Origin of the sequence: Wolbachia endosymbiont of Phyllotreta cruciferae, from assembly GCF_918697765.1 — a bacterium.
GTDB classification, from domain to species: domain Bacteria; phylum Pseudomonadota; class Alphaproteobacteria; order Rickettsiales; family Anaplasmataceae; genus Wolbachia; species Wolbachia pipientis.
Genome location: NZ_OU953855.1, coordinates 288,358 through 403,700, shown reverse-complemented (window position 1 = coordinate 403,700; position 115,343 = coordinate 288,358). Strand labels below are relative to the sequence as shown.

The window sequence follows — 115,343 nt, the reverse complement described above, 5'->3', positions numbered from 1 at the left end:
GCTATTAGTAGTGAATTTTTTTGGCTCACACATAATGGGTGCAACAAGGTGGATAAGAATTGGATCAATTAGTTTGCAACCATCAGAATTTGCAAAAGTAGGCTTAATACTTGCGCTTGCTCGCTATTTTGATAAGCAGAGTGTATATAAAATGATGGAATTTAAAAGATTGCTTAAGGCACTTATAATTATTTTCTTACCCGTGTTCTTGGTGTTAAAGCAACCTAATTTAGGCACAGCTGTGATAATGTTATTTATAGGGATATCAATTATATTCACAGCAATAATAAAAAGATCTCATTCGGTAATATGTGGAACGCTTGGCATTTTTGCAGTACCGGCTATTTGGCCTTTTTTACGTCCTTATCACAAGCAAAGGATATTGTCGTTTTTGGATTCATCAGTGGATCCACTTGGAATAGGTTATAATGCGCAGCAATCTCAGATAGCTATTGGTTCAGGAGGTTTGCTTGGTAAGGGCTTTGTTAACGGAAGTCAAACTCAACTTGGATTTTTGCCGGAGAAACGTACAGATTTTGCTTTTGCAGTGCTGAGTGAGGAATGGGGATTTTTAGGTAGCATGGCTTTAATTTTGCTTTATACCTCATTACTTGGCATAATTTTCTCTATCGCTTATAGGTCGAAAAATTATTTTTCTAAGTCGGTATCTATCGGCATTTTCGCCTTTTTTAGTGCTCATTTCTTTATAAACATCGGAATGACAATGGGCCTCTTACCTGTGATAGGCGACCCATTGCCGTTTCTGTCCTATGGAGGAAGTACAACTGCTGCAAGCTTAATATGCATAGGATTATTGCTGGCAATAAAAGCAGATGAACAACAAAATGCTTGTATTTTACCTATGCTAAAGTAAAATTAAATTTTACTTAATAGTTTTTATGCTAGATGAAATGCGTGAGGAATGTGGGGTATTTGGCATAAGTTGCAACCAAAGTGCTGCTTTTAACTCTATACTTGCTCTCCACGCTTTGCAGCATAGAGGTCAAGAGTCTTTTGGCGTAGTAACCAGTAACAACGATAAGCTGCACTCTTATCACTTTCAAGGTCAAGTGAGCAGCGTATTTGATGATATAGATGAAATAAAGAAATCCTTACCTGGAGATTGTGCAATAGGTCATGTTCGATACTCAACAAGTGGTAATAAATTTGGAGTGCAGCCCATGTTTAGCAAAAGTGGCAAATTTGGGGATTTCGCCATAGCACATAATGGTAATTTAATTAATATTTCTCCGATACGCGAACAATTGATTAAACAAGAGTGCGTTTTTCAGTCAGATATTGATACAGAAGTAGTAGTGCATCTGACAGCAAGCGGTGAAAAAGATAGCTTTTTAGAGAGTTTTATATATGCATTAAAGCAAATACAAGGTGCTTATTCTTTTGTTGCAATCAATCAAGAAGTAGTTATTGGAGTACGTGATTCATCTGGAATCAGGCCTCTTGTTTTAGGAAAGTTAAACGGTTCTTACGTTCTTGCATCTGAAACTTGTGCTCTTGATATAATAAATGCAGAGTTTGTTAGAGAAATAGAACCAGGCGAATTAGTTACCATCAGTTCGGGTAGTAAGCTAGCCTCAATGTTTCCTTTCCCACAGCAAAAATCAAGTTTTTGTATTTTTGAATACGTTTATTTTTCAAGACCAGACAGCATAATGGAGAATAGGTCTATATACGATACAAGAAAAGAAATAGGAAGAATACTTGCAGAAGAGAGCCCACCAAAAAACAATGTAGATATGGTTGTACCAATACCTGATTCTGGAATACCTGCAGCTATTGGATATGCAAAGCATTCAGGATTACCTATGGAACTGGGAATAATTCGTAATCATTACATAGGAAGAACTTTTATACAACCAACCGCTGAAGTACGTAAAGTTAGAATAAAATTAAAATTCAATGCTAATAAGCACACTTTGAAAGGTAAAAACATAATTTTAATAGATGATAGTATAGTGCGTGGTAGTACGTTAACAAATATAATAGTTATGCTAAAGGATGCAGGAGTAAAAGAGATTCACCTCAAAATTTCAAGCCCACCAATTAAGCATTCTTGTTTTTATGGAATAGATACGCCAGAGTGCAAAGATTTAATTGCTGCAAATAAATCTGTAGAGGAAATTAAGGAAGTTATAGGAGTAGATAGCCTAGCCTTCTTGAGTATTGATGGATTATATCAGGCTGTTAAAGGAGAAGTGCGTAACAATGCTACACCACAATATTGTGATGCTTGTTTCACTGGTGATTATCCAATTGGCAAATAGTCTACGCAAGATCTTAAGTTTTTAAACCGCCAAAATTTCTCTTGGCCTTTACTAATTCCGATTCTCGGAGTGCACACATAATCTGGTTTGAGGTGAGATTCATAAACACAAAATTCGTGGCTTATAGTAAGGTCCTGTTTGTTATGTTCTTTTGTAATATTTAATCTTTTACACAATATTCCTGGCCCACCTAAATTTGCCTCAAGCGGTTCAATGAGCTTTAATCCCCGTATTAACACTGCTGCTGGGAACCCTTCTGCTTCTGTTACAATATTTAAACAGTAATACATTCCATATATAAAGTACACATATGAAAACCCCGGCATACCAAACATTACTGAGGTTCGGTTAGTATAACCCTTAGCTGCATGACAAGCTGGGTCACTCATTCCTATATAGGCTTCAACTTCGGTTATTATTCCACTAAAGTTAGAAAATTTCAGCATCTTTCCTAGTAACTCCCCGGCTACAACCAAAGTTGGCCGCTCGTAGAAATTTCTTGGTAGTATTGTGTTGCTCATCATAAAAGTATAAGTTACTTGCAGATGCAAGCAACTTATACTGAATTTTCACTACTTTACCTATTTTGAAGCAGCAGGAGCTTGATGCTTTTGTGATGCGCCGCTCAAGTCTTCTACATTTGTTGAATGCTGCTCCAAAAATTTTACTTCTTCAGAGCTTTGTTGTAATTGTGTTTGTGGCAATTGTGATGCTAACACTTCATGTAAAGGCTTTGCTTCATATTGCCTTCCTACTTTTACTTCTTTATGTGCAGCTAATTGCTCCATAGTAACACCATTACCCTCAATAAGTTCTACGGAGCCATTATCATGAATATTAATTTTAATATTACATTCTTTTCCTTGAGCATTCCACTTTAAAGTCATTTGATATGACCCATTAGCTACTTCATAAATTCTTGTTCCATGTTCATCAACCCGGCAACGTAGCCCCCTTGCTTTACTTTGAGGTAGCAATAATGTAATTGCTTTCACGCCATATTGTTTACACAAATCGTTATTTAGAATGTCACTCATGCTTATTTCTTTTGTATTACTACCTATCGCAATTCTTACGGCAGGCTCAATAATATTATCTTCATTTTTGCTTTCTTTAAGTTTTATAAATTCTATATCATTATTTTCTATATTTTTAGATATCTCTTCTTTAATTTGTTCAGCAATTTTGCCTATAATGTTCTTACCACCATATTTATTCTCATCCCGAGCAGTATATGTACATATACCATTACTATCCTTATGAATATAAGGTTTTGGTTTCTTTTTATTAGTGGTATTAGTAGAAGTGTTGTTCTGCATTATAAAGAACTCATTCCATTCTTCTGCATTATTAAGAGTGACGTATTTAGGTACATTCTCATCTAGTGTTGATTTAGGTACATTTTTAGTATCCGAAATCGAATTATTATCAGAAGGACTGATATTTAGATTAGAAGAAGTTTCAATTAAGGATACAGTTTCAGTGCTATTAGTTAACATATATGCCTCCATTATTTTTAATATATAAATGTTAGCGTATAGATACCACGCCAATTAGTCAATATAAATTATGATGTTTAATGTTGAAAGCTCAAATACTCCTTTGCTTGATCGGTTAGAACGCGCCCTCTTGGTGTGCGCTTTACAAAACTAATTTTGATTAAATAAGGTTCTACTGTTTCTTCAATATTGCCAACATCTTCGGATAGCGCAATAGATATGGTGTCAATTCCAACAGGGCCTGAAGTGTTGAATAAAAATCTTAGATAATTCATATCAAGTTTATTGAGTCCCATTTTATCTACACCCAATTTTAGTAATACAGAATCAGCGACTTCATAAGTGATTTTTTTATCATCTTTCACTTCAACAAAATCCCTTATTCTTCTGAGTAACCTCAAAGCAATTCTTGGAGTGCCGCGCGCACGGCAGGCAATTTCCCGTGCTGCATCCTCTTCAATTTCAGCAGAAAGAACTCTTGCGCCTCTTTTTATAATATTAACCAGCTCCTCAAAGGAATAAAACTCAAGATGCAAAGGAATGCCAAAACGATCTCTGAGTGGCGCAGAAAGTAATCCAAGCCGTGTTGTTGCTCCAATTAGCGTAAATGGTGGTAGATCTATCCTTAAAGTGCGAGTAGATGGACCTTCACCTACTAATATGTCCAAGCAAAAATCTTCCATAGCAGTATATAAAACTTCTTCGATGCTGCGATTTAATCTATGGATTTCGTCGATAAATAGAACATCTTTTGCATTTAAAGTGGTAAGCACTGCAGCCAAGTCCCCAGCTTTACTAAGTAAAGGACCAGAAGTTGCGCGAAAGCTAACTCTTAATTCTTTAGAAACAATTTGTGCTAAAGTTGTTTTGCCAAGCCCTGGAGGACCGTACAATAAGACGTGATCTAAAGCTTCAGTTCTCGTCTGTGCAGCGTTTATAAACACTTTTAAATTTTGTATTAAGTCTTTTTGCCCGACAAAATCATCAAGTTGCTCAGGCCTGATGTTAATATTGCGCACATCTTCAGTATATTCTTTACCGCACGATATTGATTTCATAATGTTAAGAGCTCCTTAAGCGCCATGCGAATAATGTCCTTAGTGTCCAGGTTTGACGATTCGTCTTGTATTTTTTTTATCGTATCATAAGCTTTCATTTTTTCATACCCAAGATTGATCAATGCTGAAAGGGCATCTTCATTAATTGGATTAAAGTTATTGTTATTTATTTCTAGTTTACTTACTTTGCCACTCAATTCAGTGATGATTCGATTTATGAGTTTCAAGCCAAGTCCACTCATCTTGAGTGTTACTTTATCTTCATTCATAATTGCCAAAAATAGCTGTTCTGGAGTTAATTTACTCAAAATTGACATTGCAGTTTTATAGCTAACACCGCTTACTTTAACTAGCAAACTCAAGCACTGCTGTTCTTCTTTGCTTATAAAACCATATAGCTGAGTAGTGTTTTCTCTGTTATTTGCATAGGTTTCGATAAGTAATTTGATTCTACTTCCAATTGCACAAGCACTTAAAGTTTTGGCTGAAAGATACACCATATAGCCAACATCATTCACATTCAGGATTATGTGATCGCTGCGCACTTCATCAACTATTCCACTTAGATTTCCTATCATTTTTAGTACTATATAGGGTTCAGTTTAAATACTCCTGGATCTTAGGTCAAGCAAACGAACATTATAACAGGGAAACGTGGCTAAAAAACCACTTGACACCCTTCGCCAGCCCCCTTATCATGAAACTGAAGCTATTTATTTATCTTCTCTGTACAGATTAAATGACAAAAAAACTCAACGTATTTGGCGTCTCATGTTTAATTTTTTGCACTATGTGTACCTTATGTCTTCACAACATTTCTAGCTATATAAGCTAAAACGCGCTTATAAAGCGTTTAAGACAGTATAGAACGCCGATTTGCAGGATTAGAGAGTGACAACTAGCTAACACGGGGTTTCTTTTGCCTTTTTTTCTGCTTAGTAAATTTCTTAAACATTTAAACTAAGGTGAGTTGCATTTAAAAGCAGCTAAATTGCAGTGTTTAAGACTTTAAAGAACGCCAATACTGAAAATAGATAGTAACCGGGGCTTCTTTTGCCTTTTTTTTCATTTGGTAAATTTCTTGAATATTTATGGCTAAAGTAACTTAGGTTCACCGACAATCGTCATCCCGCTACTCGTTAGCGGGATCTATGCTAAGAGATACCGCGAATGAATCGCGCGGTATGACGGTCTGCGGCGGCATGACGATAAGGTTTATACCTTGTCATCCCAGTGCCCAGACACTGGGATCCAGCCTTTTCATAATCATCAAAACGTTGTATTTTAACATAAAACGGCTACTTTTATACTTAGAGGTTGTCCACAAACCAAGGAATACGTAGTATATAAAGAAAGAATATTGAGGTAAGAGATGAGGAAAAAATATCCAACAGATTTAAGTAAAAGAGAATGGGCAAGAATAGAAAAACACTTCAGAGTATCGTACAAGAAAGGAGGAAGGCCACCAAAATACAGTAAGTGTGAGATAGTAGATGCAATTCTTTATATACTGCGCACAGGATGTCAATGGCGCTATTTACCACACGATTTTCCGCCGTGGAAGGCTGTGCATGAACAGTTTAGAAGATGGAAAAAGCAGGGAATTTTTGAGAAAATGAACTATGATATCACTAAATATAGTAGGTCAAAAATGGGAAGCCGAGCGCATGCATAGTGGACAGTCAATCGGTAAAAACCACGGAAAAAGGGGGGTCAAAGGTTATGATGGTGCGAAAAAGGTAAAGGGGAGAAAAAGACATATAATCACAGATACTCAAGGATTTGTGCTTGGTTGCTATGTAGGAGCTGCAAGCGAAAATGACAGAGATGGGGTGAAGATGGCATTGGACAATATGAAGGAAAAATACAGCAATATTAAGAAAATGTGGGCTGATATGGGATACCAAGGAAAAGATTTAAAGGATTACGTAAAGAGAGAATATGGGATAGATATTGAAATTGTCAAAAGGCCTCCATGTAGGTTTTGGGTGCATAAAGATACACCACTAGAACTATTGCCACAACGGGATCCTGGATTTTCAGTACAGCCGAGAAGGTGGGTGGTAGAGAGGACTTTTGCTTGGATCAATAGAAATAGAAGGCTATCAAAGGAGTACGATTTACTTACAACATCTACTGAAAGTTTCATATATCTGGCTATGAGTAAAGTTATGTTAAGTAGGGAATATGCTTGATTTACTGGTTTGTGGACAACCTCTAAGCTATGGGAACGCTGGCGCATTAGATTTTGATTTTATATTAGAAAATGAAAAGCTAAAAAATAAAATGAAAGGACAGAAAGTAAGAGTTATAGTGCTGACATTAGCCAACTGAGAAACAGAGTTTTTGACCGAGATTTTGGAGCAAAGCTTATGTGTTAAGGTGGCACATAGAGGAGTGCTATAAACGACTCAAAGTAGGAGCAGAGTTAGAGAATTTTTCTGGAGAGGCTGTATTACAAGAATTTTGGGCAAACTTGGTCATGTGCAATATATTATCGCTTCATATGTGTGATGCACAAGGGCCTTGGAACCCAGATCAAATTACTGAGTATCGTTTAAATTTTTCAGTTTTATTTAGTGTAATGAGACAGAAACTCTATCAGGTACTTATTGCACCAAAAAACTTTCAAGCCCTTTTTAAGTATACGCGCTAAAGTTAAAATCCGACCGGGACAGCCGCAATAAAGTAGATAAGCCTAAACGCCATCATGTCTTTAGGAGAGTTTGCTAATGAAAGTTCTTAAGTTGACGCCATTGGCTGAACGGACAATGGCGTCAACTTAAGGAAAAATATCAGCGATAGTGTATAAAATTTCTCTCTAAATTTTTTATCATTAAATTATCCAAAGAGTGCAATAAACAGCATTTTTGTTTCTGTTTTATTTCAACAAAGAAGTCTAAAATGTGTCCTTTTTAGGTGAAACATGCGTGCGCCAAGCAAAGTGCGTAAAGTCCAGTTGGTGAAAATCCAACCCAGGCAAAGCCTAGCCAGCAGGCTGGAACAAACCACTATGCTGCGTAAGGTAACGAGCGTAGTAAAGCTAGTGGAATGGACAACACAGGGTACAACGAAAGTGAAGGTATTGAGTCCCGAAATTCTCGATGTCATAGAGGTCGACACGTTGCATATAGTGGAAGACAGCAAGAAGGGTAACAATAGGGCAAGTTATCACTCACTCTATCGGGATCTGAGGCCGTATCACGTGTTGAGATGGAGTTTACGTAAACTTGGGAGATCCTTTGTATTCCTATTAAGGTACGTTGGAACAAGTCAACAAAGGCGAGTACTGACGGAAGATATAAAGGAAGTCGGACTGATTGATAGTACTCAGAGTGTGGGAAAGCCACATACAAGGGGAAGCGGTCAGCAATATAGTGACTGGTTTAGGAATTGCTATGCCAATACAACGGAGGTTGGAATAACGTGCAAAGAAAACTAAATCAGATAGCAGTAAGAGCCAGGCAAGATAAACGATTGAAATTTAATCGTTAATTCATCTGATAAACGCAGAGAATCTTGCTGAATGTTATAAAGAGCTAAAGCATAACAAAGCATGCGGTATAGACCAGGTGACAGTAGAAGCTTATGGAGAAAATCTTGAAGAGAAGCTCAACACTCTGGTGGATAGTATGAAAAGAAAGCGATATCAACCGCAACCAGTGAAAAGAGTATATATACCAAAAGCTGGAAGCAAAGAGAAACGCGGGCTTGGAGTACCGTCTACAGAAGATAAGTTAGTCCAGATAATGCTGAAGAAGATATTAGAAAATATTTATGAAGCTAACTTTCTGGATAACTCATATGGTTTTCGTCCTGGTAGAAGCTGTCATCAAGCGGTAAATGCACTAAATAAAGCAGTTATGTACAGACCAACTAACTATGTAGTAGAAGTTGATATCAAGAAATTCTTTGATAATGTCCAGCACAAATGGCTAATGAGATGCTTGAGAGAACGGATAACAGACCCAAACATACTGTGGTTAGTAAAACGATTTCTTAAGGCAGGAGTAGTCGAAGCAGGACATTATGAAGCAACTGAACTAGGCACACCTCAGGGGGGAATAGTAAGTCCTATACTAGCTAATATATAGTTGCATTATGTGCTGGATTTGTGGTTTGAAAAGAAATTCAAGCTAAGATCTAAAGGTTATATGGAGCTAGTTAGGTATGCAGACGATCACCTGATTTGCTGCGAAAGAGAAAAAGATGCTAGAGAACTCTTAGAGTCACTGAAACAAAGGCTAGGAAAATTTGGACTGGAAATATCTGAAGACAAAACAAGAATAGTAAAGTTTGGCAAAAAGGAGTGGCAACAAGGAATAAGGGAGAAACGAAAAACGGAAAGTTTCAACTTTCTAGGATTCACCCATTATGGTACAAGGAGTCGTAAAGGTAGAGTAATGGTAGGTCATAAAACCTCGAAAGAAAATCTATCTAGAAAACTTAAAGAAATCAAAGAATGGGTGAAAAAGATCCGAAATAAAGTTCACCTTAAAGATTGGTGGTCAATACTTAAAGCAAAACTAACAGGACACTATAACTACTTCGGAGTTAGCGGAAATTACCGGTGGTTGAATAAATTCTTCTGGCGGGTAATCAAGCTAGCGTATAAATGGATAAACCGACGTAGTCAGAAGAAGAGTATGAATTCAAAGCAATTTATACACTATCTACAAGTTAATCCATTACCAAAACCAAGAATATGCTACTCATTATATACAAAATAGGAAATGCTGTGAATACTACATTGTGGAGCCGTGTGCGGGAAAGCTGCAAGCACGGTTCTGGTGGGGGAGTCATAGCGATAAAACTTAATCAGGAGGATTTAAAACTATGACTTCTACCAAACAAAAAGGAAAAAATCTTATTCTACAAATTAAAAATATAATATACTCGAAAGCTTTTCAGAGAATCCATTGTGTTGAGTTTTACACGAACAAGAAAACTTCCTTTTTCGACAGTATTTTCTATGATTTTAAAGTTAGTTAAAAAAAGTTTGGGAATAGAATGTGAACTTATGGAGCCATTGACATGTACCCTCAAAGCAAGCTTTTTCTAAAGCAAGATATAAGATTTGTCATACAGGTTTTAAAGAATTTAAGCATCCAAACAGCCTATCAAGATGAGCCTGAGTTGGAGAGGCTATAGGCTTATTGCAGCAGATGGTTCTGGTATTCGATTACCGAGCTCTGAGGAAATTGTATCCGAGTTTGAACCAAATGGAACAACAGGTATAATGCCACCATTAGCAAGGGTTTCTTTGTTTGTTGATTTATGTACTTCGCTGATTTGCAGTGCTCGCCTTGCGGCTTGGAATGTGGGTGAGCAAACGTTAGCAGAAGAACAATTACCTGAAGTCGTTACTCAAATGCGTTCATTAAATCAAGATAGATTATTATTTATCTACGACCGTCTTCAGTAAAATTCATTCAGCAGCATTATGATTTGGAAGTAGATTTTATTTTTCGCTTGCAAAAAAGAAATTATAGCAAGCTATGGGAACGAATTGCATCTGGAGAATTAGATTTCGATTTTATATTAGAAAATGAAAAGCTAAAAAATAAAATGAAAGGACAGAAAGTAAGAGTAATAGTGCTGACATTAGCCAACGGAGAAACAGAGGTATTGATTACTTCACTTTTTGACCGAGTAAAATTTACTTTGGAAGATATCAGCAAAGCTTATGTGTTAAGGTGGCATATAGAGGAGTGCTATAAACGACTCAAAATAGGTGCAGAATTAGAGAATTTTTCTGGCGTAAATTTAGAGGCTGTATTACAAGAATTTTGGGCAAACTTAGTCATGTGTAATATATTGTCGCTTCATATGTGTAATGCACAAGGGCCTTGGAATCCAGATCAAATTGCTGAGTATCGTTTAAATTTTTCGGTTTTATTTGGTGTAATGAGGCAGAAACTCTATCAGGTACTTATTGCGCCAAAAAACTTTCAAGCCCTTTTTGATAGAGCAAGTATACGCGCTAAAGTTAAAATCTTACTATTACCCACAAATATAAATGTTTGTTGCATAGCTCTTAATGGCATAACTTTTGCTTGAAATAACTGTTTATATGGTGCAATTTACAGCTTTTAGTTGCTAAAATTATAACTCTTAGTTTAATAATTTTAATCTAATAAGCTTTCAGGTTAATAAAATTAAATTATTTGAGTAAATACAATACTATGTTTTTATTTGTGGGTAATAGTAAGGTCTTTATATGAGAGTCAAAATCCAAATAACTTGTATCTTGAACTGAAAAGACCAACTGGTTTCCTTTTATTCTTTCCTTAGTTTCTTTATAATGGGAAGAATAAATTTCCTTATCTTCAAGCTTTTCATTGCTAAATAATCTATATGCACCCTTAGCTTCTTTCCACCCACTACAGCTTTGATTAATTGAACCAGATGCCTTACCCTCTATGCAATAACTTGTTTTTATAAGCCTTTTATTAAGCCTTTTATCTCCCAAATTAATGTGTTTTAACTCTCTTTCCAGCCATTTATCCCATAAGTGTTGAAAGTATCAAAAATAACGTGATATGAGATGATCAACGGCATGTAAATTACCTCCCGACAGTAAAACAATCGAACGTATAAAAGAGTCATTTAGATCCAATGTGAATTGCAGTAATGCTATTTTGAACCCATGTAGATTATTTTTGATTTTATAAACAAGAAATAACAAAGCCGTAATAATAATCATGTAAATATACACCTTCATGCCATTCATAGTATGGCTTAAAAAGTGCTTATATCCAAGATTTTGCTTTATAAATTTAAAGAACACTTCTATATCCCATCTGCGCCTATATAGCTCTGTTACTTCATAAGCTGGCATTTCAAACAAGTTTGTCAAAAACCATATTTCATCTCCAATTTTATTTCTGATTTTTATTAGCCGTAGATCATGCTTTTCTGCCACTTTACCTCGTGCACGATAAAGATTAACTATTATATCTTCTAAAATCTCTGATCCATCCGATTTTTGTTCTCTTATAACTTTGTTCCTGCTTATAACATCATGTTTTCTTCCTACTTTAACTCTTGTGATAAATTTGTACTCCTTTTCATCAAATTCGGCAAAAGTTCCAACTTTTCTGATTCCTCTATCAAATAATAAAATATCCTCTTTTTCAACTTTAGCTTCATTAATTGCTCTCACTAATGCTATATCTTCACTACTTTCTTCTTGTCCTTTACAAAATCTTATACTTGTCGGCAATTGATCCTTTAATCCTACACTCACTTTAACTTGACTGTCGTTACTTTTACCGCCTATTTTTAGCCCATCTTTTATGAGATATCCCGATAAATTTATGATCGTCGAATCAAACTTATGTAAGTTATTTAATGTTTTTTGGGGTAATAGCTTTTTAATCTTGCTCATCAAATCAATATATACTCCCTTAAAATATTCTGGATTTATAACTTTTAACCTTTTTGACAAACCACTGTATGTTACTGTACTTTTATCGCTATTCTTATCCATTATACACCTGTTTATTACCATTTCTAGCGCTCTTAGGCTTGTTTTTTGCCCCATTAATATTAACTTCATTAGACCTTTAAATATAATCTTGCCCAACAATTTAGTATTACATTTATCTACTTCACTTAATTTTCCTAGCCTTTCTAAATCCTCATCTTTTATTAAATTTAGTACTCTTTCTATTTGATCCATTATTGCCTCCATTTTCTTGCAATAATAGTTCTTTATGTCTTTTTTGTGTTACTTTCAACACTTATGCCCAGCGCCCCTATGATGTCATCCCAGTGCTTGACACTGGGATGGCTTTGTTGCATCACACTTTATGAGATGGTGATTTATGGTAAATTCATGTAACTATCTCAAATTTAGCCATACCAATATCAGTGAATTTATTAAGCAAATAGCATTTGATTAGCAGTTCTTTTTCTCGATTTATCTCAGATTTATTCCTAAAACTAAATCCGAATATTTGCTTTAATCTTGAGAAAAACCCTTCAATATAAGATCTTTTCCCATAATTTACTTCTTTTTTCCATTCTTTCATGCCATCTTCACCGTATAATTTTATTAACCTAATAGCAGCATTCCTGTCAGACATATAATCTATTTCTGGATGTTCTGCCGCATTGTTTATTGGTGGAATTTTTGTCTTTATATCATATTTGTTACACAACTTATAAAACTTGTGCCTATCACATGCTCTATCTGCATATAGTGCTTTTATGGCATGCTGAAAATCAACTTCTTTTAGCAAATCACAAGCTCCATAGTGATCAGAGTAGACACCGTTACTGTATTTTACAGCTATGGCTTTTTTGTTGTTTATATTCAACATTACGTGCAATTTTCTCGTTTGCTCATAGCCACGATATTTTCTGTCAGTGCTATTTTCCTTGCTGTGACCAGGAGTGTTGTTGTATATACTAATTCCTGTACTGTCTATAGCAATTTCGATATCTTCCATATTATTTTTATCAATTCTGCAATCATTTATCTTAATATTAAGTTTCTTAAACCTTCTTGATGCTTGTGAATAGCTGATAACTGCCAAATCTCTTCCTATTTGTTGCAAATACCCTTTTATAAACCCGACTGTTTGTCTTAAACCAATTCTAAAGAAACTGACGATTATATGCACCAAAATCACAACTTTATCACTATAAATATAGTTGCCGCCCTGCATTTTTGGACAATTCTCGTACCAATTTTCTATGGCGTCATTGATATAACAAAAAATGCTTCCTCTTTCTTGGAGAAATTTGTTATATTCATGGCAGTTACTGACTCTCATTTTTTGTGGCATATTTTTTCTTCAACAGTTAAATGGTTATTTATAATGAATTTTGTCAGTAACTGCCAGTTCTTTTCACTTGAGCGATGCAACAAAGCCATCCCAGTGTCACGCACTGGGATGACATCATCCTTTTTTTGGGATTCCAGCGTCACGCGCTGGAATGACACCTCTCTTGGGCTCTCTTAGCTATAAATATTAAGGAATTTACCAAACGAAAAAAAAGGCAAAAGAAGCCCCGTGGTTGGCTAATTACTTACATTATACTTTCAAGTATGGCGTTTTTTTATTCTAAACGCTTAATAACCGCGATTTAGTTGCTTTTAAGCCGCAACTAATCTAAATTATAAACATTAAGAAATTTACTAAACAGAAAAAAAGGCAAAAGAAACCCTAGGGTAGCTAGTTATTCACTATCCATTTTTTAAATCGGCGTTTTTTGATGTTTTAAATGCTTTATAAGCGCATTTCAGCTTATATTAGGTAAAAACCTAGAAATTTTATAAAGACATAAGGTGCACATAGTGCAAAAAATTAAACATGGGACGCCAGATACGTGAGTTTTTTTGTCATTTAATCTGTACAGAGAAGATAAATAAATAGCTTCAGTTTCATGATAAGGGGGCTGGCGGAGTTTGTCAAGGGATTTTTGACGAAATGATTTTGAAAGCAAAGAGCGGGAGAAGGGGTTCGAACCCTCGACCTCAACCTTGGCAAGGTTGCGCTCTACCAACTGAGCTACTCCCGCAATTAAATTAACCTAAATTTACTTAATTATAGGCATATACAGCGATTTGTAAACCCCGTGTACACGAAAAATGTGAGAGCCCATAAATTTGCGTGGTTCCTTCTATGATCTTTTCGTATACTTAAGACTCATTTTTGATTATCATAGGTTTTCAATTGTGCCAAAAAATGTATTAATTTTATGGGAATATTTTTATATAAAGACGACTTGCCAGCTAGTTCAATACCAGATGATATAAGGTCTATAGCTGTTGATACCGAGGCAATGGGGCTACTTCATAGCAGAGATAGATTATGCCTTGTGCAGCTCTCTTTTAATGATGGCAACGCTCACTTAGTTCAACTCAAGAACGATTATACAGCGCCAAATTTGAGAAAAATATTAGAGGATAAAAATATAACTAAAATATTTCACTTCGCGCGATTTGATGTAAGCATAATACGTTATTACTTGGAAACTTGGGCACTTCCGTGCTATTGCACAAAAATAGCTTCACGTTTAGTTCGCACTTACACAGATAATCATAGCTTAAAAGAGTTATGCTTAGAGCTGCTTGATACCAAACTAAATAAGCAGCAGCAATCTTCTGATTGGGGAAATGAAAATTTAACAGACAAACAAAAAAGTTATGCTGCATCTGATGTTTTGTATCTCCACAAGATAAAGGAAAAGCTAGACTTAATGCTGGAACGTGAAAATAGAAAAGAATTGGCCCAAAAGTGCTTTGAATTTCTTCCTACTCGTATTGAGTTAGACTTAATGGGTTGGGAAAACGTGGATATCTTTAACCACCAGATGTAATAGAAGTTTTTTGTTTATGCAAAACACTTTAGGGCAATTTTTCAAGCTCTGCGGTAAGAATTTAGTTGATTAACTGCTAATAGATACGCTATATTTTACAAAAATTTAGGTATTTTATGAGTGATGATATTACATCGGTAAATGATCAAAATTTCAAATCTGAAGTCACTGACTATAAAGGGTTTGTTCTGATAGACTTTTGGGCAGAATGGTGTGGGCCATGTAAAAGTCTAATGCCACGTATCGAACAATTGGCTAAAGACAGAAAAGGCAAGATTAAGATCTGCAAATTCGACATAGATGAAGGGACTGAAGTGCCAAGTAAGTATGGAGTGCAATCTATACCCACTTTAATCATATTTCAAGATGGTAAGGAAATTGCACGCAAAATTGGTGCAACAAATGATTTGTCAAGTTGGGTTGATAGTGAAATAAGCTAATAGACAAATTTGCTTTTGTGTGTATTATAAATATTGATAAAAGGGATTGTAGCTCAGTCGGTTAGAGCAGTTCGCTCATAACGAATTGGTCGTAGGTTCGAGTCCTACCAATCCCACCATTGTATTGATCTTAGCATGATCGTAACAATGAGAAAGCTGTAGTATATGAACTATATGTTGATATAATGGAGGAAATAATGAAATTTACTAAGTCTCTAAATAACAAGTTAGATGAATTGCACTTACTAAATCATCCATTCTACCAATCATGGAATACAGGAAGCTTAAGCTTGCAAGCTTTACAAACCTATGCTAAAGAATATTATCACCACGTTGCTGCGTTTCCTCGTTACATCAGTGGTATACATTTTCTGTGCCCAGATCTAAAAATGCGACAGGTTTTACTTGGTAATTTAATAGAAGAGGAACAAGGTGATGAAAATCATCCAGAGTTATGGAAACGTTTTGCTGAAGGGCTTGGCGTTGCGCGATCTGATCTTCGTGAAAGTGCACAGATTAAGGAGACACAAGAATTAATTGATGGTTACTTTGACATTGTAAGATCAGGTTTTGCAGCAGGTCTTGGAGCCTTGTACGCTCAATGGCGTCAACTTAAGAACTTTCATTAGCAAACTCTCCTAAAGACATGATGGCGTTTGGGCTTATCTACCTTATCGCGGCTATACAATCGTCCCGGTCGGATTTTAACTTTAGCGCGTATACTTGCTCTATCAAAAAGGGCTTGAAAGTTTTTTGGCGCAATAAGTACCTGATAGAGTTTCTGCCTCATTACACCAAATAAAACCGAAAAATTTAAACGATACTCAGCAATTTGATCTGGATTCCAAGGCCCTTGTGCATTACACATATGAAGCGACAATATATTACACATGACTAAGTTTGCCCAAAATTCTTGTAATACAGCCTCTAAATTTACGCCAGAAAAATTCTCTAACTCTGCACCTATTTTGAGTCGTTTATAGCACTCCTCTATATGCCACCTTAATACATAAGCTTTGCTGATATCTTCCAAAGTAAATTTTACTCGGTCAAAAAGTGAAGTAATCAATACCTCTGTTTCTCCGTTGGCTAATGTCAGCACTATTACTCTTACTTTCTGTCCTTTCATTTTATTTTTTAGCTTTTCATTTTCTAATATAAAATCGAAATCTAATTCTCCAGATGCAATTCGTTCCCATAGCTTGCTATAATTTCTTTTTTGCAAGCGAAAAATAAAATCTACTTCCAAATCATAATGCTGCTGAATGAATTTTACTGAAGACGATCATAGATAAATAATAATTTCTTTTGATTTAATGAACGCATTTGAGTGATAACTTCGGGTAATTGCTCTTCCGCCAACGTTTGTTCACCTATATTCCAAGCCGCAAGACGAGCACTACAAATCAGCGAAGTACACAAATCAACAAACAAATTGCCAATGGTGGCATTGTGCCTGTTGTTCCATTTGGTTTAAAGCGGCCAAACTCGGATACAATTTCCTCAGAGCTGGGTAATCTCATACCAGAACCATCTGCTGCAATAAGTCTATAGCCTCTCCAACTCAGGTTCATCCTGATAGGCTGTTTGGATGCTTAAATTCTTGAAAGCCTGTATGGCAAATCTTATATCTTGCTTTAGAAAAAGCTTGCTTTGAGGGTACATGTCAATGGCTCCATAAGTTCACATTCTATTCCCAAACTTTTTTTAACTAACTTTAAAATCATAGAAAATACTGCCGAAAAAGGAAGTTTTCTTGTTCGTGTAAAACTCAACACAATGGATTCTCTGAAAAGCTTTCGAGTATATTATATTTTTAATTTGTAGAATAAAATTTTTTCCTTTTTGTTTGGTAGAAGTCATAGTTTTAAATCCTCCTGATTAAGTTTTATCGCTATGACTCCCCCACCAGAACCGTGCTTGCAGCTTTCCCGCACACGGCTCCACAATGTAGTATTCACAGCATTTCCTATTTTGTATATAATGAGTAGCATATTCTTGGTTTTGGTAATGGATTAACTTGTAGATAGTGTATAAATTGCTTTGAATTCATACTCTTCTTCTGACTACGTCGGTTTATCCATTTATACGCTAGCTTGATTACCCGCCAGAAGAATTTATTCAACCACCGGTAATTTCCGCTAACTCCGAAGTAGTTATAGTGTCCTGTTAGTTTTGCTTTAAGTATTGACCACCAATCTTTAAGGTGAACTTTATTTCGGATCTTTTTCACCCATTCTTTGATTTCTTTAAGTTTTCTAGATAGATTTTCTTTCGAGGTTTTATGACCTACCATTACTCTACCTTTACGACTCCTTGTACCATAATGGGTGAATCCTAGAAAGTTGAAACTTTCCGTTTTTCGTTTCTCCCTTATTCCTTGTTGCCACTCCTTTTTGCCAAACTTTACTATTCTTGTTTTGTCTTCAGATATTTCCAGTCCAAATTTTCCTAGCCTTTGTTTCAGTGACTCTAAGAGTTCTCTAGCATCTTTTTCTCTTTCGCAGCAAATCAGGTGATCGTCTGCATACCTAACTAGCTCCATATAACCTTTAGATCTTAGCTTGAATTTCTTTTCAAACCACAAATCCAGCACATAATGCAACTATATATTAGCTAGTATAGGACTTACTATTCCCCCCTGAGGTGTGCCTAGTTCAGTTGCTTCATAATGTCCTGCTTCGACTACTCCTGCCTTAAGAAATCGTTTTACTAACCACAGTATGTTTGGGTCTGTTATCCGTTCTCTCAAGCATCTCATTAGCCATTTGTGCTGGACATTATCAAAGAATTTCTTGATATCAACTTCTACTACATAGTTAGTTGGTCTGTACATAACTGCTTTATTTAGTGCATTTACCGCTTGATGACAGCTTCTACCAGGACGAAAACCATATGAGTTATCCAGAAAGTTAGCTTCATAAATATTTTCTAATATCTTCTTCAGCATTATCTGGACTAACTTATCTTCTGTAGACGGTACTCCAAGCCCGCGTTTCTCTTTGCTTCCAGCTTTTGGTATATATACTCTTTTCACTGGTTGCGGTTGATATCGCTTTCTTTTCATACTATCCACCAGAGTGTTGAGCTTCTCTTCAAGATTTTCTCCATAAGCTTCTACTGTCACCTGGTCTATACCGCATGCTTTGTTATGCTTTAGCTCTTTATAACATTCAGCAAGATTCTCTGCGTTTATCAGATGAATTAACGATTAAATTTCAATCGTTTATCTTGCCTGGCTCTTACTGCTATCTGATTTAGTTTTCTTTGCACGTTATTCCAACCTCCGTTGTATTGGCATAGCAATTCCTAAACCAGTCACTATATTGCTGACCGCTTCCCCTTGTATGTGGCTTTCCCACACTCTGAGTACTATCAATCAGTCCGACTTCCTTTATATCTTCCGTCAGTACTCGCCTTTGTTGACTTGTTCCAACGTACCTTAATAGGAATACAAAGGATCTCCCAAGTTTACGTAAACTCCATCTCAACACGTGATACGGCCTCAGATCCCGATAGAGTGAGTGATAACTTGCCCTATTGTTACCCTTCTTGCTGTCTTCCACTATATGCAACGTGTCGACCTCTATGACATCGAGAATTTCGGGACTCAATACCTTCACTTTCGTTGTACCCTGTGTTGTCCATTCCACTAGCTTTACTACGCTCGTTACCTTACGCAGCATAGTGGTTTGTTCCAGCCTGCTGGCTAGGCTTTGCCTGGGTTGGATTTTCACCAACTGGACTTTACGCACTTTGCTTGGCGCACGCATGTTTCACCTAAAAAGGACACATTTTAAACTTCTTTGTTGAAATAAAATAGAAACAAAAGTGCTGTTTCCTGCGGCTTCTGGATAATTTAATGGTAAAAGTTTTAGAGAGAAATTTTATACACTATCGCTGATATTTTTCCTTAAGTTGACGCCATTGAGTGAACGTTTATCCTGTAGTCTCGGTAATTTCTGACTCTACCATAGTTCCACTACTTTGTGTAGCTGTTGCTTCTGTCTCTATAGTTGTCGCACTGAACTCAGTAGTACATCTTCTCAGATCAAACGCTTCTACAGTAAATATAAATGATAAAAGACAAGGGCCCATATGCAACAATATTTCTAATGAACAAGGAAAAATAATTGACACTGACGCAAGAACACTGGGAAAAACTCCTTTAGCCAATAGTACAACAGCTCCATCTGCGTCTTCTCCTACTTTTCCAGTTCAAAGTGTGATGAATTCAACACCTACATCATCATCTAATGAAAGAACTGAGGAAATGCAGGAAGGTAGAGGAAACGATCAAATGCGTAACCCTTCATCTGCTGTACAATCAATTTCAACTCCGATATTACCAGCACCACCACCGCTTCCAGGTACTAACTTCTACTAACTTGTAGGCCTCTATCGAAGTTTCTCAAACGGTTCTTCCTTTATGTAGCACCAAACAAAGGCTCGGTTGGTTTTGTGGTTAGAGTTGGTAAGGGTTTTCTATCGTCAACGTTACATTCGGTTAGCGTAAGTGCTTGAATTTCTCCAATTCCGTTGATCAACGAGTGCAATTTGAAGCCGAAAAATCAACCGTATGTGCTCTTACTAATTTCTGTCAGACCATCAAAATTTGTTATTCAGAATCCTTTTTTTTTGCCGCAAACGGCAATTGTAGGGGTATCGATGTAGCTTCGTTTTCGCTTGTTCGAAGAACCATTGTAAAAGTAATGCTAATACCAAATTTCATCATTGAGAAGACAAATAGAACATACGATAAATTCGCTTAAACCTCTAGCTATAGGCAGAAAGTGCTCTTTTTCATTATTAGAGAATTTTTCTGGGGTAAATTTAGGGACAAGAATTTTGGGCAAAATCAAGCGCTTGTTGGAAATTGTTCGCCAAAAAACTTTCAAGACCTTTTTAAATATACGCGCCAAAGTTAAGATCTTACTATTACCCACAAATATAAATGTTTGTTGCATAGCTCTTAATGGCATAACTTTTGCTTGAAATAACTGTTTATATGGTGCAATTTACAGCTTTTAGTTGCTAAAATTATAACTCTTAGTTTAATAATTTTAATCTAATAAGCTTTCAGGTTAATAAAATTAAATTATTTGAGTAAATACAATACTATGTTTTTATTTGTGGGTAATAGTAAGAGTTAAGATCCGATCGGGAAGATTGTATAGCTATGAAAAAGTAGATAAGCCTAAACGCCATCATGTCTTTAGGAGAGTTGTAATGTACACGCCCTTAAGTTGATGCCATTGACCGCTAACCTCCGTTATTCCTTGATTGCTATCGCTCTTTACTAAAAACTTTTCTAACACCAAGTGGTTCTGACGGTTCTGTGAGAGGAACAGCTTTTCGTGTACGGACCCTCCAGGTTACCTAATACTGGCAATGGAGTTGCAACAGGAGAAGTAGCAAGTAGTTCAGCACTGCTTTTTTTATTGTTTTGTTGGTGGTTTTGAAGTCCTGGAGATTCATCATCTTCACTATCTGAATATCCAAGATCAAGCCTTCTTGAGGAGAGCGGATTGTTCTTGTGATATTCTGAAGTGCGGAGTTCTCTCTTCTGCTCCCTCATTCTCTCTACTCTCTGAAAACTATTTTCCTCACTTCGAAGTTTTGCACCCGATTCATTCGAGAAATCTTGTTGCTGCTCATCTTTGTTACCCATTAATTGCTTTCCGCCAAAAAGTTCTTTATAACCAACTTTTTTTAACGATCCTACACCACCATGTTTTTTTATCTCATCCATTAAGTAGGCTACTGGAGAAGATTTCATTGGGGGATCTACAACAGAAACTTCTCTATGAACAACTTTTTTTGATGATCTTAAATCAGGACTATCTTGTACAGGATTAGTCAGGCAAGTCGTATTGTTACTCGCTACTGGCAATCGAGGTATACCAGGAGGAGGAGCTGTTGTATTAGATGATCTTAAATCAGGATTATTTTGTACAGAATTAGGCAGGCAAGTCACGTTGTTACTCGCTACTGGCAATCGAGGCATAACGGGAGTAGGAGCTGTTGTACTATTGGCTAAAGGAGTTTTTCCCAGTGTTCTTGCGTCCATACGCGTCAAGTTAAGGAATGTAGAGAGCTTAAAGTAGATACCCTGGTCTTCCTATATCTGTCTTTCAAAGAAAACTTTGACCAGATTATAGTAAGCTTTTTTAGAAAAATTTTTAAATTATTGACAATATTGTTTAATATCAAAAAGAGCTCTCTAACCCGCCTTTTCAATTCAATAAATGCCTTTGTTAAACTGAGCTCCGTGTTCTTTTTTAGTTTTACACAGCCAATCATCTCGTGAAATACGAGAATAGCACATAATTTTGCGTATAGCTCGCACAATACTCTAAATGGATTTGTCTTTCCTTTTAGTTTATCAAGATTGATATGACTTTTATATAGTTTAAATAGTAATTCGATTTGCCATCTTACTCTATAAACCGTCAATATTTGTTCAGCATTAATTTTACTCTCTGGAACATTAGTTATAAATATTGACCAATCTAATAACTTTTGATTCTTTTGAGAAGATGTATATCCATGTGACTTTGCTAATTTATTAGCCTTTCTTCTTCTAGCCATAGACTGTTCTTCAGTTAGCTTTTGACATATAATTCTTACCTTAATTTTTACTTCCTTTCCTAATAATACTTCTTTTTCTGAAGATAATTGACCTTCTAAATACTCCAATAGCTCTATTTTTTGATTTGTTTCTATATCATATATATTGGTATCAGACTTATAACGACTAACAAAATATGCACCTGCTTCATCAATCTGTTTAAAAGAACTAGGCACAAAGTAGCCCAAGTCAAATATTAGCAAATCATTGGCTGATAAACCGTTCAGATAATCCCTATAACCTTGATCCGACCTTATTCCTTCCATAAAATTTAACTTATCTAGCGCTTGATTCAGGTAATCAAAGACTAACTGTAGCTTTATTTCTGATTTGGTATTATTCTCACAATCTCTATAGCTACTGCCATATCCTTTGTACATATCTTCCATGCTACTGGGCAGGCTAATGTAGCTGCTATCCAATAATTTAACGCTTCCAAATTGCTGTAAAATTTTGCAATCAATCTGTAGACTTTTTTTAAATAAACACAAAGCTTCGTTATACATTTTTTTCATGAACTCAACTGCTTCTTCACTAAACCTAAAATCTAAACCCTGTTTTGTAATTTCTATCGAGTCTTCATTTAGCAATTGGCACATTGTTTCTATGCTGCAATCATCAACTCCTATGTTACCAAAAACCATAGCTTTTATGAATGATGAGCCATTAAGTTTTCTCTTTCTTTTTATAAAACCTACTGCAATTGATATTTCGTCTGCTTTTTCATTAAAGAATTCATTGAGGTCTTTTGATAAGCAAGCTATTCTGTCCATTGTAAGTTCTCTCATTCATATATCCAAGAGAATTTATACCTTATTATTTTCCTTCACTCTATCAACTTTACTTACACTTTTCCTTAACTTGACGCGTATGGTTTATTTAACACTCCCTCACTTCATTATAGAGAACGGCCTACTGTTTCTTCAAGACTTGAAGCTTTTCTCATTTTTTCGCGCTTTGCCCAAGGGCCCACTTTTGTTGCATCAGATTGACTAATTGTTTCAGAACGAATCAACTCTCCAGATCTAGTAAAAAAACCTCGTTCAATAGCATCACGTACTGAACACCCACCAAGCAAACATTTTTCCCCTATTCGTTCCTCACAATTCTGTAATTTTTTCCACTTTTCTTGATCTTCTACTTCTACCTTTATTAGATTTTGCTTATCAGGGTATAATCTCACTTCCAACTCTCCCAAGCCAGTATCGAAAGTCAATACTATATTACTACCATCTGCTAGGCCTACATAATTCCTTATAGCGTTTTCCGTTATAATTTCTACCTCACTCTTACCTATCTTTATTATATTTCTTCCGTATTGTACACCTTCCTGAGTGATACCTAAATTCCTTGCTCCATTTGTAATCTTTGCAACATCTATTTTACTATCCTCTGAATATTCAAGACAGAGAGTAGAGTTGTCGATTTTTACGTCTCTTACCTTACCACTTGTTGCGCTTTGAACGATTGTTATGAAATCTAAAGCACGATTCTCATAATCTGCATAAGCGTTTTTCATATTAGCTTTGTGGCTTTCAAACTCTTCCAGTTCGTCAATTACATATATACTGCTTATGTTGTACAAAATTGCCCCTTTTGATATCAATTGACATACTATACCACTAGCAACCTCTATATTCCTTGAACCTTCGGAACTCTTTCTTAATTCACTAATCTTTCTTATCACAAAATCTGTAAAACTATATTCCTTTTCATATACCTTTCCGTATATACTACCCTGGTTAGGAAAGTTCAGCCTTACCCCAAGTTCTATAGCTTCGTTTACAACGCGTTTTAACTCATCTATATCTTTGGATTTATTTACCCTACCCAAAAATATTTTCAACTTTTCCGACTGATCTAATATTAAATCATCCCATAGAGTTCTAAGCTTAGGCAAACGTTTTTTGTCCTTCCACTCTTCGTAATCAATCGCTCCTGCTTCTAGCAGCAACTTTTTTGCTTCTTTGAAATGAGTTTCATTACCATAACAAGCCTCCCTAATCTTTTGAAAAACTCGAGACTTTCCTTCGCAATCACGGAGATTGAGAATCTCTTTAAGACCTTCATTTCCTTTGTGCTGATTGAAAAACTTTCTTAGTCGATTAGTGTTAAAGCTATGACCGTAAACACCTTCTAAATTATTTTTTGCTTCCAATTGCTCCTGAGTTAAAAAGATCTGTTCTAAAAGATTCACTTCAAAAGGTTTTTTGTTAATAATTACAATGTCTAGAGGAGTTTTTCCTTGTCTGTCAGGTTGACTACGTGCTCCTTTTTTCAGAAGTAAAGGTATATTTAAAGTATTATAATAAGCAGCATAGTGCAAAGGTGTTTGCCCTTCACTGTTAACTATGTTAGGATCAGCACCAGATTTTAAAAGTAAAGTCATAAATGCACTAACTGCACAACCTATGTCTTTTTCCACTGCTAAATACTCCATACCTTGTATTACATGTAGTATTGTCAATTTGGATTCTCCCCTTTGAAGATTGAGAACAGCTTTTAGATCATCACCTTTGTTATCGTGTAAAAAGTCCTCAAACCTTGTAATGTCACAAAATGGAAAGTCTGTAAGAAGATTTAACAGTGCCTTATTCAAATTTTTTTGGTTATCTTTTAAATCAGGTACGTTGAAAGACCAATCAGATATTAAATTTTTGAATTTTTCCCTTTTAATAATAGAGGTCAAAGAGCTGTTATCACTAAGCAGCAACGAGTATTTAATTGACTCATACTTATCATCTACCCGCCCCTCCTTCTGTTCTACCTTTACCTCCTTTAAATACTCTGTATCATCATCTTTAATGCGTTTAGCTAGATCCTTTAAAAATTCAATATCTCTGTTTTCCAGTAAAGGTAATGCCCCCTTCTTCATGAGAATCGAGACCATTTTTGTACTTCGTCCAGCTAAGTATAATGGAGTGCGCCGTTTTTCATCTAACGCATTAACATCAGCTCCATTGTTTATAAGATACTCTACTATTTTTATTTTTTGGCTCAAGACAGCATGATGTAGAGGAGTGCTTCCGTCATTATACTTCTTATTAACACTTGCTCCATTTTTTATTAGGATCTCTACCATTCTTGTGTTCCCTTGTGAGATAGCATAATATAATGGATCACGATTGTACGCATCAATTGTGTTAACATCAGCTCCTCCTTTTATAAGGGTTTCTACCATTTGTTTGTTGTTTTTTAAAACAGCAAAACTTAATTGGCACAATGTACCTGGATCTACTTGCTTTAATCTCTCTTCTATTTTACTAACTACATTACTCTTACTTAAACCAACATCAGCATTAGCAGAATTTAATACTTCCTGCAATTTATTCAATTCCATAACTCCACCTCGGTTAAAAATACTACGCACCATTTTCACACGCATGACATAAAATGCAAGAACTAATATGGCATGCAACATTCGTCCTTAGGCATTTGAGGTAAGCTTTGCCTATTCACTTCACATTCATTTAGCCTACTATTAGGCTTTAATACTGCATATGTAATGCCACCAGCAATGGCCCCAACAATCAATGCAGCAGTAGCTGATATTGATAAACTAAGATGAATAGCAGTACATCCAATAGCCACACTTGTCAACATGGTCATTATCCCTACACAGAAACTGGTCTTTATTGCTCTATTAGTTATAGTTAGGTGTTTATTTTCTGTCACTTTTTGATACTGTATCACATTTTTATCATCAGCCAGACTTCCCGAGGTTTTGGGACACTCCCTTACTCGAAGACTAAGATACTTAACTATATCTTTGTAACCATTAGAATCTGCCAAATCGGAAGGAGTCTCACCTCTAAAGTTTTTTACATCAATAGTAGCCTTTTCTTCCTCTACAAGATATTCAACTATATCGTAGCGATTCATTCTAGCAGATTCATGTAATGGAGTATCGCCATTTTTTTCGCTTACTACATTAACATCAGATCCCTTTTCTAACAGAGCTTTAACTATGCCTAAACAGCCCACCTCACAAGCAATATGCAAAGCAGTGCATCCTTCTTCGTTTCGTGCTTCAAAACTAGCTCCTTTTTCTAACAGAAATTGAACTACTTCCAAATGACCACATCCAGCAGCTTCATTTAAAGCAGTATCGCCTTCATAGTTTGTTGCATTAATATCAGTACCTTTGTCTAATAGAGCTTTAACGATTTTTAAGTAACCCTCTCGAGCAGCAATATGCAATACACATTTGAAACTATTCTTTCGTATGTCAGCATTATTCATTTGGCCCAATAGAGCTTTAACTATTTCTAAGTGGTCCTCGCTAGCAGCAATATGCAAAGCAGTACAGTCTTCGTTGTTTCGTGCCTCAACACTGGCTCCTTTTTCTAACAGAAATTGAACTACATCTAAGTGACACATTTCAGCGGCAATATGCAAAGGAGTGTCATTATCATCGGTTGCTTGGTTAATATTGATTTTTTCTTCACTTATAAAGTACTCAACTACTTTTAATTTACCCATTTCAGTAGCAGAATGAAGAGCAGTGCATCCTTCTTTGTTTCGTGCCTCAACACTAGCCCCTTTTCCTAATAGAACTTGAACTACTTCTAAGTGGCCTGCTTTAGCAGCAATATGTAAGGCAGTGTCACCATTATCTTTTTGCGCATCAACATCAGCACCATTATCTAGTAGAACTTGAATTACGTTTAAGTGACCCATCTGAACAGCGATATGCAGCGGAGTAGCTTCTTCATTGTTTATTACCTCAACAGTAGCTCCTTTTTTTAACAGGGTTCCAACGATTACGAAGTGGCCCCTGCCAGCAGCAAGATGCAAAGGCGTGTTACCATTGTTGTCTTTTATCTCAACACTAGCTCCTTTGTTTAATAGATCTTGAACTTTCTCTAAGGAACCATGAAAAGCAAAATTAAGTAAGTCAGTATGTATATTACTTTCGTGTACACAATGCTCATCTGTTTTTAAGTGACTATCGAGCGTAGCTAAATATGAATACGTAATATTTTGATTAACTTGATAAATTGGTATGGTCTGTGTTGCATAAAAACCTTGTTCTTTTGACCGCTTTTCTATTCCATCAACCATACTGTTCTCTTCTAAATCTGCTTGAATATTTATTGGACTAGATACTTCTTCCAATTGATTACCCACGACACTACCTTAACTTAAAAACTTATGTTTTAATTATTACACAATTATTATAATTAGCAATAGTTTTATATTTTTTTCAGAATTACAAATTTATTGTATTCAGATATAGGAAAATACCTTTTGTCTCTAAAAAACATTGCAACCAAGTATTACAAAGATTTCAATTATTTACTCCTTCAAAGACCCCAAAAAGATCGTATCTTTGTGAGAACAAGCTACGTAAAAGTAGGGTTATGAAAATAGGAACTTGCAATCTTTGCAACAAAGTCAGGGAAATTAGTTCGTATGTGGATTTAGCGAAAGTGAGCCAATGTAGCTGGTTTTGGCATATAATAAAATTATAATATAAAAAAGTTCGCACAGAACAAGTGGTAGACCAACTGATCCCAAAACGAACAGTTCTCACGTTTGTTATTTTAAGTTGCTGAAAGTGGTTATATTATTTAAGTTATTAATAATATATGTTGTTAAATTAACAATAATTTATTAAAGACTTCCATCAAAAATTATTTCAAAAAAAATTTAAATTAGGGGTTGACAAGTTTTAAAGATGGAGTACTATTCCTGAAATACATTAAATTTTTATGGTATGTAAGTGTGTAATAGCTAAGGTAGTTTTACGTTTGTTAGCGAGCTATGTTATGTGAAGGCATTCCAGAATTCTTATTTGAGGGAAGATGTTTTTTTTCTGTGTTGCTTGAGGAAAGAAAAAAGCTCAGGGTAAGAGTAGCTTGCTATGGTGTAATTGCTTAGTTGAGTTAGGTAAGTTTTTGTAAATTTGGAGGGACAAATGACTTTAAACAATGATGATTTATTAATTAGTGCTGCAAGAGTAGGACGCCTTAGTGAAGTTAAAGAACTTCTTGAGAAAGGGGCTAATATTGAAGCTAGAGATAGCGATGGTTACACATCTTTGCATAGGGCTGCTGAAGGAGGTCATTTAGAGATAGTTAAATGTCTTATAGAGAAGGGGGCTGATATTGAAGCTAAAGATAGTAATGGTCACACACCTTTGCACAAGGCTGCCAGGGGACGTTATTTAGAGGTAGTTAAATGTCTTATAGAGAAGGGGGCTAACATTGAAGCTAGAGATCTTCATGATTGCACACCTTTGCACTTGACTGCTGCAACAGGTGGTTTCAGAATAGTTGAATTTCTTATAGAGAAGGGGGCTAACATTGAAGCTAGAGATCTTAAGGGTTACACACCTTTGCACATGGCTGCTGGGGGAGATAGTACAATAGCAACTGGATTTCTTATAAAGAAGGAGGCTGATATTGAAGCTAAAGGTAGTGATAGTTACACACCTTTGCACTTGGCTGCCGAAGAAGGTGCTTTAGCTACGGTTATAGCTCTTACAAGGGAAGGGGCTAACATTGGAGCTAAAAATAAGGATGGTAAAAACCCTTTAGATGCAGCAAATGAGCTTGGTAAAACAGAAGTAGTAAACTTTTTAGGACGAAAGCAAAGTGAGTATGATAGCCTTTTATTTACTGCTGTAGCAAGAGGGAATGTGAGTGAAGTTACAAATCTTCTCAATACTGGAGCTAATATTGAAGCTAGAAATGCAAAAAATGAAACGCCTTTATGTGCAGCCTCTCGTATAGGCAAATTGGATGTGCTTGAACTTCTCCTCAGTAGAAATGCTAATGTTAACGTTCAAGACGAAGATCAAAGAACACCTTTACATCACGCTGCTTATTTTGGTAAGGAAGTTGAACTCATCCTTGGTAAAGGTGCTAATATTGAAGCCTTACTTTTACCCACAAATGTAAAAAGTGAGTAAGCTAAATAATTTAGGATCAAAATGATAGAAACAAGTACAAGCGTGCAATATACAGATGGCTTAGGGATAAATGGCTGGAAAGAGAGTTAAAACACATTAATTTGGGAGATAAAAGGCTTAATAAAAGGCTTATAAAAACAAGTTATTGCATAGAGGGTAAGGCATCTGGTTCAATTAATCAAAGCTGTAGTGGGTGGAAAGAAGCTAAGGGTGCATATAGATTATTTAGCAATGAAAAGCTTGAAGATAAGGAAATTTATTCTTCCCATTATAAAGAAACTAAGGAAAGAATAAAAGGAAACCAGTTGGTCTTTTCAGTTCAAGATACAAGTTATTTGGATTTTGACTCTCATATAAAGACCAAGAGACTAGGCAGTATTTCTAAAGCTTATACAAAGCATAAAATGGGTTTACTGTTGCATAGTGCCTTAATAGTCAGCAGAGACGGATTACCTTTAGGTCTATCTTCCCAACAATGTTGGGCGCGTTCTATTAGGGAAGAAGAAACGGCACAAGAAAAAGCAAACAGAAAATACCGTACCTCCATAGAAGAAAAAGAAAGTTATAAGTGGATAACAGCTCTTAAAGAAACTATAAACAACCTTCCTCCAAATGTACAACTTGTTACCCTTGGTGATAGGGAAGCAGACATCTTCAAATTTTTATGGGTGGCTGAGACGTTAGGTAGTTTTTATGTAATCCGCAATCGAGCTAATAGAAGATTTATCTGTACTGAAGTCGGAAAAACAGATTTGCAAACACGCATCACTCAACTGCCAGTAAAAAAGAAAATTTCTCTAGAAGTTACTAAAGGTGGAAACCAGAGATCAAGGAAAGCTAATATTGAAGTTAAGTATATGAAAGGCTATATACCTATCAGATCTTCTTCCATTTATGGGTCAAAAGATACAATACATAAAATAAGTGATAAAATCCCTGTATATGTGGTAAGTGCAAAAGAAACAAATCCTCCTGATGGATTGGAAGCTATCGACTGGACTCTACTAACTAATGTACCGATTAATAATACTTTAGATGCCATAGAAAAGATAAATTGGTATAAGCTAAGGTGGAAAATTGAAGAGTATTTTAGGATTTTAAAATCAGGATGTAAGATAGAAAGCTCCCGCTTAGCTACAAAAGAAAGATTACAGAAGTTAATTGCTATAAAAAGTATAATCGCGTTTAAAATTTTATATTTGACAAAAGTGGCTTTATCAAATCCCATGGAAATTTGTACTAAAATTTTAAGCAACGAAGAGTGGAAGGTCCTTTACATGCGTGAGTATCGGGTAGCAACATTACCCGAAGAACCTCCAAACATAAAACAAGCTATTATTTGGTTAGGAAAATTGGGTGATTTATGAATAGAAAAAGTGATAATTTACCAGGGTCTATGACTCTATGGCGGGGCTATGAAAACCTTAAGGAGAGCATTGTTATGCTTCACATCATAACCTCTCAAAATTGTGGGTAAAAGTAAGGGTCAAACCTTGGAGAATGGAAAGTGTGTTGCTGCTCCTGGATATGAACGTGTAGGTACAGGTTATGCTTGTCGTTCCGGTTGGGCGCTAACTAATAAAGGCTACTGTATAAAAGCTGGCCAAGATCCTTCAAAGTATTGGAAGTGAAAATGGTGCTTTTATAGAGTTAAATCTAACAAACCGCAGAGTATATAATTAACATCCACGCCTTTAGTTAGATTCCACTCACGCTTTATTACGTTGTACTCCATGCCAGCCATGTTTTGCAGCGTTACATTATTTTCTCTTAAGTGATTTGCAATTTCTGACGGCTTGAGAAATTTATTCCAGTTATGTGTACCTTTTGGCAGCCAATTTAATATGTACTCTGCACCAATTATTGCAAGACAAAAGGATTTAATAGTTCTATTTATTGTGGATATAAAGATTAACCCCTCCGGTTTTAGCAGTTCTATCGCTTTTTTCATGAAAAGCTCTAAATTATCCACATGTTCAACTACTTCCATCAACAGAACCACGTCGTACTTCTTGTCATTGCTTAGCTCTTCAATGCTGGTGTGTATATATTCTATATTTAACCCTACTTTTTTTGCATGTGAATGCGCTACTTTTATGTTTTCTTCACATACATCTATTCCCACAACGTTAATGCCAACGCGTGCCATTGACTCTGACAAAATGCCACCACCGCATCCAACATCAAGCAATGATAATTCTTTCAAATTGCATTTTTTTAACTCTTTTATTTTCTCAATAATGTAAGATACTCTAACAGGATTCATCATGTGCAATGGTTTGAATTTGCCGTTCTCATCCCACCACTGGCCTGCCATTTTAGCGAATTTTGATATTTCATCTTCGTTATAAGTTTTTGTTTTTTTTTTCTTAGAGGTTATATTGCTGAGTTTATCAAGGCGTTTTTTATGTCTGCTTTCTTTTGAAAATTCTGTTTCGAGGAATTGTTTGACTATGTCTTTTGCTAATCCACTCGCAGTAAACCCTGCACCAAGACACAGTACATTTGCGTTGCCATGCTCGCGAGCTAATTTTGCGATCTCAACACTGTTACATAAAGCAGCGTAGATTCCTTCAAAACGATTTGCCACAGTACTCATGCCCAAACCTGTACCACAAATTAATATCCCATAATTTGCTTTTTTGCTTGTTATATCTTCTACAACTTTAACAGCATAGTTTGGGTAATCTACACACTTTTGCTTAGCAGTGCAGCCTTGATCTACTACTCTGTAACCTAGGGCTTCCAGGTAAGGTTTTATTTCTGATTTTAATTCATAACCAGCATGATCTGAGGCAATTGATACTATACCTAACATATAAGAAATAAGGACATTTTATATGGGTTTGAACTTTCTGTCAAGTCATTCAATGCTTCTGACCTTTTGGGAGTTCTAAAGCTATAGCTAAGGTTTTCCTACGTCATACCGCAATTCATTCCACAACTGTACGAACATTGTGATTTGAGAATAATCTCCGCCAGGAAGGGTGTCATCCCAGTGCTTTGGCACTGAGATCCAGAAAACTTAATTTTAAATAAGTACACCAGATAGCTGTATAATAAGAACTGGATTCCAGTGGGCTTTGCTGCATAGCAACTGAAAAAATCTGGTGGCTACTGACAAAATTCATTATAAAATAGCCATTTAACCTTGAAAGAAAAAATATGCCACAAAAAATGAGGGTCAGTAACCATAGCGAATATAACAAATTTCTAGAAAAAAGAGGAAATATTTTTCATTATATCAACGAAGCCATAGAAAAGTGGTACGAGAATGGTCCAAAAATACCAGGTGGCAACAATATTTATAGCGATAAAGTTGTAATTTTGGTGCACATAATAACTTGTTTATTTAGAATAGGCCTGAGGCAAACAGTTGGGTTTATAGCAGGATACCTTGAGCAAATTGGGAAAAATTTGCAAGTTATCAGCTATTCACAATCATCAAGAAGGTTTAAGAAACTCAATATTAAGATCAATGATTGCAGAATTGATAAAAATAATATGGAAGATATCGAAATTACTATAGACAGTACAGGAATTAGTATATACAACAACACTCCTGGTCATAGCAAAGAAAATAGCGAAGATAGAAAGTATCGCAGCTATGAACAGACAAGAAAATTGCATGTAATGTTGAATACAAACAGCAAAAAAGCCATAGCTGTAAAATACAGTAACGGTGTCTACTCTGATCACTATGGAGCTTGTGATTTGCTAAAAGAAGTCGATTTTCAGTATGTCATAAAAGTACTATATGCAGATAGGGCATATGACAGAGAAAAGCTCTATAAGCTGTGTAATCAATATGGTATAAAAACGAAAATTCCTCCGAAAAACAACGCAGCAGAGCATCCAAAATTGGATTATATGCTTGATAGAAATGCCGCTATTCAGTTAATGAAATTACATGGTGAGAATGGTATAAAAAGATGGAAAGAAGAAGTAAATTACGGAAAAAGATCGTATATTGAAGGATTTTTCTCAAGGTTGAAGCGAATATTTGGGTTTAGTTTTAGGAGCAAATCTGAGATTAATCGTGAGAAGGAACTGCTACTCAGGTGTTATTTGCTTAACAAATTTACTGAAATAGGCATGGCTAAGTTTGAGATAGCTTCATGAATTTATTGTACGTTACCTACTATCCGAAGAGCGATACAACAAAGCCATTCCAGTGTCAAGCACTGGAATGACACCTTCTGTATAAATATTAAGAAATTTACCAAACGAAAAAAAAGGCAAAAGAAGCCCCGTGGTTGGCTAATTACTTACATTATACTTTCAAGTATGGCGTTTTTTTATTCTAAACACTTAATAACCGCGATTTAGCTGCTTTTAAGCTGCAACTAATCTAAATTATAAACGTTAAGAAATTTACTAAACAGAAAAAAAGGCAAAAGAAACCCTAGGGTAGCTAGTTATTCACTATCCATTTTTTAAGTTGGCGTTTTTTAATGTTTTAAATGCTTTATAAGCGTATTTCAGCTTGTGTAGGTCAAAACCCGGAAATTTGATAAAGACATAAGATGCACATAGTGCAAAAAATTAAATATGAGACGCCAGATACGTTGAGTTTTTTGTCATTTAATCTGTACAGAGAAGATAAATAAATAGCTTCAGTTTCATGATAAGGGCGCTGGCGAGGTTTGTCAAGGAAGTTTTTTGTTTCTGTGGGCTACCTGGATGACAGGATTGCTCTTGAATTTGTATAGCTACATTGTCGGTAAATCTAAATTGCTTTAGTTATAGAAATAAATTTCGAGTCAGATGTGTATAAATTCTATATAATTTTTATCCTACTACTAATTTAACAAGATGGATCATATAGATATTATAAAATCAAAATTATTATTATCTGACATAGTAGGTAAAAAAGTCAGGCTAATAAAAAGAGGAGATAGTTTTGTTGGGCTCTGTCCATTTCATAACGAAAAAACCCCATCTTTTTCGGTGAGCAATACTAAGGGGTTATATTACTGTTTTGGTTGCTTAGCTAGTGGTGATGCATTTGAATTTATTTCACAAACTGAAGGATTAAGCTTTAAAGAAGCATTGGAAAGATTAGCATCGGTTACAGGTGTTGAACTGCCCAAAAATCTTAGTATTACAAAAGAGGACAATAAACTATTTTTAGCGCTTGATTTAGCTGCAAATTGGTTTGCACAAAAAAATCAAAGTGTTGTAGATTATTTAAAGCAGCGTAAGATTTCACCTAAAATCATAGATAAATTTAAGATAGGTTATGCACCAAGCTCTGGTTTGAAAGAGTATTTAAACTCTTCAGGTATTGAAGACAAAATTTTAATTGATATTGGATTAGTAAACAAAAATTTTCATGATTATTTTTATGACCGGCTGATATTTCCTATACAGAGCATTGCAGGGAGAGTTATTGGTTTTGGCGGACGTGCGCTAAGTTCTGAGCAACAGCCGAAATATTTAAACAGTCCAGAGAGTCAGCTCTTCAAGAAGAGGGAGAATTTATACGGATTAAACTTTGCTTTAAGCGAAATACGTAAAAAACAGCACATACTCGTTGTTGAAGGATATATGGACGCTATAGCGCTACATCAAGCAGGAATTAGTAATGCAGTTGCTCCGCTTGGTACCGCAATTTCTGCAGAGCAGATAAAAAATCTATGGAGATTTGCTAAAGAAATCTCCATCTGTATGGATGGCGATAGTGCTGGACGTCATGCTGCTACTCGAGTTGCAGAACTTGCTCTGCCAATATTAGAGCCTGGATACACGTTAAAATTTGTGACTTTGCCAAGTAATAAAGATCCATACGATATATGTAACGAACTGGCATACAAGAAAGAAGACGTGTTGACTGCTCTTGACCATTCAACAAAACTGCATTCTGAATATTTATGGCATCACATAATCGATAGCAATTTGCAAAATTATGAAAAACTTGCTCCGGAAAAATATTCAATTCTTGAGCACAAGTTCATGGAATATGTAAATACTATTAGCAACAGCAGTATTAGAAGGTATTACAGAGATTATTTTTACAATAAGGCTAGTGAACTAAGAAGTAGCTTCAAAAAACAGATTTTTAATAGTAAAACTAGAGCAACAAAAGGTGAGTATCTTCATAACAAATCTCCAGAGCTAATTGAAGCAGAGCAAAATCAGGCCGTAATTTTGCGTATAGCCGTAGAATTTCCTGAAATCTTGAACCGTCCTATATTTTTTGAGCAATTTTCTCATTTTGAATTTACTAATGAGATGAAAAGATTACAACAGCGTATAATTGATGTAATAAGTAACAAAAGCAAACTCGATAAAGAGGCTTTGTTACAAGAATTGAAACAGTTTAACGTTATAAAGTATGTATTTGAAAAAACTAGTGTACTAAATAGCCAACTGAACGAGAGAAAATCTGCAGAAATTGTGTGGAATAATATAGTGTTACTAAAAGAGTTAAATGCATTACGAAAAGAAAGAACCGAAGCGAGGCTGAGCGGTAATCTTGACTTAGAGGAAAGGTTGATAGAACAAATAAAGCAAATAGAAAGCAGTATACAAGAAATGCAAATGGAGTTTATTGAAAAGTAGATATCGTCTCGTTAGTCAACAAGAAAATTACAAAATAAGACAATATTTTACATAAGATTGAAATTTTTAACTAATTAAGCCTTCCTCTAACAGCTTTGCCCTGTAGTTTTTGATATGGTTAGGATCACTTGAAAATGTATAATTTTTGTAGTTAGCTCTGCTGTGCATATAAAGTTTACTATTGACTTTTATCACATTATCTCACATTATCTCACATAATATGCATGTGAGAAGAATATGAACTGGAAGAATTTTCGTCTTAGTACACGTCTCAACCTAGAAGGGCCTGTAATTGAACAAGTGTACGAGTTAATTACTGCAGTTGATAGTGTTAAAAATAGCTGGCAGATAACGAAAAAACTACTACCACAAACAATTGAAAGATTAACTCATTCAGTTATTGTTACATCTTCTGGCGCTTCTAACCGTATTGAAGGAAATCGTCTAACCGATAAAGAAGTTGAGGATCTATATAAAAACCTACGTGTCAAAAAATTTAAAAATAGAGATGAGCAAGAAATTGCTGGCTACTTAGAAATGCTTAAACTAATATTTCATGATTATACGGATATTCCAATTAGTGAGTCATCAATATTGCACATTAACAACCAGATGCTACTTTATAGTGAAAAAGATTTGTATCATAGAGGAAAATACAAAGCAAGTTCTAATAGAGTTGAGGCAAAAGATCAGAATGGAAAAGTTGTTGGTATAATTTTTGATCCCACACCACCTTACCTTGTTAGAAAGGAAGTACAAGAGCTTATTGATTGGTATCACTGGTCCTTAAATAATAAATTTAAGCATCCTCTTATTATTGTTGCTAACTTTGTTTTTGAGTATCTGGCAATACACCCTTTTCAAGATGGGAATGGCAGAACTAGTAGATTGATGACTAATTTAATGCTGTTGCAGCAGGGTTATGATTTTGTATCTATTGTATCACATGAAAAGATAATTGAAACTAACAAACTTGATTACTACTTAGCGCTTAATAAAACACAAAGTAGCTGGAAAAGTGGCAAAGAAGATATTTCCCCGTGGTTAATATTTTTTCTTAATGTACTCAAAACGCAAGCAAATGAGGCGCATTATATTCTTGAGAGGGAGAATACTGAATATTTATTATCAAGAAAACAATTGTTCTTCTGGGAATGGGCACTTAGCCTTGCAGATAAAGAATTTAGTAGAAAAGATGCTATAGAAGCTCTAGGATTTCCTCCAAGAACAGTAGAGGCAATTACAAAGAAACTGCTAGGGATGAAATACTTACAGCGTCTTGGAGAAGGCAAAGCCACTAGATATAAAGTTATTATTTAAAAGTTTTAGTATGTTTTTCAAGATTTTTTTAAATCCAGTCTTATGCACAACTTTGTTTGCAATTTTATTCGATTAAAAATTGCATTTTAGCAATAAAAAACTTACTTATTGTAGGAAAATCTTGTGTTTGTTCTCATATAAAACTATTTATGGAGTGACAATGGTACATGTATTATACTTACATTTCTGATTCGAAAATTTATGCAGTTGTTTCTAACAAGATTGGTCAACAAATTCTATTGTTTAAAGGTGAGAAACAAAGTAATCATCATTTCCAGTATTGCTTTTATTCTACTGTTTTTTATCAGCAGTGCATTTTTAAAAAAAGATCAGGCGGTTCATAGCGATAATGCAACTAGTAGCTTTTCAGTAAAAACTCAAGAATGTGCGCCGCAAAACCGCACTATATATTTAAATTTTTCTGGTACAGTAAATCCCTTACATAGAGCTAGCCTTGTCTCAAAAATAAGTGGTAAGATTATTGCTATTTATTTACCTGATGGTGAAAAGGTAAAAAGAGATGATGTAGTGTTAAAGATAGAAGATTATGACAGGATTGAGCAAGCTCAGAAAGCCAAAGCTTTATTAAAGCAGCGTGAAATTGAGTATGATTCCTCTCACAAACTGAATAAAAAAGGCTATGGGGCACAAATACAAGTAGAAGCAGCTTTTACTGCGTTACAAAGTGCAAAAGCTGACCTAAAAAGGCTAGAATTGGATTTAGAAAATACTGCAGTCACATCTCCTATAGATGGTTATATTGATAAAATCAATGCAAACGAAGGGGATTTTGTTAATGCTGGGCAAAAAATAGCTGACGTGGTTAATTTCGATCAAATTCTTGTAGTGTTATACGTTTCGGAAAATGAAGTAAATAAAATAGAGCTAGGCAGCACAGCTCAAATTAATTTGCTGGACGGAAAAGAATTGGCAGGTGAAGTAAGTTTTATTAGTAAAATTGCTGAGCCTAAAACTGGGTCTTATAGGGTAGAAGTAAAGGTAACTAATAATAAAATGATATCCTTGCAGGGACTAACTGCCAACGTAAGGCTACCTTCAGGCGAAAGATTTGCATATAAAGTTCCTTCTTCAGCCCTGAGCTTAAGTGACGAAGGTGCTCTTGGAATAAAGATTGTTGATGATAATAATTATGTAGTATTTGCACCAATAGAAATTGTTGATCATGAGAGCGATGGGGTTTGGATAGTAGCAAATAACGAAGGTAAACCCATAAAGTTAATAGTATTGGGCCACCTATTTGTTAAGCCTGGTGATAAGGTTTAAGACATAAGATCCTTTGACCTTACCCAGAAAAAGTGGAGAGAAAGTGTGGAATGTTTTTTACAAAAAGAATGATGCATCAAATTGTTCTGGAATGCAATAGTTAATAGTGACGTTGTTTGTTATAAAAAATTTCTAAGTATTCAAATATTGCAGTTCTAGTTTGTTGAGCAGAGTGTTGTGAAGTATCAATAAGTATTTCTCTTTTCAATGAGCTAAAGAAGCTTTCTGCAACAGAATTGTCGTAACAACAGCCTTTATTACTCATCTATATTCTTTACAGCTAAGAGATATTGATACCCTTGCGCAGTATATTGTGAACCTTGGTCACTGTGCAGCAGTAGATTTTTAACAGGTTTACGCCTATTAATGGCCATTAATAAAGAGTTCATAACCAATTGTTTATTTATTGCACTACTCATTAACTACCATACGTGAGAATTATTGCTGCCAAATATAGCCATCCCTCCTTGGTTTTGATGTAAGTAATCCCATACTTTATTTGGTTGATCAACAATAAAGTTTTGATCTAGTATATTGGGAGCTACAGCTCTATTATCTGTTTGTTGTTTTTTAATTTTAAACTTTCTTCTCAGTATAGCCCTGATGTCATTTTTCTGCATAATACTTTGCACCGTTTTCAAATTGCAACTTTTACCCAAAGCCTTCAATTCAGCATGAATTTTAGGAGCTCCATATCTACATTTAGAAACTTGATATATTTTTTGAATAGCTGCGAGTAGCTCTTTATTTGCTGATTCTCTACTGCTTATTTTTCTTGTGGTCCACTTATAGTAGCCACTAGCAGAAAATCCTACATAATTCCTGTACTTTATAGCAGTTACTATGCTCTTTTATAAAAAAATATTTTACTCTTTTTGACTGGCCAGGGCTTTTTTTTAAATGTCTCTTTCCCTTGTTACTCTTGCTTTGTAAATCAAACCTCTCTTTGTCATAAGGTGCTACATCTGGAAATGCATTTGCCGCTGACTTTTTTTCGTTATATTTCTTCATCCATTTTCCTAATACACTATCCCTTATTCCTAGATCTCTTGCTACTTTTGCAACTGGTTGACCTACCTTTCTTTGTTCATTTGCCAGTTTAACAGCTTCCAATTTGAATTCTGCTGTATATTCTCTTACCATTTCTAATCCTCCAAAATTTTATTTTACCCAAAAAAACTCTTTTCTTTCTCTCCACTTTTTCTGGGTAAGGTCATGCAGCTTTTGGGTAATTTAATGGTAAAAATTTTAGAGAGAAATTTTATACACAATCTCTGACATTTTTCCTTAAGTTGACGCCATTGTCTGTTCAGCTAAGCGGTGTGAGAGACAATATAGCTAAACTGACTTAGATTTACCGACAATTTGAAAAACCGTCATCCCGCTACGTGTTAGCGCCGCGGCGGTATGACGTAGGGAGATCTCTACTGCTATTCCACGTCAAGAACAACCATAAGTTCATTAGGGTTCACATAACCTAAAGCATTTTTTGCTTGCTCATCAAGCAGATCTAAATCTAAGCTTTTTTCATATAAGCCAAATACTTTGTTGTCCAACTTTTCCTTTTCAGAAGAGACATCCTTTAGCAAAAGTTTATTGTACTCGATTTCTTTTTTTAAATCGATTAACGTCAATAAGCCACGTTTACCTGTAATTGTGCTAATGCTGAAATATAATGTAAGGGAAGAAATGAGTAAGGCTGCGCTTAAACACAGTAACTTTTGCTTCTTTTTAGATATAAGCACCGTACTTTCACATATAAAAAATATATAACATGAAAAGGTGAACAAAAAGCTAAGAACCTTGACGCGCTTTACACCTTGGCTTTACCTTATTTATAATGTAAATCTTACCACCCCTTTTCACAACTTTACAATTTTTATCTCTGTTACGATGAGATTTTAGCGACCCTTTGACTTTCATATCTATAGTAAGAATTAAATTACTTTACATTATAATCACTTATCAAGAGTTAGTCAATTGATAACATTTTATTAAAATATTGTATAATTGTTGCTGATACTTCTTCGATCGACTTTTGCGTGACATCGATAATTGGCCAGTTATTCTGTTTAAAGAGCTCCTCTGCTTCTTTAATTTCCTTTTCTACTTTCTCAGGGTTAGCATATATATTATTATCTTCGTTGTTAATTGAAGTAAGTCTATTTTTGCGTATTTCTATTAGCCTACTTACGTCTATTGTTACCCCTATCGTTAGTTTATTTTTTAATTTTGCCAAGTCAACATAAAAGGGTACTCCACTAACAAAAGGAATATTTGCAACTTTATAGCCTCGGTAAGCTAAATACGTACTGGTGGGAGATTTTGATGTACGTGAAACTCCAACCAAAATTATATCTGCTTTATCAATATCTTGAATATTTTGTCCATCATCATGATTAATAGTGTAGTTTATTGCCTCAATGCGCTGAAAATATTCGTTATTTATCTCAGTATGCAAGTCAAGCTTTTCGTCTTTTTCAATTTCAAGATAGGACGAAATTTCTCTAATAATATGTGATAATATTGCTCTATAGGGAATTTTCAACTTTATACAGTTATCTTTTAAATATTTTCTTAGCTCATCATCAGTAATAGTGCATATAACAAAATTATGCTCATCACTTTTCCTATTAATTTCCTCCAGAATTTTGTCAATCTGCTCTTCCCCTTTTACAAAAGACCAAACATATTCGATCGTTTCTATAGAACGAAAGTGTTTCAGAGCTGATTTTGCAACTGATATAACAGTTTCACCACTTGAATCTGATACTAAGTGTAGATTAAGCTTTTTAATGGTCATGTTTTATATAGTGTTATACTAAAAATAATGGCTAGCAACCTGCTACTGAAATTATGCTAATTTGTTGACCTACGTAAATATAGAAAAACTATCCTGTTGATAAAACTCAAACTAATTGGTAAATTCTTAACACAATTATTCTCAAAACGAATGTTTTTATTAAAGCCCACAAATTTCTCTTATTTTTCTAAGAAAGCTCTACCTTGGCTTGGGGTTATTTGTTTCGCATGTTTTTTAATTGGAATGTCTTTGGCGTTATTCTTCTCCCCAGAAGATTATAAACAAGGAGAAATTGTACGAATCATGTACATTCATGTGCCTTCTGCATGGCTTGCTCTTGGAATATATGGATTAATTGCATCACTTAGTTTCATTTCATTGGTGTGGAACAATAGCATTGCTAGTGTCTTGGCACATGCTGCTGCTCCTGCAGGGACAGTCTTTTCGGCAATATGTTTAATCACAGGCAGCATCTGGGGAAAAGGAACCTGGGGCACTTGGTGGGTATGGGATGCAAGGCTTACTTCAATGCTGATTTTATTTTTCCTATATGTTGGCTACCTTTCATTGTGGAGCGCTTTTGATAATGAAGCGAGGGCAGAAAAATCAGCAGCAGTATTTGCCATCTTTAGTGCTATAAATATTCCTATAGTAAAATTTTCCGTGAATTTATGGTCTACTCTCCATCAGCCAGCAAGCATTTTGAGAAAAGGTGGAATAGCAATAGAAAGTTCCCTGCTGTTGCCACTGGTTGCAATGTTTATGTTTTGTGCCACATTTTTTTTAGTAGTGTGGATACTGTATTCACTTTACTTAATTAATTTATATAAGATAAAGAGAGAAATCAGTATGCGGTATTAGGCCGAGAGATGAAAATAGAACACACCACATCACCAAGTAGCAAAGACATTGAATTCCTACTCAAAAAGATTAATGAAGAAACCGTTGATAGAGGTACGTGTAACCCATTTGCTTTTTTTATTCGCGATGATACTGAACAAATTATTGCAGGTTGTAGCGGTTTTGTTATCTATGGTTCAATTTACACTGACTTGCTTTGGGTACATTCTGATTATAGAAGAAAAGGTATGGGAAAGCAGCTAATGGAAGAAGTTCATGATTATGGTCGTGAGATGCACTGTAAAATAGCAACCGTTGCAACCATGAATTTTCAAAAAGCGAAAGTATTTTATGAAAAGCTTGGGTATAAGTGTGATCTTGTACGTCCAGGGTATGTTAACATGTATATTTTTGAAGAAAGTGTTGTGAGATGCACTGTAAAATAGCAACCGTTGTAACCATGAACTCTAAAATATTTAAAGAGCCTACTAATATCTTTAAGGTAAATGTTCATGTGATTCCGCAGAATAATTCTGTTTTTTGATTCTATCTGTCCATTTATCATTTTCTATATCTTGTTTGTTGGTTGCTTTTTTTTCTTGCTCAACAATTGCCTTATCTATCTCCTTATGAATTGCATCAATTGCATTAATCGCACCTCCTTTTTTGTATACTTCGCTTTTCCCTTCAATAATTAACTTAATAAAAGTATTTACAACAGACTGCACTTGATTATGATTAACCTGACCTTTTATCAAAGAAGGTAAAGAGCCTAATTCCATCAATACTTCTGGTGCTGTTTTATCTTGAGTGGAAAGTCCTAAATTATCTGCTACTTTACTTATTAATAACTCTCTGTGTTCTTTATTATCTTCCAATTTAGCATAATCACTCAATAGATCTATAACGGTAGATACTCTGACTTCAACAATATCATCAACATCTTCATCTTCTAGAGCAACTCCTGACCCCAATAACCTCTCTCTGAGATTTTCGCTTAAAAGATTGATAAATTCTTCATTTGCATCTGATCCTGTGGTTGATATTGTACCATCTAAATAGTTACTTTGAGCACCGAAGCCATGCTCTATTTGTATTTTTGTCTCAGGTTTAAATCCTAATTTTGCACAGAATTTCTGAAAATATTCTTTAATAATGTCAAACAAGCTCTTGCCATTATCTTTATAATTTTTTAACTCTTTAGGAATAGTAAGTGACAATTTACCATCTCTGTATGTTACAAAGTCTTCACCATTGTGAGATTCAATTGTAAATTCCAATGAACTGGGCAGATTACATATCTTATCGCCATGCATAACTTGATTTTTAACAGAGAGTATTGGTAGCCTCATATCAGATCTAATTCTCACATTATTTTGGTTAGCACAATCAATGTTTATTACTTTTTTAGGATTTTCTACTATGAACGACTGTCCAAGTGCAAGTTGGGTTTGTATAAATGGAGCAGCCTCATACCCTGCTTGATTACAATTGGTGACTAGCTCTTCTAAAATAGCATCACTTGGAACTTCTGCCCCAGCGTATCTGAACATTTTTTTGAAAACTTCTTTTGCAAAGGAACGGTAATCCTTGTTTTCATCTTTCTCTGTTGGTAATAGATGGATATACCTTTGGCCAGCATTGTAAAATTCTTCAAATTCTTTCTTATATGAATCGGTTTTTTGATGATTGGCAGTTTTGGAATTTTCACAGTGATTTTTCCATAGCTCACCCAATGCATTACTTACAAGCTCTTTCTCAATATCTTCGAGTACTGAAGCAACAAAAGCTTTGCCATGATCCGTATCTATTTCTCTTGTTCCTTTTTTGTTAAATATTTCGTCATTATATATATCATCACTATTAAAAAGTTCGCTTTTGCGGTGCTTAGCTCCTTCCTTAAATGCAATAATAAGATTTTTATCTATTTCTTTTCCGTTAATAATAAAATTCATCCTTTGAAAATCTAAGAACATTGTTTCACCGGAATTCGCTAATTTATTATCTTGATCTGCTCTTAATTTACTAAAATTGAACTCTTTAGCTGTGGCCTTTAATCTAACTACTGGACTCTTATTATTTTTTCCTTTTGTCTCTTTCATAAATAACACCTTACTGTAAATATGCTGTAAGTTATATCATATAATGATGAATAATTTGGTAATATATTAAGAAAATCGACAGTATATTTCTTTATTTAAGGGGTGTAGGAAAGGCGTAGATTTCTCTTTCCATTTGTAGCGTACTGCATTAATATTTATGTATTAATCTAGAAAATAATGATGAATAACATTGTAATTGTTGGTCTGCAATGGGGTGACGAAGGCAAGGGTAAAATAGTAGATTATCTTTCTGAGAATGCAGATGTAGTTGTGAGATTTCAGGGAGGAAATAATGCAGGGCACACTATAGTAGTAGATGATGAGGTTTATAAATTAAATTTACTGCCCTCTGCTGTTTTGAGGCCAGGCAAAATATCTATCATAGGAAATGGCGTTGCTCTTGATCCACACGCTCTAATCTCAGAAATAGAGTCATTGAAAGTTAAAGGAGTAGACGTAAACTATAACAACTTGATGGTATCCGAGAGCTGTCCATTAATACTTAGCATACATAAGGACAAGGAAAAGCTATTTGAAGATTTAAATGGAAATCACAAAATTGGTACAACAAACAAAGGGATAGGGCCATGTTATGAAGATAAAGTTGGAAGGAGAGCTATACGCCTTTGTGACTTAGAAAACGCAGATGAGCTCAATAAAAGAGTGGATACTCTTTTAAATTACCACAATGCTATCAGGAAAGGCCTTAACTACCAGGTGGTTAAAAAAGAAGAAATATTAAAGGAAATTCAAGAGATTTCAGAAAAAATTCTTTCATATAAAAAACCTGTGTGGAAGATATTAAATGACTTGATGAAAGAAGGTAAGAAAATAATATTTGAAGGTGCCCAAGGTGCATTTTTAGATATCGACCACGGAACTTACCCTTTTGTTACTTCAAGTAATACTGTAGCATCGCAAGCAATAACAGGCTCAGGGTTATCCTCCAATGCTTACATTATTGGTGTGGTAAAAGCTTATACAACAAGAGTGGGCAATGGCCCATTTCCTACTGAGCAGAAAAATGAAGTAGGAGATAGCTTGTTTACTATAGGTAAGGAACTTGGAACAGTGAGCAATAGAAGAAGGCGTTGCGGATGGTTCGATGCAGTTTTAGTGCGCCAGGCCGTACAACTCTCTGGAGTTTCAAGCATTGTATTAACCAAATTAGATGTGCTTAATTCTTTTGATACAATTAAAATATGCACTGGTTACAAGTATAGCGGAAAAATGTATGATTATTTACCCGCATCGCATTCAATACAAGGGGAATTAGAGCCAATATATGAAGAGTTTCCTGGCTGGAAAGAAAACACTCAAGGTAAAAGGTCGATTGAAACATTGCCTATCAATTTAATAAAATATATAGAAGGGTTAGAAAAATTAATAGGTGTACCAATTCATCTAATCTCAACTAGTCCAAAGAGAGAGGATGTTATTAAGCTTAAAGATTTCTGAAAACGTCTTTGTATCTTAGAGCCTGTACGTAATCTCAAAAAAGAGATAAAGTGAGAGGATAAAGTATATAAAGTAGGATATGCGAAGTTTATAACCAAGTGACATAAGTCGAGAAAAGTTTGAGATTATTGTAGCAGATCTGGAATCTTGCAGAAAGAAGACAAAACCAAGAACACTTGATTTACATGATATATTTTGTGGAGTGTTATACGTGTTAAAAAGTGGTTGCCAGTGGAGAATGGTATCAAAAGAGTTCCCAAAATGGCGCAATTGTTACGACTATTTTAAGAAGTGGAGTGAAAAACCAGATGTAAATAAAGAAAGTGTTCAGGCAATGGCGTCAACTTAAGGAAAAATATCAGCGATAGTGTATAAAATTTCTCTCTAAATTTTTTATCATTAAATTATCCAAAGAGTGCAATAAACAGCACTTTTGTTTCTGTTTTATTTCAACAAAGAAGTCTAAAATGTGTCCTTTTTAGGTGAAACATGCGTGCGCCAAGCAAAGTGCGTAAAGTCCAGTTGGTGAAAATCCAACCCAGGCAAAGCCTAGCCAGCAGGCTGGAACAAACCACTATGCTGCGTAAGGTAACGAGCGTAGTAAAGCTAGTGGAATGGACAACACAGGGTACAACGAAAGTGAAGGTATTGAGTCCCGAAATTCTCGATGTCATAGAGGTCGACACGTTGCATATAGTGGAAGACAGCAAGAAGGGTAACAATAGGGCAAGTTATCACTCACTCTATCGGGATCTGAGGCCGTATCACGTGTTGAGATGGAGTTTACGTAAACTTGGGAGATCCTTTGTATTCCTATTAAGGTACGTTGGAACAAGTCAACAAAGGCGAGTACTGACGGAAGATATAAAGGAAGTCGGACTGATTGATAGTACTCAGAGTGTGGGAAAGCCACATACAAGGGGAAGCGGTCAGCAATATAGTGACTGGTTTAGGAATTGCTATGCCAATACAACGGAGGTTGGAATAACGTGCAAAGAAAACTAAATCAGATAGCAGTAAGAGCCAGGCAAGATAAACGATTGAAATTTAATCGTTAATTCATCTGATAAACGCAGAGAATCTTGCTGAATGTTATAAAGAGCTAAAGCATAACAAAGCATGCGGTATAGACCAGGTGACAGTAGAAGCTTATGGAGAAAATCTTGAAGAGAAGCTCAACACTCTGGTGGATAGTATGAAAAGAAAGCGATATCAACCGCAACCAGTGAAAAGAGTATATATACCAAAAGCTGGAAGCAAAGAGAAACGCGGGCTTGGAGTACCGTCTACAGAAGATAAGTTAGTCCAGATAATGCTGAAGAAGATATTAGAAAATATTTATGAAGCTAACTTTCTGGATAACTCATATGGTTTTCGTCCTGGTAGAAGCTGTCATCAAGCGGTAAATGCACTAAATAAAGCAGTTATGTACAGACCAACTAACTATGTAGTAGAAGTTGATATCAAGAAATTCTTTGATAATGTCCAGCACAAATGGCTAATGAGATGCTTGAGAGAACGGATAACAGACCCAAACATACTGTGGTTAGTAAAACGATTTCTTAAGGCAGGAGTAGTCGAAGCAGGACATTATGAAGCAACTGAACTAGGCACACCTCAGGGGGGAATAGTAAGTCCTATACTAGCTAATATATAGTTGCATTATGTGCTGGATTTGTGGTTTGAAAAGAAATTCAAGCTAAGATCTAAAGGTTATATGGAGCTAGTTAGGTATGCAGACGATCACCTGATTTGCTGCGAAAGAGAAAAAGATGCTAGAGAACTCTTAGAGTCACTGAAACAAAGGCTAGGAAAATTTGGACTGGAAATATCTGAAGACAAAACAAGAATAGTAAAGTTTGGCAAAAAGGAGTGGCAACAAGGAATAAGGGAGAAACGAAAAACGGAAAGTTTCAACTTTCTAGGATTCACCCATTATGGTACAAGGAGTCGTAAAGGTAGAGTAATGGTAGGTCATAAAACCTCGAAAGAAAATCTATCTAGAAAACTTAAAGAAATCAAAGAATGGGTGAAAAAGATCCGAAATAAAGTTCACCTTAAAGATTGGTGGTCAATACTTAAAGTGTATTAAACAAGACTTGATCTGACACTTTAAAAAAGTAAGTTATAAAATAATAAAAGAAAGGAGTGTTAGAAATGAGTACAATACAAACAAAAATACTAAAACCAAAGCTAGGGTTATTAGAACTAGCAAAACAACTAGGAAATGTATCTCAAGCATGCAAAGTGATGGGATACTCAAGAGATACATTTTATCGATTCAAAGAGTTGTACGAAAATGGAGGAGAAGAAGCATTACATGAGATAAGTAAGAAAAAACCTCTATTAGCGAATAGAGTTTCCGACGATATAGAAAGAGCAGCGATTGGTATAGCAACAGAATTTCCAGCATATGGGCAAGAAAGAGCTGCAAATGAACTGAGAAAAAGAGGTATAATAATTTCTCAGGGAGGAGTGAGATCTATATGGCTGAGAAATGATCTTGAAACTTTCAAGAAAAGACTTAAAGCACTGGAAGCAAAAGTAGCTCAAGATGGAATTATATTAACCGAAGAGCAACTTGCAGCTTTAGAAAAAGTTAAAGAACAAAGAGAAGCACATGGTGAAATTGACACCGAACATTCAGGTTATTTGGGTTCTCAAGATACCTATTATGTAGGTAATATAAAAGGTATAGGAAGAATCTACCAGCAGACCTTCATTGATACTTATTCTCGAGTAGCATTTGCCAAGCTTTATACAGACAAAACGGCTATTACTGCTGCTGACTTGCTGAATGATAGAGTGATACCATTTTTTGATGAGCAAAATGTGCCATTATTGCGTATCCTTACAGACCGAGGAACAGAGTATTGTGGTAAGCCTGAAAATCACGCTTATCAGCTTTATTTGGGAATCGAAAATATCGATCATTCTAGGACCAAAGCCAATTCTCCACAGACTAATGGCATATGTGAAAGGTTTCATAGAACTATGCAAGATGAGTGTTACAATATTATCTTCAGAAAGAAAATCTACAATTCTTTGGAAGGTCTACAGATTGATGTTGATTATTGGTTGCGTTCTTACAATGAAACAAGACCGCATTCAGGTAAATATTGCTATGGTAAGACGCCTATGCAGACTTTTCTTGATAGCAAACATGTTGCTTTTCAGAAAAATATTAGTAGCATTACACAAGAGACTGATATTAGTTTTGACTACCTCAATTCTTCTGTCAGTTAATTCTTGTCTGTCAGATTAAGTCTTGTCTTTTACACATTAGCCAACGGAGAAACAGAGGTATTGGTTACTTCACTTTTTGATCGAGAAAAATTTACTTTGGAAGATATCAGCAAAGCTTATGTATTAAGGTGGCATATAGAGGAGTGCTATAAACGACTCAAAATAGGTGCAGAGTTAGAGAATTTTTCTGGCGTAAATTTAGAGGCTGTATTACAAGAATTTTGGGCAAACTTAGTCATGTGTAATATATTGTCGCTTCATATGTGTGATGCACAAGGGCCTTGGAATCCAGATCAAATTGCTGAGTATCGTTTAAATTTTTCGGTTTTATTTGGTGTAATGAGGCAGAAACTCTATCAGGTACTTATTGCGCCAAAAAACTTTCAAGCCCTTTTTGATAGAGCAAGTATACGCGCTAAAGTTAAAATCCGACCGGGACGATTGTATAGCCGCGATAAGGTAGATAAGCCCAAACGCCATCATGTCTTTAGGAGAGTTTGCTAATGAAAGTTCTTAAGTTGACGCCATTGATCGTACACATGCTAGTCAAAATAGGCACCAGAGGAAGCAAGCTTGCAGTTGCCCAGGCTTTGGAAGCAAAACAAAAGTTGCTGGATTCTTTTCCTAACTTATCTATTGAAATTATTAAAATAAAAACTTCTGGAGATAAGTATGCAAACGCAAATCTTGCTGAAATAGGAGGTAAAGGATTATTCATTAAAGAAATTGAGACTGAATTGCTCGAAAATAATATAGACATGGCAGTTCACTCGCTAAAGGATGTGCCTGCGTTTTTCTCAGGGGGTTTAACAATTCCTTGTGTTTTAGAAAGGCTAAGTTCATGCGATGCGTTTATTTCTCATAAACACAATAGCCTTGAGTCTTTGCCACAGCAGGCTACTATTGCCACTTCTTCAATAAGAAGAAAAGTTCAGTTGTTAAATGTTAGACCAGATTTAAATATAGTACCGCTACGTGGAAATGTAACAACCAGATTGCAAAATCAAAGTTTTGATGGAATAATTCTAGCTGAAGCAGGACTCATAAGATTAGAAAAACATCACTTGATTACAGAGGTATTGCCACCGAAAGTTATGTTAAGTGCAGTGGGGCAGGGGGCGGTTTGTATTCAATGTAGAAGGAATGATGTAAAAATTATCGATCTTTTAGAGAAAATTAATAATAATATGTCTTTTATAGGAGTGAAATCAGAGCGCAGTTTTATGAAGACAGTGAATGGTTCATGTTTTACACCACTTGCAGCTTTGGCTGAATATGTGAGCGAAAATATGCTACACCTTCGTTGTATGTTAGCAAGTGGAAAAAATATATACTTCACTGAGCGCACTTCATTTATAGAAGATGCGGAGAAAATGGGTATGGATGCAGGATTAGAGTTGAAATCAAAATGCTTATAAGCTTACCTAAAGTACGTGGAATCTATCGTTATGATGTCTTAATGTCTAAAGCGACGTGGTTAAATGTTGGTGGACGAGCTGATGTATTATTTAAACCATGTGATATTGAAGATTTAACATACTTGATTAAAAATACTGAACTGCCAGTTAGCGTTATTGGTGCAACATCCAACATAATAGTGCGAGATAGTGGCATTCGAGGAATAACAGTAAAATTAGGTAAGGAGTTTGCATATATTAAAAGTAAGGGTAACAACTCTATTGTAGCTGGGGGAGCTGTGCTGCTCAGCAACCTTGCTCACTTTGCGGGAAATCAGCAGATTAGTGGGTTGGAGTTTCTAGTTGGAATTCCAGGAACAGTTGGTGGCGGAATAGAAATGAATGCAGGTGCATATGGTAGTGATATCGCAAGTGTTGTACAATCCATAAAAGCAGTGAATCTAGAGGATGGAAACCTATATGAGTTCTCCAGCGAAGAAATGGGGTATTTTTACCGTGGACATAGCCTAAAAGGAAATTGGATTTTTGTTGAAGCTGAGTTTAAAGGAGTAAACTCAGAGTATGAGCTTATACTGCAAAGGTTAAAGGAAGTTATTGAGAGGAAAAATAAAAGCCAGCCAATAAGAGGAAAAACTGCTGGGTGCATATTCAAAAATCCAAAAAACTACCGAGCATGGGAGTTAATTGATAAATCTGGCTGCCTAGGGTTAAATATTGGTGGAGCTAGAATCTCTAAGAAACATTGTAACTTCTTGCTCAATTACGATAATGCAACTGCATCTGACTTGGAAAACCTTGGCAACAAAGTAAAAGATGCAGTAAAGGATAAATTTAATGTTGAACTTGAGTGGGAAATAAGGGTTTTGGGTAGCTATTAGATAGTTTTTATAGCTTATGTATATTCGTTCAGGAGAACGGCAAATAAGGTAAACAAGTAATCTAAAAAAATAATCATAGAGAAACCGTGAGGTAATGTGGTTAATCTTGTAGAACTTTGCAAGAATCTAGAGAGAAAAATAGCAAAGTTATACCAATTCTCATTATTAGTGAATCAAATAAGCGATATTGTAGAGTTATTTAATTGTGGAGTGAGAAAGAAAGGCAATAGTATGGCTTTTTTTCCATTGTTATCTATCCGTTTATTGTGCAGTGGGAATTGGTATTAGCTGAACGGACACTATTGTTATACTATATCTTATATACAATTGTGCAATATGGACAATGGCAACAAATTTACTAGCGAATTCAGTGATTTATGATTGATAATTAAAGTTCTTAATTAGTAACCGTTCACACAATGGCGTCAACTTAAGGAAAAATATCAGCGATAGTGTATAAAATTTCTCTCTAAATTTTTTATCATTAAATTATCCAAAGAGTGCAATAAACAGCACTTTTGTTTCTGTTTTATTTCAACAAAGAAGTCTAAAATGTGTCCTTTTTAGGTGAAACATGCGTGCGCCAAGCAAAGTGCGTAAAGTCCAGTTGGTGAAAATCCAACCCAGGCAAAGCCTAGCCAGCAGGCTGGAACAAACCACTATGCTGCGTAAGGTAACGAGCGTAGTAAAGCTAGTGGAATGGACAACACAGGGTACAACGAAAGTGAAGGTATTGAGTCCCGAAATTCTCGATGTCATAGAGGTCGACACGTTGCATATAGTGGAAGACAGCAAGAAGGGTAACAATAGGGCAAGTTATCACTCACTCTATCGGGATCTGAGGCCGTATCACGTGTTGAGATGGAGTTTACGTAAACTTGGGAGATCCTTTGTATTCCTATTAAGGTACGTTGGAACAAGTCAACAAAGGCGAGTACTGACGGAAGATATAAAGGAAGTCGGACTGATTGATAGTACTCAGAGTGTGGGAAAGCCACATACAAGGGGAAGCGGTCAGCAATATAGTGACTGGTTTAGGAATTGCTATGCCAATACAACGGAGGTTGGAATAACGTGCAAAGAAAACTAAATCAGATAGCAGTAAGAGCCAGGCAAGATAAACGATTGAAATTTAATCGTTAATTCATCTGATAAACGCAGAGAATCTTGCTGAATGTTATAAAGAGCTAAAGCATAACAAAGCATGCGGTATAGACCAGGTGACAGTAGAAGCTTATGGAGAAAATCTTGAAGAGAAGCTCAACACTCTGGTGGATAGTATGAAAAGAAAGCGATATCAACCGCAACCAGTGAAAAGAGTATATATACCAAAAGCTGGAAGCAAAGAGAAACGCGGGCTTGGAGTACCGTCTACAGAAGATAAGTTAGTCCAGATAATGCTGAAGAAGATATTAGAAAATATTTATGAAGCTAACTTTCTGGATAACTCATATGGTTTTCGTCCTGGTAGAAGCTGTCATCAAGCGGTAAATGCACTAAATAAAGCAGTTATGTACAGACCAACTAACTATGTAGTAGAAGTTGATATCAAGAAATTCTTTGATAATGTCCAGCACAAATGGCTAATGAGATGCTTGAGAGAACGGATAACAGACCCAAACATACTGTGGTTAGTAAAACGATTTCTTAAGGCAGGAGTAGTCGAAGCAGGACATTATGAAGCAACTGAACTAGGCACACCTCAGGGGGGAATAGTAAGTCCTATACTAGCTAATATATAGTTGCATTATGTGCTGGATTTGTGGTTTGAAAAGAAATTCAAGCTAAGATCTAAAGGTTATATGGAGCTAGTTAGGTATGCAGACGATCACCTGATTTGCTGCGAAAGAGAAAAAGATGCTAGAGAACTCTTAGAGTCACTGAAACAAAGGCTAGGAAAATTTGGACTGGAAATATCTGAAGACAAAACAAGAATAGTAAAGTTTGGCAAAAAGGAGTGGCAACAAGGAATAAGGGAGAAACGAAAAACGGAAAGTTTCAACTTTCTAGGATTCACCCATTATGGTACAAGGAGTCGTAAAGGTAGAGTAATGGTAGGTCATAAAACCTCGAAAGAAAATCTATCTAGAAAACTTAAAGAAATCAAAGAATGGGTGAAAAAGATCCGAAATAAAGTTCACCTTAAAGATTGGTGGTCAATACTTAAAGCAAAACTAACAGGACACTATAACTACTTCGGAGTTAGCGGAAATTACCGGTGGTTGAATAAATTCTTCTGGCGGGTAATCAAGCTAGCGTATAAATGGATAAACCGACGTAGTCAGAAGAAGAGTATGAATTCAAAGCAATTTATACACTATCTACAAGTTAATCCATTACCAAAACCAAGAATATGCTACTCATTATATACAAAATAGGAAATGCTGTGAATACTACATTGTGGAGCCGTGTGCGGGAAAGCTGCAAGCACGGTTCTGGTGGGGGAGTCATAGCGATAAAACTTAATCAGGAGGATTTAAAACTATGACTTCTACCAAACAAAAAGGAAAAAATTTTATTCTACAAATTAAAAATATAATATACTCGAAAGCTTTTCAGAGAATCCATTGTGTTGAGTTTTACACGAACAAGAAAACTTCCTTTTTCGACAGTATTTTCTATGATTTTAAAGTTAGTTAAAAAAAGTTTGGGAATAGAATGTGAACTTATGGAGCCATTGACATGTACCCTCAAAGCAAGCTTTTTCTAAAGCAAGGTATAAGATTTGCCATACAGGCTTTCAAGAATTTAAGCATCCAAACAGCCTATCAGGATGAACCTGAGTTGGAGAGGCTATAGACTTATTGCAGCAGATGGTTCTGGTATGAGATTACCCAGCTCTGAGGAAATTGTATCCGAGTTTGGCCGCTTTAAACCAAATGGAACAACAGGCACAATGCCACCATTGGCAATTTGTTTGTTGATTTGTGTACTTCGCTGATTTGTAGTGCTCGTCTTGCGGCTTGGAATATAGGTGAACAAACGTTGGCGGAAGAGCAATTACCCGAAGTTATCACTCAAATGCGTTCATTAAATCAAAAGAAATTATTATTTATCTATGATCGTCTTCAGTAAAATTCATTCAGCAGCATTATGATTTGGAAGTAGATTTTATTTTTCGCTTGCAAAAAAGAAATTATAGCAAGCTATGGGAACGCTGGCGAATTAGATTTCGATTTTATATTAGAAAATGAAAAGCTAAAAAATAAAATGAAAGGACAGAAAGTAAGAGTTATAGTGCTGACATTAGCCAACTGAGAAACAGAGGTATTGATTACTTCACTTTTTGACCGAGTAAAATTTATTTTGGAAGATATCAGCAAAGCTTATGTGTTAAGGTGGCATATAGAGGAGTGCTATAAACGACTCAAAATAGGTGCAGAATTAGAGAATTTTTCTGGCGTAAATTTAGAGGCTGTATTACAAGAATTTTGGGCAAACTTAGTCATGTGTAATATATTGTCGCTTCATATGTGTGATGCACAAGGGCCTTGGAATCCAGATCAAATTGCTGAGTATCGTTTAAATTTTTCGGTTTTATTTGGTGTAATGAGGCAGAAACTCTATCAGGTACTTATTGCGCCAAAAAACTTTCAAGCCCTTTTTGATAGAGCAAGTATACGCGCTAAAGTTAAAATCCGACCGGGACGATTGTATAGCCGCGATAAGGTAGATAAGCCCAAACGCCATCATGTCTTTAGGAGAGTTTGCTAATGAAAGTTCTTAAGTTGACGCCATTGTCCGTTCAGGCAATGGCGTCAACTTAAGGAAAAATATCAGCGATAGTGTATAAAATTTCTCTCTAAATTTTTTATCATTAAATTATCCAAAGAGTGCAAGGGACAGCACTTTTGTTTCTATTTTATTGCAACAAAAAAGTTTAAAATGTGTCTTTTTTAGGTGAGGCATGCAAAAAGGAAAAGATCTTATCTTACAAATTAAAAATGCAATATACTCGAAAACTTTTCAGAAAATCCATTGTGTTGAGTTTTACACGAACAAGAAAACTTCCTTTTTCGACAGTATTTTCTATGATTTTAAAGTTAGTTAAAAAAAGTTTGGGAATAGAATGTGAACTTATGGAGCCATTGACATGTACCCTCAAAGCAAGCTTTTTCTAAAGCAAGGTATAAGATTTGCCATACAGGCTTTCAAGAATTTAAGCATCCAAACAGCCTATCAGGATGAACCTGAGTTGGAGAGGCTATAGACTTATTGCAGCAGATGGTTCTGGTATGAGATTACCCAGCTCTGAGGAAATTGTATCCGAGTTTGGCCGCTTTAAACCAAATGGAACAACAGGCACAATGCCACCATTGGCAATTTGTTTGTTGATTTGTGTACTTCGCTGATTTGTAGTGCTCGTCTTGCGGCTTGGAATATAGGTGAACAAACGTTGGCGGAAGAGCAATTACCCGAAGTTATCACTCAAATGCGTTTATTAAATCAAGAGAAATTATTATTTATCTATGATCGTCTTCAGTAAAATTCATTCAGCAGCATTATGATTTGGAAGTAGATTTTATTTTTCGCTTGCAAAAAAGAAATTATAGCAAGCTATGGGAACGAATTGCATCTGGAGAATTAGATTTCGATTTTATATTAGAAAATGAAAAGCTAAAAAATAAAATGAAAGGACAGAAAGTAAGAGTAATAGTGCTGACATTAGCCAACGGAGAAACAGAGGTATTGGTTACTTCACTTTTTGATCGAGAAAAATTTACTTTGGAAGATATCAGCAAAGCTTATGTATTAAGGTGGCATATAGAGGAGTGCTATAAACGACTCAAAATAGGTGCAGAGTTAGAGAATTTTTCTGGCGTAAATTTAGAGGCTGTATTACAAGAATTTTGGGCAAACTTAGTCATGTGTAATATATTGTCGCTTCATATGTGTGATGCACAAGGGCCTTGGAATCCAGATCAAATTGCTGAGTATCGTTTAAATTTTTCAGTTTTATTTGGTGTAATGAGGCAGAAACTCTATCAGGTACTTATTGCGCCAAAAAACTTTCAAGCCCTTTTTGATAGAGCAAGTATACGCGCTAAAGTTAAAATCTTACTATTACCCACAAATAAAAACATAGTATTGTATTTACTCAAATAATTTAATTTTATTAACCTGAAAGCTTATTAGATTAAAATTATTAAACTAAGAGTTATAATTTTAGCAACTAAAAGCTGTAAATTGCACCATATAAACAGTTATTTCAAGCAAAAGTTATGCCATTAAGAGCTATGCAACAAACATTTATATTTGTGGGTAATAATAAGAGTTAAAATCCGACCAGGACGATTGTATAGCCGCGATAAGGTAGATAAGCCCAAACGCCATCATGTCTTTAGGAGAGTTTGCTAATGGAGGCTCTTAAGTTGACGCCATTGTCCGTTCAGGGGAGCGGCAAAATAAGGTAGACAAAGCAAGATAATAATGTTGATGTTAACACTATTGTCAAGTTTACTGGCCTTTCTATTAGTGAGATTGAAGAATTAAGTGTGAGCGGTTACAAATAATTTACCATTTCTTCTGGTTTCACTATCCTTTCAAACTCTTCCTCAGTGAGCAGTTGAAGTTTTGCTGCTGCTTCTTTTAGAGTGATATTTTCTTTATAAGCAAGCTTCGCTATTTTTGCTGCATTGTCGTACCCTATATGCGTATTTAATATAGTGACCAACATCAACGACTGATTCAGTAAATCTTTTATCCTCTCTTCATTTGCTTTAATACCAACTACACATTTTTCTGTAAAATTTAAACTTGCGTCAGCTAAAAGTCTTATAGACTGCAAAACATTGTAAATTATCACTGGCTTAAACACATTCAATTCAAAATGACCGTTTGAACCACTAATGGTTACAGCAACATGATTTCCCATAACTTGAGTGCATACCATAGTCACCGCTTCACACTGAGTTGGATTCACTTTACCTGGCATAATTGAAGAACCAGGCTCATTTTCCGGTAACATTATTTCCCCAATTCCGCATCTTGGACCAGAACCAAGCAACCTTATATCATTTGCAATTTTCATTAAACTGACTGCTACTGTATTGAGTGTTCCACTGAGCTCAACTAAAGCATCATTTGCTGCTAGCGCTTCAAATTTATTGCCTGCTGAAGTAAATGGAAGGTTAGTAATTCCTGCAACTTGCTTTGCAAAATCTTCAGCAAAACCCTTTTTAGTATTGAGTCCCGTGCCAACCGCAGTGCCACCTTGTGCAAGCTCATATATATCACTTAAAGTTGATTTTACTCTCTCTATCCCCTTTTTAATCTGGACTGCATAGCCAGAGAACTCCTGTCCTAGTGTTAGGGGCGTTGCATCTTGCAGATGAGTACGTCCTACTTTTATTATATCTTTAAATTCCTGAACCTTATTATCCAGCACCTTATGCAATTTTTCAAGATTTGGAATAAGCAAGCAGTTTATTTGCTCTGCTGCTGCTATATGCATTGCTGTTGGAAAGGTGTCATTTGACGACTGACCATAATTCACATGATCATTTGGATGTATTGGAGATTTACTACCCAAATTACCACCTAAAATCTCTATTGCACGATTGCTGATCACTTCATTCATATTCATATTAGTCTGCGTTCCGGATCCGGTTTGCCAAACAACAAGCGGAAATTCATTATTAAATTTGCCATCTATTACTTCCCTCGCGGCTGTGCAAATTGCGTCCCCTACCCTATCATCTATAACACCATGTTTCATATTAACACGCGCTGCTGCAAGTTTTACTATTGCTAATGCTTTAATCAGAGGCTCTGGCATTTTTTCTGTGCCAATCTTAAAATTTTCTAAAGAACGCTGAGTCTGCGCTCCCCAGTAATGTTCACTTGGTACTTTTACTTCCCCTAAGCTGTCTGATTCTATTCTCGTCTTTCTATCCATATTTTCCTCCTGGTGTTATGCAAACTGGTTCACTACATAATTTTTTCATGCCTACTTCTTGGTTAATTAAATCATACTAGATCCAAGTAGTCAAGTGTACGAACATTGCAATTTTCAGGTAACTTGCATGGTAAATGTACAACTGTACGAACATTGTCTAGCAGGAGGGTGTCATCCCAGCGCCCCATAAGTGTTGAAAGTATCAAAAATAACGTGATATGAGATGATCAACGGCATGTAAATTACCTCCCGACAGTAAAACAATCGAACGTATAAAAGAGTCATTTAGATCCAATGTGAATTGCAGTAATGCTATTTTGAACCCATGTAGATTATTTTTGATTTTATAAACAAGAAATAACAAAGCCGTAATAATAATCATGTAAATATACACCTTCATGCCATTCATAGTATGGCTTAAAAAGTGCTTATATCCAAGATTTTGCTTTATAAATTTAAAGAACACTTCTATATCCCATCTGCGCCTATATAGCTCTGTTACTTCATAAGCTGGCATTTCAAACAAGTTTGTCAAAAACCATATTTCATCTCCAATTTTATTTCTGATTTTTATTAGCCGTAGATCATGCTTTTCTGCCACTTTACCTCGTGCACGATAAAGATTAACTATTATATCTTCTAAAATCTCTGATCCATCCGATTTTTGTTCTCTTATAACTTTGTTCCTGCTTATAACATCATGTTTTCTTCCTACTTTAACTCTTGTGATAAATTTGTACTCCTTTTCATCAAATTCGGCAAAAGTTCCAACTTTTCTGATTCCTCTATCAAATAATAAAATATCCTCTTTTTCAACTTTAGCTTCATTAATTGCTCTCACTAATGCTATATCTTCACTACTTTCTTCTTGTCCTTTACAAAATCTTATACTTGTCGGCAATTGATCCTTTAATCCTACACTCACTTTAACTTGACTGTCGTTACTTTTACCGCCTATTTTTAGCCCATCTTTTATGAGATATCCCGATAAATTTATGATCGTCGAATCAAACTTATGTAAGTTATTTGATGTTTTTTGGGGTAATAGCTTTTTAATCTTGCTCATCAAATCAATATATACTCCCTTAAAATATTCTGGATTTATAACTTTTAACCTTTTTGACAAACCACTGTATGTTACTGTACTTTTATCGCTATTCTTATCCATTATACACCTGTTTATTACCATTTCTAGCGCTCTTAGGCTTGTTTTTTGCCCCATTAATATTAACTTCATTAGACCTTTAAATATAATCTTGCCCAACAATTTAGTATTACATTTATCTACTTCACTTAATTTTCCTAGCCTTTCTAAATCCTCATCTTTTATTAAATTTAGTACTCTTTCTATTTGATCCATTATTGCCTCCATTTTCTTGCAATAATAGTTCTTTATGTCTTTTTTGTGTTACTTTCAACACTTATGGGATAAATGGCTGGAAAGAGAGTTAAAACACATTAATTTGGGAGATAAAAGGCTTAATAAAAGGCTTATAAAAACAAGTTATTGCATAGAGGGTAAGGCATCTGGTTCAATTAATCAAAGCTGTAGTGGGTGGAAAGAAGCTAAGGGTGCATATAGATTATTTAGCAATGAAAAGCTTGAAGATAAGGAAATTTATTCTTCCCATTATAAAGAAACTAAGGAAAGAATAAAAGGAAACCAGTTGGTCTTTTCAGTTCAAGATACAAGTTATTTGGATTTTGACTCTCATATAAAGACTTTACTATTACCCACAAATATAAATGTTTGTTGCATAGCTCTTAATGGCATAACTTTTGCTTGAAATAACTGTTTATATGGTGCAATTTACAGCTTTTAGTTGCTAAAATTATAACTCTTAGTTTAATAATTTTAATCTAATAAGCTTTCAGGTTAATAAAATTAAATTATTTGAGTAAATACAATACTATGTTTTTATTTGTGGGTAATAGTAAGCTTTAAACCAAATGGAACAACAGGCACAATGCCACCATTGGCAATTTGTTTGTTGATTTGTGTACTTCGCTGATTTGTAGTGCTCGTCTTGCGGCTTGGAATATAGGTGAACAAACGTTGGCGGAAGAGCAATTACCCGAAGTTATCACTCAAATGCGTTTATTAAATCAAGAGAAATTATTATTTATCTATGATCGTCTTCAGTAAAATTCATTCAGCAGCATTATGATTTGGAAGTAGATTTTATTTTTCGCTTGCAAAAAAGAAATTATAGCAAGCTATGGGAACGAATTGCATCTGGAGAATTAGATTTCGATTTTATATTAGAAAATGAAAAGCTAAAAAATAAAATGAAAGGACAGAAAGTAAGAGTAATAGTGCTGACATTAGCCAACGGAGAAACAGAGGTATTGGTTACTTCACTTTTTGATCGAGAAAAATTTACTTTGGAAGATATCAGCAAAGCTTATGTATTAAGGTGGCATATAGAGGAGTGCTATAAACGACTCAAAATAGGTGCAGAGTTAGAGAATTTTTCTGGCGTAAATTTAGAGGCTGTATTACAAGAATTTTGGGCAAACTTAGTCATGTGTAATATATTGTCGCTTCATATGTGTGATGCACAAGGGCCTTGGAATCCAGATCAAATTGCTGAGTATCGTTTAAATTTTTCAGTTTTATTTGGTGTAATGAGGCAGAAACTCTATCAGGTACTTATTGCGCCAAAAAACTTTCAAGCCCTTTTTGATAGAGCAAGTATACGCGCTAAAGTTAAAATCCGACCGGGACGATTGTATAGCCGCGATAAGGTAGATAAGCCCAAACGCCATCATGTCTTTAGGAGAGTTTGCTAATGAAAGTTCTTAAGTTGACGCCATTGTCCGTCCAGCCTCTACTTTTGAGAAGGGAACTCTTTTCTTTCCCACAGATTTTATATCTAAGGTATTGCCCAGAGTTTTTCCCTTCTCCATCTAATGCTTAAGCTTAAAGCATTAGATGCTTTTTTCAAGATACAAGATATTATGAATTTAAAGAGGGCGCATATTATGAAATGAAAAGCACTTGGCCTGTAAAGGATGGATCCGAAATGTGTACCATGATTATGAATGTGAGTAGCGATGGCATAACTGAAGTACTAAAATTTAATGATGAAGATTTTGTGCTATCGGATGAGATCTTAGAATTAATAAAGCAAAACGATGAATTATATATTCAAGGTCTCTCCTTATATGATGCTGTACTAGAAAAAGGTAAGGCTGCTGATGTTGTACCTACTGCTAATAATAATTTTCAAAATGAGTCTATAGCGGCCTATCGCGAGGAACCAGAGGGGGAATTAGACCCTAAAGTTGATGCTGACAATAGCCTTCCTCCTTCTATTAATAGCAATGCATCAACTCAAACAGAAGTTGCTTCACAACAAATCGAAACTCAAACGGAAGTCAATTTACAGCACACTGAAACTCAAACAGAAGTTGCTTCACAACAAATCGAAACTCAAACGGAAGTCAATTTACAGCACACTGGAACTCAGACCTTACTATTACCCACAAATAAAAACATAGTATTGTATTTACTCAAATAATTTAATTTTATTAACCTGAAAGCTTATTAGATTAAAATTATTAAACTAAGAGTTATAATTTTAGCAACTAAAAGCTGTAAATTGCACCATATAAACAGTTATTTCAAGCAAAAGTTATGCCATTAAGAGCTATGCAACAAACATTTATATTTGTGGGTAATAGTAAGAACTCAGACAGAAGTTGCTTCACAACAAATGGATGAATTGATTTTAAATAATCGGATGCTGTCCAAAGAAAACGTTGAATTGAAGCAAGAAATGTCAAATTTGAAAAAAGAAGCTGTTGAATTGAAGCGAGAAATAGAAGCAGGGTTGCAAGTGATAAATAAAAAGCACCATGAATTAATACAAGAAAATCAGCGACTACAGGAGAAACTAGAAACAACCCAAGCAGAAGCTAATCAAACAATTGTAAAGTTAGAGAAGCAGAATAGCAATTTACAAGACAGGTTTGAAAAAGAGGAGCAAAAAAACACGGAATTGCAAACTGAACTGGCACAAAAAAATGAAGAATTAGCAGGTGTGTTAAAAGAGCTACAAGGGAAAGCACAAGAACTTAAAGGTGTATATGAAGAAAAAAGAAAGCTAAAGGAAGAGCTGAAAATTGTTAATGCAGGAAAGAAGAATTTGGAAAAAGAGCTAAATCAAGCACGAGAAGATGCGGAACAGATAATGGTTGAACGACGCCAGCAGAAAGAGCGCTTGAAAGATCAGCTAAGAGAATTAGATCAGGAATATAAGGTACAAGTAGAAATTGAGCAAAAGATTAAAGAATCAGATAGGCAGGATAGCGATTTACAAGATACACTTGGAGAAGAGAGACTAAAACTCAACATTGAAGAGCTAGAAAACGAGTACGAGGAATTTCCAGGAGATAAGGTGCTTACACTTGAACTCACTAAAGATGAAGATAAAGTCGAAGAGTTAAGAAACGAGCTAGAGCGTGAGAAAGAAAAGTGTAAACAATTATTAGAAGAAGAAAATGAATGGGGTGATGAATTGGTAGGAATGCTTGATGGACTGGAAGAAAAAATTCGTGCTGATGAACAAAGGAGCTTCAACAATCAATTAACGGGAGAAATTTCTAATGAGTCTGGTAATGCTCCACGACAGAAGAAAAGGTTATCCAAATCTTCAAGCGTTGATAATGAGTCTTATGTTCCACTGAGAGAGAAGACAACATTACTCAGATCTTTAAGCGTTGATAGTGGACTTGATAGCGATGAAGAAAATTGTGATAATGATTTATCTTTCAACATAAGTCCTATAAGTTCTATTGAGAAGGTGGCAGAGAGTAGAAACGTAGGTAGGGTATCATTGTGAAGATGGTTGGGGTTAAGTTGCAACTTAAGTGGGGCGCAAAAGGTCTTTTGTGTTGATAATAATTTAAAATCTATAGTAGACTAAAAAAGATTATTAAATTATAATATAACATATGATAAAAGACGAGAAATCGAAAACAATTTTTGAAGTGGAAGGGGCAGTAACTGCTTTACTACCTGCAGCAGAATTTAGAGTGAAACTGGACAATGAACATGAGATTATCTGTCATGTATCAGGGAAAGTGAGAAGAAGTAAAATACGCATCATTATAGGGGATAGGGTGTTAGTTGAGATGAGCATTTACGATAGGAATGCGAGAAAGGGTAGGATCATTAGAAGGCTTAAAGGTACAAGTGACAGAACGATCTCTAAATAATCTTATTCTTGCTTCATCATCGAAAAGGCGTATAGCTTTACTAAAACAAATAAACATTGAGCCAGGTTTAATTTTGCCAGCAGATATAGATGAAGCCCCTTTAAAAAAGGAACTTCCGAAGGATTACTCAATCCGTATGGCAAAAAGTAAAGCGGAGAAAATACAAAGCTCAAATCCAAATTACTTTGTGCTTGGTGTTGATACAGTTGTTGCTTGTGGTAGAAGGATATTGCTCAAAGCTGAAAACGTTGAGCAAGCAGAAAAATGTATCCGCTTGTTATCAGGAAGAAGGCATAGAGTATACACCAGTGTATGTCTATTAACTCCCGATCAATCTAAACAACATATCAGGACTGTGGTTACAATAGTGAAATTTAAACGTCTCAGTGAACAAGAAATTAAGTATTATTTAGCATCAGAAGAGTGGAAAAATAGGGCGGGGGGATGCAATATACAAGGCCTAGCTGGAGTGTTCGTATTGTTCTTACGCGGCTCCTACTCTTCCGTTATAGGGTTACCATTACATGAAACCTATTGTTTGCTAAGCAATTATTTTAACTTCAAGTGTAAAAGACAAGACTTAATCTGACAGACAAGAATTAACTGACAGAAGAATTGAGGTAGTCAAAACTAATATCAGTCTCTTGTGTAATGCTACTAATATTTTTCTGAAAAGCAACATGTTTGCTATCAAGAAAAGTCTGCATAGGCGTCTTACCATAGCAATATTTACCTGAATGCGGTCTTGTTTCATTGTAAGAACGCAACCAATAATCAACATCAATCTGTAGACCTTCCAAAGAATTGTAGATTTTCTTTCTGAAGATAATATTGTAACACTCATCTTGCATAGTTCTATGAAACCTTTCACATATGCCATTAGTCTGTGGAGAATTGGCTTTGGTCCTAGAATGATCGATATTTTCGATTCCCAAATAAAGCTGATAAGCGTGATTTTCAGGCTTACCACAATACTCTGTTCCTCGGTCTGTAAGGATACGCAATAATGGCACATTTTGCTCATCAAAAAATGGTATCACTCTATCATTCAGCAAGTCAGCAGCAGTAATAGCCGTTTTGTCTGTATAAAGCTTGGCAAATGCTACTCGAGAATAAGTATCAATGAAGGTCTGCTGGTAGATTCTTCCTATACCTTTTATATTACCTACATAATAGGTATCTTGAGAACCCAAATAACCTGAATGTTCGGTGTCAATTTCACCATGTGCTTCTCTTTGTTCTTTAACTTTTTCTAAAGCTGCAAGTTGCTCTTCGGTTAATATAATTCCATCTTGAGCTACTTTTGCTTCCAGTGCTTTAAGTCTTTTCTTGAAAGTTTCAAGATCATTTCTCAGCCATATAGATCTCACTCCTCCCTGAGAAATTATTATACCTCTTTTTCTCAGTTCATTTGCAGCTCTTTCTTGCCCATATGCTGGAAATTCTGTTGCTATACCAATCGCTGCTCTTTCTATATCGTCGGAAACTCTATTCGCTAATAGAGGTTTTTTCTTACTTATCTCATGTAATGCTTCTTCTCCTCCATTTTCGTACAACTCTTTGAATCGATAAAATGTATCTCTTGAGTATCCCATCACTTTGCATGCTTGAGATACATTTCCTAGTTGTTTTGCTAGTTCTAATAACCCTAGCTTTGGTTTTAGTATTTTTGTTTGTATTGTACTCATTTCTAACACTCCTTTCTTTTATTATTTTATAACTTACTTTTTTAAAGTGTCAGATCAAGTCTTGTTTAATACAAGCCCTCTAAAACAAGAGTTTCTCATACATTAAGAACCATTGACGAAACAAAACCAGGATTTGATTTTCTTGGATTTTCAATAAGACAATATCCAATAAAAGAAAGTAAGAAAGGTTACAAGTTATTAATCAAACCAAGTCGTAATTCTATAAAACAGCATACACTAGCTATTAAACATAAACTCAGAGAAATGCGTGGAGCACCACAAGAACGTGTGATAAAGGATCTCAATCCAATAAACAGAGGATGGAGTCAATATTACTCCTCGGTAGTTTCATGTAAAATCTTTAGCTCATTGGATAATATTATGCATAGAAAACTCTGGAAGTGGGCAGTTTTTAGGCACCCAAACAAAGGGAGATGCTGGATAAAAAGAAAGTACTTTAAGAAGTATAATAACGAAAACTGGCGCTTTATGACAAGTAACAAGGTACGTCTTACTATACACAGCGATCATGTTATTAAACGACATATCAAAGTGCAAAAAACCAGATCCCCATATGATGGTGATTGGGTATATTGGGGTAAACGTCTGAGAAAAATACCAGATAAGCCACTAGGAGTAATAAAATTATTGAGGTTGCAACAAAGTAAATGCGATAATTGTAGACTATGGTTTAAAAGTGATGATACAATAGAAATACATCACAAAGACCGGAATAGACGAAACAATATGATCACAAACTTATCTTTGTTACATGGACATTGTCACGATGAATTACACAGGAGGTGTGCATGAAAAGCACCAAATTAGAGAGAAGCCGTATGAGGCGCAAAGTCTCACGTACGGTTTTGCAGTCGAGTGAGGAAGGGCGACCTTCTTCACTTAGACAACAAATTACCCAAAGTAAACCAAGTATAGTTGCAGTATAGCAGAATTTAAAAAAATCTAATTATAAGGCGGGAAGTGCCAATTTTTAGGTGATAATGTGAATATTTCAGCACCATCTTTTGTTACTCCGAGCGTATGTTCAAATTGAGCAGAAAGTGAAAGATCGCGTGTTGTCACTGTCCAATCATCGAGTTTACTGAGCAGAGTCTCATGTTTTCCAGCATTAATCATTGGCTCTATTGTAAAGAACATACCTTCCTTCAAGACGAGATTTTCATCTTGATCATAGAAATGCACTACATTTGGTGGAGCATGAAAGACTTTTCCTATACCATGTCCGCAGTAGCTGCGTACGATAGAATATCCAAAATCTCTAATATATTTCTCTATAGCAAGCCCTATTTCATTTAACTTATTGCCGGGCTTAACTTGTTTGATTGCTTCCATCAATGCATGATAAGTAGCGTCACACAAGCGTTTTGCTTTTATTGATGGCTTGCCAACCCAAAACATGCGACTTGTATCACCATGCCAGCCATTTAAAATCACCGTGACATCAATATTTAAAATATCTCCATCTTTAAGTGGTTTATTATCGGGAACACCATGGCACACAACTGCATTTTTTGAAGTGCAAATCGATTTTGGATACCCCCTATAGTTTAGTGGTGCTGGAATTGCACCTGCATTAATTATAAAATCATGACATAGATCATTTAACTCATTAGTTGTCACCCCTACCTTTACGTACGGTGCAATGAAATCAAGAGTTTCAGCAGCAAGCCTGCCAGCCTTGCGCATAAATTCAAAATCTTCTTGTGAGTGTATAGTTATGTTCATATTTTCCATGTCTTATTGTAATTGGTACGCTTACTCGCAAGTACATAAACATAATAATTTTACATATTATAAAAATAAGTCCTATGGATCCTAGTGTCAAGTCATTTGTATGAAAGGTGGTAAAACAGAAATCTAGACTGTAACTTTTGATTTAACCCAATTATACAATTTACTCATTTTACCATCCTGACCTAAAATACCAGAATTATTTTTATAAAAAGTGTCAACTATTAGCTTTATAGAGCCTATAGCAGCAGAAAATACAGGATTTTTATCATATTCGCCATCAAGACCGCTACAAGACTCAGGGCACCCAATTCGAACTTGCTTATTGAATATATAGCCTGCAATTTCCTTCATGCTTGTGAGTTGACTAGTTCCACCTGTGATCACTACTTTATTAATTGGATCTTTCTGCTCTTGAAATTGCTCTCTTACCATTTCAAGTATTTCTTCAACTCTTGGTCTTATGATGTTAATAAGCTCAGATTTGAATACTTGAGTAGGTTCATCATTTTCGTTGTTTTGCATTGTAATGTACTCATTCTCATCTATTGAAGTTACGATAGTGCTGCCATACAGTATTTTTATATACTCTGCACGTTCTATGCTTGTGCATAGCCCGTAAGCAATATCTCGAGTGATATGAACACCACCAATTGGAACGCTGCTTGCATACACAAGTTTCCCTCTTTTGAAAATTCCAATTGCAGTGCACCCACCGCCTATATCAACAATAGCAGTCCCGAGCTCTTTTTCATCTCCACTCAGACAGGCAAGACCTGCAGAATATGCAGAAGCAATACAACCTGCCATATTTAATCCACCATTATTGGTAATACAGTTTTCAATATTGGTAAGCGCTGGACGCGAAGCAGTGACAACATTAACATCAGCAGATAGTCTTTTTCCGTACAATCCACCAACTTCTTTTATGTCAGTCATGTCATCTAAGTGATATTTTAGTGGTATATTGTGAATGATAACATTGTCTTCAATATATTTCTCAAATGTTTGAAAAACTACACGTCTTATATCACGCTCAGAAATCTCATGGTTAGCTGCAATAATTTCATTATGTACATTGAAAGATGAGATGCCACATCCAGCAATGTTCACATATATCTGATCTATGGTTTCTTCTGATACTTGTTCAGCTAAACCTATAGTTGATGAGATGGAGTAATTTGCGTGTTTTACATTAGTTATTGATCCACCGTTTACACCTTCTGCAATCTTATAACCCGTTCCTGTTACTTTATAGCTGAAGTTGCCATTTATCTTAACGATTAGACAGATAATTTTTGTTGTACCTATGTCTAAAACAGCAAAAACATTTCTCTTTGGTTTTGCTATTACTGCAGAGTACATTAGTTAACCTTATTACGCAATTTCATTTAAATTGTAGCTTTCTTTAATAATTTATATTTCTATTATAGATATAGCAACATTTTAATATACACTAAATTCTGGACAAAAGGAAAAGCAAAACATAGAATTATAATTTTTATGTCCATATTACCAATTGTAATTGCCCCTGATGAAAGACTAATCACACGTGCCAGTGAAGTAACAGATATAAACGATAAAATTAAAGAATTAGTAAACGACATGTTCGAAACTATGTATGATGCAGAAGGTCTTGGCCTTGCTGCAGTGCAAGTTGGGGTGTTAAAGAGAATTTTTGTTGTGGATGTTCAGCTAGAAACAATTGAAAATGAGCCAGCAGGATATGGCTCAACTGGCAAATTTTACATGATTAATCCTGAGATTACAGAATTATCCGATGAACAAGTAATTCTCAAGGAAGGATGCCTTTCAATTCCAGAGCAAAGTCATAAAATTAAGCGTCCAAAGTATCTAACTGTGAAATATAAAGACTTAGATAATGAAGAACAAACACTAAAAGCTAGTGGTTGGCTTGCAAGGTGTATTCAGCATGAATTAGATCACTTAAACGGCATATTATATATTAGACATTTATCTAAATTAAAGTATGATATGGCCATGAAAAAAGCACAAAAGGTTAAAAAGCATTATGAGCAATAAAGACCTAGAATTATTAAAATTTTACCATGAAGTGGGCGTTGATTGCACACTAATGGAGGGTGAAGAGGAAAAAAAATTGGAGAGCAAAGAGAGTGTACAACCCTCTGTTATCCAAACTGGGACCCAGAAGAAAGATGCAGATACGCGCTGGGATGACACTAAAGATGGAAAAGACATGTTTCCAAGTGACTGGATAATTGAAGCAAGGAAACTTGCAGGTAAATGTGGTAGTGTGGATGAATTAAGAAGTGCAGTTGAATCATTTGAAGGTTGTGAGATAAAAAAAACTGCAACTAATACTGTCTTTTCCGATGGTAATCCAAACGCAAAAATTATGCTTGTTGGTGAAGCTCCAGGAGCAAATGAAGACCTTCAAGGCATACCATTTTGTGGTGCAAGTGGAATGTTGCTCGATAAAATGTTAAATGCAATCAATCTTGATCGCACTAAGGTATACATAAGCAATACTGTATTTTGGCGCCCACCTGGCAATAGAAAGCCAACCGACCTAGAGCTTGATATGTGCAGACCATTTGTTGAGAAGCATATTGCACTAGTTTCACCACAGATTTTGGTTTTAGTTGGTGGAATTGCGTGTTATAGCCTTCTTGACAGCACAAAAACTATATCGAATTTGCGTGGTAGATTTCATACGTACACTAACCAATATTTGTCCAATGCAATCACCACAGCCGCTATATTTCATCCAGCTTACCTACTGCGTCAGCCAATGCAAAAACGTTTAGCCTGGGAGGATTTGAAGAAGGTTAGGGAGTATCTTGATAACACCAATAACTGTACGAATACTTAACACCACTGGTGTCGGAAAGTAGCCTGCAGAAACGAAAAAACTTACTTGACAAACTCTGCCAGCCCCCTTATCATGAAACTGAAGCTATTGTATTTGCTTTCGCCAATCTGCAGATTAAAAGGTAAGGATTACTTAATGTATCGGCGTCTTATGTTTAATTTTTTGCAGTATATAAATACTGTATGTCTTTACAAAACTTCATCTACATCTAGATTTTTATCTAAATAAGCTGAACGCGCTTACAAAGCGTTACAAGACATCAAAAAATGCCAATACTCGACAAAGATAGTAAAAGACTAGCTAACTCGGGGATTCTTTGTCTTTTTTTCTGCTTGGTAAATTTCTTAAACATTTGCAGCGTAGGTTAGTTGCAATTAAAAGCAGCTGAATTTCGCTTGTCAAGCGTTTAAAACATAAAAAACGCCAATATTTTAAAGCGGATAATGACCACGGGGCTTCTTTTGCCTTTTTTTTCGTTTGGTAAATTTCTTAATGTTTATAGCTAAACGACAATCGTCATCCCGCTACGTGTTAGCGGGATCTATGCTTTGAGATACCGCGAATAAATCGCGGTATGACGTAGAGCTCGCGTTAGCTACACTTTTATGCTTACCAACTCAGTATCCAATCAAAATCCTGGATTTCAGTGTCAAGCACTGAAATAACACCGAAAGGGCTACTGCTGTCTTGGATGGAAACCAGTGTCAGCTACTTGAATCTGCCACGCAAATTGCCTGCAAATTGCAATGTTCGTACAGCTGTGCGTCATGCGCTGGAATGGCATCAAGGGGTAACTTTTTATTTAAACAATGATTGTAAAATGATTATAATAAGAGATCTATTGAAATTTTAAAGTTATTAAATATTGACGCTATATACTTAAGTGTTAAAATAGAATGAAAAGTTTTTAGGAGTTTATATGGCAGCAGGTGGGAAAGCAAAGACAGCTAGTAAAAATAACCCTACTCAGCGTAAGAAAGCTGAGCAAAAAATGTATAAAGATAAACCGGTAAAACCTGTTAGATATATAGATCGTGATTCGCGCATGAATTATATGTCTGCTCAATATGACAACGGCAATCTGGTTGAAGATGAGGTAAGCGGCAATCCTATAAAGTGGGAAGCTGTATAATAATTGTGGTTAAAGTTACTATTAATTCTAAGGAATGTGAAGTAGAGCATGGGCTCACTATAATTCAAGCTTGTGAAGTCGTGGGCGTTGAAATTCCACGTTTTTGTTATCATGAGCGTTTAGCAATTGCTGGTAATTGCAGAATGTGTTTGGTTGAAGTGGAGGGTGGACCTCCAAAACCAGTAGCCTCTTGTGCAATGCCAGTTGCAGAAGGGATGGTTATTCACACTGATACACCTAAGGTTAAAAAAGCACGTGAAGGTGTGCTTGAGTTTTTGCTAATTAACCACCCGCTTGATTGCCCAATTTGCGATCAGGGTGGTGAATGCGATTTGCAAGATATCACGATGGCTTATGGGAAAGGAACCAGCAGACTTGATGAGCATAAGAGGGCTGTGCCAAAAAAACACTTCGGACCACTGATTGAGACTGCGATGAATCGATGCATTCATTGCACTCGGTGTGTTAGATTTTTGTCTGATGTTGCAGGTACAAATGAACTTGGAGGAATCGGAAGGGGAGAAAATGTAGAGATTAGCACTTACATAAAAAGGCATATTAGTTCTGAATTATCCGGAAATATCATAGATCTCTGCCCGGTAGGAGCTTTAACTTCAAAGCCTTACTCCTTTACAGCGCGTCCATGGGAGCTATCACATTGTGAGACTATAGATGTGCTAGATGCTGTGGGTAGCGCAATTAGAGTTGATTATCGTGGCCCGGAGGTTATGAGGATATTACCAAGGCTGAGCGAAGAGGTAAATGAAGAATGGATATCAGATAAGACCCGCTTTGCCTATGATGGACTAAAAGTTCAGCGTCTTGATCGACCTTATATAAAAAAAGATGGTAAATTAGCCCCAGTTGATTGGAATGAGGCATTAACTGTTGCTGCAAAGAAATTAAAGAATACAAAATCAAATAAAATAGCTGCAATTGCAGGTGATTTAGCAGATTGTGAGTCTATGCTTCTACTTAAAGAAATGATGCAGAAGCTCGGCTCGGGAAATATAGATTGCAGGCAGGATGGTGCAAAACTTATACCAAATAATCGTGGATCGTATGTGTTCAATACCACTATTGAAGGTATAGAGAATGCGGATTTGTGTCTGCTTATAAATACAAACCCAAGGATAGAAGCACCGATCATTAACGTAAGATTGAGAAAGAGATATTTACAGGGCAACTTTCCTGTTGCAAGTGTTGGTCCTAACATTGAATATTTGTATCATGTTGAGAAATTGGGCGATAATCCTGATATTTTGAGTGAAATAGCAAATGGAAATCATAAGTTCTGTAAGCTGCTGAGTGCTGCTCAGAGCCCTATGCTGATTATCGGTCAAGATGCATTAGTAAGAGACGATTCTGAATCAATTCTAATTCTAGCTGGCAAAATTGCAGAAGAATTTAACATGGTCAGAGATGACTGGAATGGCTTTAATGTGCTGCATAAAGCTGCAGCAAGAGTTGGTGGGCTAGATATTGGGTTTGTTCCTAAAAAAGGCGAAAGGGATATTAATCAAATATTGGAACATGCAGAAAGTGGTGAAATAGAAGTGGTTTATCTTCTTGGTGCAGATGAAATTGACACATCAAAGTTAGAAAACACATTTGTAATTTATCAAGGTCATCACGGTGATAAGGGTGCACATGTGGCAGATGTTATCTTGCCTGGTGCTGCATATACAGAAAAATATGCAACTTATGTAAACACTGAAGGTCGAGTGCAAAGAACAAATTTAGCTGTATTTCCTCCAGGTGAAGCAAAGGAGGACTGGTTAATTATTAAAAATCTCTCGCAATATTTGGATCTCTCCTTACCATATGATAGTTTATTTGACGTGAGAAAAAAATTAGATACTATCGGTCCACAGTTTAGAAATGCTGATCAAGTGATAAAAAACACATGGGTGCCAATTAGCAATGGTAAAATAAATTTAAGTAATACACCTTTTACTTTAAAGGAGTGTAATTTTTATATGACGGATTCAATAAGTCGCGCTTCAAAAATAATGGCAGATTGTACTAAAGCTTTTTATGAACACGCTAGTTAATATTTTATTTATTTTAGTACCGCTACTACTTTCAGTTGCATATTTGACATACTTTGAGCGTAAGGTCCTTGCTGCAATTCAACTGAGGCACGGCCCAAGTGTAGTTGGACCTTTTGGGCTATTGCAGCCATTTGCAGATGCTATTAAGCTACTGATTAAAGAGCCGATAATACCATTTAGAGCGAGCACCATACTGTTCATTATGGCTCCAATGCTTACCTTTATCTTAGCATTAATTGCCTGGGCAGTTATACCGTTTGGTGCTGAAGTAATTGTAGAAAATGGCCAGCAATTAGTGATTCCTAAGGTTATAGCAAATATTAATGTTGGAGTGCTTTATGTGCTAGCTATATCGTCGCTGGGAGTATACGGCGTAATTATTGCAGGCTGGTCAAGCAATTCTAATTATGCATTTCTTGGCGCTATACGGTCGGCTGCTCAGATGATTTCGTATGAAGTTTCAATAGGCTTAATAGTTGCTACAGTCGTTATTACCACTGGAACATTAAATCTTGGAGAGATGGTGGTAGCGAAACACAATATGCCATTTTGGGTTGATTTACTACTAATGCCTATAGGAATAATATTTTTTATTTCTTTGCTTGCAGAAACTAATCGTCACCCATTTGATTTACCAGAAGCTGAAGCAGAGCTTGTCTCTGGATATAACGTTGAATATTCATCCATGCCTTTTGCCCTCTTTTTTCTTGGAGAATATGCAAATATGATTTTAGCAAGTGCTATGATGACAATATTCTTTCTGGGGGGATGGTATCCTCCGTTAGAACTTGGTTTGCTTTATAAAATTCCAGGTTTAATTTGGTTCGTTTTGAAGATAATTATACTTTTATTCGTATTTATTTGGATTAGAGCAACAATACCTCGTTATCGATATGATCAGCTAATGCGCCTTGGTTGGAAAGTATTTTTACCAATATCAGTGTTTTGGGTGATACTCATTTCAGGGGTGTTGCTCTTTACTGGGAATTTGCCTGGATCCAATGTTTAATTTCCCAAATACAAGATTAAGACGCAGGCGCTCGAGCAAATGGGTTCGCAATTTAACAAGTGAAAATAGTTTATCAGTAAATGATCTGGTTCTTCCTCTGTTTGTTCATGACAGAGAAGAAACAACTGAACCAATTTCTGGCTTACCAGGCGTAAAGTGTTATTCAATAGATGGATTAGTGTCTATAGTTAAGGAAGCTAAAGATTTAGGGATTAATGCTGTTGCAATTTTTCCTGTAGTTGATAGTAAACTAAAATCTGAAAACGCTGAGGAAGCATATAATTCTGACAACTTAATCTGCAGAGCAATTTGTGCTGTAAAATTAAAGGTACCTGAAATTGGTATTATTGCAGACGTTGCATTGGATCCATACACTATTCACGGCCATGACGGCATTTTAAAAGATAATCAGATGGATGTAGAAAACGATGAAACTATATCAGTGCTGTGTAAGCAAGCGTTTGCTTTAGCGAAAGCAGGATGTGATATAGTTGCTCCTTCTGATATGATGGATGGTAGAATAGGAAGAATCAGAAAATCATTAGATGATAACAACTTTCAAGACGTATTAATATTATCTTATGCAGTGAAATACTGCTCTAGCTTCTATGCTCCATTCAGGCAAGTCGTTGGTTCATGTGGGCTATCACATTCTATAGACAAAAGTGGTTATCAAATGGATTATAAAAATGCGCGCGAAGCAATGTGCGAAATTGAAATGGATATAAATGAAGGTGCAGATTTTATTATGGTTAAACCGGGTATGCCATATTTGGATATTATCAAAACAGCAAGTGATAAGTTTAATTTTCCGATTTTTGCTTACCAAGTAAGCGGTGAGTACGCAATGATAAAAGCTGCTGCAAATAATGGCTGGCTAGATTATGACAAGGTGATTTATGAATCTTTGATTGGTTTCAAACGTGCGGGTGCAAGTGCAATATTTACTTACGCTGCACTTGATATTGCAAAAAATTTAAGTGCATAAGCCCTATAAAATTATTAAATTTTTGGCGCACGTTCTTCTACTGTTGCTGCATATTACCTAAAATCTTTCAATACATGTTTTAAGTTATTGATAAGTCCGTTACAATACAGTATTATAAATAATATAAACCAAGTGTTACTTAGAACATGGGGATTTTTTTTAAATTTTTGGGAAAGATGCTAGGTAAGGTTTTTCCTGCCAAAACAGTAAGCTCTCTTTTAGGAATAGGATATTTACCAAGTTGGCAGAACTATTGGTCTTCTTTTTTAATATTATTTATTGTCGATGTTATATTAATTCTTACATATGGAGGCGAATACTTACTATATAAAATGCCAGACTCAGGAATAGTTGTAGCTGCTGTTTTTACAAAATTGGCAATAGTTATGTTAGTAATGCAATTAATTGGAATATTTATTTTTCATGCTCAAAACCCTTCAGCAAACAGTGGTGAAGAAATAGTAATACAAATAGCGTCAGGGCAAGTACTGACTGTAGCACTTTCAATGCCAGCAATAATGTCAATTTATTATGCTGTAAGTAAACTCTATGGGAATATATGTAAGCAGATGTTTCAATGCCCATTTTGGTTTAATGATTTTATGCACTTTTTCTTTTTTCTTATGATACCTTACGTATTTTTTAATGTCGTAGAAGTGATAAAACCATGGCCAATAAGTTCAATACAGCTCAGCTATAATAATGCAATGTCAATTACATTTGAGGGGATTTTTCACACATTTTATGCGGTGATTTTACTGTATTTAACAGCATTTATATTCTGCGATTTAACTATGCATGATGCAATTGTCCTAAATAAAAGCATAATTCAGTATGTGAGGGAAAGTTCAGCAGTTTTAGGTGATTATTTACATGATACTGTTAAAAAAATAGGTATTGAATAGTACTTATTTATTTATATATTTAGTATAAAAAGTGTGCAATTTGTGTGAACTTACAAAGTATAATAAAAGAGTTACAAGATTTTTGGGCTAGTGAAGGATGTGTTATACTTCACTCATACACATCTGAAGTTGGTGCTGGCACATTACATCCTGCAACAATTATGTCTGCAATTGATACAAAACCGACAAAAATTGCATATCTACAACCAGTAATTAGGCCAGCAGATGGGCGCTATAGTGATAATCCTAATCGTTTGTATCAACATCACCAATATCAAGTTATAATAAAGCCATCTGGTAATAATTTACAAGACGTCTATTTAGATAGCTTAAAAGTTCTTGGCATATCTACAGAAAAATATGATATTAAGTTTGTTGAAGATGATTGGGAAAATCCAAGTGTTGGTGCATCAGGACTTGGTTGGGAAGTTACATGCAATGGAATGGAAGTAACACAGCTTACTTATATACAGCAAGTTGGAGGGATTGACTGCAAGATGATTCCTGGTGAGGTGGCATATGGGTTGGAACGTTTAGCAATGTGCATACAAGGTGTAGATAATGTTTACGATATAATTTGGAACGATAACGGTGTAACTTACGGAGATATTTTTAAACAAAGAGAATATGAATTTTCTTATCTAGCGTTAGACTATTATGATACTAAAGTGGTACAGCAGCAATTCGAAGATACGGAAAAATTGTGCAAGTTCCTTATTGAAAAGGAGCTACCAATGGCAGCTTATGACCAATGTATTAAAACTAGTCACCTACTTAATCTGCTTGATGCAAGAGGTGTGCTTGGTGTGAATGAACGTACAGCTTATATTGGTAAAGTTAGAGAGCTAACAAAAAAATGTTGTGAATTGTACATGAGTAAATAGCGTATGTCGTTGCAGTTATTATTTGAGTGCCTTTCAGAAGAAATACCACCGAGAATGCAGAATGTAGTTGCAACTCAAGTTAAAAGCTGTATTGCCAATGTTTTTAACAAAAATAATGTAAAATTTACATCAATGGAGGTTTTTATAACGGCACGTCGCATTACCCTATTTGTCGACAACATAAATGCTTTGGAGCTAAAGGATTCCAATAACGAAGTTAAGGGACCAAACATTAACGCACCAAAAAGTGCTATCGAAGGTTTTTTAAGAAAATATCAGAAAAATGAAGAAGATTTGCTCGTTCGAAAAGTAAATAATGAGGATTTTTACTTCATTAAAAGAGAAAGCTGCTCATTTAACATTCAAGAGTTTCTTAAAAATCAACTAGGAGAAATATTAAAAAATTTCTCTTGGCCAAAAAGTATGAGATGGGGCAAAGGAAAAGAAAGGTGGGTTAGGCCAATTAAAAACATTTTATGCATTTTAAATGATGAAATAATACCTGTGTCTTTTGCAGGGATTACAGCATCTAACACAACATATGGCCATCGATTTCTCTCAAGTGGTACGGCGCTTACTGTTAAAACACCTAAAGACTATTTTGAATTGCTAGAAAAAAACAGTGTAATTCTCCAAATGGACAAAAGAAAGCAATTTATACTAGATCAGATTAATAAATTCACAAAAGAGCAGAATTTACAACTTGAGAAAAATGATTATTTACTAAATGAATTGACAGGGCTTATAGAGTGGCCAATCGTACTGTTTGGTGAAGTGAATCAAGAAAAGTCATTTGGATTACCGAAGGAAGTAATACTTAGTATAGTTAATACACAACAAAAATACCTTGCTTTAAGTAATGGAAAGAGAATTTCACACTTTGTCACTGTTGTCAACGTCAACAATGGTGAAGTTGTTAAAGGACACGAAAGAATATTAGAAGCACGTCTTGCTGATGCCCAATTTTTAATATCTCAAGATAAAAAGGAAAATCTAGATTATTATGTCAAAAGATTAGGTTCAATATTATTTCATGCTTCACTTGGCAGCGTGGGGGAAAAGGTGAAGCGTATTACGGCTTTGTCAAAGTATATAGCTATATTTATTCCACATGCTTCGCTGATAAAAGTTGAACGTGCTGCATATTTGGCAAAAGCTGATTTGGCAACATCGATAGTAAGAGAGTTTCCAGAATTACAAGGAGTAATGGGTGGATATTATGCTTCTTATTTTCAAGAAGATAGAGAAATAGTGGAAGCTATAACTGAGCATTATAAGCCAATCGGGCCAGAGCAGGAGTGTCCTAAATCTCCTTCTGCAATTGCTGTGTCAATTGCAGACAAAGTGGATAGCTTAGTTGGTTTAATTGCAGCAGGTGAGAAAATCTCTGGTTCGTATGATCAATTTGGTTTGCGGAGAATGACAATTGGTATAATTAGGACAATACTTGAAAATAATTTGCATGTTCCAATTAGGCTAATGATAGACAAGTCAGTATCTTTATATTCAAGGCTTCTATTTAATAAAAATACAGCGTCAGTTGATAAGCCGAATAGAAAACAAATTTCAGAACTAGTATTTAGATTTTGCTTAGAAAGATTCAAGGTTATTTTAAAAAATAGAGATATAAGGCAAGATGTTGTAGATTCAATACTATATAAAATCGATATTAATGATCTGCTGACAGCAGAAAAGCAAACTGTTATATTGGATCGTTATCTTAGTACTCCAGAAGGTGAACAAATTCTAAGCACTTACAAAAGAGTCAGTAACATGATGAGCAAAGTAAGGAAAAGTGATGGCACTACTTATAGTGCATCTTACGGTAAGAGGTTTTTGATTGAAAGTGAAGAAATTGCGCTATCAAATTGTGCTATAACTGCTTGTAAAAACATAAAACAAGCGATAAAAAATAACCACTTTAATGTAGCACTTGATGAACTTGCTGGTTTTGCTCCGTTTATCAATCAGTTTATGGACAGTATAAAGATTAACTGTGATTCTGATAAGCTGAGAAGAAATAGATTATCTTTGCTTGAAAATGTAGTTTCCATCTTTCATTTAGTAGCAGATTTTAACCTCATACAGGTTAAGCAATGGATAAATGCTCAGGCAATATAAAGAACAAATCAAATCATCTCCACAGTCCTGTGGCGTGTATAAGATGGTCGGAGATAAGAATAAAGTTTTATATGTTGGAAAAGCAAAAAACTTAAAGTCAAGGTTATCCGACTACCTTCAATTCAAAAATCTTTCTGAACGAATTAGAGTTATGCTCTTACAGGTTATTAAGGTTGAAATATTCATCACTGAGAATGAAATCGAAGCACTGCTTCTTGAAGCACAGCTAATAAAATCATTGAAACCACTTTATAATATTGTGCTTAAGGATGGAAAATTTTATCCTTATATAACAATTTCCAAGCACGATTATCCAAGAATAGCAAAATATAGAGGCAAATTTAAGAAGAATGAGTTTCATTATTATGGTCCCTTTACATCTGCTGCTGCTGTTAAGCAAACTATATTGTCATTGCAAAAAGCTTTTCTCCTAAGAGTATGTTCAGATCAATACTTTTCCTCAACAAAAAGACCATGTATTGAATATCAAATTAAGCGCTGCTCAGCACCATGCGTAGATAAAATCACAAAAGACGACTACTGCCAATCAGTAAAACAGGCACGAAATACATTGCTTGGAAGAAATAAGGAAGTGAAAGAACAGTTACTTTTCACAATGAGAAAGTGCAGCAGTGAAGAAAACTATGAGCTTGCTGCTATATATAGAGATCGGGTAAAGTTTCTTGAGCAAATTCAAATACAGCACACGGATTTTTCTTTTGAAAAAGATGCAGATTTCTTCAGTATTGTACGTGAAGAGGATCTAGCATGTATTAGTGTGTTATCGTTCAGAAATAAAGACAACTACGGCAGCACTCCTTACTTTGCCGAGAACTGTGGTGATCACTCAAATGATGAAATTTTATCCACCTTTTTGGTCAATTTTTATAATTCAGCTAACATACCTCCAATACAAATTTACGTTCCAGATTCTATTGTGGATAAGGAAATTATAGAACAAGCACTATATAAGGTTGCTCAAAAGCCAGTAAAAGTTCTGCATGCAAAGAATAAAAAAGAGCGTGATTTATTGAAATTTGTTTATGATAACTCTCAGCATAGCTTAGAGCAGAAGCTTATCGATTATAGGAATAACCTAGAAAAGCTTGAGGAGCTTAGCAAAATCTTCTTGTTACCAAATATTCCAAAGCGTATTGAGGTTTATGACAATAGCCATATATTTGGAAACCAACAAATTGGTGTAATGGTTGTTGCAGGGCAGGAGGGTTTTTTAAAAAGTGAGTACAGAAAATTTACTATAAAGGAAAAATTTTCAGGCGATGACTATAAAATGATGAGGGAAGTGCTAACCAGACGTTTCTCCGGCAATATAAAAGGCATAATACCTGATTTTTTACTGATTGATGGTGGACCAGGACATGTTTCCATAGTACAGAATGTACTGGAAGTATTGAATATAAACGTTCCTTTTGCTTGTATGGCAAAAGGTCCTGATCGTAACGCAGGAAATGAAAGATTTTATATGCTGGGCAGGGAAGAATTCAGTCTGGCAAATGACAGCAAAGTCATGCTTTACTTACAATCGCTGCGTAATGAAGCCCACCGTTTTGCGATAACTTCACATAGAAAAAAACGCGATAAACAGTTTATAGTTTCACAATTAAGCAAAATACCCAGCATTGGCAACAAAAGAAAAAAAGCGTTGATGTCTTATTTTGGTTCAGTGAAAAATATAAGCAAAGCTTCTCTGGCTGAAATTCAAAACGTACCTGGAATTAGTAAAGGTTTAGCAGAAGTCATTCTTAAATACGTGAATTATAAGAGAGGAGTACTGGAATGACACAAAACCCGTTTTATTATTAGGGAATTTATATCTTAAAACCGCAAAAAAAGGTGTGCGTATTTGTGAAAAAAAATCTCCATAAAATTTGTGAAGCAATGTGGTGGGACTAGTGCGATTCGAACGCACGACCTTCGGATTAGGAGTCCAACGCTCTATCCTGCTGAGCTATAGTCCCGTGTTTCCTACCATTCATGTAAAGTTATAGCAAAAAATCCTTTCTTTTCTAGATTTCTTGCATAACCAATTTATGACGACAAAAAACATTTCTGTACTTCTTGAGTATAATGCTATTATATTTAATAACATGGTTTAAGTAAGATTAATGCTAGTTAACAATATTGGTTATTTCTATAACAATCAAAACGACTTTGCTTTAAGCAATATAAACATTAAAGTAAAGAAAGGAAATGTTGCATGTTTATTGGGGCATTCTGGCTGTGGCAAGTCAACAATTTTGAAATTAATTGCAGGGATAGAAAATCCAAAATCTGGAACTATTTTTATAAATGATAGGTTAGTTGCGAGCAATAAGGCATCAGTCGCTATAGAGCATAGAAATATCGGATTGATTTTTCAGCATTCTGCATTATTTCCTCACAAAACAGTAGTAGAAAATATAACCTTTGCTATCCGCAGCTCTTCCAAGAGAGAAAAGCACCTAATTGCATTGGAAATCTTGAAGTTATTCAATATAGAAAAATATGAAAATATGTACCCTAACGCCTTATCTGGAGGACAACAACAATTAGTTGCAATAGCAAGAGTGATGGCACAAAACCCTGATGTTGTGTTGTTAGATGAACCATTTTCTAATTTGGATATACTGCTCAAGTGCCGAATAAGACAACATATATTGTCCCTTTTTAGAAGTAAAAATATCCCTGTGCTAATGGTAACTCATGACCCGCAAGAAGCATTGAAAGTTGCAGATTTTATCTACGTAATGAAAAATGGTAAAATTATTCAATCAGGAGTTTCTAGCGATATATACCATAAGCCTAAAGATGATACGCTAGCAAAGTTTTTTAGTGAGCTCTCTTCTACTCTACAGTTAAGCGAAAAGTTTCCACTTATTCGCTGCAAGAAAATAATCTAGTTTGGGATTGTTATAAAATAATTAAAAAACCTTGATTTATAATTAAATAAAGGTGATATAATCTATGTGTTACTTGACTTCAGTCAAGTTTTAATATTTAAAGGTCAATATTTTAAATGGAGGTGAAAATGAGTTTAGGACCATGGCAATTGTTTCTAGTCTTAATAATAATTTTAGTTCTGTTTGGTGCAGGCAGATTACCGCAAGTTATGGGTGATTTAGGAAAAGGCATCAAAAACCTTAAACAGGAGCTTAAGGACTCAGAAAAATTATCGTCTAACGAACCAGATCGTTAGCGTCCTCATACTTCGTGACATGCACCTTAGTGCATGTCATCTGTTTAAAAACTTAGTCAGGTTAAAGAATGAAAGAGATGAAGTGTTGGTATGAAATAAATAACAAATATTGAAATACAGCAACAACTATGTTAGCTTAGGAGGAATATTTTATTAAAAGATAATTGTGCAAAAAAGTGAGAAACTAACTAAAGATAAAAAACTAGCTTCTGATATTCTAAAAGAGGTTGCAGATACCAATAACAATGATAGCAATAAAGTAACTTTGTTTGACATTAAAACAGCTTTGCATGAGCGCGGTTTTGGTATTTTAATAATCATCTTCTCCTTGCCGCTATCGGTGCCTATACCGGTTCCACCTGGTTATACAACTATTCTTTCTATACCTTTAATCTTATTCTCACTGCAGCTTCTATTTGGATTTGATTCTCCTTGGATGCCCAGTTGGCTAGAAAGAAGATCTTTTCAGCGTTCAACACTAGCTCTTGTGGTAGAGAAAACTTCCCCTGTATTAGAAAAAATAGAAAAATTCATGAAGCCAAGACTGTCTTTCATTTTCTATGGGCCTGGTGAGAAGATTCTGGCTTTTATGATGTTGCTTTGTGCAATAATAATAGCTCTTCCATTACCTTTTACTCACTTCCTTCCTGCAATTGGCACAACTCTTATTTCACTTAGCATTATGAGTAAAGACGGGTTTCTATCCATATTGGGAGTTTTAGTGTCATTGTGCGCGTTGTTGCTTACTCTTGTTGTAATAGTCAAAGGACCACAACTTATAACCGGAGCACTTTCTCTTCTTAAAAGCTTTACAACACTTTAACAAAAGAACGAATTACTAGCGCAAAATGAATAATGCATATTGAAATAAAACAATAATTGTGTTAAGAATTATTTTTATCAAAGGTTTTTCGTGTCAAAAAATGATAAGTTGACTAAAAGTGATAAATTAGCTTCTGATATTCTAAAAGAAGTTGCAGATACCAATAACAATGATAGCGATAAAGTAACTTTGTTTGACATTAAAACAGCTTTGCATGAGCGTGGTTTTGGTATTTTAATAATCATCTTCTCCTTGCCGCTATCGGTGCCTATACCGGTTCCACCTGGTTATACAACTATTCTTTCTATACCTTTAATCTTATTCTCACTGCAGCTTCTATTTGGATTTGATTCTCCTTGGATGCCGCATTGGTTGGAAAGAAGGTCTTTTCAGCGTTCAACACTAGCTTTTGTGGTAGAGAAAACTTCTCCAGCATTAAAAAAAATAGAAAAGTTCATGAGACCAAGAATGTCTTTTATTTTCTATGGGCCCGGTGAAAAAATTTTAGCTTTTGTAATGTTGCTTTCTGCATTATCGATAGCTCTTCCATTGCCTCTTACTAACTTCATTCCTGCAATTGGTACGACTCTTATTTCGCTTGGCATTATGAGTAAAGATGGGTTTCTATCCATATTGGGAGTTTTAATATCATTGTGTGGGCTATTGCTTACTCTTGTTGTAGTAGTCAAAGGGCCACAACTTATCATTGGGGCATTTTCTTTTCTCAAAAGCTTCGTATATGGTTAGGCTTTACAACACCTTAACAAAAAAAAAGGAGCTTTTTACACCTATCGATAAAGATCATGTGAAAATGTATGTTTGCGGACCAACAGTATATGACACAGCACATATAGGCAATGCACGGTCTGTTGTTGTGTATGATGTGTTATTTCAGCTACTTAAGTTTTGTTATGGCAAAGTTACCTATGTGCGTAACATAACCGACATTGATGATAAGATAATTAATGCAGCAAGTGAAAAAAATAGCAACATAGAAAGTATAACCACATATTACATTAAAGCTTTTCATGATGATATGGAAAGCATAAATTGTAAAAAACCAACATACGAACCAAAAGCAACGGAAAACGTAGATTATATTATAAAATTAATTGAACATTTGCTGCAATCAGGCCACGCTTATGAATCTGACAAACACGTGTATTTTAATATAGAATCTTACCATGAATATGGTGCTTTATCAGGAAAAAAAACTGATGAATTGGTTCCAGGTAGCAGAGTTGAAGTTAATGAAAATAAAAAGCACCCGGGAGATTTTGTGCTGTGGAAGCCTGCAAGTGATATTGACTACAAACTTTCAAGTTATTGGGATAGCCCATGGGGAGAGGGCAGGCCTGGATGGCATATAGAATGCTCAGCAATGTCATATGCTTACCTTGGCAAAGATTTTGATATTCATGGTGGCGGCATAGATTTACAATTTCCTCACCATGAAAATGAAATTGCACAGAGTAAGTCTGCATTTGCTGGATCAATGTTTGCAAAATACTGGATACATAACGGTTTTCTTACAGTAAATGAAGAGAAAATGAGCAAGTCCTTATTTAATATAGTCAAAGTAAGGGATTTGCTAGATAGTGGAATAAAGGGTGAAGTAATACGCTATGCACTGCTCAAAACTCACTACAGAAAACCACTTGATTGGACAGAAAACGTTATTTCTGACGCACAGGAAACCTTAAATAAATTTTATCGGCTATCACGTGGTTTAGATACAATAAATATTGATGAAAGTAACGCAGAGATTTCTAAAGATTTTATAGACGCTTTAAAAAACGACTTAAACATCCCTGAAGCTCTAGCTATATTACATGAAATGGCTGCAAAAATTAACAAAATGAGTAATGAAAGTGAAAAGCTTAAATTAACTGAGAGTTTTGTTAAAAGTGCCAGATTTATTGGTCTTCTTGAGTCAAGTTATGAAAAGTGGTTTGCTGTGGATGTAAATCATCAAGAAATAGAAAGGTTGATAGACTTAAGAAAAATTGCAAAAAAAAATAAAAATTACGATACTGCAGACAAAATAAGAAATCAGTTGAAACAAATGGGGATTACAATTTCTGACAATGAAGATGGTACAACAACCTGGTAAATTCATATGGAAAACTACTTCCTGTTATTCACAGATAGTCTAGTATCATCATTAGTCTTACCCATACATCAAGGTTTTGTGTTCAATACCATGCTTTATTTCAGGTCGTATCACACTCCACTACTTATGTTATTTTTTGGAGTACTAGGATCAAGCCTTGGTGGAATAGTTAACTGGTACTTAGGTAGAATAACAATCTCTATACGAAAATCATACCACAAACTAGAGAACGAGCATAAAACACCAAAAATCGTAAGAAATCTACTGATTTGTGCAGTTGCATTACTTTCATGGGTGCCAGCACTTGGAAGTGTGATTCAAATTTTATCAGGTTATTTTAAGTTAAACCTTTATATCCTTGCCCCTTTAATCATTCTATCTAATTTCTTCTATTTATTATATCTAATACTTACTTTTGGAGTATAACAGCTATAGTACTACAGCCATTAAAGCCCACTTCTGTCATCCTATGCCCTGATAGAAGCGGAGCTATAAATTAAATGCAAAATTTCAGTAGTCACAGGATGGATGCACCATGAGCTAAAAGCCATTCCACAAGATCCCTATGATCAAAATCTTACTATTACCCACAAATATAAATGTTTGTTGCATAGCTCTTAATGGCATAACTTTTGCTTGAAATAACTGTTTATATGGTGCAATTTACAGCTTTTAGTTGCTAAAATTATAACTCTTAGTTTAATAATTTTAATCTAATAAGCTTTCAGGTTAATAAAATTAAATTATTTGAGTAAATACAATACTATGTTTTTATTTGTGGGTAAAAGTAAGTATAAAGACCAAGAGACTAGGCAGTATTTCTAAAGCTTATACAAAGCATAAAATGGGTTTACTGTTGCATAGTGCCTTAATAGTCAGCAGAGACGGATTACCTTTAGGTCTATCTTCCCAACAATGTTGGGCGCGTTCTATTAGGGAAGAAGAAACGGCACAAGAAAAAGCAAACAGAAAATACCGTACCTCCATAGAAGAAAAAGAAAGTTATAAGTGGATAACAGCTCTTAAAGAAACTATAAACAACCTTCCTCCAAATGTACAACTTGTTACCCTTGGTGATAGGGAAGCAGACATCTTCAAATTTTTATGGGTGGCTGAGACGTTAGGTAGTTTTTATGTAATCCGCAATCGAGCTAATAGAAGATTTATCTGTACTGAAGTCGGAAAAACAGATTTGCAAACACGCATCACTCAACTGCCAGTAAAAAAGAAAATTTCTCTAGAAGTTACTAAAGGTGGAAACCAGAGATCAAGGAAAGCTAATATTGAAGTTAAGTATATGAAAGGCTATATACCTATCAGATCTTCTTCCATTTATGGGTCAAAAGATACAATACATAAAATAAGTGATAAAATCCCTGTATATGTGGTAAGTGCAAAAGAAACAAATCCTCCTGATGGATTGGAAGCTATCGACTGGACTCTACTAACTAATGTACCGATTAATAATACTTTAGATGCCATAGAAAAGATAAATTGGTATAAGCTAAGGTGGAAAATTGAAGAGTATTTTAGGATTTTAAAATCAGGATGTAAGATAGAAAGCTCCCGCTTAGCTACAAAAGAAAGATTACAGAAGTTAATTGCTATAAAAAGTATAATCGCGTTTAAAATTTTATATTTGACAAAAGTGGCTTTATCAAATCCCATGGAAATTTGTACTAAAATTTTAAGCAACGAAGAGTGGAAGGTCCTTTACATGCGTGAGTATCGGGTAGCAACATTACCCGAAGAACCTCCAAACATAAAACAAGCTATTATTTGGTTAGGAAAATTGGGTGATTTATGAATAGAAAAAGTGATAATTTACCAGGGTCTATGACTCTATGGCGGGGCTATGAAAACCTTAAGGAGAGCATTGTTATGCTTCACATCATAACCTCTCAAAATTGTGGGTAAAAGTAAGGGTTCAAACTCGGATACAATTTCCTCAGAGCTGGGTAATCTCATACCAGAACCATCTGCTGCAATAAGTCTATAGCCTCTCCAACTCAGGTTCATCCTGATAGGCTGTTTGGATGCTTAAATTCTTGAAAGCCTGTATGGCAAATCTTATACCTTGCTTTAGAAAAAGCTTGCTTTGAGGGTACATGTCAATGGCTCCATAAGTTCACATTCTATTCCCAAACTTTTTTTAACTAACTTTAAAATCATAGAAAATACTGTCGAAAAAGGAAGTTTTCTTGTTCGTGTAAAACTCAACACAATGGATTTTCTGAAAAGTTTTCGAGTATATTGCATTTTTAATTTGTAAGATAAGATCTTTTCCTTTTTGCATGCCTCACCTAAAAAAGACACATTTTAAACTTTTTTGTTGCAATAAAATAGAAACAAAAGTGCTGTCCCTTGCACTCTTTGGATAATTTAATGATAAAAAATTTGGAGAGAAATTTTATACACAATCTCTGACATTTTTCCTTAAGTTGACGCCATTGTCTGTTCAGATGCATGGCTAATGCTGAAACAAAAATTCCAGTGCTCCTTTTTTTGTCATCCCAGTCTGGGATGGCTTTGTTGCATCGCTCAAGTGAAAAGAACTGGCAGTTACTGACAAAATTCATTATAAATAGCCATTTAACTGTTGAAGAAAAAATATGCCACAAAAAATGAGAGTCAGTAACTGCCATGAATATAACAAATTTCTCCAAGAAAGAGGAAGCATTTTTTGTTATATCAATGACGCCATAGAAAATTGGTACGAGAATTGTCCAAAAATGCAGGGCGGCAACTATATTTATAGTGATAAAGTTGTGATTTTGGTGCATATAATCGTCAGTTTCTTTAGAATTGGTTTAAGACAAACAGTCGGGTTTATAAAAGGGTATTTGCAACAAATAGGAAGAGATTTGGCAGTTATCAGCTATTCACAAGCATCAAGAAGGTTTAAGAAACTTAATATTAAGATAAATGATTGCAGAATTGATAAAAATAATATGGAAGATATCGAAATTGCTATAGACAGTACAGGAATTAGTATATACAACAACACTCCTGGTCACAGCAAGGAAAATAGCACTGACAGAAAATATCGTGGCTATGAGCAAACGAGAAAATTGCACGTAATGTTGAATATAAACAACAAAAAAGCCATAGCTGTAAAATACAGTAACGGTGTCTACTCTGATCACTATGGAGCTTGTGATTTGCTAAAAGAAGTTGATTTTCAGCATGCCATAAAAGCACTATATGCAGATAGAGCATGTGATAGGCACAAGTTTTATAAGTTGTGTAACAAATATGATATAAAGACAAAAATTCCACCAATAAACAATGCGGCAGAACATCCAGAAATAGATTATATGTCTGACAGGAATGCTGCTATTAGGTTAATAAAATTATACGGTGAAGATGGCATGAAAGAATGGAAAAAAGAAGTAAATTATGGGAAAAGATCTTATATTGAAGGGTTTTTCTCAAGATTAAAGCAAATATTCGGATTTAGTTTTAGGAATAAATCTGAGATAAATCGAGAAAAAGAACTGCTAATCAAATGCTATTTGCTTAATAAATTCACTGATATTGGTATGGCTAAATTTGAGATAGTTACATGAATTTACCATAAATCACCATCTCATAAAGTGTGATGCAACAAAGCCATGCCAGTGTCACGCACTGGCATGACACCCTCCTTATGGGCCAAAATCACAATGTTCGTACAGTTGTGGATTCATTCGCGGCATAGATTCCGCTAACAAGTAGCGGAATGACGAATTTGTCGTTTTTTAGATTGTTGTAAGTCAGTTTAGCTATAGCATAATGCTATGTTAATAAATAATCTGTATAATGCTATTAAATATAATAATTAAAATCTAAATCACTTTCTCTATAAAAGGAGAAATTTACCTTAATGAAAATACATATATATTTAATATTGTTTTTATTTTTTTCTTGCACTCAACTATATGCTGACGAGGAAATTGCAAAATTTGATTTACTTATTGGCGAGATAAATGAAGCAAGCTTCACTCTTAAAGGTGCAATAAAGGTTACAGTAGAACCAGGCTGGCACATATATTATAAAGATCCTGGAGATTTTGGCCTTCCCACGTCTATTAGTTACAAAGGTAATGCATCAGATATAAATATTCACTGGCCTATTCCAAAGGAACATAAAGATAAAGTAGGGAGAGAGACGTTTGTAAGTAACGTATATGAGGATATGGTATTATTTCCCTTTAAGATGAATATATTTTTAAATCAAGGGTATATTGACCTTAACTTCCATATAAATTATGCGATATGTAAAGATAGGTGCATCCCTAAAAATGTTGAGATAAAAATCAGGCAACCATTAAAGGATTTTATAGATTCTGATATCAATAAACTTATAAATGAGTGGTATGAAAAATAGAGTTCTCATGGGGTAGGTGTCATTCCAGCGCGTGACACTGGAATCTCATTTACTTTTTTGTTCACTATGTGAGGAACTTGGGCCTACAAGTATATAAACATAATGGTTTCGCATAAAAAATTTAGATCCCAGTGTCACGCACTAACTGTACGAACATTGAGATATAAGAGTAATTTGTACCAAGAAAAAAGATGTCATCCCAGTGCCCAGACACTGGGATCCAGATTGGACACTAAGTTGGTGAGTATAAAAGTAGCTAACCTTATGTTAAAACACAATATTTTTGGTGAGGGGTTGCATTAAAAGCTGGATTCCAGTGTCAAGCACTGGAATGACATCGTCTTAACATTGTACCATATTACAATGTTCGTACAGTTATGTGTCATGCTACTTGGATGACAAGAAAAGGTTTCTAGAATGACGGAAACGAAGTCATACATAGAAAATAGGTTAGGTATTTTCAATTTTTGTTGTATACTCAAATAAAAATCTCACTTTTACAGATGGATACAGTAAAGTTTGTTTTATTACTGCCAACAATATTACTCATGCTAGTTGCTGGTGTTTACCTATCGATTAAACTAAAATGGCTACAGGTATTTAGATTACCATACGCCCTTTCACTCCTTGGAGCTAAAAAAGGAGAAAATAAATTTTCTTCTATAGCCGCTCTGTTTACAATTTTAGGGGGAAATTTAGGAGTAGGAAATATTTCAGGAACTGCTGTTGCTCTAAAAACCGGAGGACCGGGCTCTATTTTGTGGATGGCGATAATTATTGTTATCACTTCTGTGATAAAATATGTCACTTGTTATCTAAGTATAAAAACCAGAAAGGAAAAGAACGGACGGTTTATAGGTGGCCCTGTAGCCTACATGGCTGATGCATTTAACTCTAGAAAAGCTACAATTGTGTTTCTAGTTGTTATGATAATGGTTTCAATAACAGTTGGTAACCTTGTTCAGGTAAATTCTCTATCAATACCACTTAACATGATAGATGTGCCTGTAGTCATTGGTGGCATTGTAATGGCCATAATATTTTTTGTTGTTGCAGCTCTCAGCTTAAAAAAAATTAAAATTTTTATATCGGCTATGATACCGATAATGACGGTAAGTTACCTCACACTTTGCGGTATCATATTATTTAAATTTAGTGAAAATATTCTTCCTTCTCTAAAACTAATAACAAGCAGTTTTTTTACAACTAGTAGCTTTAACTCTGGTTTATCTCTAGGTTTGATTTTAGAAATGTTGACTATTATTCAAGTTGGAACTTTGCGAGGTATTTTTGCAACAGATATAGGGCTTGGCCTCGAAGGAATCGTACATTCTTCAATTGTTCCTAAGAAAAATAATAATAAATTTATTATTGAACAGAGCCTAATCACAATAATATCGCCTTTTATAGTTGCATTCATAGTGTTTATTACAACAATGGTACTGCTTGTCACAGATTCTTGGGTCACTGATTTAGAGAGTACTAACATGTGCATATTTGCTTTTAGAAAAGCTATGAATTGGCCCTATATTGACTATTTAATTATGGCCATAATGTTTTGTTTTGCCTTTACTACTATTTTTACTTGGTTTTTTTGCTCAAAACAGACAATACGCTATGTGTCTATGGATAATAAATACACTAAAATCTGGATTGTAATTTTTACCATGATCATTCCGCTTGGTGCGATAGGTAAAGTCCGGTTGCTATGGGATGTTGCTGATATCTCGATTGCTGCTTTGTTGTTTATCAACATACTCGCTATACTCAAGCTAACCTCTCAAGATCCAGAAGTGTTTACTATGAGTAGCAGATATTTGAAGTTGCAAAAACAGAGCTATAGCTAAAGCAATTTAGGCTATGCAGCTGTTGTGATATAAGAGTGATTTCCGCCAAGAAGGATGTCATCCCAGTGCCCAGACACTGGGATCCAGGAATCTTGATTGGCACTAAGTTAGTGAGCATAAAAGTAGCTAATCTTATGTTAAAACACAACATTTTTGATGGGGTTCGTGAAAGGCTGGATTCCAGACTGGAATGACAACTTAAATCGTTTGATGTTACCATAAAATAGCTTGTGTCATCACATTAGTAACACAACCTTCCTTAATAAAAATTCAACCAATGCTTGTGATAATTATATTAGCTAGTATTAGCTAGAACTAAAGGCAGAGGGTTATTAGTGAGGGATATATGGGCACTAACGATACACAACAAGAACACATTTATAATGAGCGCATTCAAGAAATTTTTCCTTTATTTGATAAAATAAAAAAGGAAGACGACCCAATTTATAATGCTAGAGTTGATTTTAACACAGTAAAGTTTTTAACAAAACACGCCAACTGGAATTGGGACGAAGAAGAAAATAAAGATAAAGCATATGGAGTTATTCTTCAGAAATGCGACAAGACAAAGAAAGCTGGACAAGACCTTGAAAGTGAAGTTAAAGAAAGGTTGAAAGAGTATGTTGATGATGTTGCAGGAGTTTCAATATACGGTAATCACGCAAGTATTACGCTGGGAAATAACAAAAAAGAGTTTAAAATCAGCGAATTTTTAAACAGTGATTTTTGTGAGAAGAATGAAATCTCGGGATTTTCAACATTGCATAGTGATGGAAAGAGCGGAATGCATGGTTTTGTTGCCGAGGAAGAAGGGAAAAAAATAAGACATTATGTCGTAACTGATGGTTCATATGAAATGACTTTAAAGTGGTATGCGGAGGGGAAGGAATGTAAGATCAAAATTAAGATTGATGCTAACGGTGTAGACCTTGTTAAAGGTGATGATTTTTCTCTAGAACGGTTAGAAGTAAACAGAGATGTAAAAATAGGTGGTTTATTCTTGCATGAAATACAATTCAGGGAGAAAGGACAAGGAAAAGCGAATGAGATGCAACATAATAAAGACAGTAACGAGCTATCATCTGAAACTACAACAAGAATTGATGTTAATAGAGGTGTTAGCGTTCAAGCTACTGATATAACTCAAAAAAAAGAAGACCACCATTCACATTTTGGACTACAATCTAACAGCAGAAGGCAGTCTTACGATAGCGGAATTGGAAAAGATTTTGACGATAAAATTAATTCTCAGGAGGCTAAAGAAAAGCGTGAGCTTAGACAAGCAGCACGAGAAGCAAATTCGGGAGGTCAAGTTTATAACCTACAATCGCTTTTTGAGGAGAATCCTCAGAACAAAAAAACTCCTCCGCCACTTCCACCTAGAACTAGTTCACTACCACCTAAAAAAGGTGTTTTCGATGAGCAAGGGGGAGCCAAATCTGGAAGCCAAAAACCAGATGACTTGCGCGAAAATGAGCAAACACCTAATAATCAGCAAAAAGGTGCAACTTCTGATTCTTCAGATAGTTCTACTTTCACCAAGTCTGTAAGCCACAATCAAGATAATAGGCAAGAAGATGAACGGTATGACAATCCTACATTTGGACATGCTGTACCTGGAAGCCAAAAACCAGATAGAAGTGAGCAAACACCTAATGATCAGCAACAACCTAAAACCCAGCAACAAGAAGGAAATAGCAAAGGCGATCTGTTACAAGACATCAGAAATTTCAAGAAAAACAACTTACGGCACATTGATGTTGATGATAGAAAAGCATCAATTGCAGGAAGTAGAAAAAATAACCCATCACCGTTAGAGACATTAAAGGACATAATTCCTTATTCATCTTCTCCAGATAACAGTGATAACCAAGATGCTAGTGATGCTAAGTGGAAAGAAAGTGAACAGCCGCTCTCTGCTACAGCACTCAATAATAAAAGTGACTCGGGCTATTCATCTCCAACTCATGACAATAATGAACAATCTCAAGTAAATCCTGAACAGTTAAAGAAGAGCTTAGAGAACATTGAACAAAGTGATCAAACTCCACCTGAAAATCTTCTTAAAGAAATCAGAGATAGATCACAGCAGGATAATAGAGGATTAAGGCAAGTTGATCCTACTGATAAACTGTCACAAGATAAAGAAGATGGATTGCAAAAAGACGATTTAGCAGATGTAAAAATAGTGGAAGGTCCAACTGTTAGTGTCTCTGCTTCAACACCAAATAGTATAAGTGATTCAGGCTATATATCTCCAACTAATAGTGATAGTAAATCTCAAACAGATTTAAAACAGGTAGGAAGGAAATTAGAAGAACATATTAGACAAAGTAATCTAACTCTATTTGAAGAACTTAAAAATACATTAGGTCAAGAAAATCTCGGGTTAAAACCAGCTGATCAGAGTCAGATTAGCGAAGAAACTAAAAAACGCTTGAGAGAAGTTGGGTTGCTAAAAGACAGCTCAACAGACATAAAAGCAAACGATTCGGGCTATTCATCTCCAACTCATGACAATAATGAACAATCTCAAGTAAATCCTGGACAGTTAAAAGCGAGCCTAATGAATGTTGAACAAAGAGATGATACTCTACTTACGGAATTTACCAGTAAGTTGGATAAAGAAACTCAGAAGTTTCCACTAAAACCAGTGGATCAAAGAGGAATTAGTGAACAAACCAAAGAACATTTATTAGCAGCCGGGTTGCTAAAAGACAGCTCAACAGATGTAAAAACAGTGGCAGAACGAGAAAATGCTGACACTAATCCAACCGTAGATAAAAATAGCGAACTATATAAATTACTAGAGAAAGATGAAGCACAACTGAAAGCTGGAGTAATAGAAGAAGAAAGAGGAGATACTTTAACAGAACACACTGATGGTTATGATCGCAATAGAATTGCATTAGCTAACAGAAATAAAAGACCACTAGATTGGGCTAAACAGGTTGCTGAGTCACAACAAAAAAAAGATACTAATAAAGGTATTTCAATATAAATTGAGTGTATTAAACAAGACTTGATCTGACACTTTAAAAAAGTAAGTTATAAAATAATAAAAGAAAGGAGTGTTAGAAATGAGTACAATACAAACAAAAATACTAAAACCAAAGCTAGGGTTATTAGAACTAGCAAAACAACTAGGAAATGTATCTCAAGCATGCAAAGTGATGGGATACTCAAGAGATACATTTTATCGATTCAAAGAGTTGTACGAAAATGGAGGAGAAGAAGCATTACATGAGATAAGTAAGAAAAAACCTCTATTAGCGAATAGAGTTTCCGACGATATAGAAAGAGCAGCGATTGGTATAGCAACAGAATTTCCAGCATATGGGCAAGAAAGAGCTGCAAATGAACTGAGAAAAAGAGGTATAATAATTTCTCAGGGAGGAGTGAGATCTATATGGCTGAGAAATGATCTTGAAACTTTCAAGAAAAGACTTAAAGCACTGGAAGCAAAAGTAGCTCAAGATGGAATTATATTAACCGAAGAGCAACTTGCAGCTTTAGAAAAAGTTAAAGAACAAAGAGAAGCACATGGTGAAATTGACACCGAACATTCAGGTTATTTGGGTTCTCAAGATACCTATTATGTAGGTAATATAAAAATGTATTAAACAAGACTTGATCTGACACTTTAAAAAAGTAAGTTATAAAATAATAAAAGAAAGGAGTGTTAGAAATGAGTACAATACAAACAAAAATACTAAAACCAAAGCTAGGGTTATTAGAACTAGCAAAACAACTAGGAAATGTATCTCAAGCATGCAAAGTGATGGGATACTCAAGAGATACATTTTATCGATTCAAAGAGTTGTACGAAAATGGAGGAGAAGAAGCATTACATGAGATAAGTAAGAAAAAACCTCTATTAGCGAATAGAGTTTCCGACGATATAGAAAGAGCAGCGATTGGTATAGCAACAGAATTTCCAGCATATGGGCAAGAAAGAGCTGCAAATGAACTGAGAAAAAGAGGTATAATAATTTCTCAGGGAGGAGTGAGATCTATATGGCTGAGAAATGATCTTGAAACTTTCAAGAAAAGACTTAAAGCACTGGAAGCAAAAGTAGCTCAAGATGGAATTATATTAACCGAAGAGCAACTTGCAGCTTTAGAAAAAGTTAAAGAACAAAGAGAAGCACATGGTGAAATTGACACCGAACATTCAGGTTATTTGGGTTCTCAAGATACCTATTATGTAGGTAATATAAAAGGTATAGGAAGAATCTACCAGCAGACCTTCATTGATACTTATTCTCGAGTAGCATTTGCCAAGCTTTATACAGACAAAACGGCTATTACTGCTGCTGACTTGCTGAATGATAGAGTGATACCATTTTTTGATGAGCAAAATGTGCCATTATTGCGTATCCTTACAGACCGAGGAACAGAGTATTGTGGTAAGCCTGAAAATCACGCTTATCAGCTTTATTTGGGAATCGAAAATATCGATCATTCTAGGACCAAAGCCAATTCTCCACAGACTAATGGCATATGTGAAAGGTTTCATAGAACTATGCAAGATGAGTGTTACAATATTATCTTCAGAAAGAAAATCTACAATTCTTTGGAAGGTCTACAGATTGATGTTGATTATTGGTTGCGTTCTTACAATGAAACAAGACCGCATTCAGGTAAATATTGCTATGGTAAGACGCCTATGCAGACTTTTCTTGATAGCAAACATGTTGCTTTTCAGAAAAATATTAGTAGCATTACACAAGAGACTGATATTAGTTTTGACTACCTCAATTCTTCTGTCAGTTAATTCTTGTCTGTCAGATTAAGTCTTGTCTTTTACACATCATGACATGATCTACCAGGTCTAAAACCATAAGTGTTTGGCTCAAGTTTTGCCTCCCATTCTGGTTCTAAAGCCATTTTTACAAGTGTTTGTTTTGCTCGACACGATATAGTGGGTATACCAAGTGGGCGATGCTCCGATGGCTTACCAGATTTTGGAATCCAGACACGTCTTGATGGCTTTGCTTTTTCTTTTATATCTAAAGAATATGATAGTTGTAATCTTTCTTTTTGATTAAGGTTAGCTTTTCCATCAATACCTGCAGTCTTCTTCCCCCTATTGTCCTGTGTTACTTTCTTAACAGCGAGTGTTTTTGCACTTGTTGATTTGAGTAATAATCTCTGAAGATTATGCATCTTTTTGATATCATTACATTTAGAAGCTTGGTAAATTCGTTTTTGTAGCTTAAATGAAGATTTCTTTAGCTTGCGCCAAGGAATTCCATTCCATTCATACCTAACTTTTTGCTGGTCCATAACATATTCACTACTATTCACCACTTTACCTTCCAAATTAAAGTGTTTACGTCTGCATATCCCAGATATTACTTTGGGCATTAGCTTCTTAAACAATCCTTCCACATAGTAGCTTGTGGCTGGCTACTTACTTATATTTTAATGAATATAAGAGCTTCTATGTGGTTACTCTGTTCCATGGCTTCGTTTCACGTTAAACTTAGATTCCTACTATTTGCCGGAAGCTTGGAACATCAATAACTAAAGTCTTCAATCTTTAGTTCCCTTTTTGCTTCGTACCATTTTGGTCTATGCGTAGTTCAATCTCTTTTCGCATATTATGCTTTGACGACAATTCAAACATAGGTTTCTCTCGTAATCATATCTAACTCTGTTTGCAGGGATTCACCACGAGATTTAGTGTTACCTGCTTTTATCTCATGCTTGCATCCCAGAGGTTGCCACTCTTCGAAATGTGAGATATACATTATCCCTGATGTCTGGGAAGATGGAATTTAACCACCACAAAACCATGACCTTCCAGGTCGCACTAAAGAAAAATTACCATCTCCACAATCCGATCTAGCACATTACACATTAAAAGATCCGTATATTTTTGATTTTTTAAGTATAGGTAAGGATGCTCATGAAAGAGAAGTAGAAAAAGGACTCGTAGGGCATATGGAAAAATTTCTGTTAGAACTCGGTGAAGGATTTGCATTTGTTGGTAGACAATTTCATTTAGATGTTGGTAATAAAGACTTTTATATTGATTTATTATTCTATCATTTAAAGTTACGTTGCTTCGTAGTGATTGAACTAAAAGATAAGGATTTTAAGCCGGAATATGCTGGTAAAATGAATTTTTATCTTTCTGCAGTTGATGATTTACTGAAGCACTCGACAGATCAACCTTCTATAGGGTTAATCTTATGTAAATCTAAAGACGATGTACTTGCTAAATATACACTCAAAGACATAAATAAACCAATAGGATTAGCGGAATATCGAATAACTGAAAATCTACCAGAGAACATAAAAACAGCTTTACCGACGATAGAAGAATTAGAAGCTGAATTATCCAAAATTTCAGATAAGGAAAAGTAATGGTTACTAAAATCATTCAAACAATTATTTAGCAAACCAAAAGCTCAGCATGGAGGCTCAGGAAGAAGAGTGGCAGCCAATAACTTACTCTCTCATAGCCTTGAAACTTTGGAATAGTAACGGAGTAAGTGATTTTTATGGATTACAAGCTCTAGGTGTACTATCCTATAATATCATACGGTCAATACACTCTAAATGAGATGGAAAGATGAAGGCATCATTATAGCTGCTAAAAAATACGGCGATAAAAACTTAATTCTTTCTCTGTTTACAAAAAGTCATGGAAAGCGCAGGGGATTAACTAAGCTAACAAACAATAGCAATTATAAGTTTCAGATAAGTAATCTATTACATGCAGAATGGAGTGCTAAGTTACCTGAAAATCTAGGTTTTTTTAAGTGCGAATTAATCGAATCTCCATTCCATCATTTCTTTCAAGATAGGTTAAAAAGCATTACTATTGTTTCTTTCTCCTCTATTTTAGAAAAAGTGCTTCCAGAAAGTGAACCCTGTGCCATGCTGTATGACAATTTTCGATATTTCATCGATGTAATTAAACACAACAATCAGTCTTGGCAAAGCCATTATCTTAACTTAGAGCTTCTGCTTCTTACGCAATTGGGATTCAAGTTAGACTTATCCAAATGCGCTGTAACAGGTGTTAAGGAAAATCTGCAATTTATTTCTCCAAAAACTGGTAGAGCAGTGTCAAAAAAAGTAGGAGATTATTATGCAGATAAACTCCTACCTTTTCCACAAATGTTGCATGATGTATACAATAATACCCTACAAAACAGCTACTCATTCCAAGAATTTCAGTTAGGACTGAAAGTCACAGGATATTTTTTAAATAAGTATCTATTTTTGCAGTTAAACGTGAAATTTCCAGAGCTGAGAAACCTCATGTTGTCGCTTTAATCTTAGTTATCATTTTTTTGAAATCATTTCAGAAATCTATAGCTAACCCAAGCAACACGTCATACCGCGATTCATTCGCGGTATCTCAGCATAGATTCCGCTCACGAGTAGTGGAATGACGGTTGTCGGTAAACTTAAGCCACTTTAGCTATAGCCAGTAACCACTCTATTTCTACCACTGTTTTTTGCTTTATATAAATATCTGTCAGCACGTACTATAAATTTTTTAATATCATCAAAGTCAGATCCTTGCATTTCTGCAATTCCAATGCTCACAGTTACATTATGGGTTGTATTTTTATCCGCAAGTACAAAAGGTTCTTTAGCAATAATTTTTCGTATTCTCTTCGCAATAGTATACGCATCTGATACATTGGTATCTGGCATTACAACAACAAACTCCTCACCACCAAACCTAGCTAGTAAATCTGTCACTCTGATATTTTCAGAAATTCTTTTCTGTATTTGCTTTAAAAGTTCATCTCCAGCACTATGCCCAAAACTGTCATTCACTATCTTAAAATAGTCTATATCAAGTATCATAAGAGACAACCTTCTATCCTTTTCCACAGAGTCCTTAACAATGTTTCTTAAGTGTGCATCAAAATATCTTCTATTATAACAGTTAGTTAATGGGTCCTTTATAGACATTTCCGCATTATTAAATAAATTCATTCTCAAGGCATCTTGATATCTTTTGCGTTTTACTTGCGAATTAACCCTTGCTATTAGCTCACCCTCATCCAAAGGTACTGTTAAATAATCATTAGCACCTACATCAAGTGCTTTTACTAAATTGTTTTTATCATAATCCTCAGAAAGAATCAGAATTGGTGTATAACGTGTTTCCACCTTACTACGAAACTCAGAACACAAACGCAAGCCGTCAGTTTTTGAAAATTGCATATCAGAAATGATCAGGTCGTAACCATTCTCAATACCAACCTTCAATGCTTCCATTGGATCACTCAGTATTTTAATTGACCTAAAGCGTTGCTTTAATATATTATATATCTGCTCTGCTTGATGAACATCCTCATCTATAACAAGTATGTTAGCATCAAAAATCTGATTGGAATAATCCATAATACTGTTTCCTGCGACTCCACCAATCTCAGCGTTAGTTTCTCCTCTCAAACGCAATTCATCAATAATCATCTTTAAGCGTGTGAGAGACTTAATTCGTGCAGATAAAGCAGTTTCGTTTATTGGTTTAGTCAGAAAATCATCCGCGCCAGCATTAATACCTTGCACTCTATCATGAGTATCATGCAGCGCAGTTACCATAATTATTGGAATATGGGTTGTCAAGGGATCACTCTTTAGCTCCTTACAAACTTGAAAGCCATTCATCTTTGGCATCATGATATCAAGTAATATAATATCGGGCTGCTGCTTTGCTACTAAATCTATAGCTTCTTCACCATCATGAGCTACGATAACCGTATAGTACTCTGCTTTTAGTCGAGCTTCTAAAAGCTTGACATTAGATAGTACATCATCTACTACCAGAATCTTTGCTGTCATTATCTTTAGATGTATTATCTATATCATAAGTAGGATAAAGCTTACCATTTTTACCAATTATGTAATTTACTTTCTCAGCATTACATTCTTTATATAAGTCTTCAACTCCTGCGTCTTTCAATAACCTCCTAGCTTTTGATTTTATAATCATAAGATACTTATACACATTCCTAATAAGATCAATAAATACAGGCACCTTATTTTTATCAAGAACAATTATGCTCACTAAAGCTACAACTAAAATTTCTGAAAGACCTATATTGAACATTTTCCTATGAAGCAAGTACTTTAATCCTTCTGATTATAAATATTAATTTGCTTAAATCAAGTTTAGAAGCAACCATCTCATCTAAAAAACTATTATAACGTTCTATGTAGTCCTTATCATTACAAGCCCAGGTTTGAACCTTATCTTCAGGGTTATCAGTAGCTTTTATGACTTTAACAGCTAGCTTGTGATGGTAATTGCTTAAATCGTCCAATAAATCATTAACTAAGCTGCGATCCCAATAAGAAGAGCGGCTTTTCATCTTGATGGCAATTGTTCTAATCAGATCGAATCTTAACAGCGACTTTAACTCAAAGTATATTTTACCAGCATCAAGAATGGACAAAGATGTCTGTTCAGCAACAGATATAATGTCCAGTGCATAAGCAAGAACGCATAGATCAGCAACTTTTTTTGCTAGATCTTTATTTATATTAAGTTTTACTAAAGAAGTTGATCCATGGCTATAGATCTTTAATAGGTGTTCATCTAAAACATCAGTTAAGTTCTGGCCTAAAGTTTCAATTGCATCTTTAAATTTTGTAACATCATCCAATTCTACAAAGCTAAGCTTGCCAAGATTTTTCACTAGCCAAAATGATACTCTGCCAATAAATTTCTGCACGTTCCTCACTATTTGTAAGTATGAGTTAACATCAATTTTTCCATCCAATTCATCAATTTTCTGCCACAGGCTGTTTAAATCATACAGGTGGTTAACAACAATATATATGTTAACCGCTTCTTGTATCTTAATTCCAGTGTTCTCAGCCAAATTATTGATGAATATACAGCCCATTCTATTCACTACATCATTTGCAATGCAAGTAGAGATAATTTCTCTACGAAGTTGGTGTTTTAATATGAAATCCTTAAACTTTGTTACCATCTTTTTAGGAAAATAACCTAGCAAGTAGTCATGAGATATAAGATCTTTTTCAGACAGATCGGAATGTATAATTTCATTTTTTATTGCTGTTCTAGTATAAGACATTAGAACAGAGAGCTGAGGAGAACTGAAACCTTCTGCACCAGTTAACATCCTTGCTATCTCTTCTTCAGTTGGAAGAAATTCTACGCTTCGGTTTAACAGCCCAGATTTTTCTAAACTGAGCAGTAACCTGTGGTGCTGCTCCAATCTCTCTTTAGCTTGCAAACACTCAAGAAGTAATGCTTTTGTTTCAATTTTGTTGTGGTTCTCAAGCACTTTGGATGCAACTTCATCCACCATACTTGCCAGTATTTCATTCCTTTTTTCTAAAGAAATACCCCCTGCTTTCATAGCTGAAACAAATGCAATCTTAATGTTAACTTCAAGGTCCGAACATATCACTCCGGCTGAATTATCAACAAAATCTGCATTGATATATCCACCTTTTTCAGCATATTCTATTCTTCCAAGCTGTGTACAACCAAGATTTCCACCCTCTATAAACATAGAAGCTCTAATATCCTTACCATTTACTCTCAGCTCATCGTTTGCTTTGTCACCGACCATGCTATGATTTTCACTCTTTGCCTTAACAAACGTGCCAATTCCTCCATTCCATATGAAGTCCACTTTTGCTTTCAACAGATATCTAATCAAATCACTTGGAGGTAGCATATCTTCTGTTATATCAAAGCACTTTTTTATTTCTTGAGAAATGTTTACTTGCTTACTGCTACGCTCAAATACTCCTCCACCCTTAGAAATCAAATCTTTATTATAATCCATCCAAGTTGAAAATGGTAACTCAAAGAGACGTTTACGCTCTGTGAAACTCTTTTTTGCATCAGGGTTTGGGTCAACAAAAATATGCATATGGTTAAATGCGCCGATTAAATGTATATTTTTTGAAAGCAGCATACCATTTCCAAATAAGTCGCCAGCCATATCCCCAATTCCAATAACAGTTGCATCCTGGTAAATATCCTTATTCATTTTCCAAAAATGCCTCTGTGCTGCAATCCATGCACCTCTGGCTGTAATACCCATTTTTTTGTGATCATAACCTGCTGATCCACCAGATGCAAATGCATCGCCAAGCCAAAAATTGTATTCAGAGGCTATCTGGTTGGCATAATCAGAAAATGAAGCAGTGCCTTTATCTGCTGCAACTACCAAGTATGGATCGTCTTCATCATACCTAATCACATTCTCTGGTGGAATTATTTCACCATCAACCACGTTATCAGTAATATCAAGCATTCCTCTAATAAAACTCTTATAGCACTCAACACTTTTCTCTCTTAAAATATTCTTATCTTTATAAGCTTGCTTTATTACAAATCCACCCTTTGCACCAACAGGGACAATAACCGCATTTTTTGTCATCTGAGCTTTCATGAGCCCCAAAACTTCAGTGCGAAAATCTTCCGTCCTATCCGACCACCTTAAGCCACCACGGGCTAATTTCCCTCCTCTTAGATGTATTCCCTCAAAAAGGTTTGAATAAATATACAATTCGCGATACGGACGAGGATCAGGCAAACCATTTATTTTACTTGAGTCAAATTTTGTAGATAAATATGGTTTATCGTCTTGATAATAACTGGTCCTTAAAATAGCCATTATCAAGTTAAATATCGAGCGCAAAACGTAATCATGTGAAACATTGCTGATCTCTTTTAGAAGTTCCTCAATTTTTTCTCTGACAATGTCCGTAGTTTCTGCTCTATCAATGTCTATGTTAGGATCAAATCTTGCATGAAATAGTTGTATCAAATACTTTACTACTTTTGGATACTCTGAGACTACCTTTTGGATATATTCTGGGTTGTAGTTAAATGACGTCTGCTTTAGATAGGCACTTAGCGCTCTAATCAGAAGCACTTCCTTCCACTTGAGCCCAGCAATAATGATCAAACTATTGAAATAGTCATTTTTAATTTCCTTGCTAAACACTTTCGCAAGTGTTATTTCAAATTGCTCTTTTAGAGTAATGTTGTCTATTAATTCATCGACTCTTGACAACACAAAATGGTGTATCCATATTCCACCGTTAATTTCTATGTAATAGCCATTATGAGATAGAATTTTAGCTCCCAAATTCTTAGTGATCCTTAATATCTTCGATAATTCAAGGCCTCCATTGTTTGGAGTATAAACCTTTAATTGATAATTAAGATTATCACGAGTAAGTCTTAAATCGACCTCGCTAACTCCTTTCTTCCTCACTATCTCCAATTTTTTCATATCGTAATATGCGTCATGAGGTTCGAAACTCTCTTGATAGCTTATTGGAAATGCCTTGCAATAACGGATGAATATATCCTCAACAGTGCTAAAAGTATTGTATAAATTGTCTATAAAACGATCTTCCCACTTTTCTGTAATGTTTCTTAATTTGTTTTCGATACGCAAAACTTCATCATCAAGAACGCTAGCATTTTTGGTCTTTAGCACTACATGCAATTTCATCAAATCATATTCATTGATAATGTGATTGTTATAAATATCTGAACTTCCTGCACTTGTCTCATCCTTCAATATGTCACGTATCTTGAACATTAGCCTAGCGCTAGCATAACGCATCGGTATCAGCACTATGCAACTAATAAAATCCCCGACTCTTCTTAAAAATAATCTGACCCTTGGCCTAATCGCAAGAGACATGATCGAAATGCAAATTTTAAATAATTCGTCTTCATTTGATTGGAATAATTCATCACAAGAGAACACTTGCAAAATAGAAATCAAAGCTTTATTGTTGTGGCCCCCGGTTACAAATCCTGCATTTTTTTCTATAACTTTAACTTTATCTTTTATTATTGGAATAGTTCGAATATCTTGGACCTCCGCTACAGAAGTAAATAGCCCGAAAAAACGCCGTTCCTTTACTACATTACCCTGGTCATCAAATTCTTTTACTCCTATACAATTCATGTATGTACGCCGATGGACTATTGAGATTAGATCTGATCTCAATATGTATAGGGAATCAAGGTTTGCAGAAGGAATCAACGTACTTTGACCTACTCTCATCAGGCCAAGGTCCTTTTTGCCATCACAGACGAGTTTTTCATCTTTACCAGCAATATATTCTTGATAACCTAGAAATACAAAATTATTATTCTTTAACCAAACTAGAAAATCTTTTTGCTCTTGATTTCGGTCTGGTGTCATTCCAGTGCGTGACACTGGAATCCACGTGTCCTTTTCCTGGATCCCAGTATCAAGTACTGGGATGACAGAAAGACTTGCCTCATCAAGTTTCTTAAGCATTAAGTGCCAATCTTTCACAACACAATTAACTGCTTTCAGCGTTTTTTGTAGAGATTCTTTTAATGTATCAACAAAACTGTCACTTATACCTTTGATAATTACATATATAACTGACTCTTTTATTCCATTACTTTCTTCCAAAGGGTAAATCTCATCTATTAGGCCATCTTTTCTTTTAATGTTAATTATGCTGTTGCTGTAATAGCATATGGTTAAATCGTGCGACTTAATAGTTGTAATAACGGAGTCAACCAAAAATGGCATATCATCGTTTGTTATCTTAATCGTGGTAAAATCGCCTTCTATTCCTGGTATATCATCTATATTACTTACTACTAACTTACTTTCATCTTTCTCTTTTTGAGAAACAAAATTGTAAGCATCGTTTACAATATATAGCAAAAACTTATCATTGGCTTTTAGGTCGCTTTTATAAACAAAACTATAAAAATACTTAATAAATTTTTTAATTTTTTCTTTATCTTGCTGATTTTCTTGATCAGCTAACTTAAATAAAGACTCAGTGTCAACATTATGATCTATACACATTTTTTTTAACAAAAATACACAGTGAACTTAAACCTTTTTAACTAAGATTTCATTATCAAGAGCGTACACTATTAGTTCATCATTTTCTACTACTTCCCCCGATAAAACTAATTTAGCTAAATTATTTTGAATACACTCTTGTATCACCCTCTTTAGGGGCCTTGCTCCATATTCAGGGTCATAGCCAGTTTGTGCTATTAGTTCTTTAGCTTCCTGCGACAAACTTATACTCAGTTTACGCTTAGCAAGTGTTTTTTGTAAATAAGAAAATTGAACATCTATAATTTTATAGATGTCATTTCTGGTTAAACTGTGAAATATAATAATTTCATCCAGTCTGTTTAAAAATTCTGGACGAAATGTTGATTTAATTATCTGCATTACCTCATCTTTTACAGACTCAGCAATCCCCTTTAGCATTATCTCAGCACCAAGATTAGAAGTTAAAATCAGTATGGTATTGCGAAAATCAATTAATTTGCCATGACTATCAGTGAGTCTACCCTCATCCAAGATCTGTAGCAATAGGTTAAATATATCAGGATTTGCCTTTTCTATCTCATCAAATAAGATTACCTGATATGGTCTTCTCCTCACTGCTTCAGTTAATCTGCCACCTTGTTCATAGCCAACATACCCTGGAGGCGCGCCAATTAACTTTGAAACAGAATGTTTTTCCATATATTCTGACATATCAAAACGCAAAAGCGCTGATTGATCGTCAAACAGAAATTCAGCAAGGGCTTTTGCCAATTCTGTTTTTCCAACTCCGGTTGGACCCAAGAATAAGAATGAACCAAAAGGTCGATTAGTATCTTGCACACCAGAACGAGAGCGCCTAACTGCATTACTTATCGCTTCTATTGCATCTTTCTGCCCTATTACTCTTCTTCCTATTTCATTCTCTATGTTGAGAAGTTTTTCCTTTTCGCTGTGCATCATGTTATCAACTGGAATTCCTGTCCACTTTGAAACAATGTTTGCAATATCATCTCCAGTCACTTCTTTCTTTAAGAAACTATCAGTAACCTTTTCCTGATTTTTTAATTCATTCTCAAGCTGAGGAATCACACCATACATCAGCTCTCCTGCTCTTCCCAAATTCCCACTACGCTGAACTAATTCCAACTCTTTTCTAGCGTTATCTAATTTTTCGGCTGTTTCTTGTATTCTAGCTATTTTATTCTTTTCCATCTGCCATTTGCTGTTCAAGTCAGCAAATTTACTGTTTAGATTTTCGATCTCTTCATTTATCTTTTTTAAACGCTGTTTAGAATTTTCATCACTTTCTTTTTTTAAAGCCTCTGCTTCAATCTTTAGCTGTATAACCTTTCTCTCAAGTTCATCAATAACTTCAGGCTTGCTATCCATTTCAATTCTCACCCTGCTTGCTGCTTCATCAATCAAATCAATTGCTTTATCAGGTAAAAACCTATCTGTTATATATCTATTGGACAACGTTGCAGCAGCAATTATTGCACCATCTGTAATTCTTATACCATGATGCACCTCATATCTTTCCTTCAAACCCCTGAGTATTGAAATGGTATCAGTTTCAGTTGGTTGAGAGATAAACACAGGCTGAAAACGCCTTGCAAGTGCAGGATCTTTTTCTATATGCTGACGATATTCATCTAAAGTTGTGGCTCCTATACAGCGAATTTCTCCACGCGCAAGAGCAGGCTTCAGCAGATTCGAGGCATCCATTGCACCACTTGTTGCTCCTGCTCCAACTAAAGTGTGCAATTCATCGATGAATAATATAATTTTTCCCTCCGCTCTCGAAATCTCATTAATCACTGCTTTTAACCTTTCCTCAAACTCTCCTCTAAACTTAGTGCCAGCAATTAGTGCTCCAAGATCCAAAGCTAAGACCTTTGCATCATGCAAACCAAGTGGCACATCGTTTGCAACAATTCTATTTGCAAGCCCCTCAACTATTGCAGTTTTTCCAACACCAGGTTCACCGATCAGCACTGGATTATTTTTTGTCCGCCTCAGTGATACCTGCATAGTTCTTCTGATCTCTTCATCACGACCAATTACAGGATCAAGCTTTCCTTGCATAGCAAGCTCTGTAACATCTTTTGTATATTTCTTTGCCGCGTTTAATTTTTCCTCACTGTTTGGCGAGTCCGCACTGCTGCCCTTTCTCATTTCTGCAATAACTGAGTTCAGTTTTTGTAGAGTCACACCATTCTCTGCCAGAATTTTGCCTACAGTATCATCTTTTTGTGCAGTGAGGCCCTGTAGTAAACGCTCAACAGCAACAAATGAATCTTTATTTCTTCTTGCAATACCAATTGAATCTTCAAAAACTTTTGCTATTTCTCTTGAAAGTTGAAGGCCACCACTTCCTGGACCTTCAATTACTGGCAACTTTTTTATTGCGCTATCCACAGCATCAGAAATACTTTGCACACTTCCACCACAAGCGTTTATCAAATCCTGAACTAAACCTGATTCATCTTCAAGCATCACTTTTAGTAAATGCTCAGGCATAAAAATCTGATGCCCAGCTCCCAACGCTTTCATTTGAGCACTTTGAATTAGACTTTTTGCTTTTTCGGTAAATTTATTTAAGTCCATAACACCAGTTAAATTCGTATTTGCTGATGTATATAACAACTGATTTCATAAATTTAAACCTAAAGTTGTTTATTGTTAGGTATGAAATTTAAAACTTTCTTAAAAAAGGAACTATCATAGTAACCATACAAATATCTTGTATCTCAAGACCTTTGGTTTTTGTTGCTGAAAATGGTTGTATTATTTAAGTTATTAACAATATACAATACTAAGTTAATGTAATTTATTTGGAGATGACAGGAAAATTTATTGTAACTTTATATTCTAAATAGAATAAAGTTCTTTTGTTAGTATTGTCCTTTTTGTAAAAAATATTCCTAATTTCTTCATCATTTCTGTGGGTAAGGTCATCTGCTTCTCTACCTCAAGTGGTTAACAAAGTTTCTTGTCACGAGGGACCAAATGGAAATCTGCTCGTTTTCACGCGAATTAATGTTACAAATTCTATACATTTCGTTACAAAATGGCATTCGCTTTCTCCATTATCCTTTACCTGCATTTTCATCAGCGTTCCTTGCGGTTTGCTTGCCATATAGGCGGAAATACAGTCTTACCCTGTTCCTTCTGTCATACAACAGTGGGTTAGGTGATTTCTCTATACCGGTGATTTGCGTACATCCAGAAATGAAAAATGTCACATTACCTTTTGGTCGGAGCTTATCAGCATCTTTAGCTCTTTAATCGTTACGATACTTATGAAGCTTCACTTACGTTCACCATACCACTAAGCCTAGCTCTCCAACCACATGATGCTTGTAGTTTATGCTCCTTTCACGATTGAGCATCTTCTTTTTCAAGAGGAGGTTCATTGTCCGCATCGCTTGGCACCAACCGATTACCCGATTCGCACTGATGCGTAGACTCAGATGGCAAAACATCTGGTTTAATAAGTTTTAGAACTCTTTTAGTTTCTTTCTGAAGGAATTCCTCTCCTTTTAAACAATATGACCGAAGACTTTCAGGTCGCACCATTTCAATAATTAGCTGGGTTCCAGCAGAATCAGTACAGAAAACATCAACAATACTTTGTTTTTTAGAGGCAATCTCAGCATCCATGATAGTGCTGAGAAATTCTATTTCTTCTATTTCATCTTTGCCAGCGAAGCCCAATATATCATTGAGAAAGTGAATGAGAATATCTTTATTTTTCTCAGTGCCAAATATTCTCTTGAACGCGAAATTGTTTTTTGGATCGAGAAATTTCGAAAAGGCCATAATTAAATACAATTAGGAGACGAATAATTATACACTATTTTTCGCAAATGTTCAACCTCTGATTACTCCTTATTCTTTGCCCTTCCTGCACGCTTACGTTCATTTGGATCAAGGAATTTCTTGCGTAAACGTATAGATTTTGGAGTTACTTCCACCAATTCATCATCATCTATATACGCTATCATATCCTCCAGTGTCATTATCTTTGGTGGAGTGAGCTTTATAGCTTCATCACTACCTGAAGCTCTTACGTTTGTTAATTGCTTACCCTTTAACACATTTATCTCCAAATCATTGTCACGGCTATGCTGGCCGACAACCATGCCACAATATACCTTATCCTGTGGCTTAATAAACATAATTCCCCTGTCTTGCAAATTGAAAATTGCATATGCCACAGCCTCACCCTTATCTGTAGAAATTAAAACTCCATTGCGCCTTCCAGAAATTGAACCTCTATGTGGAGCATAACTGTGAAATAAACGGTTAATTATGCCTGTGCCACGAGAATCAGTTAAAAACTCTCCTTGATAACCGATTAATCCTCTTGATGGCACTAAAAACGTTAATCTTGTCCTGCCATTACCAGAAGGTCTCATGTCAGTTACTTCACCTTTACGGAAGCTGAGTTTTTCCATGATGATTCCACTATATTCATCATCTACATCAATTACTACTTCCTCTATAGGTTCAAGTTTTTTGCCATCTTCTTCCTTAAATAGCACTCGAGGGCGTGATACCGAAAGCTCAAAACCTTCTCTCCTCATATTTTCAATTAACACCCCAAGCTGTAGCTCACCACGTCCACCTACTTCAAACGCTTCACCGCTTGGTGCTAAAGTCACAGTAATTGCAACATTTGTTTCTGCCTCCGCGTACAAGCGATCCTTTATAGCAGTTGAGGTAAGCTTTGTACCTTCTTGCCCAGCAAAAGGTGAATCATTAACACTCAGAGTAATCGCCATTGTCGGCGGATCAACTGGAGTTGAGCTTACTGCAGTTGTAACCTCTGGTGCTGCTATAGTGTCTGAAACTGAAGCTTCCTCAAGCCCTGCAATTGCAATTATGTCTCCTGCCACAGCTTGTTCTACTGGAATGCGTTTCAAGCCAGAAAATGAGAGCAACTTAGTTAATCTTCCTCGTTCAATTACTTTGCCATCGAGGTCAAGCACCTTAAGATCTGAATTGACTTTTGCAATGCCCTGATAAACCTTTCCTGTCAATATTCTGCCAAGAAACTTATCAGACTCAAGTAGAGTGACCAACATAGCAAAAGGTGCATTTTGATTATAAACAGAAGGTTTTATATAATCTATAACCGTTGAAAATAATGGGCTTAAATCTTTTCTTTCATCAGAAAGCTCCTTAGCACACCAGCCATTTCTACCTGAAGCATACAACACTGGAAAATCTAGCTGCTCGTTGGTTGCATCAAGGTTAAAAAATAACTCATATATTTCATTTAATACTTCATCAATTCTGCTGTCTGGTCGATCGACCTTATTGATTATCACAATTGGCTTCAAATTTGCTTTTAGTGCTTTTGAGAGCACAAATTTTGTTTGTGGCATGGGACCTTCTGCAGCATCAACCAGCAGCAACACGCCGTCTGCCATGCACAATACCCTTTCTACTTCTCCACCAAAGTCTGCGTGCCCTGGCGTATCAATAATATTGATTTTTTCATCACCCCACATTATTGATGTGCATTTTGCAAGTATTGTAATCCCGCGCTCACGTTCTTGGTCGCCACTATCCATCACTCGTTCTTGAACTTCTTGATTCTCGCGGAATGTGCCACTTTGTTTTAACATGTTATCAAGTAAAGTAGTTTTACCGTGGTCAACGTGTGCGATTATTGCTATATTTCGGATCGATTTAAATTCGTTCATTTTCTATCATTTCAAAATTAATTTAGTAATAAGTATACATAAAATACACTTGGAGTAAATAACTAAAGCTGTGTATAAATGCTGTGTTTCCAAGATATTATAGGATTACTTTGTTAAATATTCCCTACTCCCAGGTTTTGTTATGGGTAGTTGTTTTAATTCACTTGGAAGTTCTTCCTCGCTGTAGTTTTTGATGTTCAGTTCAATCAAAGATATGACAGGAAAAGGCAGTTTCGTTTCACTATTTCTCTTTATCAAAGAAGCTTCAGCAACAACTTTACCTCCTTCCCCTTCTGCACATTCCACTGCTTCAAGTGAAGATTTACCTGTGGTTATTACATCTTCAATGAGCAATATTTTCTCACCCTTTTTGATCTTAAATCCACGGCGTAATTCAAACTTACCATTAACGCGCTCGCAAAACATTGTCTTTATTCCAAGCTGCCTGCCAATCTCATAACCCACAATTATTCCACCAATTGCAGGAGATAATATTAAATCTATGGAGCTATTTAATTCTTTTTTTATTTTATCTGCTAATAATGCGCAAACTTTCATGGCTCTGCTTGGATTTTCAAAAATCTTCGCACACTGTATGTATGTGTCACTATGCAGCCCGGATGATAAAACAAAATGCCCATGCAAAATTGCTTCTGCTTCTTTAAATTCTTTTATTATTAGGTTATTTTCGTCTAATATCATTTTTTAAGTTTCACTATTACATTCTTTATTAATTATCTGAGTGATACAAACATCAGACCACACATTTATTGCAGTTTCAAACATATCGATGATTGTATAAATAGGCAAAATCAGTCCCATAATATGCAGAGGAACATTCATCGACATGAGATAACTGGTTGCCATAAAATAGCACCCCATCGGCACTCCAGCGTTACCAATTGCAGCCCCTGTAGCTAAAAAAATCCATATCAACATTTCGCTTAAGGAAAATACGTATCCGTTCATTTCTGCAACAAACATTACAGTGATTAGTATAAATGCAGCACATGCATTCATGTTAATTGTTGTGCATATTGGTAAAATAAAAGACGATAATTTCTTTGGCACCTTTAGCTTGTTCTGCACACATTCTATAGTTGTTGGCAATGTTGCACTGGATGATTTAGAAAAAAACGCAAGTGTGAGTGCTGGCATAACCCCTTTCAGCGTTTGAATTGGTGATATGCCTTTATACCACATAAATAGCGGTAAGATCAGAAATGCCTGCACAAAATTTGCAGACATTATGCAAACAAAATACCATAAAAGATTGTAGAACTCACTACCGCCTTTTAATTCATGCAAAAAACAAGTAATAAAAGACCAAACAGCAAGCGGAATAAATTTTAATAACCCTTGAGCAATTTTAAGTAGCGTATCAAAAAGTGCAGAGAATACTTGATATAATATATCCTGCTTTTCTTTTGAAAGTGAAACAATAGCTCCACCCATCAAAAAAGCGATTAATATGCTACCAATCATATTATTTTCAAGAAAAACTTGCACAAAATTAGAAGGAATGAGTGATTTTAAATATGAAAAATAACTGTGGTTATTGCTGTTAATACTCCCTATTGTATTACTTATGAAATTTTTTCTTGCTGGATCTATTAACAAATAAAACGATAATGCAACAAACGCAGCTATAATAGTTGTAAGCAGAGTATAAAATAGTGTTTTCTTAACTAAGACTTTGATTTCAATTGAGTCTTTGAGCCCGGAAATTGTGGAAACTATGGATAAAAAAACCAGAGGTAAGCTTATTAATTTGAGCAAGCTGATAAAGATACCACTAAATAGCTTTGCTATTTCAAATATGATTTCATTGTTTAGGTAGTAAGCAACTATTGCAAGCAGTATAGAAAAAAGTATTGCAAACTTGTGCATTGAAAATAAAACTTCAAAGTAACATTATACAATAATTTTGCTGTTTTGGAATCAGATTGATAGACAAAATAACTTTACAGATTAGGGAAAGATAAGAGGATGTGTTTATTCGGAGACAGTGTAAGATTTCTTAATTTAAATTTAGGTGCACTTAGCCCATTCTGGTGATAACAAATTGGAATAGATAAGATATGATAACTAACTCTTCTGCGAGTATATAGTTTTGCCGGACACAACAGTACGTACTACGTGTCCTTTTACTTTGCGACCATCGAAAGGAGAATTCTTTGATTTACTAGCAAAGTTGTCAGTTTTAATTTCCCATTCATGATTGAGGTCAACTAAAATTAAGTCTGCAGCAAGGTTTTTTTGTATACGACCACGTGGTATGTGTATTATATCTGCAGGCTTATATGTCAATTTTGCAAGCACATCAAGTAGACCCATTTGCCCACTGTGATAGAGTTCAAGTGAAAGGGGCAGCATTGTTTCAAGACCAACAATACCAAATGCAGCATTTTCAAGTGGTAGATCTTTAGAACTACGATCATGCGGAGCGTGATCAGTTGCAATGCAATCAATCACACCTGTCTTTAAACCTTCAACCATAGCTAAACGATCTTCTTCAGTGCGAAGCGGCGGATTCATTTTTGCAATTGCCCCATGTTGTTTTACTATATCTTCAGTCAAAGTGAAGTGATGAGGGGTTACTTCGCACGTAACATTTAATCCCAAATCTTTTGCACGTTTAATAGCATCAAGTGAATCTTTTGAAGAGACATGTAGAATATGGTAGTGCACATTTTCCATATCCTTCATTAGCAGTATATCACGATTTACCATAACCGATTCTGACGCACTCAAGATCCCCTTTACTCCCAATTCTTCAGAAATTTTACCTTCGTTGATTGCGCCACCAGCAGATAAATTTAAATCTTCTGCATGTTGAGCAATAGGAACATTCAGCATACTTGAATAAAGCAGCGCCTGTCTCATAATCATTGGGTTCATAACTGGCATGCCATCATCAGTGAACCCAACCGCACCTGCTTCCTTTAAAAGTGCCATTTCAGTCAACTTTTCTTCCGAAGTGGTGATTTTAGCGTAAAATTCAACGTTTACATGTGAAGTTTCAAGTGCTCTATATTTCAAATATTTAGCCAAAATAACGCTATCAATTGCTGGAACAGTGTTTGGCTGACAAACTACAGTTGTAACTCCCCCCGCAGCTGCAGATTTGCTGCCTGTATATATAGTTTCTTTATGTTCCTGGCCTGGTTCACGAAAATGTACGTGAATGTCAATAAGGCCTGGCATTAGAACAAGCCCTTTACAGTCTATTGTTTCATCAACTCCACTTGTTGAAAATAATGATTCACCAAAGTCAACAATTTTATCCCCTTCAGTCAATAATGAACCTTTTATATCAAGTTTAGTTTCCGGGTCGATAATACGAGCATTAGTATACGCAATTTTATAGCCTTCCTTTTGCCCTGTTTGCAACAAATCCCAAGTTTGAGTCATTATATTTGAGTATCGATTATAAAATAAATTTAAAGTTTTTTTAATAAAACACAACCAAATTAAAACACAGACTAAGAGCTGTCTTGAATTAAAGTGCTTTCATTACCCTAAAGATTTGGTTCTTATAACCTAGTTAGCTCAGTTTTAACGTTAATGTGTGAAACTCTGAGTTCTGTTGAAGGATTTTCCAGCTGAATATCTAGCTCATTCTGTATGTTCGATAAACAAATTAAAGCTGAATCAAAAATTTCATCACACTGCTTTGCTTCATGTATATCATCAATTATTTCCTCGAATTCTTCCACATCATCCATTTCTTGCGGCGCACTTTTTAATATCGCTTTTATTTGGTTTAAGTTTTGACGAATTTTCTCCTGATATCCAACAATTCTCTCTTGATATATATCAATCATTTTTTGACATGCGTTGCCTCTAAATGCTTACTTTTACCCACAAATGTAAAAAGTGAGTAAGCTAAATAATTTAGGATCAAAATGATAGAAACAAGTACAAGCGTGCAATATACAGATGGCTTAGGGGATAAATGGCATAAGTGTTGAAAGTAACACAAAAAAGACATAAAGAACTATTATTGCAAGAAAATGGAGGCAATAATGGATCAAATAGAAAGAGTACTAAATTTAATAAAAGATGAGGATTTAGAAAGGCTAGGAAAATTAAGTGAAGTAGATAAATGTAATACTAAATTGTTGGGCAAGATTATATTTAAAGGTCTAATGAAGTTAATATTAATGGGGCAAAAAACAAGCCTAAGAGCGCTAGAAATGGTAATAAACAGGTGTATAATGGATAAGAATAGCGATAAAAGTACAGTAACATACAGTGGTTTGTCAAAAAGGTTAAAAGTTATAAATCCAGAATATTTTAAGGGAGTATATATTGATTTGATGAGCAAGATTAAAAAGCTATTACCCCAAAAAACATCAAATAACTTACATAAGTTTGATTCGACGATCATAAATTTATCGGGATATCTCATAAAAGATGGGCTAAAAATAGGCGGTAAAAGTAACGACAGTCAAGTTAAAGTGAGTGTAGGATTAAAGGATCAATTGCCGACAAGTATAAGATTTTGTAAAGGACAAGAAGAAAGTAGTGAAGATATAGCATTAGTGAGAGCAATTAATGAAGCTAAAGTTGAAAAAGAGGATATTTTATTATTTGATAGAGGAATCAGAAAAGTTGGAACTTTTGCCGAATTTGATGAAAAGGAGTACAAATTTATCACAAGAGTTAAAGTAGGAAGAAAACATGATGTTATAAGCAGGAACAAAGTTATAAGAGAACAAAAATCGGATGGATCAGAGATTTTAGAAGATATAATAGTTAATCTTTATCGTGCACGAGGTAAAGTGGCAGAAAAGCATGATCTACGGCTAATAAAAATCAGAAATAAAATTGGAGATGAAATATGGTTTTTGACAAACTTGTTTGAAAT

84 protein-coding genes, 3 tRNA genes and 20 pseudogenes (2 of these 107 only partly in view) are annotated in these 115,343 nt (G+C 35.3%); 65 read left to right on the top strand and 42 right to left on the bottom strand.

Features of this window, described 5'->3' with window-relative positions:
* Nucleotides 1-874 carry the 3' portion of a rod shape-determining protein RodA gene (gene rodA, locus NL281_RS01925; RefSeq protein ID WP_253303503.1) on the top strand. It extends 230 nt beyond the left edge of the window, so the window shows 874 of its 1,104 coding nt (coding positions 231-1,104); its start codon lies off the left edge, out of view; it ends in the stop codon at nucleotides 872-874.
* A gap of 25 nt (nucleotides 875-899) precedes the next feature.
* Nucleotides 900-2,285 carry an amidophosphoribosyltransferase gene (purF, locus tag NL281_RS01920; protein WP_010082377.1) on the top strand — a complete coding sequence of 462 codons (1,386 nt, stop codon included), beginning with the start codon at nucleotides 900-902 and terminating at the stop codon, nucleotides 2,283-2,285.
* Here purF and NL281_RS01915 read toward each other — a convergent pair.
* The 4 genes from NL281_RS01915 to ruvA form a co-directional block, all read right to left on the bottom strand.
* On the bottom strand, nucleotides 2,267-2,806 hold the full coding sequence (locus tag NL281_RS01915; protein WP_038199418.1) for a DNA-3-methyladenine glycosylase: 540 nt from the start codon (nucleotides 2,804-2,806) through the stop codon (nucleotides 2,267-2,269). The two genes, purF and NL281_RS01915, sit on opposite strands and share 19 nt — an antisense overlap.
* A 60-nt stretch (nucleotides 2,807-2,866) precedes the next feature.
* Entirely contained in the window at nucleotides 2,867-3,784 is a 918-nt protein-coding gene (locus tag NL281_RS01910) for a hypothetical protein (protein WP_253303502.1), read from the bottom strand.
* Nucleotides 3,785-3,861: 77 nt separating this feature from the next.
* A complete protein-coding gene (gene ruvB / locus NL281_RS01905; RefSeq protein ID WP_010963048.1) occupies nucleotides 3,862-4,842 on the bottom strand; it encodes a Holliday junction branch migration DNA helicase RuvB in 981 nt (326 codons plus the stop codon).
* A complete protein-coding gene (gene ruvA, locus NL281_RS01900; RefSeq protein WP_253303501.1) occupies nucleotides 4,839-5,420 on the bottom strand; it encodes a Holliday junction branch migration protein RuvA in 582 nt (193 codons plus the stop codon). Before ruvA ends, ruvB begins: the two co-directional genes overlap by 4 nt.
* Before the next feature lie 794 nt (nucleotides 5,421-6,214).
* Here ruvA and NL281_RS01895 point away from each other — a divergent pair.
* The 4 pseudogenes from NL281_RS01895 to NL281_RS01875 form a co-directional block, all read left to right on the top strand.
* Nucleotides 6,215-7,037 (top strand): annotated as a pseudogene (locus NL281_RS01895) (IS5 family transposase).
* Between the two features lie 37 nt (nucleotides 7,038-7,074).
* Nucleotides 7,075-7,575 (top strand): annotated as a pseudogene (locus NL281_RS01890) (IS4-like element ISWosp8 family transposase); the annotation flags it as partial.
* A gap of 899 nt (nucleotides 7,576-8,474) precedes the next feature.
* Nucleotides 8,475-9,572 (top strand): annotated as a pseudogene (gene ltrA / locus NL281_RS09095) (group II intron reverse transcriptase/maturase).
* A gap of 106 nt (nucleotides 9,573-9,678) precedes the next feature.
* Nucleotides 9,679-10,839: pseudogene (locus NL281_RS01875) on the top strand (IS4 family transposase); the annotation flags it as partial.
* A 166-nt stretch (nucleotides 10,840-11,005) separates the two neighbouring features.
* Here the strand turns inward: NL281_RS01875 and NL281_RS01870 are convergent.
* The 5 genes from NL281_RS01870 to NL281_RS01850 all read right to left on the bottom strand — a co-directional run bounded on the left by NL281_RS01870 (nucleotide 11,006) and on the right by NL281_RS01850 (nucleotide 14,373).
* Complete coding sequence (locus tag NL281_RS01870; protein ID WP_370274045.1) at nucleotides 11,006-11,341, bottom strand: IS4/Tn5 family transposase DNA-binding protein; 336 nt, start codon at nucleotides 11,339-11,341, stop codon at nucleotides 11,006-11,008.
* 27 nt (nucleotides 11,342-11,368) lie between these two features.
* Nucleotides 11,369-12,538: an IS4 family transposase gene (locus tag NL281_RS01865; RefSeq protein WP_253302993.1), complete on the bottom strand. Its 1,170-nt coding sequence runs from the start codon at nucleotides 12,536-12,538 to the stop codon at nucleotides 11,369-11,371.
* A 142-nt stretch (nucleotides 12,539-12,680) separates the two neighbouring features.
* Nucleotides 12,681-13,637 carry an IS5 family transposase gene (locus NL281_RS01860; protein WP_253303014.1) on the bottom strand — a complete coding sequence of 319 codons (957 nt, stop codon included), beginning with the start codon at nucleotides 13,635-13,637 and terminating at the stop codon, nucleotides 12,681-12,683.
* Complete coding sequence (locus NL281_RS01855; RefSeq protein WP_253303500.1) at nucleotides 13,622-13,780, bottom strand: hypothetical protein; 159 nt, start codon at nucleotides 13,778-13,780, stop codon at nucleotides 13,622-13,624. The genes NL281_RS01860 and NL281_RS01855 overlap by 16 nt, the downstream gene beginning before the upstream one ends.
* A gap of 520 nt (nucleotides 13,781-14,300) precedes the next feature.
* Nucleotides 14,301-14,373, bottom strand: a tRNA-Gly gene (locus NL281_RS01850).
* Nucleotides 14,374-14,553: 180 nt separating this feature from the next.
* On the opposite strand from NL281_RS01850, the gene NL281_RS01845 reads away from it, so the two are divergent.
* The 4 genes and pseudogenes from NL281_RS01845 to NL281_RS01830 form a co-directional block, all read left to right on the top strand.
* The gene (locus NL281_RS01845) at nucleotides 14,554-15,174 is read left to right on the top strand and encodes a ribonuclease D (protein ID WP_253303499.1); all 621 of its coding nucleotides are present in this window, start codon (nucleotides 14,554-14,556) and stop codon (nucleotides 15,172-15,174) included.
* 116 nt (nucleotides 15,175-15,290) lie between these two features.
* Nucleotides 15,291-15,614 carry a thioredoxin gene (gene trxA, locus NL281_RS01840; protein ID WP_006279168.1) on the top strand — a complete coding sequence of 108 codons (324 nt, stop codon included), beginning with the start codon at nucleotides 15,291-15,293 and terminating at the stop codon, nucleotides 15,612-15,614.
* A 42-nt stretch (nucleotides 15,615-15,656) separates the two neighbouring features.
* Nucleotides 15,657-15,733 (top strand) — tRNA-Ile (locus tag NL281_RS01835).
* Between the two features lie 78 nt (nucleotides 15,734-15,811).
* Nucleotides 15,812-16,225 (top strand): annotated as a pseudogene (locus tag NL281_RS01830) (CADD family putative folate metabolism protein); the annotation flags it as partial.
* A gap of 14 nt (nucleotides 16,226-16,239) precedes the next feature.
* Here NL281_RS01830 and NL281_RS01825 read toward each other — a convergent pair.
* A pseudogene (locus NL281_RS01825) lies at nucleotides 16,240-17,477 on the bottom strand (IS4 family transposase).
* 106 nt (nucleotides 17,478-17,583) lie between these two features.
* A pseudogene (ltrA, locus tag NL281_RS09090) lies at nucleotides 17,584-18,681 on the bottom strand (group II intron reverse transcriptase/maturase).
* Between the two features lie 864 nt (nucleotides 18,682-19,545).
* Here ltrA (NL281_RS09090) and NL281_RS01815 point away from each other — a divergent pair.
* Nucleotides 19,546-20,001 (top strand): hypothetical protein, encoded by a 456-nt coding sequence (locus NL281_RS01815; RefSeq protein ID WP_253303497.1) that lies wholly within the window; start codon nucleotides 19,546-19,548, stop codon nucleotides 19,999-20,001.
* Between the two features lie 79 nt (nucleotides 20,002-20,080).
* On the opposite strand, the pseudogene NL281_RS08610 reads toward NL281_RS01815, so the two are convergent.
* The 6 genes and pseudogenes from NL281_RS08610 to NL281_RS01785 form a co-directional block, all read right to left on the bottom strand.
* Nucleotides 20,081-20,185: pseudogene (locus NL281_RS08610) on the bottom strand (transposase); the annotation flags it as partial.
* Between the two features lie 144 nt (nucleotides 20,186-20,329).
* The gene (locus NL281_RS01805) at nucleotides 20,330-20,596 is read right to left on the bottom strand and encodes a hypothetical protein (RefSeq protein ID WP_253303496.1); all 267 of its coding nucleotides are present in this window, start codon (nucleotides 20,594-20,596) and stop codon (nucleotides 20,330-20,332) included.
* A 329-nt stretch (nucleotides 20,597-20,925) separates the two neighbouring features.
* Complete coding sequence (locus NL281_RS01800; RefSeq protein WP_253303495.1) at nucleotides 20,926-21,612, bottom strand: hypothetical protein; 687 nt, start codon at nucleotides 21,610-21,612, stop codon at nucleotides 20,926-20,928.
* A gap of 77 nt (nucleotides 21,613-21,689) precedes the next feature.
* Nucleotides 21,690-23,018, bottom strand: coding sequence for an IS4-like element ISWosp9 family transposase (locus tag NL281_RS01795; protein WP_253303494.1), 1,329 nt, complete (start codon nucleotides 23,016-23,018; stop codon nucleotides 21,690-21,692).
* Nucleotides 23,019-23,143: 125 nt separating this feature from the next.
* Nucleotides 23,144-25,615, bottom strand: coding sequence for an ankyrin repeat domain-containing protein (locus tag NL281_RS01790; protein WP_253303493.1), 2,472 nt, complete (start codon nucleotides 25,613-25,615; stop codon nucleotides 23,144-23,146).
* Between the two features lie 32 nt (nucleotides 25,616-25,647).
* Nucleotides 25,648-27,375, bottom strand: coding sequence for an ankyrin repeat domain-containing protein (locus NL281_RS01785; protein WP_253303492.1), 1,728 nt, complete (start codon nucleotides 27,373-27,375; stop codon nucleotides 25,648-25,650).
* Between the two features lie 790 nt (nucleotides 27,376-28,165).
* On the opposite strand from NL281_RS01785, the gene NL281_RS01780 reads away from it, so the two are divergent.
* Nucleotides 28,166-29,161, top strand: a complete 996-nt coding sequence (locus NL281_RS01780; protein ID WP_253303491.1) for an ankyrin repeat domain-containing protein — start codon at nucleotides 28,166-28,168, stop codon at nucleotides 29,159-29,161.
* Nucleotides 29,162-29,208: 47 nt separating this feature from the next.
* Nucleotides 29,209-30,528, top strand: a complete 1,320-nt coding sequence (locus NL281_RS01775; protein WP_370274048.1) for an IS4 family transposase — start codon at nucleotides 29,209-29,211, stop codon at nucleotides 30,526-30,528.
* A gap of 275 nt (nucleotides 30,529-30,803) precedes the next feature.
* Here the strand turns inward: NL281_RS01775 and ubiG are convergent, their stop codons facing one another.
* Entirely contained in the window at nucleotides 30,804-31,979 is a 1,176-nt protein-coding gene (ubiG, locus tag NL281_RS01770) for a bifunctional 2-polyprenyl-6-hydroxyphenol methylase/3-demethylubiquinol 3-O-methyltransferase UbiG (RefSeq protein WP_015589098.1), read from the bottom strand.
* A 347-nt stretch (nucleotides 31,980-32,326) separates the two neighbouring features.
* Here ubiG and NL281_RS01765 point away from each other — a divergent pair, with 347 nt between their 5' ends.
* The 4 genes from NL281_RS01765 (at nucleotide 32,327) to NL281_RS01750 (ending at nucleotide 38,329) form a co-directional block, all read left to right on the top strand.
* Nucleotides 32,327-33,283: an IS5 family transposase gene (locus tag NL281_RS01765; RefSeq protein ID WP_253303324.1), complete on the top strand. Its 957-nt coding sequence runs from the start codon at nucleotides 32,327-32,329 to the stop codon at nucleotides 33,281-33,283.
* 693 nt (nucleotides 33,284-33,976) lie between these two features.
* A complete protein-coding gene (dnaG, locus tag NL281_RS01760) occupies nucleotides 33,977-35,725 on the top strand; it encodes a DNA primase (protein ID WP_253303490.1) in 1,749 nt (582 codons plus the stop codon).
* Between the two features lie 237 nt (nucleotides 35,726-35,962).
* Complete coding sequence (locus tag NL281_RS01755) at nucleotides 35,963-37,045, top strand: Fic family protein (protein ID WP_182158624.1); 1,083 nt, start codon at nucleotides 35,963-35,965, stop codon at nucleotides 37,043-37,045.
* A 201-nt stretch (nucleotides 37,046-37,246) separates the two neighbouring features.
* Nucleotides 37,247-38,329: an efflux RND transporter periplasmic adaptor subunit gene (locus NL281_RS01750; protein WP_253303489.1), complete on the top strand. Its 1,083-nt coding sequence runs from the start codon at nucleotides 37,247-37,249 to the stop codon at nucleotides 38,327-38,329.
* Between the two features lie 57 nt (nucleotides 38,330-38,386).
* Here NL281_RS01750 and NL281_RS09085 read toward each other — a convergent pair.
* From NL281_RS09085 to NL281_RS01725, 4 genes and pseudogenes are all read right to left on the bottom strand, one after another.
* Nucleotides 38,387-39,472 (bottom strand): annotated as a pseudogene (locus tag NL281_RS09085) (IS3 family transposase).
* A 287-nt stretch (nucleotides 39,473-39,759) separates the two neighbouring features.
* Nucleotides 39,760-40,074 (bottom strand): FtsB family cell division protein, encoded by a 315-nt coding sequence (locus NL281_RS01735; RefSeq protein ID WP_010962526.1) that lies wholly within the window; start codon nucleotides 40,072-40,074, stop codon nucleotides 39,760-39,762.
* Nucleotides 40,075-40,123: 49 nt separating this feature from the next.
* Nucleotides 40,124-40,252, bottom strand: a complete 129-nt coding sequence (ykgO, locus tag NL281_RS01730; RefSeq protein ID WP_006279631.1) for a type B 50S ribosomal protein L36 — start codon at nucleotides 40,250-40,252, stop codon at nucleotides 40,124-40,126.
* Nucleotides 40,253-40,301: 49 nt separating this feature from the next.
* Nucleotides 40,302-41,132, bottom strand: coding sequence for a pyruvate, water dikinase regulatory protein (locus NL281_RS01725; RefSeq protein ID WP_253303487.1), 831 nt, complete (start codon nucleotides 41,130-41,132; stop codon nucleotides 40,302-40,304).
* A 150-nt stretch (nucleotides 41,133-41,282) separates the two neighbouring features.
* Here NL281_RS01725 and ccmC point away from each other — a divergent pair, with 150 nt between their 5' ends.
* Nucleotides 41,283-41,993 (top strand): heme ABC transporter permease CcmC, encoded by a 711-nt coding sequence (gene ccmC / locus NL281_RS01720; RefSeq protein WP_253303706.1) that lies wholly within the window; start codon nucleotides 41,283-41,285, stop codon nucleotides 41,991-41,993.
* 8 nt (nucleotides 41,994-42,001) lie between these two features.
* The gene (locus tag NL281_RS01715) at nucleotides 42,002-42,418 is read left to right on the top strand and encodes a GNAT family N-acetyltransferase (RefSeq protein ID WP_253303486.1); all 417 of its coding nucleotides are present in this window, start codon (nucleotides 42,002-42,004) and stop codon (nucleotides 42,416-42,418) included.
* A gap of 51 nt (nucleotides 42,419-42,469) precedes the next feature.
* On the opposite strand, the gene NL281_RS01710 is transcribed toward NL281_RS01715, so the two are convergent.
* Entirely contained in the window at nucleotides 42,470-44,074 is a 1,605-nt protein-coding gene (locus NL281_RS01710; RefSeq protein WP_253303485.1) for a hypothetical protein, read from the bottom strand.
* Between the two features lie 180 nt (nucleotides 44,075-44,254).
* Between NL281_RS01710 and NL281_RS01705 the strand changes: the two genes are divergently transcribed.
* The 10 genes and pseudogenes from NL281_RS01705 to NL281_RS01655 all read left to right on the top strand — a co-directional run.
* Nucleotides 44,255-45,532, top strand: coding sequence for an adenylosuccinate synthase (locus tag NL281_RS01705; protein ID WP_070357042.1), 1,278 nt, complete (start codon nucleotides 44,255-44,257; stop codon nucleotides 45,530-45,532).
* Between the two features lie 103 nt (nucleotides 45,533-45,635).
* Nucleotides 45,636-45,833, top strand: a pseudogene (locus NL281_RS01700) (transposase); the annotation flags it as partial.
* Between the two features lie 894 nt (nucleotides 45,834-46,727).
* A pseudogene (gene ltrA / locus NL281_RS01695) lies at nucleotides 46,728-47,624 on the top strand (group II intron reverse transcriptase/maturase).
* Nucleotides 47,625-47,689: 65 nt separating this feature from the next.
* Nucleotides 47,690-48,778, top strand: a complete 1,089-nt coding sequence (locus NL281_RS01690) for an IS481 family transposase (protein WP_253303703.1) — start codon at nucleotides 47,690-47,692, stop codon at nucleotides 48,776-48,778.
* A 30-nt stretch (nucleotides 48,779-48,808) separates the two neighbouring features.
* Nucleotides 48,809-49,282, top strand: a pseudogene (locus NL281_RS01685) (IS4-like element ISWosp8 family transposase); the annotation flags it as partial.
* Nucleotides 49,283-49,317: 35 nt separating this feature from the next.
* A complete protein-coding gene (gene hemC, locus NL281_RS01680; RefSeq protein ID WP_253303705.1) occupies nucleotides 49,318-50,196 on the top strand; it encodes a hydroxymethylbilane synthase in 879 nt (292 codons plus the stop codon).
* Nucleotides 50,187-51,074, top strand: a complete 888-nt coding sequence (gene murB / locus NL281_RS01675) for a UDP-N-acetylmuramate dehydrogenase (protein ID WP_253303484.1) — start codon at nucleotides 50,187-50,189, stop codon at nucleotides 51,072-51,074. The genes hemC and murB overlap by 10 nt, the downstream gene beginning before the upstream one ends.
* 1,280 nt (nucleotides 51,075-52,354) lie before the next feature.
* Nucleotides 52,355-53,452: pseudogene (gene ltrA / locus NL281_RS09080) on the top strand (group II intron reverse transcriptase/maturase).
* Between the two features lie 106 nt (nucleotides 53,453-53,558).
* Nucleotides 53,559-54,788, top strand: a pseudogene (locus NL281_RS01660) (IS4 family transposase).
* A gap of 193 nt (nucleotides 54,789-54,981) precedes the next feature.
* Nucleotides 54,982-56,132: pseudogene (locus tag NL281_RS01655) on the top strand (IS4 family transposase); the annotation flags it as partial.
* A gap of 445 nt (nucleotides 56,133-56,577) precedes the next feature.
* Here NL281_RS01655 and fumC read toward each other — a convergent pair.
* Together fumC and NL281_RS01645 are read right to left on the bottom strand one after the other, a co-directional pair.
* Nucleotides 56,578-57,972 carry a class II fumarate hydratase gene (fumC, locus tag NL281_RS01650; protein WP_253303483.1) on the bottom strand — a complete coding sequence of 465 codons (1,395 nt, stop codon included), beginning with the start codon at nucleotides 57,970-57,972 and terminating at the stop codon, nucleotides 56,578-56,580.
* A 202-nt stretch (nucleotides 57,973-58,174) separates the two neighbouring features.
* Nucleotides 58,175-59,344: an IS4 family transposase gene (locus NL281_RS01645; RefSeq protein WP_253303197.1), complete on the bottom strand. Its 1,170-nt coding sequence runs from the start codon at nucleotides 59,342-59,344 to the stop codon at nucleotides 58,175-58,177.
* 22 nt (nucleotides 59,345-59,366) lie between these two features.
* Here NL281_RS01645 and NL281_RS01640 point away from each other — a divergent pair, with 22 nt between their 5' ends.
* The 6 genes and pseudogenes from NL281_RS01640 to NL281_RS01615 all read left to right on the top strand — a co-directional run bounded on the left by NL281_RS01640 (nucleotide 59,367) and on the right by NL281_RS01615 (nucleotide 63,784).
* Nucleotides 59,367-59,759, top strand: a complete 393-nt coding sequence (locus NL281_RS01640) for an IS4/Tn5 family transposase DNA-binding protein (protein ID WP_253303482.1) — start codon at nucleotides 59,367-59,369, stop codon at nucleotides 59,757-59,759.
* A gap of 153 nt (nucleotides 59,760-59,912) precedes the next feature.
* Nucleotides 59,913-60,765 (top strand): annotated as a pseudogene (locus NL281_RS01635) (transposase); the annotation flags it as partial.
* 197 nt (nucleotides 60,766-60,962) lie between these two features.
* On the top strand, nucleotides 60,963-61,496 hold the full coding sequence (locus tag NL281_RS01630; protein WP_253303481.1) for a hypothetical protein: 534 nt from the start codon (nucleotides 60,963-60,965) through the stop codon (nucleotides 61,494-61,496).
* Between the two features lie 150 nt (nucleotides 61,497-61,646).
* Nucleotides 61,647-62,819 carry a hypothetical protein gene (locus tag NL281_RS01625; RefSeq protein WP_253303480.1) on the top strand — a complete coding sequence of 391 codons (1,173 nt, stop codon included), beginning with the start codon at nucleotides 61,647-61,649 and terminating at the stop codon, nucleotides 62,817-62,819.
* 112 nt (nucleotides 62,820-62,931) lie between these two features.
* Entirely contained in the window at nucleotides 62,932-63,195 is a 264-nt protein-coding gene (gene infA, locus NL281_RS01620; protein ID WP_007550159.1) for a translation initiation factor IF-1, read from the top strand.
* Entirely contained in the window at nucleotides 63,173-63,784 is a 612-nt protein-coding gene (locus NL281_RS01615; protein ID WP_253303704.1) for a Maf family nucleotide pyrophosphatase, read from the top strand. Before infA ends, NL281_RS01615 begins: the two co-directional genes overlap by 23 nt.
* 10 nt (nucleotides 63,785-63,794) lie before the next feature.
* On the opposite strand, the gene NL281_RS01610 is transcribed toward NL281_RS01615, so the two are convergent.
* Complete coding sequence (locus NL281_RS01610; RefSeq protein WP_253303703.1) at nucleotides 63,795-64,883, bottom strand: IS481 family transposase; 1,089 nt, start codon at nucleotides 64,881-64,883, stop codon at nucleotides 63,795-63,797.
* A 111-nt stretch (nucleotides 64,884-64,994) separates the two neighbouring features.
* Here NL281_RS01610 and NL281_RS01605 point away from each other — a divergent pair, with 111 nt between their 5' ends.
* Nucleotides 64,995-65,696 (top strand): group II intron maturase-specific domain-containing protein, encoded by a 702-nt coding sequence (locus NL281_RS01605; RefSeq protein WP_370274046.1) that lies wholly within the window; start codon nucleotides 64,995-64,997, stop codon nucleotides 65,694-65,696.
* Nucleotides 65,693-65,830, top strand: a complete 138-nt coding sequence (locus NL281_RS01600) for a hypothetical protein (protein ID WP_253303478.1) — start codon at nucleotides 65,693-65,695, stop codon at nucleotides 65,828-65,830. The genes NL281_RS01605 and NL281_RS01600 overlap by 4 nt, the downstream gene beginning before the upstream one ends.
* A 16-nt stretch (nucleotides 65,831-65,846) precedes the next feature.
* Here NL281_RS01600 and map read toward each other — a convergent pair whose 3' ends face one another.
* Nucleotides 65,847-66,629 (bottom strand): type I methionyl aminopeptidase, encoded by a 783-nt coding sequence (gene map, locus NL281_RS01595; RefSeq protein WP_006279681.1) that lies wholly within the window; start codon nucleotides 66,627-66,629, stop codon nucleotides 65,847-65,849.
* 132 nt (nucleotides 66,630-66,761) lie between these two features.
* The gene (gene ftsA / locus NL281_RS01590; RefSeq protein ID WP_010962406.1) at nucleotides 66,762-68,000 is read right to left on the bottom strand and encodes a cell division protein FtsA; all 1,239 of its coding nucleotides are present in this window, start codon (nucleotides 67,998-68,000) and stop codon (nucleotides 66,762-66,764) included.
* A gap of 138 nt (nucleotides 68,001-68,138) precedes the next feature.
* On the opposite strand from ftsA, the gene def reads away from it, so the two are divergent.
* The 10 genes from def (at nucleotide 68,139) to uvrC (ending at nucleotide 80,383) form a co-directional block, all read left to right on the top strand.
* Complete coding sequence (gene def, locus NL281_RS01585; RefSeq protein WP_253303477.1) at nucleotides 68,139-68,678, top strand: peptide deformylase; 540 nt, start codon at nucleotides 68,139-68,141, stop codon at nucleotides 68,676-68,678.
* Nucleotides 68,668-69,489, top strand: coding sequence for a uracil-DNA glycosylase (locus NL281_RS01580; RefSeq protein WP_253303476.1), 822 nt, complete (start codon nucleotides 68,668-68,670; stop codon nucleotides 69,487-69,489). Before def ends, NL281_RS01580 begins: the two co-directional genes overlap by 11 nt.
* A 919-nt stretch (nucleotides 69,490-70,408) precedes the next feature.
* Nucleotides 70,409-70,621: a hypothetical protein gene (locus NL281_RS01575; RefSeq protein ID WP_006279675.1), complete on the top strand. Its 213-nt coding sequence runs from the start codon at nucleotides 70,409-70,411 to the stop codon at nucleotides 70,619-70,621.
* A gap of 5 nt (nucleotides 70,622-70,626) precedes the next feature.
* Nucleotides 70,627-72,675 (top strand): NADH-quinone oxidoreductase subunit NuoG, encoded by a 2,049-nt coding sequence (gene nuoG / locus NL281_RS01570; RefSeq protein WP_253303475.1) that lies wholly within the window; start codon nucleotides 70,627-70,629, stop codon nucleotides 72,673-72,675.
* Nucleotides 72,659-73,684: an NADH-quinone oxidoreductase subunit NuoH gene (nuoH, locus tag NL281_RS01565; RefSeq protein WP_253303474.1), complete on the top strand. Its 1,026-nt coding sequence runs from the start codon at nucleotides 72,659-72,661 to the stop codon at nucleotides 73,682-73,684. Before nuoG ends, nuoH begins: the two co-directional genes overlap by 17 nt.
* A complete protein-coding gene (gene hemB / locus NL281_RS01560; RefSeq protein ID WP_151807767.1) occupies nucleotides 73,677-74,672 on the top strand; it encodes a porphobilinogen synthase in 996 nt (331 codons plus the stop codon). Before nuoH ends, hemB begins: the two co-directional genes overlap by 8 nt.
* A gap of 146 nt (nucleotides 74,673-74,818) precedes the next feature.
* A complete protein-coding gene (locus NL281_RS01555) occupies nucleotides 74,819-75,577 on the top strand; it encodes a phosphatidylglycerophosphatase (protein WP_253303473.1) in 759 nt (252 codons plus the stop codon).
* A gap of 44 nt (nucleotides 75,578-75,621) precedes the next feature.
* A complete protein-coding gene (locus NL281_RS01550) occupies nucleotides 75,622-76,461 on the top strand; it encodes a glycine--tRNA ligase subunit alpha (RefSeq protein WP_253303472.1) in 840 nt (279 codons plus the stop codon).
* A gap of 3 nt (nucleotides 76,462-76,464) precedes the next feature.
* Nucleotides 76,465-78,582: a glycine--tRNA ligase subunit beta gene (gene glyS / locus NL281_RS01545; RefSeq protein WP_370274006.1), complete on the top strand. Its 2,118-nt coding sequence runs from the start codon at nucleotides 76,465-76,467 to the stop codon at nucleotides 78,580-78,582.
* The gene (uvrC, locus tag NL281_RS01540) at nucleotides 78,566-80,383 is read left to right on the top strand and encodes an excinuclease ABC subunit UvrC (RefSeq protein ID WP_253303470.1); all 1,818 of its coding nucleotides are present in this window, start codon (nucleotides 78,566-78,568) and stop codon (nucleotides 80,381-80,383) included. The genes glyS and uvrC overlap by 17 nt, the downstream gene beginning before the upstream one ends.
* 101 nt (nucleotides 80,384-80,484) lie before the next feature.
* Here the strand turns inward: uvrC and NL281_RS01535 are convergent.
* Nucleotides 80,485-80,561 (bottom strand) — tRNA-Arg (locus NL281_RS01535).
* A gap of 147 nt (nucleotides 80,562-80,708) precedes the next feature.
* Here NL281_RS01535 and NL281_RS01530 point away from each other — a divergent pair.
* The 7 genes from NL281_RS01530 (at nucleotide 80,709) to NL281_RS01505 (ending at nucleotide 86,521) form a co-directional block, all read left to right on the top strand.
* Nucleotides 80,709-81,482: an ABC transporter ATP-binding protein gene (locus NL281_RS01530; protein WP_253303469.1), complete on the top strand. Its 774-nt coding sequence runs from the start codon at nucleotides 80,709-80,711 to the stop codon at nucleotides 81,480-81,482.
* A gap of 128 nt (nucleotides 81,483-81,610) precedes the next feature.
* Entirely contained in the window at nucleotides 81,611-81,778 is a 168-nt protein-coding gene (gene tatA / locus NL281_RS01525; protein ID WP_006013840.1) for a twin-arginine translocase TatA, read from the top strand.
* A gap of 166 nt (nucleotides 81,779-81,944) precedes the next feature.
* The gene (locus tag NL281_RS01520) at nucleotides 81,945-82,601 is read left to right on the top strand and encodes an exopolysaccharide biosynthesis protein (RefSeq protein ID WP_010962397.1); all 657 of its coding nucleotides are present in this window, start codon (nucleotides 81,945-81,947) and stop codon (nucleotides 82,599-82,601) included.
* Nucleotides 82,602-82,691: 90 nt separating this feature from the next.
* Complete coding sequence (locus tag NL281_RS01515) at nucleotides 82,692-83,348, top strand: exopolysaccharide biosynthesis protein (RefSeq protein WP_253303468.1); 657 nt, start codon at nucleotides 82,692-82,694, stop codon at nucleotides 83,346-83,348.
* Entirely contained in the window at nucleotides 83,341-84,714 is a 1,374-nt protein-coding gene (gene cysS, locus NL281_RS01510) for a cysteine--tRNA ligase (RefSeq protein WP_253303467.1), read from the top strand. Before NL281_RS01515 ends, cysS begins: the two co-directional genes overlap by 8 nt.
* 6 nt (nucleotides 84,715-84,720) lie before the next feature.
* Nucleotides 84,721-85,140, top strand: coding sequence for a YqaA family protein (locus tag NL281_RS08595; protein ID WP_077188498.1), 420 nt, complete (start codon nucleotides 84,721-84,723; stop codon nucleotides 85,138-85,140).
* A gap of 349 nt (nucleotides 85,141-85,489) precedes the next feature.
* Nucleotides 85,490-86,521, top strand: coding sequence for an IS4 family transposase (locus NL281_RS01505; RefSeq protein WP_253303376.1), 1,032 nt, complete (start codon nucleotides 85,490-85,492; stop codon nucleotides 86,519-86,521).
* Between the two features lie 122 nt (nucleotides 86,522-86,643).
* Here NL281_RS01505 and NL281_RS01500 read toward each other — a convergent pair.
* A pseudogene (locus NL281_RS01500) lies at nucleotides 86,644-87,010 on the bottom strand (IS4-like element ISWosp8 family transposase); the annotation flags it as partial.
* 170 nt (nucleotides 87,011-87,180) lie between these two features.
* On the opposite strand from NL281_RS01500, the gene NL281_RS01495 reads away from it, so the two are divergent.
* The 8 genes and pseudogenes from NL281_RS01495 to NL281_RS01460 all read left to right on the top strand — a co-directional run bounded on the left by NL281_RS01495 (nucleotide 87,181) and on the right by NL281_RS01460 (nucleotide 95,707).
* The gene (locus NL281_RS01495) at nucleotides 87,181-87,342 is read left to right on the top strand and encodes a hypothetical protein (protein WP_253303466.1); all 162 of its coding nucleotides are present in this window, start codon (nucleotides 87,181-87,183) and stop codon (nucleotides 87,340-87,342) included.
* Entirely contained in the window at nucleotides 87,327-88,283 is a 957-nt protein-coding gene (locus NL281_RS01490) for an IS5 family transposase (RefSeq protein ID WP_253303014.1), read from the top strand. The genes NL281_RS01495 and NL281_RS01490 overlap by 16 nt, the downstream gene beginning before the upstream one ends.
* Before the next feature lie 296 nt (nucleotides 88,284-88,579).
* A complete protein-coding gene (locus NL281_RS01485) occupies nucleotides 88,580-89,083 on the top strand; it encodes a protein-disulfide reductase DsbD domain-containing protein (protein WP_044471194.1) in 504 nt (167 codons plus the stop codon).
* Nucleotides 89,084-89,586: 503 nt separating this feature from the next.
* Nucleotides 89,587-90,930 carry an alanine:cation symporter family protein gene (locus NL281_RS01480; RefSeq protein WP_213862762.1) on the top strand — a complete coding sequence of 448 codons (1,344 nt, stop codon included), beginning with the start codon at nucleotides 89,587-89,589 and terminating at the stop codon, nucleotides 90,928-90,930.
* Nucleotides 90,931-90,965: 35 nt separating this feature from the next.
* Complete coding sequence (locus NL281_RS01475; protein WP_153296804.1) at nucleotides 90,966-91,124, top strand: hypothetical protein; 159 nt, start codon at nucleotides 90,966-90,968, stop codon at nucleotides 91,122-91,124.
* Nucleotides 91,125-91,276: 152 nt separating this feature from the next.
* Complete coding sequence (locus NL281_RS01470) at nucleotides 91,277-93,931, top strand: hypothetical protein (RefSeq protein WP_253303465.1); 2,655 nt, start codon at nucleotides 91,277-91,279, stop codon at nucleotides 93,929-93,931.
* A 79-nt stretch (nucleotides 93,932-94,010) separates the two neighbouring features.
* Nucleotides 94,011-94,544: pseudogene (locus NL281_RS01465) on the top strand (helix-turn-helix domain-containing protein); the annotation flags it as partial.
* Nucleotides 94,545-94,618: 74 nt separating this feature from the next.
* Nucleotides 94,619-95,707 carry an IS481 family transposase gene (locus NL281_RS01460; protein WP_253303703.1) on the top strand — a complete coding sequence of 363 codons (1,089 nt, stop codon included), beginning with the start codon at nucleotides 94,619-94,621 and terminating at the stop codon, nucleotides 95,705-95,707.
* A gap of 29 nt (nucleotides 95,708-95,736) precedes the next feature.
* Here the strand turns inward: NL281_RS01460 and NL281_RS01455 are convergent, their stop codons facing one another.
* Both NL281_RS01455 and NL281_RS08440 read right to left on the bottom strand, forming a co-directional pair.
* On the bottom strand, nucleotides 95,737-96,324 hold the full coding sequence (locus NL281_RS01455; RefSeq protein ID WP_253303464.1) for a reverse transcriptase N-terminal domain-containing protein: 588 nt from the start codon (nucleotides 96,322-96,324) through the stop codon (nucleotides 95,737-95,739).
* Between the two features lie 230 nt (nucleotides 96,325-96,554).
* A complete protein-coding gene (locus NL281_RS08440; protein ID WP_256469383.1) occupies nucleotides 96,555-96,686 on the bottom strand; it encodes a hypothetical protein in 132 nt (43 codons plus the stop codon).
* A gap of 64 nt (nucleotides 96,687-96,750) precedes the next feature.
* On the opposite strand from NL281_RS08440, the pseudogene NL281_RS01450 reads away from it, so the two are divergent.
* Together NL281_RS01450 and recO are read left to right on the top strand one after the other, a co-directional pair.
* Nucleotides 96,751-97,305 (top strand): annotated as a pseudogene (locus NL281_RS01450) (PDDEXK nuclease domain-containing protein); the annotation flags it as partial.
* 195 nt (nucleotides 97,306-97,500) lie between these two features.
* Complete coding sequence (gene recO, locus NL281_RS01445; protein ID WP_253303463.1) at nucleotides 97,501-98,223, top strand: DNA repair protein RecO; 723 nt, start codon at nucleotides 97,501-97,503, stop codon at nucleotides 98,221-98,223.
* A 144-nt stretch (nucleotides 98,224-98,367) separates the two neighbouring features.
* On the opposite strand, the gene NL281_RS01440 is transcribed toward recO, so the two are convergent.
* The 10 genes and pseudogenes from NL281_RS01440 to NL281_RS01395 form a co-directional block, all read right to left on the bottom strand.
* A complete protein-coding gene (locus NL281_RS01440) occupies nucleotides 98,368-99,750 on the bottom strand; it encodes a PleD family two-component system response regulator (RefSeq protein WP_253303462.1) in 1,383 nt (460 codons plus the stop codon).
* Entirely contained in the window at nucleotides 99,722-100,018 is a 297-nt protein-coding gene (tatB, locus tag NL281_RS01435) for a Sec-independent protein translocase subunit TatB (RefSeq protein WP_038250226.1), read from the bottom strand. Before tatB ends, NL281_RS01440 begins: the two co-directional genes overlap by 29 nt.
* A gap of 4 nt (nucleotides 100,019-100,022) precedes the next feature.
* Nucleotides 100,023-104,774 (bottom strand): NAD-glutamate dehydrogenase, encoded by a 4,752-nt coding sequence (locus NL281_RS01430; RefSeq protein ID WP_253303461.1) that lies wholly within the window; start codon nucleotides 104,772-104,774, stop codon nucleotides 100,023-100,025.
* Nucleotides 104,775-104,801: 27 nt separating this feature from the next.
* Nucleotides 104,802-107,363 carry an ATP-dependent chaperone ClpB gene (clpB, locus tag NL281_RS01425; RefSeq protein WP_253303702.1) on the bottom strand — a complete coding sequence of 854 codons (2,562 nt, stop codon included), beginning with the start codon at nucleotides 107,361-107,363 and terminating at the stop codon, nucleotides 104,802-104,804.
* A gap of 969 nt (nucleotides 107,364-108,332) precedes the next feature.
* Nucleotides 108,333-108,578 (bottom strand): annotated as a pseudogene (locus tag NL281_RS08590) (PD-(D/E)XK nuclease family transposase); the annotation flags it as partial.
* A gap of 62 nt (nucleotides 108,579-108,640) precedes the next feature.
* Complete coding sequence (gene typA, locus NL281_RS01415) at nucleotides 108,641-110,470, bottom strand: translational GTPase TypA (RefSeq protein WP_253303460.1); 1,830 nt, start codon at nucleotides 110,468-110,470, stop codon at nucleotides 108,641-108,643.
* 105 nt (nucleotides 110,471-110,575) lie between these two features.
* Entirely contained in the window at nucleotides 110,576-111,172 is a 597-nt protein-coding gene (gene pyrE / locus NL281_RS01410; RefSeq protein ID WP_006279657.1) for an orotate phosphoribosyltransferase, read from the bottom strand.
* Between the two features lie 3 nt (nucleotides 111,173-111,175).
* Nucleotides 111,176-112,360 carry a dicarboxylate/amino acid:cation symporter gene (locus tag NL281_RS01405; protein WP_253303459.1) on the bottom strand — a complete coding sequence of 395 codons (1,185 nt, stop codon included), beginning with the start codon at nucleotides 112,358-112,360 and terminating at the stop codon, nucleotides 111,176-111,178.
* Between the two features lie 198 nt (nucleotides 112,361-112,558).
* Nucleotides 112,559-113,884: a dihydroorotase gene (locus NL281_RS01400; protein WP_077188568.1), complete on the bottom strand. Its 1,326-nt coding sequence runs from the start codon at nucleotides 113,882-113,884 to the stop codon at nucleotides 112,559-112,561.
* A 122-nt stretch (nucleotides 113,885-114,006) separates the two neighbouring features.
* Nucleotides 114,007-114,297: a hypothetical protein gene (locus tag NL281_RS01395; RefSeq protein ID WP_253303458.1), complete on the bottom strand. Its 291-nt coding sequence runs from the start codon at nucleotides 114,295-114,297 to the stop codon at nucleotides 114,007-114,009.
* 189 nt (nucleotides 114,298-114,486) lie between these two features.
* Between NL281_RS01395 and NL281_RS01390 the strand changes: the two genes are divergently transcribed.
* Nucleotides 114,487-115,343, top strand: partial view of an IS4 family transposase gene (locus tag NL281_RS01390; RefSeq protein WP_253303197.1) — the 5' portion only. The gene runs 313 nt beyond the window's last position; 857 of the gene's 1,170 nt are visible here — the first part of the coding sequence; its start codon is at nucleotides 114,487-114,489; the stop codon falls past the right edge of the window.

Coding starts and splice junctions, on each gene's coding strand:
- NL281_RS01480 (WP_213862762.1), top strand. CDS start 89,587: ATGGATACAGTAAAGTTTGTTTTATTACTGCCAACAATATTACTCATG.
- NL281_RS01640 (WP_253303482.1), top strand. CDS start 59,367: ATGTCTTTTTTGTGTTACTTTCAACACTTATGGGATAAATGGCTGGAA.
- trxA (WP_006279168.1), top strand. CDS start 15,291: ATGAGTGATGATATTACATCGGTAAATGATCAAAATTTCAAATCTGAA.
- typA (WP_253303460.1), bottom strand. CDS start 110,470: ATGAACGAATTTAAATCGATCCGAAATATAGCAATAATCGCACACGTT.
- NL281_RS01705 (WP_070357042.1), top strand. CDS start 44,255: ATGAATAACATTGTAATTGTTGGTCTGCAATGGGGTGACGAAGGCAAG.
- NL281_RS01780 (WP_253303491.1), top strand. CDS start 28,166: ATGACTTTAAACAATGATGATTTATTAATTAGTGCTGCAAGAGTAGGA.
- NL281_RS01575 (WP_006279675.1), top strand. CDS start 70,409: ATGGCAGCAGGTGGGAAAGCAAAGACAGCTAGTAAAAATAACCCTACT.
- NL281_RS01710 (WP_253303485.1), bottom strand. CDS start 44,074: ATGAAAGAGACAAAAGGAAAAAATAATAAGAGTCCAGTAGTTAGATTA.
- NL281_RS01395 (WP_253303458.1), bottom strand. CDS start 114,297: ATGATTGATATATATCAAGAGAGAATTGTTGGATATCAGGAGAAAATT.
- NL281_RS01915 (WP_038199418.1), bottom strand. CDS start 2,806: ATGAGCAACACAATACTACCAAGAAATTTCTACGAGCGGCCAACTTTG.
- NL281_RS01795 (WP_253303494.1), bottom strand. CDS start 23,018: ATGGACAGAATAGCTTGCTTATCAAAAGACCTCAATGAATTCTTTAAT.
- NL281_RS01440 (WP_253303462.1), bottom strand. CDS start 99,750: ATGACAGCAAAGATTCTGGTAGTAGATGATGTACTATCTAATGTCAAG.
- NL281_RS08440 (WP_256469383.1), bottom strand. CDS start 96,686: ATGTATATCTCACATTTCGAAGAGTGGCAACCTCTGGGATGCAAGCAT.
- map (WP_006279681.1), bottom strand. CDS start 66,629: ATGAACATAACTATACACTCACAAGAAGATTTTGAATTTATGCGCAAG.
- def (WP_253303477.1), top strand. CDS start 68,139: ATGTCCATATTACCAATTGTAATTGCCCCTGATGAAAGACTAATCACA.
- NL281_RS01490 (WP_253303014.1), top strand. CDS start 87,327: ATGCCACAAAAAATGAGAGTCAGTAACTGCCATGAATATAACAAATTT.
- ykgO (WP_006279631.1), bottom strand. CDS start 40,252: ATGAAAGTCAAAGGGTCGCTAAAATCTCATCGTAACAGAGATAAAAAT.
- NL281_RS01470 (WP_253303465.1), top strand. CDS start 91,277: ATGGGCACTAACGATACACAACAAGAACACATTTATAATGAGCGCATT.
- tatA (WP_006013840.1), top strand. CDS start 81,611: ATGAGTTTAGGACCATGGCAATTGTTTCTAGTCTTAATAATAATTTTA.
- NL281_RS01645 (WP_253303197.1), bottom strand. CDS start 59,344: ATGGAGGCAATAATGGATCAAATAGAAAGAGTACTAAATTTAATAAAA.
- nuoH (WP_253303474.1), top strand. CDS start 72,659: ATGAACACGCTAGTTAATATTTTATTTATTTTAGTACCGCTACTACTT.
- NL281_RS01690 (WP_253303703.1), top strand. CDS start 47,690: ATGAGTACAATACAAACAAAAATACTAAAACCAAAGCTAGGGTTATTA.
- recO (WP_253303463.1), top strand. CDS start 97,501: ATGAGATGGAAAGATGAAGGCATCATTATAGCTGCTAAAAAATACGGC.
- NL281_RS01755 (WP_182158624.1), top strand. CDS start 35,963: ATGAACTGGAAGAATTTTCGTCTTAGTACACGTCTCAACCTAGAAGGG.
- NL281_RS01600 (WP_253303478.1), top strand. CDS start 65,693: ATGAAAAGCACCAAATTAGAGAGAAGCCGTATGAGGCGCAAAGTCTCA.
- purF (WP_010082377.1), top strand. CDS start 900: ATGCTAGATGAAATGCGTGAGGAATGTGGGGTATTTGGCATAAGTTGC.
- hemC (WP_253303705.1), top strand. CDS start 49,318: ATGCTAGTCAAAATAGGCACCAGAGGAAGCAAGCTTGCAGTTGCCCAG.
- NL281_RS01805 (WP_253303496.1), bottom strand. CDS start 20,596: ATGCCATTAAGAGCTATGCAACAAACATTTATATTTGTGGGTAATAGT.
- NL281_RS01865 (WP_253302993.1), bottom strand. CDS start 12,538: ATGGAGGCAATAATGGATCAAATAGAAAGAGTACTAAATTTAATAAAA.
- NL281_RS01555 (WP_253303473.1), top strand. CDS start 74,819: ATGGGGATTTTTTTTAAATTTTTGGGAAAGATGCTAGGTAAGGTTTTT.
- cysS (WP_253303467.1), top strand. CDS start 83,341: ATGGTTAGGCTTTACAACACCTTAACAAAAAAAAAGGAGCTTTTTACA.
- NL281_RS01715 (WP_253303486.1), top strand. CDS start 42,002: ATGAAAATAGAACACACCACATCACCAAGTAGCAAAGACATTGAATTC.
- tatB (WP_038250226.1), bottom strand. CDS start 100,018: ATGTTCAATATAGGTCTTTCAGAAATTTTAGTTGTAGCTTTAGTGAGC.
- clpB (WP_253303702.1), bottom strand. CDS start 107,363: ATGGACTTAAATAAATTTACCGAAAAAGCAAAAAGTCTAATTCAAAGT.
- ubiG (WP_015589098.1), bottom strand. CDS start 31,979: ATGTTAGGTATAGTATCAATTGCCTCAGATCATGCTGGTTATGAATTA.
- NL281_RS01530 (WP_253303469.1), top strand. CDS start 80,709: ATGCTAGTTAACAATATTGGTTATTTCTATAACAATCAAAACGACTTT.
- NL281_RS01405 (WP_253303459.1), bottom strand. CDS start 112,360: ATGCACAAGTTTGCAATACTTTTTTCTATACTGCTTGCAATAGTTGCT.
- NL281_RS01845 (WP_253303499.1), top strand. CDS start 14,554: ATGGGAATATTTTTATATAAAGACGACTTGCCAGCTAGTTCAATACCA.
- NL281_RS01630 (WP_253303481.1), top strand. CDS start 60,963: ATGAAAAGCACTTGGCCTGTAAAGGATGGATCCGAAATGTGTACCATG.
- NL281_RS01750 (WP_253303489.1), top strand. CDS start 37,247: ATGCAGTTGTTTCTAACAAGATTGGTCAACAAATTCTATTGTTTAAAG.
- NL281_RS08595 (WP_077188498.1), top strand. CDS start 84,721: ATGGAAAACTACTTCCTGTTATTCACAGATAGTCTAGTATCATCATTA.
- murB (WP_253303484.1), top strand. CDS start 50,187: ATGCTTATAAGCTTACCTAAAGTACGTGGAATCTATCGTTATGATGTC.
- NL281_RS01430 (WP_253303461.1), bottom strand. CDS start 104,774: ATGTGTATAGATCATAATGTTGACACTGAGTCTTTATTTAAGTTAGCT.
- fumC (WP_253303483.1), bottom strand. CDS start 57,972: ATGGATAGAAAGACGAGAATAGAATCAGACAGCTTAGGGGAAGTAAAA.
- NL281_RS01860 (WP_253303014.1), bottom strand. CDS start 13,637: ATGCCACAAAAAATGAGAGTCAGTAACTGCCATGAATATAACAAATTT.
- hemB (WP_151807767.1), top strand. CDS start 73,677: ATGTTTAATTTCCCAAATACAAGATTAAGACGCAGGCGCTCGAGCAAA.
- pyrE (WP_006279657.1), bottom strand. CDS start 111,172: ATGATATTAGACGAAAATAACCTAATAATAAAAGAATTTAAAGAAGCA.
- ruvB (WP_010963048.1), bottom strand. CDS start 4,842: ATGAAATCAATATCGTGCGGTAAAGAATATACTGAAGATGTGCGCAAT.
- ftsA (WP_010962406.1), bottom strand. CDS start 68,000: ATGTACTCTGCAGTAATAGCAAAACCAAAGAGAAATGTTTTTGCTGTT.
- NL281_RS01460 (WP_253303703.1), top strand. CDS start 94,619: ATGAGTACAATACAAACAAAAATACTAAAACCAAAGCTAGGGTTATTA.
- NL281_RS01400 (WP_077188568.1), bottom strand. CDS start 113,884: ATGACTCAAACTTGGGATTTGTTGCAAACAGGGCAAAAGGAAGGCTAT.
- NL281_RS01495 (WP_253303466.1), top strand. CDS start 87,181: ATGGCTAATGCTGAAACAAAAATTCCAGTGCTCCTTTTTTTGTCATCC.
- uvrC (WP_253303470.1), top strand. CDS start 78,566: ATGCTCAGGCAATATAAAGAACAAATCAAATCATCTCCACAGTCCTGT.
- infA (WP_007550159.1), top strand. CDS start 62,932: ATGATAAAAGACGAGAAATCGAAAACAATTTTTGAAGTGGAAGGGGCA.
- NL281_RS01725 (WP_253303487.1), bottom strand. CDS start 41,132: ATGACCATTAAAAAGCTTAATCTACACTTAGTATCAGATTCAAGTGGT.
- NL281_RS01610 (WP_253303703.1), bottom strand. CDS start 64,883: ATGAGTACAATACAAACAAAAATACTAAAACCAAAGCTAGGGTTATTA.
- dnaG (WP_253303490.1), top strand. CDS start 33,977: ATGGATCATATAGATATTATAAAATCAAAATTATTATTATCTGACATA.
- NL281_RS01580 (WP_253303476.1), top strand. CDS start 68,668: ATGAGCAATAAAGACCTAGAATTATTAAAATTTTACCATGAAGTGGGC.
- ruvA (WP_253303501.1), bottom strand. CDS start 5,420: ATGATAGGAAATCTAAGTGGAATAGTTGATGAAGTGCGCAGCGATCAC.
- glyS (WP_370274006.1), top strand. CDS start 76,465: ATGTCGTTGCAGTTATTATTTGAGTGCCTTTCAGAAGAAATACCACCG.
- NL281_RS01485 (WP_044471194.1), top strand. CDS start 88,580: ATGAAAATACATATATATTTAATATTGTTTTTATTTTTTTCTTGCACT.
- NL281_RS01910 (WP_253303502.1), bottom strand. CDS start 3,784: ATGTTAACTAATAGCACTGAAACTGTATCCTTAATTGAAACTTCTTCT.
- ccmC (WP_253303706.1), top strand. CDS start 41,283: ATGTTTTTATTAAAGCCCACAAATTTCTCTTATTTTTCTAAGAAAGCT.
- NL281_RS01765 (WP_253303324.1), top strand. CDS start 32,327: ATGCCACAAAAAATGAGGGTCAGTAACCATAGCGAATATAACAAATTT.